The organism is Kouleothrix sp. 19917 (genome assembly GCF_057073505.1).
In genome coordinates, this window is sequence record NZ_CP097099.1 from 7,091,151 (window position 1) to 7,206,493 (window position 115,343).

The window sequence follows — 115,343 nt, forward strand, 5'->3', positions numbered from 1 at the left end:
TGGATGATTTCGGCTCCCCAGAATCAACAAAGCGCGCGGCCCGCCAAGCGGAACCGCGCGCTTTGTGCTGCCGAAAGAAGCGATTAGCTTGCGCCCGCCATCGCCATCTCGCGGCGCTTCTGGTCGCGCTTGCGGTCGTCGGCGCTGAGGATTTTCTTGCGCAGGCGGAAGCCCTTCGGCGTCACCTCCACAAGCTCGTCGTCGCCAATATACTCAATCGCGTCGTCGAGGCTGAGCACGCGCGGCGGCTCCAGGCGCAGCGCCTCGTCCGCGCCCGACGAGCGCATGTTCGTCAGGTGCTTTTTGCGGCACACATTCACCTCAAGGTCGCGGCTGCGGATGTGCTGGCCGACCACCATGCCCTCGTACACGTCGGTGCCGGGCGTGATAAAGAGCTGCCCGCGCTCCTGCGCGCCATACAGGCCGAAGGTGGTGGCGGTGCCGCTTTCTGACGCGATCAGCGAGCCGTTGTTGCGGGTGTTCAGCTCGCCGGCCAGTGGCTCGTAGCCCATGAACAGCGAGTTCACAATGCCCTCGCCACGCGTTGCCGTCAGGAAGGTCTGGCGGAAGCCAAGCAGGCCACGCGTTGGCACGTGGAACACCATATGCACCGTGCCGTCGTCGCGGTAGCTCATATCGCGCATCACGCCGCGGCGCGCGCCCATCAGCTCGATGACGGTGCCCTGGTACTGCTCGGAAACCTCGATCTCGACCTGCTCGATTGGCTCCAGCTTCTGCCCATCGACATCCTTGAAGATCACTTCGGGCCGCGAAACCTGAAACTCATAGCCTTCGCGCCGCATCGTTTCGATCAGGATGGTCAGGTGCAGCTCGCCGCGCCCGCTCACCGAGAAGGCGTCGTTGGTGTCGGTATCGGCCACGCGCAGCGCGACATCACGCTCCAGCTCGGTATACAGCCGCTCGCGCAGCTTGCGCGAGGTTACGTGCGTGCCTTCGCGGCCAGCAAACGGGCTGTTGTTGATGCTGAAGCTCATGCGCACGGTCGGTTCTTCGACAGCGATTGTGGGCAGCGCCTCGGGGAAATCGGCGTCGGCAATCGTGTCGCCAATGCCGGCCTCGGGAATGCCTGCCAGCGCAATAATGTCGCCAGCCTCGGCTTCTTCAACCTCGATGCGCTCAAGGCCCTGGAAAACGAAAAGCTGGTTGATTTTGGCCGGCTTCAGCGCGCCAGTGCGGTCGATATGCGCCACCGCCTGGCCGCGCCGAATCGCGCCGCGCAGCAGTCGCCCAATCAGGATTTTGCCTTTGTAGGCGTCGTGGATGGTGTTCGTCACCAGCAGCTGGGTCGGCTCGTCGGGCTTGGTTTCGGGTGGCGGCAGCTGGTTGAGAATCGCCTCGAACAGCGGTTCCAGCGTTTCGTACATTTTTAGCGGCGAGCGCCCGGCCTGACCGGTCAGCGCGTTGGTGTAGATCGTGGCGAATTCGGCCTGCTCGTCGTTCGCGCCCAGGTCGACAAACAGGTCGAAGGTTTCGTTGACGACATGGTTGGGCCGCGCGTTCGGGCGGTCGACCTTGTTGACGACGACGATCGCGCGGTGGCCGGCCTGCAGGGCCTTGCGCAGCACAAAGCGTGTCTGCGGCATCGGGCCGTCCATGGCGTCGACCAGCAGCAGCACGCCGTCCACGAGGTTCATCACCCGCTCGACCTCGCCGCCAAAGTCGGCGTGGCCGGGCGTGTCGACGATGTTGATCTTCACGTCTTTATAAACAACGGCGGTGTTCTTCGACATGATGGTGATGCCGCGCTCGCGCTCAAGGTCGTTCGAGTCCATCACGCGCTCGGCAACCTGCTGGTTGTCGCGGAAAATGTGGCTCTGGCGCAGCATCGCGTCGACCAGCGTGGTCTTGCCGTGATCGACGTGTGCGATAATCGCAATATTCCGAATGTCTTTTCGTTGCATCTTCTTCGCAAAAAATACCTCGACCACAGTGGGTCGAGGCTGTGTTTAATAAACTGCGCGCAGTGTACCACAGAGCCGGGGGTGCGTCAAAGCGTAGCAAACTTTAATTGGACGCAGACGCGCGCGGAGAACACGGATAATGGCTGCCTGAAGCCATTGCCTCGCGTTTTTCGGCGTTCATCCGCGTCCCATCAAAAATCCTACGGCTTGTGCCACGCCCGCCCATCGCGTTCAATCAGGGTGTCGGCGGCCTCGGGGCCCCAGGTGCCCGGCCAGTAGGGCGCGGGCTTGGGTGCGTGGCCCTGTGCCCAGCCTTCCATGATCGGCGTGATCAGCGACCAGGCGGCTTCCACCTCATCGCGGCGGATGAACAGCGTCGCGTCGCCCAGAATGGCATCCAGCAGCAGGCGCTCATACGCCTCGGGCGATTCTTTCCCAAAGCCCTCGCCATAGTTGAAGCCAAGCTCGACCGGCTGGAGCTGCAGCGATGCGCCGGGCGGCTTCAGGCCGATGCACAGGTTAATGCCTTCGTTTGGCTGGATGCGCAGCGCCAGCACATTTGGCTCCATGGCCTGGTCGGGGCCGCTGTGGCCGGGGTGGTCGCCGTTGTGTGAAAACAGCATCAGCGGCGGCTGGCGGAACTGAATGCGCACCTCGGTCAGGCGCTGCGGCAGCGATTTGCCGGTGCGCAGGTAGAAGGGCACGCCCGACCAGCGCCAGTTGTCGATCGCCAGCTTCATGGCCACAAAGGTTTCGGTGATCGAGCTGCGCGCCACGCCCGCTTCGTTGCGGTAGTCGGTGTACTGCCCGCGCACGGTGAACTGGCCGGTTTCCTCAGCCGCAATCGGGCGGATGGCCTGCAGCGCCTTGACCTTTTCGTTGCGCACGCCGTCGGCGGTAAAGGCGGCCGGCGGCTCCATGGCGATCAGCGCCAGCACCTGCAGCATATGGTTCTGCACCATATCGCGGATCGCGCCGGCCGTGTCGTAGTAGCCGCCGCGCCCTTCCACGCCAATCTGCTCGGCCACCAGAATCTGCACATGGTCGATGTAGCGTCGGTTCCATAGCGGCTCGAAAATGCTGTTGCCCAGGCGGAAGGTCAGGATGTTCTGCACCGTTTCCTTGCCCAGGTAGTGGTCGATGCGGTAGACCTGCGTTTCGTCGAACACGCCCAGCACATGCGCGTTCAGCTCCTCGGCGCTCGCAAGGTCGCGCCCAAACGGCTTTTCGATGATGATGCGCGTCCAGCCGTTCGCGCCGCGCCGCCCCGCTGTGCCGTTCAGGCCCGCTTCGCCCAGGCGCGTCACAATGCGCGGGTAGGCGTCGGGCGGCGTAGCGAGGTAAAACAGGCGATTGCCCTGCCCCGGCTCGATGCCGCGCTCGGTGTCCAGCCGGTCGAGCAGTTCGCGCAGCCCGGCATAGCCCGCCGGGTCGTCGAATTCGGCGGTGTGATAATGAATATTGTTTGCGAACGCTGCCCACTCACCCGCGTCGACCGGCTGCGTGCGCGAGTGTGCCGCAACGCCCGTGTGCATTTCCTCGCGGAACTGCTCGTCGCTTTTGTTGCGGCGCGCAAAACCAACCAGTGCAAAGCCTTCGGGCAAGGCTTTTTCGTGCTGCAGGTTGAACAAGGCCGGCACGAGCTTGCGCTGCGTCAGGTCGCCCGATGCGCCGAAAATTACCACGGTGCAGGGCGCGGCCTGCTTCGCCGCTTGCGCAGACGGTGAGGAGGGCATAAACGCTCCTTCATTTACGATTTGGGATTTACGATTTACGATTGAGGAAGCCAGCAATCGTAAATCGTAAATCGTCAATCCAAAATCACTACTGGGCTTTTTTCACCGCGTGCCCGCCAAAGCCGCGCCGCATCGCCGCCAGCACTTTCGCCGCGAACGACTCGGGCTGGCGCGAGTGGAAGCGCTCGAACAGCGAGAGTGTGATCACCGGCGCGGGCACATCCAGCTCCATCGCGGCGTGGATCGTCCAGCGCCCTTCGCCGCTGTCGTCCACATAGCCCTTCAGGCTGGTCAGGTCGGGGTCGTCCTTGAAGGCGTCCACCGTCAGGTCGAGCAGCCACGAGCGCACCACACTGCCATAGCGCCACGCCGACGAAATGTTGTACAGGTTGAGGTTGAACTCTTTCTTGGCGCGCATGATCTCAAAACCTTCGGCGTAGGCCTGCATCATGCCGTACTCGATGCCGTTGTGCACCATTTTGACGAAATGGCCGCTGCCAACCGGCCCGCAGTGTACATAGCCATCGGGCGGGGCCAGTGTTTTGAAGGCTGGCTCCAGCCGCGACACCAGCTCGTTCTCGCCGCCAACCATGATGCAAAAGCCATTTTCCAGGCCCCACACCCCACCCGAGGTGCCCTGGTCGATGTAGTTCAGGCCGTGCTCTTTCAGCATCTCGGCGCGGCGCATGTCGTCCTTGTACATGGTATTGCCGCCGTCGATAATCGTGTCACCCGGTTCCAGCAGCGGGATGAGTTGCAGAATCATCTGCTCGGTCACATCACCCGCCGGCAGCATGATCCAGACTGCGCGCGGCGCCTGGAGCTTTTCAACCAGCTCGTTGATCGAATAAGCCGGCTCGGCACCCTTGGCAGCCAGCGCATCAATCGGCTCGTGGCTGCGATTGTGCGCCACAACGCGGTGCCCATTGCGCAGCCAGCGCTCGGCCATGCCCGCGCCCATGCGGCCCAATCCGGTAATTCCAATCTCCATCGTGCGGCTCCTTTTGCTGTATGCGTTAGACGCCCGGCATTATAAACCCGCTGGCTGGGCGGCGGGTAGAACTACTTGTTTTTGCGATGCGCCCGCAACGCGCGGATGAACCAGCCTATATTCTTGTTTCGTGCTTCTCTGCGGCTTTGGGTTTGGGTCTGGGCGTATAGCAATACGCCCTTCTGCGGTTCTCACGCCTCACAGGCTTTGTCTCGCTTCCTGCGCCTTTGTTACAGCCACTCGACAAAGTTCGCCCTGCGTTGTAACATTTGGCAACCGCGCGCGACCGAATAGTGCATTGGCTTGCAATGCGCCTGGCTTGAGCAGGAGGCCCGTATGTTGCTGGCAGGTGATATTGGCGGCACCAAAACCGTTCTGGCTGTGTATAATCACGATCAGGGCCTCGCGGCTCCGCTGGCGACGGCAACCTTCCCCAGCGGCGGCTACCCCAGCCTGGAAGCGGTGGTTCAAGCCTTCCTCAAAACGCACGAGTACCCGATCGAGCACGCCAGCTTTGGCGTCGCCGGGCCGGTGCTCGCTGGCCGCGCCGAAGTCACCAACCTGCCCTGGAAAATGAGCGAAACTGGCATGGCGGCCGAGCTGAATTTCCGCGCCGTGAAGCTGCTGAACGACCTGGAGTCGATTGCGTATGCCGTGCCGCACCTCGCCCCCGCCGACCTCCATGCGGTGAATGCTGGCAAGGCGGTTGAGGGCGGCGCGATTGCCGTGGTTGCGCCGGGTACCGGCCTGGGCGAAGCATTTCTTACCTATGAGAATGGCCGCTACCGCGCCCACCCATCCGAAGGTGGCCACGCCTCATTCGCCCCCAACGACCCGCAGCAGCTCGAATTGCTGCGCTACCTGCAAAAGCGCCTGGGCCACGTCAGCTGCGAGCGGGTGTGCTCGGGTCTGGGCCTGCCCAACATTTATGCCTTTCTGAAAGACAGCGGTTTTGCGGAAGAGCCGGCCTGGCTAGCCGAAAAGCTGGCCGCCAGCAAAGACCACACGCCAGCGATTGTGGAAGCCGCGCTCGACGCCGCCCGCCCCTGCCCGCTGTGCATCACCACGCTGCGCCTGTTTGTCGCCATCCTCGGCGCCGAAGCTGGCAACCTTGCGCTGAAAGTGCTGTCGACTGGCGGCGTATATATTGGCGGCGGCATCCCACCGCGCATTCTGCCCGTGCTCGAGCAGCAGGATTTCATGCAGGCCTTTCTCAACAAAGGCCGCTTTGCCGACATGCTCCAGCGCATGCCGGTCAATATCATCCTGAACCCCAAGGCTGCCCTGCTTGGCGCGGCTTCGTATGGCCTCGCCGCGTGGTGAGGCGGCACATCTGTGTAATCTGCGTAATCTGTGGATAATTCTTGATAGCAGACGACATCAGGATTTGTTTCGTTGGCGATTCCTTCGTCAACGGCACGGGCGACGAAACCGCGCTTGGCTGGGTGGGTCGCGTCTGCGCGCTGGCGTATGCGCGTGGCTTCCCGATCACGTCCTACAACCTGGGCATTCGTCGCAACACCAGCGCCGATATTCTGGAGCGCTGGGAAAATGAGTGCTCCTTGCGCCTGCCCGCAGGCTGCGACAATCGCGTGGTGCTTTCCTGCGGTGTCAACGACAGCATGATCGAAGGCGGCGCGCTGCGCGTTGCGCTCGAGCAATCGCGCGCCAATGTTCGCGCCATCCTGCGCGCCGCCAGCAGGTACCCGCTGCTGATGGTTGGCCCGCCGCCAATGCCCGAAGATGCGCAGAACGAACGAATTTCCGCTCTTTCACGCGCCTTTGCCGACGAATCTGCTGCGCTTGGCGTGCCATTCATCGAGCTGTTTTCTCCGCTGGTCTCGGATGCCGCGTACAAGCAAGAAGTTGTGAGCAATGATGGCGCGCATCCCCGCAGCGGCGGCTACACGAAAATCGCGAACATCATCGCATCATCACCGAATTGGTGGTTTCACACGCTCTAGCGCAATGGCGAGAAGCAGGAAGAAACCTGGTTCTGCGGTTCTGCGGTTCCTGGTCTGGGCGTATAGCAATACGCCCTTTGTCGGCTCTTGAGGCTCCTTTATGCCAAACACGCACTTCCCCGATCTTGGCGATCATCTTGAAATCGACCCGAGCGCATTCGTCTCGCCGCATGCCTATGTGCACGGCACCGTCTGCATTGGCGCGCACTCCAGCGTCTGGCCTATGGCAGTCATTCGCGGCGACAAAGCGCCAATCGTGCTGGGTGAGCGCACCAATATGCAGGATGGCAGCGTGCTCCATGCCGACCCCGATGCGCCGCTTTCCATCGGCAATGGCGTGACAATCGGGCACGGTGCGATTGTGCATGGCTGCACCGTCGCCGACGACGTGCTGATCGGCATGGGCGCGGTGATCCTCAACCACGCGCAAATTGGTGCAGGCAGCCTGATCGCGGCGCGCGCGCTCGTCACCGAAGGCATGGTTGTGCCGCCCGGCTCGCTGGTTGTTGGGATTCCCGGCACCATCAAGCCACTGCGCGCCGACCAGCTCGAACGCATTCGTCGCAATGCCCAAAACTATGTCGATCTGGGTGCGCTCTATCTCAAGCGCGCCGCCGAGACATAGTGCAATCGGCTATCGAACCGCACAGCAACTGCAACACACACCCTTCTTCTCACGCGCTATCATCGGCACATACCTCTACAGTGAACCAAGTTTGTAGGAAAGGATGTGCGCCATGGCTTTTTCCGCTGATAGCCCGATCCTCAGTGCGTCGCGCCAGGGCAGCTCCGAGCAATGCGTCCGCTTCATCATGGCGCGCCCCCACGGCGAATACAACGAAGTCGATGTAGCTGGCTCGATCGTCCCGGCCTATTTCGCCGTTTGTGCGTCTGTTGGCATGGAGCCAGTGATGCTCATCGCCCAAATGATCCACGAAACCGGCAACCTCAGCTCCTGGTGGGCGCAGCGCCCGCGCCGCAACCCGGCCGGCATTGGCGTCACTGGCCGAACCAACGCCGCGCAGCCAGTCTCGGGCATCTGGGCAATCAAAAATGGCGCGTGGGTAGAAGGCGTTTCGTTTGAAAGCTGGAAGGATTCCTCCATTCCCGCGCACGCTGGCCGTCTGCTCGCCTATGCCCTGGGCGATGCGCAAAGCAACCCCGCACAGCTCGATGTGATCAAGCGCGCGCTTGGCTACCGTCCTCTGCCGGCAAGTTTTCGCGGTGCCGCCCCAAGCTGGCGTGGCTTGAATGGGCGCTGGGCCGTGCCTGGCACCACCTACGCCGACAAAATCGCGGCAATTGCCAACGCCATCATCGCCTGATTTGGGAGTCGTTTCGCCTAGTTCTCCGAAAACTGCCAAAAACTCGCGAAAACTCATTTCGGAGCAAGCTTTGCTCGCGCTATTCATTTGCCGCATCCTGATGCGATACATGAACGAATTTGTGCGATTCGCAAAAGTGTTTGACAAGTACGGGGGTGGATGGTATACTCCGCCTCGTTGCGAACGACCCCCGGCACGATGGCGATGAGCCAAACCGCCGCTCGCCGCAACGCGAAAGTGGAGACGAAACACCGGTTTGACAAACCGTCACTCCTGTGCTACACTCCGCGACGTTGCGAACGACCCCCGGCGACCTGAGTGAACTGCTCACGAGCCGCTCGCTGCAACGCCGAAGCGGAGATGCAACACCGGTTTGACACGTCGTCAACCCTGTGCTATACTCTCCCTCGTTGTTTCGCCGTCGTCTCACCGCTCACGCGGTAGACGTAACAAACAGGTCAAGGCGCTCTCTTTCCGCGAAACGCGCTGGCCGGGTGGCCAGAGACGTCGCCAGGTGTCCGCCGCGTCAACTGCGTGCTGGCCCCTGGTTTTTTTGTTCGCCTTCGCCCTGTCCACGGCACCCTGTACCTTCACAACTGAATCGTGATGATGCACACGTTCCCGTCCTTTTCTTTCTTTTTCTCGCCAGGGTCGTGGGTGGTGCCGCTTCGGCGCTCCATTCACTGCATGAAGAGTTTGATCCTGGCTCAGGACGAACGCTGGCGGCGTGCCTAATGCATGCAAGTCGCACGGAGAGCCTTCGGGCTCTGAGTGGCGCACGGCTGAGGAACACGTGGGAATCTGCCCGACCGTGGGGGATAACGCGCCGAAAGGCGTGCTAATCCCGCATACGCTCGCAAGAGGAAAGCAGCAATGCGCGGTCGGAGGAGCCTGCGGCCCATCAGGTAGTTGGCGGGGTAACGGCCCACCAAGCCACTGACGGGTAGCTGGTCTGTGAGGACAACCAGCCAGACTGGGACTGAGACACGGCCCAGACCCTACGGGAGGCAGCAGCAAGGAATTTTCGTCAATGGGCGCAAGCCTGAACGAGCAACGCCGCGTGGAGGATGACGGCCTTCGGGTTGTAAACTCCTTTTCCGGGGGATGATTGTGACCGTACCCCGGGAATAAGGCTCGGCTAACTCTGTGCCAGCAGCCGCGGTAAGACAGAGGAGCCAAGCGTTGTCCGGATTGACTGGGCGTAAAGCGCACGCAGGCGGTTGGGCACGTGGGGTGTGAAAGCGGCCCGCTTAACGGGCCGAGGCCATCCCATACGGCCCGACTTGAGCCTGGCAGAGGTTCGTGGAATTGCCGGTGTAGTGGTGAAATGCGTAGAGATCGGCAGGAACACCAAGGGGGAAACCAGCGAACTGGGCCAGAGCTGACGCTCAGGTGCGAAAGCGTGGGGAGCGAACCGGATTAGATACCCGGGTAGTCCACGCCGTAAACGATGAATACTCGGCATCTGGGGGGCGATATTCGTCCGCCGGGTGCCCCAGCTAACGCGGTAAGTATTCCGCCTGGGAACTACGAGCGCAAGCTTAAAACTCAAAGGAATTGACGGGGGCCCGCACAAGCAGCGGAGCGTGTGGTTTAATTCGACGCAACGCGCAGAACCTTACCCAGGTTTGACATGGCACTGCAAGCCGGTGAAAGCCGGTCGCCTTCGAGGGTGTGCCACAGATGCTGCATGGCTGTCGTCAGCTCGTGTCGTGAGATGTTGGGTTAAGTCCCGCAACGAGCGCAACCCCTACGGTCAGTTACCTGTGTCTGGCCGGACTGCCCATCTTGGGAGGAAGGCGGGGATGACGTCAAGTCCGCATGGCTCTTACGCCTGGGGCGACACACACGCTACAATGTCGGTGGCAATGCGCAGCGACCTGGCAACAGGGAGCAAATCGCCAATCACCGACCCAGTGCAGATTGGGGGCTGCAACTCGCCCCCATGAAGGCGGAGTTGCTAGTAACCGCGTATCAGCCATGGCGCGGTGAATACGTACCCGGGCCTTGTACACACCGCCCGTCACGTCATGGGAGTTGTCAATGCTTGAAGTCCGTGGGCCAACCGTTTCGGCGGAGGCAGCGGCCGAGGGCAGGGGCAGCGACTGGGACGAAGTCGTAACAAGGTAGCCGTACCGGAAGGTGCGGCTGGATCACCTCCTTTCTAGGGAGACCTTCGCGAGAAGGCGAACCCACAACACTCACCCGGCGAGCGGGGAGTGAGAGAATGGGAACAACGGCGTCATCACGATTCAGGGGTGAAGGCCCTGCAGCAGCTCCTCGGAGCCGCTGTTGTACCTTACCAAGTGCAGAGATACGAAATGACATCAAAGCGTCAGCGCTTTCTGTGAAGGAAGCGACTGATGCGCGACCGAGCATCATTTTCGTCCATATACGTCTTCCTTCAGGGAAGACAGAATGAGCAGAGGGTGGATGCCTCGGCGCTGCGTGCCGAAGAAGGACGTGGCATTGCTGCGATAAGCGGGGGGGAGCCGCGAGCGGGCGTTGATCCTCCGATTTCCGAATGGGGCAACCCCACAGCCTTTGGCTGTGACCGCCGATTGGCGGAGGGCACCGGGGGAACTGAAACATCTCATGTACCCCGAGGAACAGAAATCATCCCCGTAGTAGCGGCGAGCGAACCGGGGGAAGCCTAAACGAGCCGCGTGCCAAGCCGGCAGGCCTTGCGCGTCTCGGGTTGGAAGACTATCCGCTGAGAAGCTGCCGCTTCTCGCAGGTGCGCAACCGTGCAGGGAAAGACGTCTGGAAAGCGTCGCCACAGACCGTGACAGCCGGGTACCCGACCCACGCCGTTGCTCCTGGGATAGCTCTTGAGTAGCGCCGGACACGAGAAATCCGGCGTGAAGCTGGGGGGCCCACCTCCCAAGGCTACATACACGCAGTGACCGATAGCGCACAGTACCGTGAGGGAACGGTGAAAAGCTACCCCGGCGAGGGGAGTGAAATAGATCCTGAAACCGTCTGCTTACGTGCAGTCGAAGGGCGAGACCTTGTGTCGCCTGACGGCGTGCCTTTTGGAGTATGATCCGGCGAGTTACCCTTCGTGGCCGGTTAAGCCAGTCATAGGCGGAGCCACAGCGAAAGCGAGTCTGAATAGGGCGCGTGTCGCGGGGGGTAGACCCGAAACCGCTTGAGCTATCCATGGTCAGGCTGAAGCGTCCGTAACAGGACGTGGAGGGCCGAACCGGTGTAGGTTACAAACTGCTCGGATGAACTGTGGATAGGGGTGAAATGCCAATCGAAAGCGGAGATAGCTGGTTCTCCCCGAAATGCATTGAGGTGCAGCCCGGATGTAGGGGCTGCCTGAGGTAGAGCACTGTTGTTGTGCGGGGGCTTCACCGCCTACCAAGCGACGGCAAACTCCGAATGCAGGCAGCACACCACCGGAGTGAGACAGTGGGCGCAAACGTTCATTGTCAAAAGGGAAACAACCCAGACCTGCAGCTAAGGTCCCGAAATCCATGCTGAGTGGCAAAGGATGTGTCGTTGCACAAACAACCAGGAGGTTGGCTTAGAAGCAGCCACCCTTGAAAGAGTGCGTAACAGCTCACTGGTCGAGTGACGGCGCGCCGATAATCCAGCGGGGCAAAGCATGGTACCGAAGCTCAGGATGCAGCCATTTTGGCTGCGTGGTAGGGGAGCGTCGGCAGGCCGGCGAAGCGGTAGCGGAAGCCAACCGTGGAGGCCTGTCGAGTGCGAATGCCGGAACGAGTAACAGAGAAGGGGAGTGCGAACCTCCCCCACCGGAAGCCTAAGGGTTCCGCCGCAAGGGTGATCCGCGGCGGGTTAGTCGGGCCTAAGCCACACCCCAGCGGGTGATGAGCGATGGACAACTGGTAGATATTCCAGTACTATGGTTTATTCGTTTGACCAATGCCGGATGCTGATGGGGAACCGCCGCGGCGAGACGTGCGCCGTCCAAGCTGGTAGGGAGGCACAGGTTAATCCCTGTGTCGGTGACCGAGAGGCGAGAGCGAGCGGGGGTAGCAATACCCACCGCAAGGGGGGGCACCTAGGCAGTCAAGAAAGGCCGGCTCGGGAGAATAACCGTACCCGTACCGCAAACCGACACAGGTAGGCTGGCTGAGCAAGCTAAGGTGGACGAGTGATCCCGGGTTAAGGAACTCGGCAATTTACCCCCGTACCTTCGGTAGAAGGGGGGCTCCTGGCGGTGACCCGCCTTGCGCGGCGAGCGGCTGGGAGCGGCACAAACCAGGCCCAGGCGACTGGATAACAGAACCACAGGTCCCTGCTGAAGTCGTAAGACGACGTATAGGGGCTGATGCCTGCCCAGTGCTGGAAGGTTAAGGGGAGGGGTTCACGCTCCGAACCGAAGCCCCAGTGAACGGCGGCTGTAACTATAACAGTCCTAAGGTAGCGAAATTCCTTGTCGGGTAAGTTCCGACCCGCACGAAAGGCATCACGATCTGGGCAGTGTCTCGACCCGGGGCTCGGTGAAACTGCGATCACGGTTAGGACGCCGTGAACCCGTAGCAGGACAAAAAGACCCCATGGAGCTTTACTACAGCTTGCCATTGGATGCGGTCTACGGCTGCGTAGCATAGGTGGGAGCCTTTGATCCGGCCCTTGCGGGGGTCGGGGAGGCAGCAGTGAAATACCACTCTGTCGTAGATTGCGTCCTCACGCGCGAAAGGTGCGGACCGTGGCTGGTGGGTAGTTTGTCTGGGGCGGACGCCTCCCAAAAGGTAACGGAGGCGCGCAATGGTCCCCTCACGCGGGATGGCAACCCGCGGTTGAGTGCAAAGGCACAAGGGGGCTTGACTGCAAGGCAAACAGGCCGCGCAGAGACGAAAGTCGGCCTTAGTGATCCTACGGCCCGGAGTGGAACGGCCGTAGCTTATCGGATAAAAGCTACCCTGGGGATAACAGGCTGATCCTGCCCAAGAGTTCACATCGACGGCAGGGTTTGGCACCTCGATGTCGGCTCGTCGCATCCTGGGGCTGGAGTCGGTCCCAAGGGTTGGGCTGTTCGCCCATTAAAGCGGCACGCGAGCTGGGTTCAGAACGTCGTGAGACAGTTCGGTCTCTATCCGCTACGGGCGCCTAGTGTATTGCGCGGAGCTGATCTTAGTACGAGAGGACCGGATTGGACGGACCGCTGGTGGAGGAGTTGTGGGACGACCTGCAGGCTCCGTAGCTATGTCCGGAAGCAAGAACCGCTGAAAGCATCTAAGTGGGAAATGCGCCGCAAGATGAGTACACTCACGGGCTTGGCCCGGTAAGTCCCCCAGGAGATGACTGGGTGAGCGGCTGGAGCTGGAGGCGTGGCGACACGTGGAGGCGACCAGTGCGCATGGACGAGGGCTTCCCTGGGGGAAGACGTGTACGGAAGATGATGCGCTGCTTGGTCTGATGTCATTTGGTATCTCGGCACTGGCCCCTGAGCCAGTGGTGTGCGAGAAGCGCTGTGGTCCCACCCCGTCCCATCCCGAACCGGGTCGTGAAACGCAGCAGCGCCGATGGTACTGGCGGGTTGCCCGCTGGGAGAGTAGGTCCGTGCACCCTTCATCGCGGCGTGGAGCAGTGGCAGCTCGTCGGGCTCATAACCCGAAGGTCGATGGTTCGAATCCATCCGCCGCTACCAAAGGAACCTCCAGCATAGCAGCTTTCCTGGCTGATGTGCTGGAGGTTTTGAATATCATCAGCTTGCGTGTATCGTAAAGCCGGTTATAATACCCATCGTGTGGGCTGGTAGCTCAGTGGTAGAGCAGCGGCCTTTTAAGCCGAGTGTCGTGGGTTCGATCCCCACCCGGCCCACCAATCGACAACTTGTAAAGATTGCTCGTATACCGCTTGCAGAAGCGGCCATGCTCGCAACGTCGGTCGAATTGCGAAGAGAGCGTCGTGTCTGAGGTACACCTGGTCAACCAGCTGTACCAAGATGGCACGGCGCTCTTCGGTTGTTGCCTCCTTGATGATCGCTGGGAGATCGCCCAGCAGCGATGCGACGCCGCGCAGATCGGTGACGGGCAGAGCCGCAGGCGCTGCCGAGAGCTGTTCGCGCAAGCTGTCTCGGTCACGCTCATACTGCTCGTCGGAGATCAGGCCATCCTGATACAGCCGGCCCAGCCGCTTGAGTCTGGCCTCAAGCGCGGGCCGGTCGATCTGGCCTGGTTGCGTTCGTTTTACAATCGTCTGAGCGCGGACCAGCGCCTTATCCTGCCAATCCTTTGGCAGGCAGAGCAAACTGATCGCCTGAAGGATACGTTGCTCACTTGCCTCAGCAGGGCACCAGTGCGCATTACAGTGGCTGCCGGAGGCCCGCCCGCTACAGCGATAGTAGCAACGTGGCGTGCAGAGGTACCATAGGCGCGCGCCGCAGTTCGAGCAGTAGGCCAGGTCGATTAGCATGGCCTGCTGTCGCTGCACCGGCTCGATGCTGGTTCGCCCGCCCATCGGTGATTTGGCGGCGCGGGTGCTGCGGATCGCCTGCGCAGCGTCCCAGGTCGCGCGGTCGATCAGTGGTTCGTGTGCGCCCTCAACCGTTGCGCCAGCGGCGGTAATATTCCCGATGTAGATCGGGTTCTGGAGCAGCTCGACCACGCCATCCTTGTGGAATGGCATGCGCGTGCCATCGGGCTTCGGCCAGGTGTAACCACGCTCGTTCAGCTTGATTGTGACGGTACGCGCGCTCTCATTGCCGGAGGCATAGAGCCGAAAGGCGGCCTGCACAGCTTCGCGATCAGGCAGGTGGGATGATGGCTCAAGCTTGCCGTCGGGTCGGCGCACGTAGCCGACGGGAACCGGGCCGACATGCCGGCCCTGGCGCGCCTCTGCCCGGCGAGTGTCACGCATACGCTCGCTGAGCTGATCGGAATAGGCTTCGGCCGCGACCGCCAGCATCCCGAATGTCATCCGGCCAGCCGCGCTCTTCCGGTCGATCGGCTCGGTCGCGCTGGCGATCTGAACGTGATGGCGCTCAAGCTCAGCCGCTGCCTGGTATTGCACCAGGGTTTTGCGAGCGAAGCGGTCGAGCTTGTAGACCAATACCACATCAAAGTGCTTCTGCTTGGCATCTAGCAGCATCTGCTGAAAGGCGACGCGTTTCTCCAGCTTTTCACTGTACGCGCTGCGCCCCGGCTCAACATAGACTTCAATGATCTGCCAGCCCTGCCGGCTGGCGTAATCGCGGCAGGCGCGCAGCTGATCGTCCAGGCTGACGCCTTTGACCTGCTGCCGCCCGCTGACTCGAATGTAGACTGCACACCGCATATCGTACCTGTTGGCCTCGGAGCACACCGTGATCCGCACATCTGTTTCCCGCCACCATTCTAGCACGAGTTCTCTATCCGGTAAAGGATAGATCTTCATTCTTGTATGGCTCTGGTTGAGTAGGCTCGGCGGCGATTTCACTGTCCTTGGTGGCGCGCCGCTGCACAATCGCCACCGCGACGCGCGCAAGCGTGTCGAGTAGTGGCGTGGGGTCGGCGTCTCTACCGCGCGGGGGGAGTAGGATCGGCGCAGGATGAGCAGGCGTTTCTGTTGTCCGCTCGGGTGCCATGGCTTGCTCCTTGGGATGCCTTTCGATCAGGGATCGGCGGTGATGTAGCTGACAGCGAGGCTCAGCAGCGCGCGATAGCGCTTCAGATCGGCCTCGACCCGCGATAGCTCGTGCTTGACCATGGTTGGCAGATCGGAGCTATAGCGTATGAGTGCGGTAATGCGCGCGACCACCACATCGAGCGACGGCACAGCGTGCGGCTCGGCCTGTCCATTCTGCTGGGCACGTTGCATTTCAAGCGCAAACGCGCCCCGCGCTTCGGCGAGTTCTCGGCCAAGCGCTTCGTGATCCGTCGCCGCGCGAGCGATTGGCGCCAGGTCGGTGAGCGGCGCATCGAGATACATAAGCGCCAGCAGCAGAGCGTGTGCGGATATCGCATCAGAGCCAGCGGATCCAGGAGCGCCGTTGGCCAGCGATGCACACGCAACGTCGTCAAGAACGGCTGGTGGCACCTGCTTGCGCTCCGCAAGCGCACGTATATAGGCGGTAATCCCGTGAATAATGGCGCGTTGCTGCTCCACCTCGGCTAGCGTGCGCGCCGGCTGGGTAGCGAGATCATAGTAGTACCAAGGCGAGGCGCCGAGCGCTTTGAAGACCTGCAACACGGTGCCAACACCAATCCGGTCGTCACCGCTCTCAAGGCGCTCGATCGTCCCGCGCCCGACCTCAACAGTCTCGGCTAGATCGCTCTGGGTTAGCTTGCGCGCCCGACGCAAATCCTTGAGATAGACACCAGCGTTCTCCATTGGCGTCGGGGTTCGCGGTTCTTCTTCTATCGGCCCTGGAGTCATGACTGATACCGTATCTATCAGGCGGCTCGCTCAACGTTGCTCCACACGCTTGCACTACGTGCTATCATAGTCAACAAAGCCGCAAGAGTCAGCAAGCCATATCGTGAATTTCGCACCAGTTTGGACGACCCAATCAACACTTTGTTCGATATATCGGGCAAATGCCGCGTTCGCATGACTGGTTGTGCGTGTGGATCTGACAATGTCATACTTTCAGCCCTGGCGCGTGCGCTATCCATGGGCATAGCATAGCGGCGCCGACGTTGATTCGCCATACAACACAGCTTGAATTGACCCTAAACTCGGCTTAACTTCCCGCAAACGTTGTTTGGAGCTGCCTGTGACCGAGACCTTCGCCAGCGTGTTTCGCAGAGCTCGTCGCAGTGCGCGAGATCCCGAGCGTGGCGGGCCACTGACGCAGGAGCGGTTTGCCGAACTGCTTGGGTGGCAGCTTGGGACAACAGGTACAACGACGGCAACGATAAGCAATTGGGAGCGTGGCAGGACGCAGCCGCACCGGCATGAGCGACAGGCATTGTGTGCGGTCGTCACGGTACTCCTGCGTTGTGGCGGACTAACCACGTTGGCCCAGGCGAATGAACTGCTCAGATGTGGCGGTTACGCCCCGTTAAGCCAGGCGGAATCTGGCAGGATGCCAGCAACCAACTCAGCGGTCGATGCAAATGCCTTGGTCCCGCTAGATATTCCGACGAGCTCGGATCCGCGACCAGGGCCGCCTCGTACGTTGATTGCAATTCGTCACCAGTCAATGGAGCAGATCCCGGCCAGCGCTATTCGCGCATGGCTGCCAGCAGATCTGCGGAATTGCGAATATATTGAGATTAGCATCGACCAGTGCGACCTGTTCGAGAACGGCCAGCTTACCGATCCGTATGAGGCCGCGCGCCGACAGTGTGAACTCGAAAAGCGCGTAGCCGCGCTCCTCGCCCAGCATCCCGACGCCCAGCTCGCCTATTATGGCATCGCTCATATTCCACTGCTGTTCCTGGCCGGATATACGCTCTCACATCGGCGTTCAATCAGGTTATTCCAAGAGGATCGTTACACTCGCAGCTGGGATCTGCTCCAGCGGATGGAAACAAAGCCAGCGCTCCGTCTCTCAGGTCTACCGGCGGACATTGATCGGCGGCAGGGCGACGTGGTGGTTCGAATCAACATTAGCTACCGCGTGACAGAGGACGCTGTTGCCGAGGTAATACCTGGACCGCTTGCATCGATAGAGCTTGGCCTCGATCAGCCGCAACTTGACGCTGTCACGAGCGAAGCGCAGCTCTGGGCCTACACACGGGCATTTCGTGAAATGATGGATCTGATCCACCAGTATCTACCGCACGCCACTGGTATCCACCTCTTCTATGCCGGCCCACCAGCGCTCGCGTTCGCATGCGGCCAGCATGTGAGCAAAACAATCCATCCGCAACTGGTGATCTACAACTTCTTTGGCCGCGATCAGCCCAAATACTCGTGGGGCTTTGATGTTATGAGCCAGATTGATAGCGATGGATTCTTGCATCAACCAGCGCTTCAAGAACTACCCGCGTGATCGTCTTAAAATACCCACGAGGCGCCCCACTACTTTCTGGATAGTGTCAATAGTTCCTCGCGCCTGTGGCCGCACAGTATCCACAATTACCACCCATGCCCCCTAGATATCCACAAAATAGGCTACTCTGTCCACAATATCTTGATTACGCCTCCATTACAACACCAGGAAAGTCTTGACTCCTGGCTGGAAGTGTGCTAGATTCCGCACAAATGAGCGAGGGCGCGTTATACACCGGTACCGTGTATGGCGTCCCACTCGATGCGTGCGACAACACACATCCCAGTTTACAGAGGAGTTTCGACGTGGCCAACATTCAATCGCAGTTCAAGGAGTTCAACAACATCATCCGCCTCCGCCGATATGACGAAAACGAGATCTTGCGTGCGAAGCGCGATATCATTCGCAAGAAGCTCAAGGAGCGACTGCCGGAGGTATTCGCCGCTCACAACGAGGCCTGCCCAAGGTTTTATTTTCTGGATCAGGGCAGCTACGCGATGAACACCGGCATCAAGCCGCTGGACGGCGACTTTGATATCGACCAGGGCCTTTACTTCGAGATCAGCATCGACGCCTACCCCGATCCGGTGATACTCAAGGAGCGGGTGCACGAGGCGCTCGACGGGCACACCGACGATGTGTGTATCCGGCGCTCGTGCGTGACGGTCTTTTACCACTGCGACGGTGAGCCAATCTACCATGTCGATATTGCCGTCTACTCGGATGGCGAATACAATGCCGATGGCAAACCGTACACGGCCAAGGGAAAGCAATACTCTGCGCCAGAGCACCGTTTCTGGAAGGTTTCCGATCCACAGCAGCTGACTATTGTGCTGTTTGATAAGTTCAGCGAGGCTGACCGGCCGCAGTTCCGGCGGATCGTGCGGATCTGGAAGCGCTGGAAAGCTGTGAACTTCCCCAAGGCCGGCAATGGCGCGCCGAATGGGATTGGGCTGACCGTCGCGGCGTACGACCGCTTGCTGCCTGCGTATAGCGACCCGATTGCGGGCAAGCACGATGACTTGCGTGCCATGCGCCAGCTGGTCGACGATACACTGGCCCGCTTCGCGACCGTGTGGGACGAGAACGCGCAGGCGTTTGTTCGCCGGCTGGTGATCAAACTGCCGATCGAGCCCTATACTGATCTGTTTGAAGCGATGACCTCGAAGCAGATTGATGAGTTCGAGGAGCAGCTGAAAAGGCTGAAGGATGCGCTTGTCTACGCCGAAGGCGTCTCAGATCCAACCGCGGCCTGCGAGCGGCTGCGGTGCGTGTTTGGTGACGACTTCCCGGTGCCCACGAAAAAGGAGACCGCCACCACGCATTCGCCAGCGATCAGCTCGTCGGGGAACAGCGCCTAAGCTGATGACGACGATCGATAGCTGGCGCGATCAGCTCCTACAAGCGGTTGCGGGCGCTGGATTGCTTGGGCGCCCGCGCCGCGTGCGGCTGCCGAATGGCGAGCAGGGGCTTGAGGGCACACTGACGATTGCTGGCCGCACGGTGACGGTCGCGTTGATCATCGACCCGCTGTTCGAGAACAAGATCCCGACGGTGCTGCTCCGGCCATGGGATGCGCTGGGCTTCATCCCACACATCGACCCAAGTGGGAAGATCTGCTATGTCGACCCCGAGGGTATGCTGCTTGACCAGAATAGGCAGCTCCAGATTATCCGCGACTGTATGGCACATGTCCAGCGCACGCTCCGTGCAGGCGTGCTCGGCGCAAACCGGGCCGACTTCGTCGATGAGTTCGAAGCGTACTGGTCCTATCTCACGTCTCCGCTGCTCGCGATCTCAAGCCTCGATCCGATTGATGAAGTCAGCGAGGTCGTAATTGCCACATCCCCCACGCCAGGCGCGCCGCTGCGCCTGGCACATGACGCGCGCGGCATTATGCACGTGGCCGATAAACCGCCGTTGCGTGGGCCATGGGCGAGCCAGCGCGCGATCTATCTGCCGCTAGAGCCAGAAACGCTCCTCGTTCCCCCACGCCCTGATCGGCCATTTTGGGCGATTGAGGATCTACGCGCACTGCTCGCATACTGCTCTGAGGCGAACCGCGCAAGGCTCGCGTCGCTCGTTACGAGGCCAGCGCGTGACATAGAGTACGTGGTATTCGGCCTGCCACGTCCAGCGGGCGGCCGCGCGCTGTTCGGTGTTCGCCTCGGCGGCGTTGGCGATCGTCATCCCCTGGCGGAAGGCGGCCGCGCAGCGGAGCTCACACCGATTTGCATTCAGCGGCGCGATCGGGGCTTCCTGGTGCAGCGGGGCGGAGGACACATGGAGCTCGAATCAAAGCGCGTGCTGCTGCTTGGCTGCGGCTCAGTCGGCGGCCAGCTGGCCTTTATGCTCGCGCGGGCCGGCATCGGCGCACTCACACTCGTCGACCACGATATCCTTACAGCAGAGAACACCTATCGGCATGTCCTGGGCAAACCGTACTGGGGCAAGCGCAAAGCACTCGCGATGCAGCAGGCGCTTATGGCGCAGCTGCCTTTCATCAATGTACAGGCAATACCCAAAACAATCGAGGCTGCGTTTGAGCAGGATCTGATCAGACTGAAAGATTTCGTCCTGATCGTGTCGGCACTCGGAAACCCGACCGCTGAGCTTGCGCTCAATGAGCGTGTGCGCCGCGACGCCGGCCCGCCGATCGTCTTTACCTGGCTGGAGCCGCTCGGCATCGGCGGCCACGCGCTGCTGACTGGACAGCGTGGCGAGCCGGGCTGCTTCGCGTGCCTCTATTCGCGAACTGACGGCTCGGATGGCCCGCTGCAGAACCGCGCCGCATTTGGCCAGGAAGATCAGAAGTACGGCCGCTCGCTTGCTGGCTGCAATAACCTCTTCACGCCCTATGGGGCGCTGGACGCCATTCGAACCAGTGAGCTTGCGGCGCGCCTGGCGCTTGATGCGCTGAGCGGAAACGAGCAACACAATGATCTCCGCTCCTGGAAGGGCGATGCGACCGCGTTCATGGAAGCCGGGTTTGATGTCAGCGGGCGCTACCGGTTTACCGAGGATGAGCTACGCCGGCAGGGAGCGAGCTACCCGAGCGCGCGCTGCCCCGTGTGTGGCGATCAGGCAGGTTGAAGCGACTGATGAGTGACCAGCACCAGCCCTGGCCGCTGATCTTCCTTCGGCCTGACGAAACGCGATTTGAGATCAGCGTCGGGGCCTGGCAGACCATGCACGGCTATATCCAGCATGCGAGCAACGCGACGGAGGCGGGCGGCGTGCTGCTGGGGCGGCATCTGCGTGATGGGAGCGCAATCATTGTGGACGCTGTGACGGTGCCTATGGCGGGTGACCGGCGCGCCCGCACACGGTTTCATCGCGCGCAGCAGCGGCACCAAGCGGCGATAGACGCGGCGTGGGCCACAAGCCAGGGAACCTGTACCTACCTCGGCGAGTGGCACACGCACCCTGAGCGAATTCCAACGCCATCCCCAGTTGATCGGACCGATTGGCGACGGCGATTGCTGCAGGATCGCTATACAGAGCCACTCTTCTTTGTGATTGTCGGCACCGCAGCTGTCATAGCGTGGGAAGGTCGTCGGCCGGACGTGATGGTGACGCTCGCTCCAGTACACGCCGAACACCGTTGAGATAGATTATCTCCCTGAGAGTGGTGACTAGAGCCTCACTGGTGCCACAGGTATGCCTCATCACTTGCATAGACCAGTGCCTGCCGCACCTGGCGCAGCAATGGAACCGTAACTGAGTCGCGCGGCACCAGCGGATTCCAGGTCGTCGGTGCGCGCAGATCGAACCAGCCACCCTGGCGAATTGTGGTGCGGACGGCAGTTATCAACCTCGGACGCGAGCCCCTGTCACGCCGCGCGAGCAAATCACGCAGCAGTGATTGATGCCAGGCAAATGCCCATGGTACTGGATCTCACACATCTACGATGATGGCGGAACCTGCTGCTCCTTGCGATTCGCCATCTCAACATTGCCCAAGAAGGTGCGAAGGTAACTGTCCTCACTGAGCGGCAGATTGAGTAGGCCGTAGGCTATCCCCAAGGCAAAGACAACCAAGGCCACTGCACCACCAACCCGGCCAATATGGGCCGCGGAGTCCAGCAAGAGTGCAAGGAACCCACCGAAGACGAGTGCGATCAGCCCGCAGCTTACGATGCGTACAACTTCCAGCAACCTGGCCAGCCACCGCACCCAACGCTGCTGTGCCCACTCGCCGTCAGCAGAGTACCCTGCGAGACGACGCAGAAAGTAGACACTGCCCAGCATTGTCGGTAGCACCAAGAGTATCATACCAAACAGCATCGCCATGTCAGTTATACTCATCTTCGCCGAAGTACCATCAGCACTGCTGGCTGCCGGGCGGGATGTCGTGAGGTGCGATAGCGCCTCAGGAGCAATCCAGGAGATGATCGCAGTGCCCACAGCGGAGATGAGTCCAAAGACCAGCATGGCCACACAGAGGCTTACCACGAGATCAATGATATCGCCATCAAAGCGACGGTAGTCGCTGATACGGCGTTTCTCAGGCATCTCCGCTGCCGCCGTGCGCATCTTCGCTGTTGGCGCGGTGAGGATGAGCACGAGACGCCCAAGCGTGGCATCGAGCGGATTGAAGAATCTCGCTCCGGCCGGATGCTTTTGGCCTGGTTCAACAAAAGCGCGCCAGACGGGCAGCCCCCAATCATTGCTGAGGCGGGCGCTCATGATGATCGTCCGGGCGATAGCTAAGAGCAGTACTAGCCCTGCACTACCGCCGATCCAGGCCCACGTCTGCCACGAGAGCACTTTTGAATCAAAGCCGAAAAGGGTGGCAAGGGCCACCAATACCAAGCTGATCATGAAAAGAACCATCGTTGCCATTAGTGCAGCTGCTCCTACTGCAACCAGCCCATAGAGGTAGGGTATCACGCGGGCTAATAGAACGGTCGCCTTCCGACCGCGCGCGGTCATCTCGCCTGGTGCAGCAAGACTCAAATGCTCGACAAATGGCATCCAGGTCGTCGCCAGGAAGATGCAAGCAGCGACGGACAGGGCTGTGGTGATCGAGCCAAGCCAGACTGGCAGAGTGAGAACACGCTCGATGGTCGTCAGTAGTGTGCTGAATAGGAGGGCAAACAGCAACGCCAAACCCAGTCCCGCGCCGATATCGAGTGGGCGGTATACTTCCTCGAACTCCTCCGTCTCCCGATGGCGGAAGCCAAAAAACCGGCTCATGAGCATGTTCACCATGAGGATGACAAGGTGCATAGATCCTCCCCGGTGCAATACAATACCACCCGAAGAAGCCAGCCAAGAGATATATTAGGTGTAGTACGTTTGTTTTAATATACCACAGAATAAGGTTATCTTGGGGACTGCTGGCATTAGGAATCATGACTGACTCGATCGTGGAGTCAGATGATAAGCTGTCGTCTGAATATCAGGGAAGTCGTGGGTGGTCATACCCATTTCATTGACCAACCAGACGTAGCGTCTACGAATCGTTGTTCCGATTGTAGAGCCGCTGTTCGAGCCGAGCTTTGATGTCCGGCCACTCACGGTCGATAATGCTAAACAGCGCGATGTCCCGCGCACCTTTATGGGACGAGTGCATATACTGGCGCAAGGTGCCCTCTCGCGTCGCGCCAATGCGCAATAGTGCCTGAAATGACTGCTCATTCTGGCAGTCGACCTTGAACTCAACGCGCTGGTAATGGACCTGCTCAAAGGCATAGCTTAGTAGCAGGTACTTGGCTTCTGTGTTGACCGGGCTGCGCTGCCAGGGCAACCCAACCCAGCTAAAGCCGATCTCCACGCGCCGGTGCTCGCGCACTATCGAATGGAAGCGGGTTGTGCCAACAATCTCCCCAGTCGCTTCTAGAATAATGACGAATGGCAGCGCTGTTCCGTTTACCTGTCCGTCCAGAGCCTTTTCGATATAACGCAGCATCTCATTCGGGGTTCGCACGCGAATGGTCGTGTGCTGCCACAGCGCGGGTTCCAGACCGATTGCGCACAACCGCTCATGGTGGGACAGATTGAGCGGTGCCAGGCGAACGAAGTGGCCTACTAATGTGACCGACTCAGTGAGCATGAATCGCACTCCCTAAGGCGGATGAAGACTCGCAAGATGACGGGCGATAGGGCAGCATAAGATCGGCACGCATCTCACTGGCAAGTGATACCGGGTTCATCCCTGATCGTCCAACTCACTGTCCAGTGAGTCGAGCATGAAGGCTACCTGCAGGCAGCGATCCAGATCTCCATCAATGCGGTTGATAATTGTTGCAGCTTCCGGAAGATCGACCAAGAAGGCAGCGGGCGACTGGCCCAGCGTTGCCGCGATCGCGCTGAGCTGTGCGACGCGCAGCGGTCGGCGCCCCTCTTCGTAATTCGCGAGCGTGGTATAGGGCCAGCCGAGTCGCGCGGCGAGCTGCCGCACCGTGAGCCCGGCGGCTTTGCGCGCGGATGCCAGCCGCCTGCCGAGTTGGGCATCGTAATCGACGGCGTTGTTCATCAGGCATCACCCAGATCGAGCGTGCCCTGCTCCGGCAGATCGAGTTCCTCTCCGGTCAGCGCCCGGTAGGATTGCTGGATAAATGCGACGCAGTCAGCGTATTTCGCGGATGGCAGTTCTTCGTAGCGCGCGATTCGGTACTTGGCTTTGATCAGCGTCCAGCACGCAGCATAGGCGGCCGGCTTGGTCAAGCGCGGCTCGCGCGCGGCCTTGGCCGCCCCCCAGGCCTGCACAAGCTGGTAGAGATAGCCGCGCTGCTCGCGCGAGATCACGCCGCCGACGCGCTGCTCAATTGCCGCCACCCGTGAGGCGATCGCGCGAATATCGGCGCGCAGATCGCGCCAGGCCTGGCGCGCCTGGTCCTGGCTGGTCTCGATCGCGCCCTGCCGGACCTCAAGTGTCTCCTGGCGGCTCGCAAGCTCGCCGATCGCGGCGTCCAGGCGGCCGAGGTCTGCCAGGTCCTCGACCTGCCGGCTCGCCTGCTCGGGCAGCCCGGTGAGCGCGGCGAAGGCGCGGTAGACCTCGCGCACAATGTAGCGCTGCAGCCACAGCAGGCGTGGGCGGACGCTCTCGCTGACCCGAGCGGCATTGATCATCAGCAGCCAGGTCGGGATCAGTTCCAGCTCGAGAAACTCCTGAGCCTGCGGGCCGCCGGCGGTCATCACGCGGAAGCGTGTCACGCCCTCGCTGAGCACAGAGTGCGCGCGAATGCGCCGGAGCTGGGTGGAGACATCAATCGCCAGCGCCTGGCAGACATCGCGGATGCCGAGCGAGATTGTTCCATCGTCAGCGCGAACCGCGAGCACGACCGCGTCAAACAGCGTAATTGGCAGCTGTTCTGAAGGTGTACCTATGACAGAATCTTCGTCCAACATAGCGCTGACCTCTCAAAAGAAACACTATTATTTGTCGTCGTCCTGACGACAAATAATAGCATAGCGACACGCTGTTGTCAACGTGACGACAAAGGGATGGGGTTAACCCCACCCCTTTGTCGTCACGTTGGCGATAAATCGATCCGTGCACTAGAGTCGCAGCAATGCTGTCATACTGCCACATGACGCATCAATAGCCCAGACAAGACAGATGGTAGTTTCTGACGAATCATGCTACACTAGGCCGTAGCAAGGCACTCATCGAGCAGGCTGATGAACGGACTATTGTATGGCGGTTACCCCTCTTCCATCACACTCTGTCGATCGAGATCGCCGCCAGCGTGTTGATGCAGCTCGCGAGCGATGGCGGCGAAATCTCATCGATCTTACGCGACGCAACCCTCTTCTCTATTATCGTCCCTACAAAGTAGGTACGCTCGAATTTGAAGATGTCGACAAGTCAGCTTTGAACGCGTTGCTGTCGGGCAAAAGCGTCAGTATCCGTGAGCTGTTTCTCCCGAATCAACAGCAGAGCGCGCTTCGGAAAGTCAACGAGATACGCAAGCGCGCCATTGCCAACCGAGAAGACAAGGGTATCGAAACCTTGTTTCTTACAATAGGCCGGGTCACGTGGACACCGGCGACCGCTGGGCGACCCCCTGCCGCGCCTATACTTTTGTTGCCAATTGACATTGCGATAACAGCTCGTGGAAGCGAGGCACGGCTCGAACGTGCGGGCAATCCGCGCATCAATGCTGTTCTACTTTATGCTCTTTCACAAGAGCATGGCCGCAGCGCTGGGCTGGAACTACAAAACGAGGGTGATGAGGAAATCGAATCGATCATGGGCTACCTCAAGGAGGTAATCATCCGGATCGGTGCCATCGCTCGCGGTATTCCTGGCTTACGGGTTGATCTGCCTATCGTTCTCGGCAACTTTGCATTTCAGAAGCTGGGGATCGTCAACGATCTGCTCCGGTATGCCGACCAACTTACGTCACATGATGTCATTGCCGCAATTTCCGGTGACTCTGGCGCACGCCAACACATTCAGAACACCCGAACTCCAATAGAGCCCCACAGCCTGGATCGCCTATCCCCTGATCAGGAATTCTTGATCCGTGATGCTGACTCAAGCCAGCAACGCGTCATCGCGGCTGTACTCGCGGGACAGAGCGGGGTCATCCAAGGGCCGCCAGGAACAGGAAAAAGTCAGACCATCGCCAATCTGATCGCTACCCTTGCGGCCCACGGCAAGCGCGTACTTTTTGTCGCAGAGAAACAAGCGGCCCTGGACGTGGTCTACCGCCGACTCAAGGAAGTACGGCTTGGACATCTTGCGCTTAACCTGCACGATGGAACAATGTCTCATCGGACGATTTTGGATCAACTCCGCCTTTCGTTAGCGGAAACACGTCGTGTCCTACCAGTGAACAGCAGGTATGTGCATCAGCAGTTTAGTGAACGCCGATCGCAGCTAAACCAGCACGTCGCTCAGCTGCATATGCTTCGCTTGCCGTCCGGCCTAAGCGCCTACGGCTTGCATGGAGAGTTACTACGCATTCCACCTACCGCCCATTCCCAAACGCGCTGGCGCAACCCGGAGTTAGCACATATCATGGTCGACCGCGCACGCGAGATCAGGAGCCTGCTCTTGGAGGCGAGTGGGCTTAGCGCTTTATTTCTTTTTCGCCATCCTTCGCCGTGGACATACGCGCGCTTGACAGACTCTACTGAGGTTCAAGACGCGCTCGATCTGGTTGAGCAACTCTTCCGCAACCGGCTTCCGCGGCTGATTGCTGCTACAAGCAATGCTGCCAATATAGCGGATCTGCCACCGCCCGTAACAGTTGGCCAGATCTTAATCCTGCTCGACCTGCTTCCTTACATCGCCACAACCCTCAATGACTATGAACCAACTCTCTTCGACGAAGACCTCATAGGTCTGGTCGACCATCTGTCGCCTGCCGACGAAGGGCGACTTCGTGCACTCTGGGATTTGATCATCAATGGCGAATATCGGCATGCCTACCAGAAGGCGCGCAAGCACGCGAAGCGCCGTGGAATCATCTGGCCATGGACCATCCACAATGCAATCAATGAAGCAGCTCCTTACCAGCAACAGTGGCTTGAAACCCTTGGCGATGAAGCCTTCGTTCCTGAACAGGCACAGGTTGCAGCAGTGCATAATGCTCTGCAACGATCCGGTGCAGAAGAGGCTTACGAAGATCTGTTGGAGCTCGCAGCATTATTTCCTGCCACATTACTTCAGAGACGATGCCGAACCGACCAACTCGATACTGCACGCTTCACGTATCTGCAATCCTTTTTCGAAGTGCTCCGAGCAGACACCGAAACGCCCTATCAAGTGCCTCGTGTACGGGCCATTCGTGGCGCCCTCCAACAACTCCGTGCTACACCTTTTTTCCAGGAGCTACGTGAACGTCAGCCAGCACCTGAGCATTGGGCATCAATCTTCGAGCATGCCTGGCTGACCTCGTGTCTCCAACAAGCACAGCGCGATGTTCCTTCACTGGTCACGTTTAATAGTGCGACACATGAGCGCTTTGTTGACGAGTTTCGCCAAGCAGATCAAGATCGCATACGCATGGCCGCAGATCGCGTTCGTCGGTCGCACGCTGAGCATGTACGAGATGCGCGGAACACACATAGCGATCAGGACGCCCAGGTACGGCAGGAGATTGAGAAGAAACGCGGTCATTTGTCGATGCGGAGGTTGGTGTCCCGCGCCAGTGATGTACTAACAGCCATCTGCCCATGTTGGATGGCCAGCCCGCTCACAGTGAGCCAGTTTATTCCTGGCGATAAGTGCTATTTCGACGTTGTCGTCTTTGATGAGGCCAGCCAGGTTCTTCCAGAGGATGCGATCGCCGCTCTGCTCCGCGGTTCCGCCGTGGTGGTTGCCGGAGACAAGCATCAATTACCCCCGACTCGCTTCTTTGCTGGCGCTGACACAGATGTGGGTGACGAGGATCAGGAGGCACCTGAGCAGGGATATGAAAGCCTCCTGGATCTGATGGGAACTTTTCTAGACCCATGGCCGTTACTTTGGCACTATCGCAGCCGTGACGAGTCGCTGATCGCCTTCGCGAATCGGCAAATCTATGACAACGATCTAATAACCTTTCCTAGTCCTAACAGCTCACGTGCGGTAAATCACGACCTCATCCCATTTACACCTAACCCCGCAGATAACCATGAGGAAAGCAATGCGGCAGAGGTTGACCGCGTCATTCAGCTCATCTTTGAGCATGCAGAGAATCGGCCCAGGCACAGCCTGGGAGTGATCACCCTGGGTATCACGCACATGCAGCGCCTCCAGGCTGCGCTTGACAAAGCGCGGCAAGATCGTCCCGATCTCGATGACTTCTTCCTCGAAGACCGAAGCGATCACTTCTTCATTAAGAATCTAGAGCGAGTGCAGGGAGATGAACGCGATGCGATCATCCTGAGCATTGGATGCACAAAAAATCGTGCCGGGCGCCTCAACTACACCGTTTTTGGCCCGCTGTTGAGGGAGGGTGGTGAACGACGGCTCAATGTTGCTATTACCCGGGCGCGCCTACGGATGACAATTACGTCCTCATTCGATCACACGGACATGCCACCTGGGAGGTCGCGCGCACGTGGTGTTGATCTGCTGCGAGAGTACCTGGCCTACGCCTCTGAGAGCGGTAAGCAGCCGCAGTCACCTGTCGGCAACGATACTAACCTGGATGCATTCGAGGTAGATGTCTATCAGGTTCTTCGTGCACATGGCATGCGTCTTGAGGCGCAAGTTGGAGCGTCAGATGCCCGAATCACCTTCGCTGTCAGACATCCTGACCGACCTGATGAATTTGTCCTGGCAATCGAAACCGACGGCCCAGCATACCACACTGCGGCAACCGCCTCCGAGCGTGATAGGCTTCGCCAACAGCAGCTTGAGAGTCTCGGTTGGGCCTATCACCGCATCTGGTCACTGGATTGGTATCAGCGGCGCGAACAGACAATCGCACAAGTCATGGCGAGCTATGCTGAAGCGATACAAGCAGCTGATACACGCCAATACGCCGACGACTCAAACGCGAAGCCCGAGGCTATGCCCGCGCGCGAGCCGGATCTGGACGAGGAGTCTAGCGATAAAAGCGCTCCCGCGCGCGAACCACGGCCCGATATTCCGCGAGGGCAGCCGATTGGCTACTACGTACAAACGCAACTCGTGGCCTTGGTGCGATGGATCAATTCGGATGGCCTGATGCGCACGGATGAGGAGGTCATGGAGGAATTGCGGGCAGATCTTGGGTTCCAGAGGTTAGGATCCCGTATGCGTGAAGTATTTCAAACAGCAATTGAGCTAGACCGGCGACAACAGAAACGGTATAACAAATAACTACAGCCCTAAAACTTGGAGCCAGATTTATGCCGCGGTTCGCGTAGGTTGCGGTAAGATATGTATAAGTAGCCAAAACTCGCTCACTGATAGACAACCACACAAAAACAATGAATCTGGACGATTTGCAGGCGCTGGTGGCGACAATTGCCGCCACGACCGACAGCTATGAGCGCCAAGCCCTCCAGCGGCAGTATCTCGATGGGGCAACGATCTATTTGCGCCAACTACTTGCCGAGAGTAGCCAGCAAGTAACAGCCGATATTTTGCGTGCCTTCCATGCTCTCTACGACGTAAGCGGCATGCCGACACGGCTCGCTGAGATGATCGGTTGGCGCCTGCATGATCTCCAAGAGGCACTTGGACGAAACGTCGACCTTACTTGCGAGCGTTGCGGAACCATCTTTACAGTGCTTGAAACGCGCCGACTTGGTGGTTATACACGATCCCCGGAAATTAGCGGCCACGGGCAACCGATCTATTGCCGCGCGTGCCGCCGGCAAGTGTGGGAGAACGCGAGTCAAGTCTGGCAGAATCGAGAGGATATACGCCGACAGGAAATCTTCCAGCGAGCGCGTAGGGATCAGCAGATCCGTCTCGCAAACAATCCACTCGAGCTAGCATTCTATCGCGGTCACCTCCAAGACTATCTTGTGTGTTGGGTTAGTGGTGAATGGACCCGCGCGTTATTGATTGGAGACATCAGTGGTGTACCTGCCGGCTGTATGCTTTGTGGCAACCCAGATGTGCATGCCTGGGTAACGCAGCACAATTGTATCGACACTGAGGATCGCTTTATCGCGCTGCTCCAGCATTTCGACCCCCTTCCACGCGATTGCGTTGAATTCGGGGTTGAGCTTGCCAATCTTGACACCTACCACCAGGCATTGTGGCGTCTCACACCAGGCGATTATTTCGCATATATTCTCACACTACCGCTTGTCGCCCAACCATTGCTGTGCCTGTGCCATAGCTGTGGTTGGGCCGTTGACGGGACGCATATCTGTCTCACCCCGCGCCGCTCGACGACCGACCACTGGTATCAGCCGCCTAGTACGGCTGATACGATCAGCACTACTTCCTCGAACCTCGCTCTAGCGCCTCACGCACCTGCTGATGATCCAGCTCGGCATAGCCCTGGGTCGAGCGAATATCGCGATGTCCCAACACGCGCTGTACAATTTCCATCCGCTGCCCCTGCCGCACCAGCTCAGTGCCCCGCGTATGCCGAAGCTGGTGGATCGTGTAACGGGGATGTAGTGTGCCATCAACTTGGTCGGCCAGCCCAGCCCGCACGCAGAGCTGCGCCCATTGGTAGTGCGCGGATGCATACGCGACGCGCGTCCCACGGTTGGAGCGAAACAACGGACTATAGCCTGGCTGGCCCGCGAGTTCTTTCAGCCACGCGCGCAGTCCACGCAGGCTCTTTGGCGTCGCGTTTGCGCCCAGCGGCGCAATGCGCTCGCTGCCGTTCTTCGGCTCGCGGATGCGCAGCCCCTCGCGCCCTGGCTCAAGCAGCACATCGTCGAGGTTGAGCGCCAGTACCTCACCGATCCGCATCCCCGTCTCGCGCAACAGCGTGAATATCAAGCGGTATGGCTTCGGTGCTGCGGCTATCGCCGCATCAATGGTCGCAAGGTCGCTCCGGCGTTCAACTGGGCGCGGCAGCCGCCGGGTGGCTCTGCGAACTGGCTCACGATCGTTCATCGGGTTGGCCGCACACAGACCCTGCTTCTTCGCCCATCCGAAGAAGCGTTTCAGACTCGCTGCCCTTCGGGCGATCGTTGCGGGCAACGCGTCACCAACTCCCAAAAATACCTCAATCTGCTCAAGGCTGATCTGATCAAGCGGGCCTGGCAGGTGGCGGGCCGCCAGTTTCAGATCGGAGCAGTAGGCAATGCATGTGTTGGGGCGGAACCGGCGTTGCTCTAGATCAGCGATAAACAGATCGAGACTATCGGAGAGTGTTGTCATGGCAGCTCCACGCAGCACGAAAGTCTAGCCATACGATTTTGCCCTATAATTCCGGATTTTGCAATCGCTCGTACGAGCTTCCTAGAGCGCCGCACTCGACAGAGGATTTGCAAGTTTTAAATATAATACGCGTTATAGGGCAAAACTGCGTTATTCTGCCAATATTACACAACACGATGAAATATACATGACAGCAAGCGCGGACTATTGACTATGAGGAGCGTTTTCTGCGAGCTGAGGCAGGTCGCTCACTGTACGTCGTTGTGCTGGACGGCCGCGGCCGATTGCCCGGTACAAGGCCAACAACGACGGCTTTGGGTTTCATATGCGGCAGTTGAGGATCGCGTGTTAAAGTGTCCACCCAGAAGCCATCTTCCAAGCTATAGAGCGATGGATGACTTGCTGCTGTCCTGCGCCGTTTGCGCTCCTTGGCGCGATCTACATGACCTGCGGCGTTGATATCACGCAGATCCAATATTATCAGAAATGCAACTCGATCGGTAGCCGCCGCATAGATATCCGGTTGGGTGAGATAGTGTTCATGTATAGTACTCGGTTCGATTGAGCGAAACTCGTGCTTAACCTCTATTGGGAAGAAACATTCTGCAAACCGAAGCCCGTTATCTGACCGGCCACCGCCGAGCCGCGCATGCTCGTAGCTGGCACTTCGGTTAAATTTCAGTCGTAGGGCCTCGAAGAGATGATCCTGCAGATCTCTTTCCGAAGCACTCTGGCCCTTACCTTTATCTTCTACACATAGGGTATAGTCTGGCATCGTATCGCGCACCAACAGGACAAAGCTGGTTAGCGCTTCGATTGTTTCTACCAAACGATGCCACTGCTGAAGTGGATAGGAATCTAATTTGGCACGCAATTTGTGCAGCAGACTTCTCACAGCGAGATCGATTGTAGGGTCGGCTCCGTACAGATCAGGCCGATCAATAGGAAGTGGTGCTGGAGCTATGCCTAATTGATCGATAAAGCGGTCGACGCTATTGCCGTCGACCGCGTCGAGAAAATTTAGCAGTACCTCCTCAGCAGATGCGTTCAATTGTTTCGTGAGTTGATCAAGCTGAGATAAACGATCATGCAGCACATCGGTAGGCGATGCTGCTTCACTGAGAATGGCTACCTGCTCAAGCGCCAGGAGACTGACGGCTATATCAGGATTATGAGTCGGATCTGAACGATAGCGTTCAACAACAAGGCTGAGACGCCGCCGTCCGACAGCATGGAGCATAACAGGTCCAAGGTGTGGTGCGATAACACGATCGGCAATTGCGCTAATGGCCGCGCCGATCCGCGATGATGTTTCTGCGACTCTTGTCTGTGATCGAACAAGTGCATGCAGGGTCGCGAGTTCAATCAGCACAGCATCAAAGTTTGTCCAATCCTCTGCAGTATTCGCTGAGAGCACACTACGTTTCAAGGCATCGATGACAGCAATGACGCGAAGAGCCATGAGGTCTGTATCGGGAGAACGATAGTCTGTCCATATACGACTATTAATTTGCTGCAGCTTAATCTGAAGTTGCTCTATGTCCCGCCCTACACGCTGAACCATCTGTGATGACTCGTTTGTGAGCGCGTGAATCGTCGTGACAACAGTAATGAGTATATGAAAGAGAGTCGCATCGTCCCGCAACTCTTCTGTCATCTCAGATTGTACGAACGCCGCCTGTGCTGCACCTAGCCGCTGATGTAGCTCGGCATGATCAGAGGCAAGAAATGCCTCACCAAGCGTAATCAGCCCAAGCTGATAGTATGCCTCCGACTGTACAGGCAGATCTGTCGCTGCACAGAGCTGGTGGAGCTTATCGCGCAGCGCAGTGTCTGGTTGCGCATTATCCAGCCATCCAATGATCTTTGCTGCTTTGATAAGGAGATAACGCGAGTCGGTAAGTTCGAGGCGCAACAGTTTCGCGGTTGTTTCTACTCGCGCCAGAGGATTACGCAGCGCAAGAATTCCAAGGGCCTCAAGTATGGAGGTGGCAAGGTATGGATCTTCATTGTACTGTCGATAGGCATCAATGAGTGCATCAACAGCTTGCCTGCTATCCGAACCAGCACACAGAGCAAGAGCAAGCGCCATACTGCGTCGGGTTAAGATGCTCTGCGCGCGATCGAGTGCAAGAATACACACCTCTGAAGCTTGATGTGTTTGCGGTGCAAAGAAGATGTGCTCGGCTAGCTCGTCGAGGTAATCGTCAACATCGGTACCTGGCTCGATTGCACGAAGATAGGACTCCACTGCTTCCCATACAGGCGGAGCATCACGTTGCATACTGTTTAGCCCCGGCTTCATAGGTCAGACGCGGCCCCTATCCAGCTTTATGATCCATAAAAAGAGATGCGAAGGGAAATCCGATTGCTATATTCTAGCACATATGTTTCATAAATTACAGCCCTATAGTGTGCGCTGTACTCTAGAACGCATATGGTGGTACCTTGGCAGTGTAAACTTTGGCGGAAGCTGTTGCAGCCGAAAATTCCGGCCGTGCGGTGAAGCAAATGATCTGCATTTCATCTGCATGTTCAGCATCTATTTGACGAAATATCGCTGCCAGCTGTCGAAAATCATCAGGCACCATTTCTCCCGAACCTGGCTGGTCGATTAGGAGGAAGCCAGGATGGCGGCCAAGTCCGGGATCGCGTCCGAGACGCATCATTGCTGTGAAAAATGCCAACTTTATGCGCAGCCGCTCACCTTCGTTGCGAATTCCTGTGAAACTGACAAGCTCACCATGCTTGCGCATCTGCACTTTTCCTAGCGGCGTGCATGAGAGATCTGAGATGCTTTCAGTTCCGATCTGCCTGGCGAGCTCCTGTGTGAGCGCACTTAGGCGGTTCATACGTATCGCATTACGCCGAGCGGCTTCATTTTTAATTGCTTCTCGAACCTTCTCAAGGATACGAGCGCGGTTATCCATCACCTCAATATCTGGCTGTCGCAAGGAAAGTTGCGCTTTAAGTATTGAGATTTCCCCTTGGCAACGGCCAATCTCAGTGAACTGCTGATCGCGCTCAGCGTTTTCTTCTTCTGTTGGAAACGCCTGATCTATACCACTATCGACGGCCCCTTTTAAAATAGGAATCTGAGCCTCGGATGCTTCAATCTTACGACGCAGCTCCGCCAGCCTATCTCCTATATTTTTCCGCCCCCGCTCCAGGTACTGCGCCTCCTGCTCGGCCTGGCCAGCTTCTGCCTCAAGTACTGCAATTTCATCTGCTCCGGCTGAATTTGCTGGCGTCCCGCATAGACGACATTCATGCGTCGATTGTTCTCGTGTGACAGCTTCGGTACTGACCGGCGTATCGCAATTTGGGCATAGACTTACTGTCAATCCTGTGAAATGGAGTGCAAGTGCGGCTTGTTCTCGGTAACGCCTTGCCGCACCACGCACAGCCTTGATCTGCCCGGTTAGCGCGTCCCGCTCTTGTTCTAATCGGGCGCGTTCGACTGTTATTGCTGCCAGCTCTTGCTGAGCTTGTATAAGCAGCTGAACAGGAGCCGAGCCGTCAAATGAGGTACGACGTATACGTTGCGACTGCGCAATTGCCATAATTGTTTCGCGCGCAGTCTGAATTCTTTTCTCCAATTCTGCGATTTGATCGTTTAGTGTTTTCTGTTCTTGATCCGAGAGAGTGCGCTCTTGCTGTGCCGTTCGCTTCGTACGCGAGAGTTCGAGGCCTAAACGATTGAGTGGTTCAGCCAGGCTGAGATTCAGGAAAGTCGACAAGATTAACCCATCCTGATTACCAGTGGCATGCTGCGCATCACAGATCAAATATTGGTGTCCACCGTCCGCAAAGAGGAGGGCTTGAAAGTAAGTAAGCCAAGTCGTGCTACGCTCGGCTAGCTCTCCGCCACCTACGTCTTTCTGGTTCCAGGATAGCGCCGTCAGGCCTAGATTCTGAAAGAAGAAGTCCTTCAAGGCGACCTTTACTTGCTCAGCGCCTGTAGCATGGAAATTAAAGGAAACAGCTTCAACAACTTCCGACAGTGGACGTAATTCTTCGCCGGGAACAAGAACCGCCTGTAGTTCGTCATCGTTAATCTCAAGCAGGATCGTATATACGCGCTGGCCAAGAGCAAAGACTAGCTGAATTGCTGTAATCCACTTGCGCACATCGGGGTCGTAATCACTGTTATCCCCAGTCAGGGCAAATTTGATAGTTTTCATGATGGATGATTTCCCAACCTGATTATCCGGAATGAGAATGACATTCACACCAGACTCAAAGGATTGGTCGTAATTGATTGGGCTAATTGTCCCATCACGAAGTCGCTTCTCACCTGTGAAGTGCAATCTTCGAATACAGAGTCGTGGCGCTCGATTACTCAGCGCTTGATCTGAAAGATCAAGTTCGGCAACTACCTTCGCGATCTCCTCGCGTGCTATACGCTCACGGGACGCTGGGCGAAAACTAGCATAAACATCAGATACGAGCGCATCCACGTTAAACTGATCCGTAGCGTTCTCAGCCATATCATCGCTGTAAGGCATAGCATTACTCATCAGTAAACTCCAACGGCTCGCCAAAAACGGCGGTAAAGTGCGCGGCGATCTCTGAGAAGGACAGGTCGGGGATAAGGCCTTCGATCTGCGCCTGACGATACTCGGGATGGCTATATTGAAGGGACATAATCTCTGCGGGGGTCAGGCTACCGAAAAAGCGATATATCAGCTCAATTCGATCGGCATACCAACGTCCATGGGCAACGGCGGCGACTAGGCGCTCAGCCTCGCTCAACGCCAATGCTGAGACAAAGTAATACTTCTGTGGACGAGCGCCCTTCCTTGGTTCAAGACCTGTATAGATCAACCGCCGGCCATACCACCATGCCTCCACATCATCCAAGCGCTCATAGGCACCCCGCCAGAATTTGCGGTACTGGGTTGTTAAAAGCTCTGGCTCGTTATTCATGAGAATCGACCGTATTATTGAGGTAATCTCGTATCGGTCGACAACGCCGATACGGCCAAGACGATAGAGCTCGGTCAACTCATAGACGAAGTAGCCAGGATAGCGAAGCAGAAAGTCCAGCTTTTGGAGATAGTATTCGGGTGTGAAGTAGCTAACAATCTCGTGAATCGGTCGGCACTTGAGAGTTTCGATGGTCGTATCTGGCTGGCGGGCAAAGCGAACCAAAATGAGTAACAGCCGTGCCGCATCAACCTCGACGAACCGATTTGGGACAGTGTCGAGGAGAAATCGTTGATTGCTCATAGCGTTAACATGACACTACAATAGAAACTTTACAACACAGTTAGGCCATGATCGCCAAGATATGACGGGCTATAGAAACCTGCTTGTTACTAATAGCGAACGTGTGCATACTGCGATCTGCCTGGACTGAGTATAGCATGGAGAGACAAACATATCTTTGGCAGTAAAGTCGCCGATCCGCCCATCTATATTCTGAGGTTAGCATGTTATACTTTTAAAAAGCGGCCATAACTGTCGATGCCTGAACGATCATCTTGGGGTGCGTATGCCAGCTAGCTATCCTGATGGAACCCCCTATACCGAGACCGACACACGCGAGAAGCTCATCAACCCTGCTCTCTACGATGCGGGATGGACTGAGGATCACCTCCAGCGTGAGCGTAGCCCAGGCGCAATTGTTGTCGGAAGTGGCGGGCGTGGAAAGCACGACACTGAGCGGGTTGATTACCTGCTTTGCCTGCCCATCCGCGATGGCTCGATCCCGCTTCCAATCGGCATTGTCGAGGCCAAAGGCGCCGATAAACCTTATAAGCTCGGCCTCCAGCAAGCTAAAGACTATGCCAAGCAGCTGCATGTGCCGTTTGTTTTCGCCTCGAATGGGTACAAGGTCAGCTTCTACAACGATTTCACAGGCATCACACTTGATCTTTCGCTATCACATTTTCCTTCCCCTTCTGAGCTGCGCCAAAAATATGAAGAACAGAGTGGCATTCACCTCGACAGCGTGGATGCGCTTCCGCTGCTGGCCGCGTACCGTGGAGGTCAATCGGCGCGGCGGTATTATCAGGACGCGGCGATTCGCGCCGCTCTGGAGCAGATCGCCCGTGGTCGACGACGTATTCTTATATCGATGGCGACCGGCACCGGCAAGACACTAACTGCCGTTCACCTGCTCCGAAAGCTGGCCGATGCCAAGCAACTCCGTAAGGTGCTATTCGTCTGCGATCGCACCAGCCTGGCCGACCAAGCCCACGCAACTCTCAGCCGATTCTTTGGTGACGACGCGCAGATTGTGAGCGGCAAGAAGCCGCAGAAGAACGCGCGCATCTTGGTCGCGACGTTCCAGACACTCAACGTCGGTGGCGACCCCGGCGAGGAGGGTGAGGCGCGCCACGACGGCAAGTTCTTTCTGGAGCACTATCCGGAGAACTTCTTTGATATTGTGGTGATCGACGAGTGCCATCGTTCAGCTTGGGGCCAGTGGTCAATCGTGCTGACGCGCAACAGTAGTGCCGTGCAAATTGGCCTGACCGCTACGCCGCGCATCCTAGTCGGCGGTGATGCGGCTGAACGTGCCGAGGACGAGGAGATTACCGCTAATAACCTCACCTACTTTGGCGATCCAGTCTATGAGTACACCATTGCACAGGCGCAGGCTGACGGCTATCTCGCAGCGGCCGAAATCGTAAAGCGCATTTCCAGTCTGGATCGGCTTGGTGGCTTGACGCGCGAGGATCTTGCGGCACGGAATCCAACTGACCCAATTACAGGGGAGCTGCTTACGCTTGATGATCTGGATGAGCTGTACAGCTCGCGTGATTACAACCGCATATTAATTTTGCCCGATCTCGTCAAGGCAATGGCCGCCGATCTGTTCGCGCAGCTCGTAGCGCGCGGTGATCCGCACCAGAAGGCAATTGTGTTCTGCGTGCGTGATACGCACGCCGATGACGTTGCAATCGAACTGAACAATCTGTACGCACGTTGGTGTGCCGCGCAGGGCATCACCCGCCGTGAAGACTACGCTTTCAAGCTCACCAGCAAGGCACATGACCCAGACGACTTGCTCAAGGAGCTGAAGGGCGCCAGCCGATCACACTATATTGCCACTACGGTTGATCTTCTGTCGACCGGCATCGATGTACCGTGGCTGGAGAACATTGCCTTCTTCAACTACATCGGTTCGCCAATCCGGTTCTACCAGATGCTCGGTCGTGGCACGCGCATCGCCGAGGGTAAGCTAACCTTCCGCATCTACGATTATACCGACGCATCGCGGCTGCTTGGCGAAGACTTCATCAGCCGTGCTCGCCGGCTCACTGCCGTCAATGAAGCGCCGGAACCGTTCGGCGACGAGCCACGCGCCGCGCGTCGGCGGGTGGTGCAAGTCGAAGGGTTTGAAGTAACGGTGGACGAAGTCGGCCACTACATCATGATCGAGCGCGGAGGCAAAGAAACAGCGGTCAGCATCGAGGAGTATGAGCAGGAGCTGGCACAGCGGATGTTGCCGTTAGCGTCCACACTCGACGAGCTGCGCCGCAAGTGGATTGACCCTGGCGAGCGGCGTGCGTTGCTCGACGCGCTGCCTCGGCGTGCCAATGGTGCGCGGGTATTGCAGGTGCTCAAGAACCAGCAGGACTACGATCTGTACGACGTACTGGCTGATGCAGTCTACCATGCTGCCCCCAAGCGCCGGCTGGAGCGAGCGTTCGACTTTCGGCTCAAGCAGCAGCCGTGGCTCCAGGCCAGCGGGCAGCGCGCGGCGCAGGTGCTAATCGCCCTGGTCGAGCAGTTTGCGCAGGGTGGAATTGAGGAATTGGAGAACCAGCAGGTCTGGCGTACGGCTCCGGTTCGCGCGGCCGGCGGTGTTGTGGCGCTACGCGGGCTGGCACAGCAGCCAGCTGAGCTGCTGACCGAGACAAAGCGACGGCTCTTTCTGGCGTGAAGCCGCCATCACAATCGGGTATAATCCGTGTTTTGGCATCAGACAGCCCCTGTATGGATACGAAGGTTCAAACTACTCAGCGCGGGCTTTCAAACGTAAGGATGAATTGTGCTCGTACAGGGTAGAGATTAAGTCCTAATATCAATATCATAGATTAACCATGCACAATCAAACAGTGAATACCCGAATTCCAACTGGCTGGTCGCTCACAACGCTTGGAGAATTACTGATAGACATAGAGGCTGGGAAAAGCCTGAAATGCGAAGAGCGGCCCGCAACGTGTGATGAATGGGGCGTTCTGAAGGTAAGTGCAGTCAGTTGGGGAATATTTAAACCGGACGAGAATAAAGTGGTACCATCTACGTTCTTGCCTCCACCTGAGTACGAAGTACGGTCAGGTGATCTCTTGATGTCACGAGCGAATACGACTGCTCTCGTCGGTGCATCGGTTCTAGTCCAGGACACACGTTCCCATCTCATGCTGAGCGACAAAACGCTACGGCTTGTGGTAGACGATGCAATTGTCGTAAAGCCGTTCCTCCAGATCGCGCTCCGTACACGGCAGGCACGCGCGTATATCGAGGAGCATGCCACCGGTACCAGCGATTCGATGAAAAATATCTCGCAAGAAACGATTCGGCGCATCCCAATTGCGCTCCCGTCACTTCCCGAGCAGCGCGCCATCGTTCGCCAACTAGAACGCAATATGGCCGAGATTGAGCGGCTACGAGTAGCAGCCGAACGACAGCGGGAAGCAGTTGCGGCACTGCCCGGCGCCTACCTCCGTGACATCTTAGAAAGTGAAGAGGCTCGAGGGTGGGAACACGTACTGCTTGGCGATATTCTACGATTACGGAAAGAGGTTATTCATCCTCATAATAATCCTTCTGGTTCTGCGACATTCGTTGGATTAGAGCATATTGAATCGCACACCGGACGGCGCATCGGAAGTGTGAATGTCGAGATGTCACAGCTGACCGGGCGCAAACCACAATTCTTTCGCGGCGATATTGTCTATGGATACCTACGGCCCTACCTAAACAAAGTTTGGGTTGCAGATTTTGATGGATTATGCTCCGTTGATCAATATGTGTATTCGGTCGATCCAGAACGGGCTGACACCCAGTATGTTGCTGCGTTTATGCGAAGCCCGCTTTACCTGGAACGAGCACCAATCAGCACTACCCCTGGGCAATTACCACGTATACGAATTGAAGAGGTGGCCGCCGTCACTATTGCGCTACCACCGCTAGAATATCAGCAGACGCTTGTTACGCGTCTTGATGTAGAGACTCGACAAATAACACAGCTCCAGCAGCAATTCGAGCGTCAGCGTATGGCGATCGAGGCGCTACCAGAAGAGCTACTACGGGAAGTCTTCGGATAATATAAAGCAGGCCGCCACGTCAGCGGCGAGGGGCTCATGACCACACAACAAAGTAAGAAACGTGGCGCGAAAGCGAATGGCAATGGCCGCACGATCGGCGGCGTCGCCGCGATGAATGCCTACGTCAAAGGCATTGCCGACATCATGCGTCGCTCAGGCCGCGCCGGTGCGCTTCAATATGTCCCTGAGATGACCTGGATGATCTTCCTGCGCATCCTTGATGAGCGTGAGCAGCGGGAAGCCGAGGAGGCCAAAGCGCTTGGGCTGCGCTATAGCCCAACGCTCGACGCGCCCTACCGCTGGTTCGATTGGGCCGCGCCCTACGATTCCAAAGTAACGGATGCAACAGGCCGCGAGCAGGGCTGGAAGCGCAAGCAGCTTCAGGAAAGCGCGATCGGCGCGGTAATGGATTTTGTCAATGGCGACCTCATTCCAACCATCCGGCGCTTCGAGAAGAGCGCAATGCATGGCTCGCGCCAGCATGTCCTGAGCCAGATCTTCGCCAATACTCCACGCACCTACATCGACACTGAGTACAACTTGCTGGAAGTCCTTGACCGCGTCCATCAACTCAGCGAGGAGCGAATTGATACCACCCATATCTTTCCGCTCTCGCAGATCTATGAGGGCATGCTGTTGAGCATGGGCCAGAAGAACAACGATGGTGGGCAGTTCTTCACGCCGCGCGAAGTCATCCGCGCGATGGTGCGCGTGATCGACCCGCGGCCCGGGCAGACAGTTTACGATCCCGGATGTGGAACTGGCGGATTCCTGGTCGAAGCGTTCACGCATATGCACGCCACTTCAGGGCTAAGCGCTCAGCAGATCCGCCAACTAAAACAAGAGACGTTCTACGGGCGCGAGAAAGATGCGCTGATCTACCCGATCGCGCTGGCAAACATGGTTCTGCATGGCATCGACGTTCCGCACATCTGGCACGGCAACACGCTCACCAACGACGCGACCTATACGCGCTTGTTCGAGGATGCACCGACACAGTATGATGTCGTGCTCACCAATCCGCCGTTTGGTGGCAAAGAGAGCAAAGCTGCGCAGGCACGATTTACTCATAAGACCAATGCCACCCAAGTGTTGTTCCTCCAGCACATTTTCGACTCGCTGCGCGAAGAAGGCGTGTGCGGTATTGTTCTCGACGAGGGCGTGCTGTTCCGTACCAACGAGGGCGGCTATGTCGGCACCAAAAAAAAGCTGTGCGATGACTTCGAAGTCTTCTGTATCGTCAGCCTGCCGGGTGGAGTGTTCACTGATGCAGGCGCCGGCGTCAAAACAAATCTGGTCTTCTTCCGCAAAGGCCAGCCGACGGAACGGATCTGGTATTACGATCTTTCGAGCCTCAAGATCAACAAGGGTAATCCTCTCAAGCTAAGCCATTTCGAGGACTTCTTGCGCCGCGCCGCCCTGCCGCCCGATGAATCTGAGCGTGAGAGCGGGCAGAGCTGGACGATCGACTTTGCTGCACGCAAGCAGGAAGCCCAGCAGAGGGCAGAGCCCCATCAGCTGCAAGCACGCTCGCTGCTCGCTGAGGCCAGCGCAATCGATAAGGTTATTGTTCGACTCAAAGCGCAAATTCGGAAGGTTGGCACGACTGAGGAGCGCGACGCGATTTTGAGGCAGGTTGAAGAACACCTCAAGGAGCAAAAGTCGAAGCAGAAGCTGGCGCGTGCCGCGGAGAATGAAGCGCAAGCTATCCTCAACGCCGTCTACGATCTCAAGGCGGTCAATCCGAACGCACCCGACACCCGCGAGCGTCGGACGCCAGACCAGTTGCTCGCAATCATCGAAGAGGCGCAGCAGGAGATCACCGCCGGCGTAGCCGCACTACGTCGGACACGATCAGCGGACTTCTCGATCAATACCTGAGGAAACAAAATGTAACGTTATGCGAACTACATTGCTAGCAACTCTTGTGTGCGCATAAACCGCTCCTAAATTGCTTGCTGCGCTCGCATCAAACCGATCTACCATAGCATTCTAGGCGATACAGCGAGGCACGATCCATGACAGAACCTAATAGTCTACCGAACCTTCCGAAACAGGCAGCTGAGCTATGCCGATCAGGCGCATATCAAGAAAGTCGCGATCTCCTGCGAGCCTTCTTGATGCACGATTACGCCCTCCTCTGGCTCATAAGAGCCAATCTGAAACGAGACCTCACTGAAGCACACGCAGCGGCACAACTCGCCTTGGCGCTAGCACCCGAGGATGAGGCAGTGCAGCGCGCATTAGTTTCAGTGAACCAGCAAGCTGACACCCGTGCTGATAGGCCACCTCCTCAGAAAGATCTGGCCGCGCGCATCGCACTAACAACGGGCATGACGCTCACCCAAGCCCGAGCTGTTATCTGGCCATTCAGCGGACTTCACCGCCCGATCGGTGAACTCCTCGACGCTGGCACGAAAACGCTCAAAGATTTGATCTGGGCAAGCGAACGAGAGATCCAGAGTCCTCGTGACGCTCATTTACGCGACGCAGCGCGTACCATCTTGCTCACGCATCTCCTTGGCGCTGACCCGAAAGAGCCGCCACGGCCGCTCCGCGTGATGACGGGAAGTCGGTATATCGAGCGTCAAGAACGAATTGCAGTATTACTGACTGGCATATCCTCGGGTGTAGCATTTCTCCTATTGACTGCCGCGCTCATTGTGGGCAGCATCTCAACGTGGTTCGGTAATCCATATCCCTGGGTTACTGTGGGAGTCTATGTTGCGCTTATTATTCTCTGGCTTCTTGATCGGTTAGTCGCGAGATATAGTCGTCAGTTTGAGCAGTTCCGCGTCGGCCGGCAGGGCGAGGAGCAGGCGGTTGAAGCGCTTCGGGCTGCGCTAGATAGTCGATGGACCCTTTTTCGTAATATCACTATACCAAACCAGGCGGGGGGAGACATTGATCTCGTGCTGGTCGGGCTCAGCGGGGTCTGGGTCGGTGAGGTGAAGAGCTATACCGGCGTTCACCGAAATATTGGCGACCGATGGGAAAGGCAGCACAAGGGGCGATGGTATAAACTCTCAACGCATCCTGGAAAACAGGCGCGCCGCAACGCCGAACGACTCAAAGCATACCTTCAAAGCACTGAGGCCGCCGTTACTTGGGTACAACCTATCGTCATCTGGGCTGGCGAGCAGCAGGGTGGCGAACAGAGTCAGCCTTTATTCCATGCTCAAGAACCACAGACGCCTGTCTGGCTGCTGAATGAACTCCCGGATCGTATTGAGGAGCTCTGGCACAGCAAGCGCGCGCTCAATGATGAGCAGATCCATCGCATCAATCAAGCGTTGACAAACCTGGTGCTCGCTGCAACGGAAGCAACTCGTAATCAACCGACCTCACGTAAGAAGGCCGCGCTGTAATATCGTATGAAATGTACTGCTAGCTAGAGCTGTATGGATAATGAATTCGCAATTCGCCAGGCAACGGCGGCTGATCTCCCAGGCATCGTTCGCCTCGATAATGATGCCTTTTCGCCCTATGGCACCGCAGAAGATGCTGAGGTTATTGCAGCCCGGCTTACCGTATTTCCTGAAGGCATGGCGGTTGTCGAGCTCGGTGGCCAGTTGATTGGCTATGGCAGTGCGGAGAAATGGCTATCTGAGCGTGAGCCCGTGCTGAATGAACACCCACGAGATACACATCATCCCGGCGGTCACGTCTTCTGCATCACGGCCATGGCTATCAGTTCGATCTTTCAGCGACAGGGGTATGGCACAGCCCTGCTACACTACTTCATTGAACTCGCACGCACCCACGGCTGCTATCAGATCATCCTCGAGACTACGCATGCCCAACAGTTTTATCAGAAGCAAGGTTTTCAGACTATCCGCCAACGCCAAGAGCGCGGTGTCACGCTTGCTATCCTGAGCAAAGATCTCCGCATCAGGCTCTAATTTCCTCTTAGCAGCTCCTGAATATTGTCAATGAAGTTTCCTTGTACTTCTAGTTGACGAGATTTACGCGGGTGTAGAACAAGTTCAGTGCTTAGCTTACCACGACAGGCGTTACAAAGTCATCGCGCATGCGGAAAGCCGCAGACGAACCTTGCTCCACCAATTCGTCAAGCAGGTAGAGGACATCCCGCCGTAGCTCTGGCTGGCTCTTCAGTTCCGGTGGTCGCCTATAGACGTATCGTTGAAGCAGCACCTCAAGCTGAAAGACAGTGCTCGACTTTTTCATCATCTGCCGAGGATCCCCCTGCCTGATGCGCCTTGCGATATAGCTAAATGCTTGAGGAAGTGACTGTTCGCCGATACTATAGAGGAACTGCAGATACGAGTCCAAAACGGTTGATGAAGTCGGCACGGCCTCAAATAATGTGTGAATGCGCTCAGCATATCCTTCCAGGCTTTGCCAGTGGCGAGCACTCTCCTTCCAGCTTGTTCCAAGAAAGATGATTGATACCATCTCCCCTCCCGTTGCGTGCTCGCTATCAATCGTCCTGAGCCAAGGAGCACGTTGTATCTGCGCTGCGAACAGATCCCAAAGTGCCCAGAAGTGCACGGTATTGTGCGCGTGATCTTCAGCGACGATAAGCCCTTCGATAATGGACTTTACTTCTTGTGGGTGGCGTTCAACAGCTTCGAGAATGGGCTGGAGGATTCTTGTAGCCGCAGCAGTGGATGTGCGTAACAGGAAGTATTCAAGAAGCTGAGCTAATGTTGCTTCTTGCTCATAATCTCTCTCACGTCGATCCTCATCTCTATTCCACCACTCTACGAATGTCTGACCAAGTTGCTCGAATGCCATAATTGAGAGCTCTTCAGATGGTGCCTGACTCAGGATGGCAAGGCATAATTGATTTGCATCCATCCCAAACCATGTCGTTGGATCCATGGCCTGGTAAGCATCTGCTGCGATAGCACCAATAGAGAGCTGCTGACGCACAGCGAGAGCCGCCTCTGCCTCAACCAGATCGGGCTGCCGACGAGTTTCATAGGGTCGTCTATCTTCCTCCTCCATCAAAGAGGTTGCCAGTGTCGCTTCTGCCGCCAGCGCATTGATGCAGCGAAGGGTCAACTCTCGATTGGATGACCATAGGTGCCTGCCAACACTCTGTGCTGTGTACCCGCGAACCTCGGTAATTGCATGGGTCAGGGCCATGACAAATCTCTGATGAACGTGAGCACGCTGCCCATCAACGAGGCTTTTTCCAAGTAATATTGGCAGCACCCACGCACAGGCCCGATCAGCGGACATCCCGTTCCGCTGGATACGCGCATTTTGATTCCAGCGATCAGCATCTCGCTCTACCTCCGAGCAGGTAGTACGGATGCACCAGTCTTGCTCCTCGGCTGACATCTCCTCCCAGTGGTCGCGTACGCAGACGGCAGCGACAAACCCTGGACCATCGCGTCCTAGATTATTCTCCTCGGTACTCGAAGTAGTTTCTGTGAGCTCGCGGGCCTGCGTAAGCCGTTGCCGCCATTGGCTAGGATCGGCAGCCGCATCTCTATCGAAGGCTTTATGCGCCCACATCATCAGGCCGAGTCCCGTTTCCAACGATCGCATATGAGCAGCGCTTCGCTCCATCATCTCCTGTATGTCAGGATCGGGCGTGGTGGGCTCAAGACTCACATAGCTCTGTCTGCTGTTCGGAGGGACTTCCTGGGGGTCATCTGTTGAGCCAGGATCAGCGACCTCAGGTATATTTTCAGCAACACGGTACTTTCGCAGATCCATACGAGCCAGGGCAAGTCGCCAGATGCGCTGGGCTTCCGTCTGCTCCTCTACAGGAGGCAGTGCCGCATGATGCTGATCGAGAATAGCGTGTACTCGCGGCGCATGGGGCCCTAACTGAAGTGTTAATATGGCTGTTTCAAAATCCTTCCGCCGATGCGACCGTGCATGTGACGCCGTCCGCTCCTCCTCGTAAAGCCGGTGTCTGATCGGCAAGGGTATGAGACTCCGCCCGGCGGAGGACTCATGAGCAAGCCGATATCGATCAAGCTGCATGCACACGGGAGATTGGAGCAAAACTAAGAGAGTCTCACCGCATACATGCGGGAAGGCGGTTGCCACGCTCGTAACAACCGCTGTAAGCGCCGCAGAGTCACTTCGCTTTAGAATGTCCAGGCAAAGGGCGTCTATCTCACGAGGCTGCTCCTCCGCATAGTTTAGCAGCCACAGCTCCAGGGCCATCAGGATTGACTGCAGCGCATGCGGGCCGACAGACGTCCCACGATAGAGACACCACAGGCGCTCGTTGCACCACTGCCTTCGTGACGTTCCATCTGCGAAGCTCAGGCTGATCTCGTAGGGTGGAGCAATGGATCCAAGGTCTACTCGTGGGTGAGCATACCAATCAGCGCTGTGATTAACTATGTCAATGATGAGTGTAATCCCTTCGCGCAGGTGATCGCGAAGCAGTGGAAGAAACGGGCCATGATATGCGCTGGGAGGAAAGAAGTCGTGGTTGGTGCCGTGCCGCATGCCAAAGCGCTCCTCGCGCTCCAGTACGCTGCCACCAAAGCCGCGCTCACGTCGAAGATCATCCTCTGAGCAGAGCAAGTACTCTTTCGCAAGTGTTATAAGAAGCTCTGGCATGTCGCGCGCAACCGGCATTCCTTCCAATCCATCGAAGATGATCTGCCGCAGCTCTCTCGGTACACGGTTGCGCCTGTTGGTATTAGGGCCTTCCTGAAATAGAGCTGTGAAGCGCTCACGATCAGCGTTTGGGATTTTAGCGATGACCTTGAGAGTCCGATTCCGCAGACCATCCGACTGATAGTCAGTAAAGCCTGCAAGAAGCCAATATGCGATTGCCGCAACAGAGTCAGCGCCTGGCGGATAGGGTGTCTGCCAGGAGACGCCTCGTACCCAGTCCTCGATTAGACCCAGAAGTAGGAGGCGCTCTCTGTCAACGAAGAGGTGAAGCTGTCTCGCTATCAGACCCAAAAGAGAAGCCCACGCCGGGCCATCTGGCACGTTAAACTGAGAGCCAGAGGTAGCTATGTTCGCTACCCAATCAGGGAGGGTCACACAGGCGACACGTAGGAGGTGAATAACGCGATGGAGCAACTGCTTATCCTGTGCCAGAAGCGCAGCGCTATGGCGCTCAAGAAACATCGGCGAGGATGGCGAGCGCAGAAGAGAGACAAGCGTGTCGTCGCGGAAGTGAGCGGGTAGCTCATCTGCCTGAATGACATCTCGAAATAGGCGTCCCGCCATCTCAGAATCACGTGCTACAAGCTCAGTTACCCAGGCGCGATAGGTTCGACGTATGGCTGGATACGTCCCGAGTGCTGTGGAGAATGGTTGAATTGCACCTTCGTATAATTGGTATTGATCATCTACCCAGCGTAGGATCGCCCAGTCCTCAAGAACATCATGGGCGGGCGCTACCAGGGCATTACTTCCGGGCGACGCCGCAATAAGCGAGTCGTGCCGAAGGCTCGCAACTACCTCTGCATCGAGATCGTTACATGCAATATATAAGCTGAGCGCACGAGCTCGTCGAAGCGCAATCTCGGTGAGTCCATGCTCACGACGTTGAGGCATGCCACCAGCCACGCGATGAGCCACGCGTACGATGTCACGCCAGAAGAGCTCCCTTAAGTCCCGTGCACTCTCCGGAAGAGAGCGCTCCTCTGCCCAATTGATCTGGATGGCCTTGTCAAGAATATAGGGGATACGCAGCAGACGACGGAGCGTTGGATGGGCAAGTGGGCGAGCGAGCAATGGGTAAGCGATTTCCACCGCTGATAACTCATCATCACTCAATGGCGGAACTGACATGACAGCATGCTGGATACGTGCCGCTTGCAGGAAGCTCGCTCGGACGAGGTCTGCCGAGTATTCACGACAGGTTAGAACGAGACGCCAGCTAGGATCGCGCCCCACCAATGACAGCAAGTCAGTGAAGGCCTCGCGGGTAGAAGCTTCGAGCAGCCGCTCCACGCTCTCAACGAGCAGTACCTTTCGGCTCTGCCCAGCGAGCAATGCACCTACCGTGACCGCGCTCGCAGGGATCTGGACTTGCCAGAGCGTTTGGTCGAGGTGAGCTTGCGCAAATTCTTCAGCCCGGAAGCTAAATGCAAAATGATCTTCAGCCAGGAGGGTAATGACCTCCTTTGCGATGGACGACTTTCCACTGCCTGAGGTACCCGTAATAAGAACAACCTGGCTCGCCTCAAGGTGCTCCATCGCCTGTAGCACAAGCTGGTTCCGCTCAAGATGTAGATTATCACCGATCGTGGATCGAATGCCGTCAAGGATGAGCGTTGAGTGATCTTGCAGTGCTCGCATGATGCGCTGCTCGGCCCCCTCGAGGGCGGAGTGATGGTGGCGCAGTACCTCCGGTAAATCTTCGTACCGGAATGAGCGTGCCCCGGGCATGCCTTCGCCGACTTCACGGAGAAGTGCGTTCCACGTTGCCTCTGCGGCGCCAAGTGCATCCTGCTCACGAGCAGTATGTGCAAGCAGACTCCTAATCACCCCCTCTGTCTGCCGCGTTGAACTGTTAAGATCCAGGCTGAGCACATGCAACACACGTAAGAAGGGCCAGAGACTTGCGCGTGAGACAACTTGGCCTTCAACATCATTCACAATAGTCTGTAGCTCGGCGCAGTAGCGAACTGCCTGCGTGCTGATCAACCCACGTTTGGCAAGCCGACGCTCAAACTCAGCATCATCATGGGCGAAGCGAGCGCAATCAAGCAGCCCGGAGAAGTGTTTAAGTAAGACATCTGTCCCGTGCAAGGTAACAAGGGCGAAGCGGTCAACATCAGAACCAAACTGCTGAGGATTCTTGAAGTCTGCCCAGAAGTCGCTAATCGCCTTCTTGCACTCCTCATCGGTCGCGCTCACAGTGAACGTCCGCTTCACCTGGCCAACCAACTTGCGGCGAACGTCCCGGCCATTTCGGCCGACGATCAAAAAGTCGTCGGTGCGCCAGCCGAGCTGTTCGGTCTGCAGGTGGACTTCTACTACGCTGCAGTCGTGGAGGATGGGAGGGATGCCGCCTACGAGCAACAGGGCGAGCCAGTGAGCGTTCACGTGCTGCTCGAAAAATGTTCCGCCTCCCCCAGTGGAGATAGGACTTGAAACACTACCACTGCTCATAGATATAGCTCTGGCTATTGCATATGGTCGAACCCCATCTGTTCACAGATTTGGGCTGGACACGGTCAGTGAAAGATTACGTCTTATTCTATCCCAGCTTCGCCATGGGTGCCAGGGTGCCCTCTGAGAATAATGGTAGCCTCTGGAACAGATCTGTTTGTGACCACCCAGATGAGATCGAGCAGCAGATCAGTGAGAACCAGGCCGCCTAGATTGCTCAAATGCGATGTCTAGGATAACCTGGCGCTGATAAACTGTCGGGCTGCGATGGTAGCAATGAGGTCGAGGTTTCATCGCCGTAGCCAGTGATATGGAGACTGTCAGGGAATAAGACCAGCTTCCTTGAGTGCCTGTTCGAGCAGATCAGCCAGTCCCAGATCCGCAGCCCAGCGACGCAGATAGTCGAGGTCGAGCGCGCTTCCCTGGACTTTGAGCACACCCTGGGCGTCAATCCACTGCCGCTCAGAGACGCGCCCACCCATCGCATACCATTCGAGCTTCTGCAGGACGATGTCTTCGGGAGAGGTGAGCTGGAAGGAGCGGGGGTTGCTCGCCGTAATCTGTCCTGGCTGGACGCGCTGCGCCTTCGAGCGGTCGAAGGGACGATCGGGAGCAAGAAACACATCCACCTTGATCATGCTTGCCAGATGCACGAGGTTGAACGAGCTGCGCTGCTGGATTGCATCCTGAATATCAGTCGCCTGAATATAGAAGCTGCCTTGTAAGCGGTCAATGAGCGGCTGTACCTGGTTGGGGCGGATTTCAGCGATCACATCAACATCGAGCGTGGTGCGCGGGACGCCATGCGCGATACTCGCAACCGAGCCGCCAATATAGTAGACCACACCAAGCGACTCAAAGGCATCGACAACCGGTGTCAGGGCGTCAAGAAAGACTGCCATGGCCGCTCACCCCTGACATCAGCGCAGCACGTAGCCGGGTGGCAAGCGCCAGGCCGTACTGCTGCTCGGCGAATAACAGATCAAGCTCCAGCGCGCTTGCCTCAGGGTGGCGACGGCGCAGCGCGGTATAGGCACCTTCAATCGCGAAGCTGGTCAGCTCGGCGGCAAGATCCACACGACGCGCCATACCCGCCTGACGCAAGAGCGCGAGCTGCACCTGTTCAGCCGCTGGATTGGTGTCTGAGATTCCTGATGGCATCGGCGTATCTCCGCACTGACATAGACGCATGCGTATTATACCAGCCGCCCTGGAGCGGTGAAAGATGCGCTACCATGTGGGCTGACAAGGTTTCCTCCTCGACCTAGGGTGAAAGCCCGACGGAGGACTTCCAGCTCACATGGTGGAGAGCTTCTCCACATTGTCACGCTACGATAAGGTCGAATCCAGAAAGTCCTGAAGCTCTACTACATCAACGCTGTTGAGATCTTCTGGACGAATCATAACGGTAAGCCTATTTGCCACAAACCCCTCTTTCGTTGCCAGCGCAAACGAGAGCATGATGAGCTTGGCGAGCGCCATTCTTGAAAGTCCTGTTCGCGCGAGATCCGAGCCAATAATGGGTATGGAGACACCCTTTCCGTGTCCTCGAAGCCGAACCTGCTGCCATAACGTTGTCAGGGACAGCCATATATCGTCAACGGTCGACTGTATGCGCAGGTCACTTCCCATACGCCCGTACGCTGATAGAAAGTATCTTCGCCCTTCAACACCTAATACAAGGGTTGTTCCAATCGGATACCGCCAGCGCTTACCTCTCTGCTTGTCGAGGTCTTGCTGAGTCTTGTTCTTCAACGGTTGGAGTGCCTTATCAATCTCAGCGTCTAGTCGCGCACGGTCGCCGCTATAGATACGATCAAGGAATTGTCCTTGCACGCTTGACTGCTTGATGATTTCGCCGAGCTCCGTGTCAAAAACATCATTGAGACCAATGACAAGATGCTCTGGCTGGTCAAACAGATCGCCAACCTTGATTTCAATGGTATAGTCGGGCGAGCTGAAAGAGCGCGAGAAAGATGTGCGAGGAATATTTCTGGCTACAGCAAACACGAGTGAGACGCACACCAGGCCAACATAGCCTCGCCATCCCCAGTTAACGCGCTCCGGCAGAAAGAGACCTGCTGGCTCGATGAAGAGCCAAATCAGGCCAAAGATAGTCACAAATGCCACTGCAATACGCCTGAGGCCACCTGCAGCCAGGAGCTTGAAAAACACTGATGGACTCATACACCCCTTCTACCACGCTCATGACTCAAGAACGCAATCGCCCTCAAACTCAATATTCACCGGATCTCGGCTGTCATAGATCCGCGCCCGCCTACCACGAAACCTGACACGCATCTTTTTGGCTCTGATCGGGCCAAGCTCCAGTGCGAGAATGCTCTCGACAATATTCTCAGTCTTGAGCAGGTAGGCCGTATAGAGCCATGCCTGGGGCAGGAAGAGGCGGGACTGCGTGTGCAGCCATGCCCAGAGCTGCGGCAGGGTACGTATCGAGCTTGTCAGGGGTGTGCTGTAGCCGCTGCGCACCTGATAGGAAGATGCTTGCTCAAGCTCTTTCGGTAATGGCTGGCCCAGCAAGATCAGCCGGGCGCGCAGCTCAGCAATCGTATCGGCACTATAGCCGCTGAAGCTAAACTCCGTTATTCCACCTCTATTGACCTGTGGCAGCGGTGCAAGCAAGATTGTGAAGACGGTATCTTTTCCACGCGACTCCGACGTAACCGACTGAACAAAGGTGTTGCCTACCTCATGCTTGTCTGCGTATACAACATGTCTGCGCGCTTGAAACTCGCCAGGGTGGAGTGATTGGATGTCGTGAGCCTGCTCCAGAGTAGCCGGAACGATCTGTAGCTCGATGCTACGGTCTCCCTTCCTAGCCGTCCGATCTGCCTGATAGAAATGCTGATTGAGCATGACCCAGGGAGCCGGATCTTTCACCATGCCTGGAGACCGTCCTGCCAGTGATGAAGTTCCAGTGCCTTTCCGTGCTGGTGAGGGCCTAGCTCCCGCACCTGTCAGTGCGGCAGTCGCACTATCTGAGCTTGTGTTAGAACGAGGGCTCTCAGCTTTGAGGGCTGGCTGCGTGCGAGCCCTGGCAGGTTTTCGCCGAGCGATAGACTTGGCATGACGAGCGTGCAGCCAGGTTGTAAGATGCTTGCGAAAGTGTGTGGCAAAGCTCGCGGCGTTTTCATAGTCATGCCAGAGGCCCTTACCACGTAGCTTACTCTTGAGGTCAATTACCCCGGCCTTCTGCTTGATATCATCTGGCGTCGTAGGGTTAAAAGGTGCGTTCGAGAAGTAGATCCAGATCGCCGGTTTCCTTTTTCGCCTGAAACTCTTTATCGCGCGGTTGAGCTCCTCTACCGTGCCAGAAATATCACGGCGAGTGGGTGTTCCGATACGCTTCCAGAAAATCACCACCATCAACGCATACTCCTGCATGTCACCCAACTGCTCGTTGATGATAGCTTGCCCGTCTTTACCTAAGCCGGGAAAGGCACGTGAGGAGTCTATAACCTCAAGCGTTATATCAAGTGCTGGTGCAGTTGTCTGGTTGAGCTCATCAACAACAGAATGCACCGATTTACGCTCGCGTGCAACATCAGCTGGCGATGCGAGGAAAATCTTCAGCTTTTCAATCTTTGGCATAGTATGTATCAGTTCTTACTCGCCAGTTACCGTTCTGGGCTGTGTTCTCGTAAAGTCATTAGGATCAGTCGGCACTTCAAATACTGCACAAGATCTGAGCTGAGTGCTAACTTGCTGACCACCATGGGCTATAACGCTGAAACGCACCGAAATATGCCCTTTATTAGGCAGCTTAGGCTCCTGATAATTATTAACTGGATAGAGCCTACCACGAATGAGCCAGGGTGAATTTGGAGCATCGAATACAAAGTCGATAAAAACTTGAGCAGCTTGATCTGGGGCTACTGTCAGAGGAAACAACGATGATGAGCGAAATGAGAGCGGTAATGATGGATTACTAAGTAGGCCTTGTACATCCACCATAGGTTCTGCTTCCCAGTATATCGTTTTGTATGTAATAAGTCTGTTCCCCCCGGTTAGCATGCTTTTATCGAATGTCAGGATCTCATTACCTAAATATACTGTCGGAGTAATATCATCTATTGCAGTCGTATTTCCACCTATATTTTTGATATTTAGGCTAACACGACAAACTGCGCTATGCGGTATTGATGTGCTAGGCCCCATTCTTTGATTTACGACAAATGTTGTAGGCGAGCTGCCACCTAAAACTGGCAAAGCGGAATCAGGTAAGAATAGAACAATAACTGATAGTACGACGAGACCAACAAATATTGACCAGACCAGTCGTTTGTTGCGCTCTGCCCGGGGTGTGAGAAATCCACTCACCAGATTGGCTACTATACCAAGCGCAACGCCAAGCAAAAGACCTAGTACTATCTTCATCACCTAATCTCCTGCACGGCAATCAGGCTGCAAGCACAAGGCACACGGTACTGCAATCTCTACAATCGCAGTCAGGGCTACACCTCTAATACTTTCCACGTCTTGCGAGGATGCATAGACTACTTGGTGTATATTTATTCCAAATTTGTCGGTCTACTTTTTATCGTGTTTAAAGAGCTGTACGCTCCAAAGCTCGACGCATGTCATCCTCATCCGGGGTGAGATAGATGCCAGTGGTGGCAATACTACTATGACCAAGCGTGCGCTGTACAATCGCCAGGTCAGCGCCCGACTCGATCAGGCGGCGCGCCAGACTATGGCGTAGCGTATGTGGCGTTGCTGCCTCCAGGCGCTGTGCTAGGTCGAGCATCTCGCCGGTCCGCTCCAGCGATTCGGCCGCCTTGGCATCAGTGCGAAGACGCTCTGCTGCCTCATGCGCACGCTGCTCAACCACCCGCTGCACCAGCCGCTGGTTGATACCGGGCTGCATCGGACGACCTGCCTTTGTCGCATGGAAGCCAACGAGGAGTTGCTCCCGCTCGATCTCGCTGCCCAGCGTCGGAATTCCACCGGGACATCGTAGCCGATGCAGATAGCGGCGCAGTAGCGCGATAGCCTCACCAGTCAGCACCACCCGGCGCATCCGACCGCCCTTGCCATGGCGGACAGTTACGGTACCCCCGTCCAGGTCGAGATCGCGGAGCTGCACATCGCAAGCTTCCTGGGCGCGCAGGCCGGTGTAGATCAGCAGCGCCAGTAGTGCCTCGTCGCGCAGGCGAATGTGCTCATCCTTCTCACTGCGCACGGCGCGTAGGATCGCATCGACTGCCTCGGCAGGCAACGACTTGGGAATCGGCTGGCTGGTCGGAATGGCCTTGATCTCTTCAACCGGGTTTTCGTTGATCAGCCCGGCATGCTTTGCCCAGTCACAGTAGGCGCGCAGCGTCACAAGCGCCCGATTGATGGTTGCCGGGGCCGCTGCGTCATCTTTCTGACGCGCGAGCCGCCAGGTGTGCAGGTCATTCGTGCGCAGCAGCGCAGGATCGAATGGACGGCTGTAGCGTGAATTCCACCACGTGGCGAAGCCAATCAGGTCGCTGCGTACCGCCTTGATTGTTAGGGGCGATCGCCCTTTGTCTGCCAGGGAGGTCAGGTAGCTGCTGATCGAGGTATGCATTGCGCACCTGCAAAGCCGAACACATTTGCGAGATCATAGCAGGTGTTATCCGACGCGTCAATGGGGTTGGAGAGCAGCGCAAAAGTAAGATGTTATCCGACGCGCTAAGGGGCTCTCAGACAGTTACATGTCCAATAAGAGGAAATATCCGACATGGTTGAAGGTGTGCCAGTCCTCTGTTGGATACCCCATATTGGTAGCACTATGGTGGTGATAGCTTCATTTCGTTATAGGTTTCTAGCAGAAAAAGACAGAGAGCGCCAGCGACGCTCACGGACAGACGTGCATGTCGCTCAAGTGGCTCTCCCCGTAGCGGCGCAGCACCATGTGCATCACCAAGCTTGGTTCGGAGGGAACCAATGCCCTGTACGATCGAGATTGCTCCCTGAAACATGGCGCGAAAATCCTCGCTGGCTGCCTGCTCTGGGGAGATCTTAAGGAGAGGATGTACTACTTTTGACAGGCCTCGCATATCTTGCACAGCAGGAAACGGCTGGCGCATGTCGTGCAGGATATATTTGTAAGTGGCCTCAATCATTGAGCTAGCGGCGGTCAGTGCATCTGCGGGATCATTACTGAGCGATAGTCTTGCACGATCGATCTCCTGTTGGATAGTCTCAATTGGTTGACCATGCAGCATGGCTGCAACCAAGTCATCCACGGCGTGACCAGCCTGGACGATCCTGTTGCCGATGCGCTGCCAGCCATCGCCCTGTAGTGCTGAAATTAAGGTAGCAGAGGCAGGGTTGCTAAAATCGACAACATGGCCAATAAAAGCGATCAGCTTATCAACGTCATTTTTGTCCGTAAGCCGGAGCGGCTGGATATAACTATCAAGGAACTTATCCTTATTTCGGGTTGATGTGGAGGCCACATCATCACTGGGGGCAATACCGGCATGTGAGAATTGAATCCGTAAATCGTTATATGAGCCTCCATGATGCTGAAGATACATATAAAGCTGTGTGATAACTTTGCCTGAGATAAGTTCTTGAGGCATTGCCTTCTCTTCTCTACAATGCACAAGTGGCATGCCGAATACAGAGCGCAAGCATGTAAGGGATTATTGACTCCTGTTGAACGAGTGACTAAAGAGCTTACCAGCGCAGGCCATATAGATCTTGTCTAACCTACTTGCATCTAGCACATCAGGAATCTGTACGTCTAGCTTAGTAGTGAGAAATAGCTCGATGATTTGTATGTACTGCTTAAACAGCTCTTCGGGGACTGCGGTGTATCTTTTGGCATTGAGGTAGCCTTCATAGTAATGAGCAGTATGCTGAAGACACCTGACCAAGGCCACTTCTAGATCATCCAGTTCTTCCTGATAATGAAGGATGACCTCACAACTCATTGCAAGTTGGATAACGAGGTTGTAAAGGGTATCACCTTTTTCAGGCTCAACCATCATTCGATCTTTATTCGCAAAGTAGTCGGAGAAGAGCGAATGAGCGATATAGATTTTACTTGTTGCGTAGTGAAGATTCTCGAAGAGCGTGAATTTATCGGCTGCCAGTGGTCGGATGAGGTAATCCATCGCTTGTCTCAGTCGATCATCCACCTTATCAGTTGCAAGATTTCGATATGTCCAGAAGCGCTGGGCGGCCGCGAAGAAAGCTTGCGCAGCCTGCTCGGAAATTGGCTTGTAGAGCAGGGCGAAGAAGGGTTTGGCGAGTTCGATGAAGACGAGGAGATCAGACAACGCTATGGCTTCTGGGTTATTACGTGCTTTCTCACGCCCAAGCGTCTGTTGAACCCAAAGCTCATGTTTGGACTTGATAAAATACAGCCGCTCTACCGGGTATGCGGCGAGATCTCGATCGATAAGCGCATGATCATTTGGGCAGAGCAGTATCAGATTATGATAAGAGTTCCGCTCTGCAATACCGAGAGGGCTATTTCCACGCGGGCCTGAGGGCTCTTCTGCAACAATATGTGCCTGTTCACCGAGCGGGAAACCTGTTCCGCCAGAAGAGCTTTGGTGAGAAAGTTGTGCGTGGCATATCGCGCAGCGATTTCCAGAAGCACCCCATAACAGCTTGATGTCCTTTGGTGATATTCCCATTTCACTCCCTTAATCGATGCGTCGTTGCATTTCCGTACTTGGAGAGCATACCAAGCGTCTGTGAAACTATCGTCACGAACGCAGATCTGGTTGTTTTGGCTATGAGGGAGGCTTCTTGCGAGCCGCAGAAGGTCGCTTACTGTACGTAGTTGTGCTGGAGGGGCGTGGCCGATTACCAGGCACAAGACCAACAATGACAGCTTTTGGCTTCATATGTGGCAGTTGTGGGTCTGTCGGCAAGCCGTCCACCCAGAAGCCATCTTCCAGTGTATAGAGCGACGTGGGATCGGCTGGTTGTCCCGCCCGTCTGCGCTTCTTGGCATGATCAGCACGACCTGCGGCGTTGCTATCACGAAGATCCAATACCATCAGAAATGCAACCCGGTCGGTAGCTGCCGCATAGATATCCGGTTGGGTAAGAAAGTCTTCATGAATAGCTTGCGGATTGACAGAGCTAAACTCGTGCTTGACTTCGATCGGAAAGAAGCATTCTTCAAATCGAAGCCCGTTATCCGCGCGACCACCACCGATGCGCGCATGCTCATAGCTGACATTTCGGTTGTATTTGATTCGAAGTGCCTCGAAAAGATGCTCCTGCAAATCTCTTTCAGAAGCACTTTGGCCCTTCCCCTCATCCTCTATGCATCGAGTATAGGCTGGCACCGTATCGCGGACAAGACTGACAAAGCTTACGATCTCTTGAATCGTTTCTACCAAACGGTGCCACTGGTGAAGTGGATAAGGGTCTAGCTGGGCGCGCAGCTTATAGAGCAGGCTACGTACTGCACCGTCGACTGCGGGATCGGAACCATAAAGGTCTGGTCGGTCTATTGGAAGCAATGCCAGAGGTAAGCCCAATTTTTCGATGAAGCGGTCGACACTATTGCTGCCGACCGCGTCGAGAAAATTTTCTAGCACCTCTTCAGCAGATGTATTCAGCCGTTTCGTCAGCTCGTCAAGCTGAGGAAAGCGGTTGTGGAGAATGTCGCCAGCCGATCCTGTTTCGCTTACTATCGCTATCTGCTCAAGCGCTTGAAGACTGCTGGCTACATTGGCATCATGGGTCGGATCTAAGCGATAGCGTTCGACGACGAGAGTGAGACGCCGCCGCCCGACTGCGCGTATCACAACGGAACCAAGCTGTGGTGAAAGAACACGATCCGCAACTGCGCTGATTGCTGCACTGATGCGCGAGGATGTCTCAGTGACAGGGGTTTGTGAGCGAATGAGAGCATGGAAAGTTGCAAGCTCGATCAATGCGGCATCAAGATTTGTCCAATCCTCCGCAGCATTGGCCGATAGCATGGCACGCTTCAATGCATCAACGACACCCAGGACACGAACAGCCATGAGGTCCGTATATGGGGATCGATAGTCTTTCCACATACGGGTATTGATCCGCTGGAGATGTGTTTGAAGACGCTCAATGTCTTGCAACACCCTCTGTACCATTTCTGGTGATTCGTCGGTGAGCGTGTGAATAGCGACAACTGCATCGACCAGTATATGAAAAAGTGCCGCGTCATCGCGCGTCTCTTCTGTCATCTCTGCTTGCACGAATAAGGCTTGTGCCACGCTGAGTCGCTGCTTTAGTTCCGCCCGGTTAGAGGCCAGAAAAGCCTCTGAAAGCGTGATTAATCCGAGCTGGTAGTATGCCTCTGACTGGACAGCGAGATCTGTAGCTGTATAGAATGTATGGAGTTTACCGCGCAACGCTGCATCTGGCTGCGCATTATCCAGCCATCCAATAACCTTTGCAGCTCTGATGAGGAGATAGCGTGAGTCGTTGAGATCGAGGCGCAGCAGAGCTGCGGCTATTTCTGCTCGTGCAAGCGGGTTGCGCAGCGCAAGGATACTGAGCGCTTCGAGGAGGGATGGCGCCAGAAATGGGTCTTGAATGCCCTGTCGATAGGCTGCAACTAATGCATCAACAGCTTGCGTACTCTCCAAAGGGGCACAAAGGGCCAGGGCAAGGGCAATGCTCCGCTGGGTCAAGCTACTCTGCGCCCGGTCGAGCGCAACAATAAGGGCCTGTGCTGCCTGCAGTACGTTCGGTACATCGAAGACGCGCTCCGCAAGTTCGTCGATGTAATCGTCGGTGGCGGATCCTGGTTCGATTGTACGCAGATATGCCTCCACTTCTTCCCATGGAGGTATCACATCCTGCTGCATACTGCTTAGACCAGGCTCCATAGACCAGACCTATCCACTATCTGATCTTCATGTTTTGGGAGATGGATATGCAACGAAGGAAAACTTGCACCCTGGTATTTTAGCACATGCGTTTCTCTTTGGGTAGCTCTATAGTGAGTCTTGTATGTTAGAAAGCATACGGCAGAGCTTGGGCTCCATATACCTTGGCTGGCTCAGTTGCCGCAGAAAATTGTGGTCGGGCCGTGAAGCAGATAATCTGCATTTCGTCCCCATGATTGCGATCGATCTGCCGAAAGATCGCAGCCAACTCTTGAAAGTCATCTGGCACCATCTCCCCTGACCCTGGCTGATCAATGAGGAGAAAACCGGGATGGCGTCCAAGTCCAGGCTCGCGCCCGAGCCGCATCATTGCCGTAAAAAAGGCCAACTTGATGCGTAGCCGTTCGCCTTCGTTGCGAATACCTGTGAAATGTACCTGCTCACCATGCTTGCGCATCTGCACTTTGCCGAGTGGCGTACACGAGAGATCCGATATGCTTTCAGCACCGATCTGCCTGGCCAGTTCTTGCGTAAGCACACTCAAGCGCTCCATGCGAGTCGCGTTGCGCCGGGCAGCCTCCTCTTTAATCGCATCACGAACCTTCTCAATGATACGGGCGCGGCTATCCATTGCTTCAATGTCTGGCTCTCGCACAGAAAGCTGCGCTTGGAGCACTGCGATCTCACCCTGACATCGGCCAATCTCGATCAATTGGCGCTCGTGCTCTGCGTTCTCCTCTTCGGTCGGAAGAGCCTGATCAATACCGCTACCGACAGTCTGTTCTACGATAGGAATCTGGCTTTCGAGCGCTTCGATCCTGCGGCGTAATTCCGCTAACTTCTCACCAATAGCTGTTCGTCCCCGCTCAAGATAGAGTACCTCTTGCTCGGCCTGGTCAGCCACCGACTCTAGTGCTGCGATTTCGTCTTCGCCTGCGACAGTAGCTGGTGTACCGCAAAGTCGGCACTCATGTGTGGACTGTTCTCGCGTGACAGCTTCAGTGCTTACCGGTGTATCACAGTTTGGGCATAGGCTCACGGTCAATCCTGTGAAATGAAGTGCAAGGGCGGCTTGTTCGCGATACCGTCTTGCTGCGCTTCGTACACGCTTAATTTGTCCTGTGAGAGAATCGCGCTCTTGTTCTAATCGTAAGCGTTCCGCCGATTTCGCTGCCAGTTCTTGACGAGCTTCCGTAAGCTGCTGAACAGGCTCTGAGCTACCGAAAGAGGTTCGTCGTACGCGTTGAGCCTGCGTAATAACAGAGATGGTCTCGCGCGCAATTTGGCTTGTCTTTTGAAGCTCTGCGATCTTATCACTTATGGTGCGCTGCTCCTGATCGGAGATACTCCGCTCTTCTTGGATCGTTCGCCTTGTACGTGATGACTCGATTCCGAGCCGGTTGAGAGGTTCAGCAAGACTGAGATTCAGAAAAGTTGAAAGGATGAGCCCATCCTGGTTGCCAGTCGCGTGTTGTGCATCACAGATCAAGTATTGATGGCCACCGTCGGCGAAGAGGAGTGCTTGAAAGTAGGTAAGCCAGCTTGTGCTGCGCTCAGCCAGCTCACCCCCACCTGCCTCCCTTTGGTTCCAAGACAGTGCAGTGAGCCCAAGGTTCTGGAAGAAGAACTCCTTCAAAGCAGCCTTTACTTGATCGGCACCAGTAACAGAGAAGATGAAGGAAACAGATTCAACAACTTCTGCAATTGGGCGCAATTCCTCACCCGGAACGAGGGCTGCTTGGAGCTCATCGTCTGTTATATCAAGCAGAATCGTATACACGCGCTGATCAAGCGCAAAGACAAGCCAAATACCTGTAATCCACTTACGCACATCGGCGTCGTAATCACTGTTATCACCGGTTAGAGCGAACTTTATCGTTTTCATGATAGAAGATTTGCCCACATCATTATCCTCAATGAGAATGACGTTTACCCCAGGCGCAAAGGGTTGATCGTAATTAATCGGCTTGATCGTTCCATCACGGAGGCGCTTCTCCCCAGTGAAGTGCAGTTTGTGAATACGAAGTCGTGGTGCCCGATTATTCAGGGCCTGGTCTGAGAGATCAAGTTCGGCAACAACCTGTGCGATCGCTTCGCGCGATATACGCTCGCGGGAGGATGGCCGGAAACTGTTGTAAACGTTTGACACGAGTGCATCGACATCAAAGCGATCCGTGTCGTTCGCAACCGCATCATTATTAGGTGTCGCGGCGTTACTCATCAGCAAACTCCAGTGGCTCGCCAAACACGGCGGTGAAGTGCGCAGCGATCTCCGGAAAGGAAAGGTCGGGGATAAGACCTTCGATTTGTGCCTGGCGATAGCCAGTATGGCTGTACTGAAGGGACATTATCTCTGCGGGAGTCAGGTTGCCAAAAAAGCGATAGATCAGCCCAATCCGATCGGCATACCAGCGTCCGTGATCAACTGCGGCTACGAGGCGATCAGCTTCGCTCAACGCCAATGCTGAGACAAAGTAATACTTCTGTGGGCGAGCGCCCTTTCTCGGTTCGAGACCTGTGTAGATCAGGCGGCGTCCATACCACCACGCCTCAACATCATCCAGACGTTCATAAGCACCACGCCAGAATTTGCGAAATGGCGTCGTTAGGAGCTCTGGCTCGTTGTTCAGGAGAATCGACCGTATTAAGGCGGTAATCTCGTCCCGATCAATACTACCCACGCGACCAAGCCGGTAGAGTTCGGTCAGCTCATAGACAAAGTAGCCAGGGTAGCGCAGCAGAAAGTCCAGCTTCTGGAGATAATATTCGGGTGTGAAGTAGCCGACAATCTCGTGGGCTGGCAGGCATTGGAGACTCTCAAGGGCGGTATCGGGTTGGCGGGCAAAGCGAACCAGGATAAGCAGAAGGCGTGCTGCATCGACCTCAACAAAGCGTTCTGGAACAGCGTCCAGGATAAAGCGCTGATTACTCATAGTGTTGTTCGCATTGAGTTTGCATGTAAAAGATAGAGATTGCTAGCGCATATAGATGGTGCTTGCCATGATACGCATATTTACAATTTCTTTCCAATGACGTGTGGCCATATATCTGGGCAAAAACACATCGTCATCGCATCGAGATGATGCTTGTGTTACTTCCTGCCAAGGAGCTTATCGAGCCATGAGCGCTTGCGCTCTGGTTGTGGTGGTTGAGCCGCTGCACTCAATGTGGGTGTAGGCAGTACTGCCGGGTTTGGTACAACCCTTTGCGTCATGCTATCAGGTTCTGGTGTACTGGGATTGGAGACAGGGCCTGCTGGCGGCACATCCTGTTTTGGCTGGGCCTGAGTTGCACGTTTCGGCTTCACCGAAGGTGGCGCGACTGCTGCTTGTACGCTTTCCATGACGATTGTGCTATAGCGCTGCCACGCAATATCGGTATCATTACTCAGTGCCTGTTTCCAATCCTCAAAGGTGCGCACCCCCACCTCTTCAATAGTCGGTGGTCGATCTAGCATCTCCCATATCTGAACGTACTTCAGACTCAACTCGGTAAGGCGGGCAAGCGTCCACTGCTCTTGAATTTGTTTCGTATAGGCATCATATTGCTCACGGCTGCTATAGTCTGGTCGTGGCCCAAGCTGCCGTCCACCCAACCGCACAAAGACCTCATCAACAAACCGCTCCCGATCTTGGGGAAGCCGCTGCCGCCGTTCCGGTTGCACAGGTGCCTTCTCGCCAATTGTTCCGTAAAAGGCGTGCAGATCACCGCCGAACCATGCGTTCGTGACTTCCCCTGCCAGCTTCGCCACCTGTTTCACCGTCGGCAGCTTACCCTTGTCGTGGAGGAGCTTGTTGTATGTTTCACTGGCGGATCGCAGTGGCAGCTCCCAACGTGTGCGAAGATAGGTGTCGAGATACTGCTGTGCCCAAGCTTGCCGGTGGCGCGTGATAATATCACGCAATCGTTCAAAGCCAGCGCGACGGCTTCCAGAGCTATAGCTGATGGAGATCGATATACCACCAACATTGTGACTCCGCCCATCCTGATTGATAGGCTGCGGCGGCCCAAGGCGCTGCTCGGCTGTAATAAGCTCATCAAAGAGCTTGGGATTGACCGGTGTGCCGTAGTCTGCGAGTGCGCTCATATGACGGCGATGATACTCGGCAAGTCCAGCCATATCTGTACGCGAGGATGGCCCCTCGCAGATAAACCAAGCTGTAAGGGCACTGCCATGCCAGAAGGTAAGCGCGGGGCCGAAGGCTTCGGCCATTGCAGCATGCGGATAGGATTCGCTGATGATAACCTCTGGGTAGCGTGGGAGCAGCGTGGTGCCCCATAACTGATCAATCTCGGCGACCAACTCGGTCGGGAGCAGCTTGCGATAGAGGAATGCCTGAGGATAGGCCGTGCCGCTCTCTGTCAGCGATGAAGAGATCGTTCGCTCTTCGACCAATCCCCACAGCGAGCTCATCCCGGCGGCCTGGCGGGCATGAATGGCATCGAACGCATCCCAGTAGCGGCGCAATACCCCTACACGCTGCTCAACTGGCGAGGCGCTGGCAGGCTGCTGCCAGAAGGTGGACAGCATGCGCTCGACTTCTTCAACAGGCAGCCCTTGTTGCGCAGCAATCTCGGCTGCCCGGCTAGATGTCCCGACATAGAGGCGTGACTTTGGCAACTGGGTGACGACCTGCTCTTCCGCATGCGGCTCTTCACCCAGGTAATCGAGGAAAGCCAGCCAGTCACCAGCGAAGAACGCCGATAATGTACGCTCCAAGGCCTTGGTCACAGCCTGGGTGCGCTTCACGCGACCATCCGCCTTGGCCTTCTTGTAGTACTGGCTTATGAGGGCACGCAGCCGATAGGCGCGATAGCGAGCACCGATTTCCATACCAATCTGCCTCGCAAGGGCCTCCATCAGTGACTGTTTAGCAGCGTGCTGTTCTCCAGAGCGGAGCTTGCTCCAGCCTTTGCCTGGACGCAGCACAGCCAGTTCATCAGCTACATCAAGCCCTAGCGCATCCAGGACTGCTATACTCTCCGCCCACAGCTTCGCCGTCTCTTCTGGGGCCTTGGTACCCGTGAGCGGCCCGCGCAGCGCGAAGGGCAGGTAGAGGGTGTCGGCAAGTGGCTCTAACAGTGCCCAGAGCAGCATCGCATCAGAGCTACCCTTCAGGCTGATCTTCTCGCGCTCCTCCCAGGCAATCCCCGCCGCAAAGCGCTCGTGGCGCTGCATTGCAGCGGGTAGGTTCACCCAGCCCGCTCGTACCGTTGCCTCATCAGGGATAAACCATGCGCCTCGGCGCTGCTGTTCCGAGAGGGTGAAAGTAGTATCAATATATGCACGTTGTGGGGCACTGAGGCCATCGAGTGCGACCTGAATATCATCTCTTGTGCGATGCGTGAGTGTCACGATCTGTTGGCCGCTTAGTGAGCGCACCAACAGATCGCCGACCAGTGCGTCCAGCGCTTCAAAGCGTTTTGAGCGCTCGCTGCTACGCTCATATTCCAGTAGCTCGCTGGTCGTCGTTAATTGGGAGGCGCTGCGGCCAAAGGATGGATTACTCACCCGTCATCCTCATGATTTGCAGATACTGCTCAAAGGGTACAGGGTTCTTGGTTGTCTGAGCGTACTGCGCATAGCGCTGCGCGAATGCCTCGCGCTCACGCTCCATGCGGCGCCGCTCGATGCGGTCTTCATCGTGAACAACGCGCTGCTCCACCGTTCCCTGCTCGAAAAGCACGAATGCCTCCGGCGGCTTGTCGTCGACCTCGCCACGCTCGCCGATTATCTCACTCCCAGATCGCGTACCGATGCCAACATCCGGCAGATCTCCGGTATATGGATCCATCTCATTCTCGCGATAGATCGTGTCAAAGTGTTCATCGAGGCCAAGCTCGGCGTGATAGACAACATCAAGAAACTGATCGGACGCGCTGACACGACCGACCAGCGCCTGGTGTTGTAAGACGCGGATGCCGCGCCCGATGAACTGGTAGAACTCGCCGAAGCTACCGTAGGGGCGCATTGGCACCACAACCGTGATCGGCGGAAAGTCATAGCCCTGCCCAAGCATCTTGAGCTGGACAATGCCCTGGAGATCGCCGGACTCCTGCTCGAAGCGCTCGCGGGTCCCCTTGATGTGTGCCTCTGACATCGAGTGATGCAGATAGCTGCACGGAATGCCCTGCTCCTCGGCGATGCGCGCGAGCTGCTCTGCATGTCGCTCACCCAAGGCGGAAAAGAGCACACGCGGCTTAATGGGATAGAGAACGCGTGCCTGTTGCCGCAGCACATCACGAACGGTGTGCATGATCTTGCGGATCGATGCATCGGACTTGGCCGTGATGCGCGCAAGTTTACGTTCGTCGTTGATGATCGCCAGCAATGCCTCCCGCCCGACGATCTCTTCGCGGCTGCCATCAGGCCACACCATCTCGTAGGTGGTCGCCTCAGCCTGGGGCGCAAAGCGATGGACACGCAGACTCTTTGCATGGCCGTCCGTGATTGAGTCGACGAGCCGGTAGCGATAGACTACATCAGCGTCGATCGGTCGACCATCCATACGCTGGAAGCAGGCCGACATGAGCAGCATACGCGCGTTGCGAAAGTGGCGGAAGGTGCGCTGGTAGGACTCTGCTGCGGCAATATGCGCTTCATCGACGACGATCAGATCGATGTCGTCGGGCTCCAGCTTGCTCAGGAGACTCTGCGGATCGTCGGCGCTGCCCAGCGAATGGAAGTTGGTAATGATAATATCGGCAGCAAGCAGGTGGCTGCGCGTGACCTGGCTGATAGGGCCATCGTCACGGTCGAGGGTCAGGACGCGCGGAGGTCTACAGCCAGGTATGATTGGGCCACCTGGCAGGCCGTACAGTGCGTTATCGGCGCGCTGGTGGTCAAACGCTTTATCGAAGGTGCCGCGAATCACGCTGCCGGGTGTCACTACCAGCGCCCGCCGCCGCGTGAATGCCAGGCAGGCGATTACACCCAACACCGTCTTTCCAGCGCCGACCGACATCACACAAGCTGCGCGCCGCCCGCCTGAACGGTAGTAGTTACTCAGTGCGCCAAAGGCTTCAACCTGGCAAGTGCGCAGGGGTGAGATACGTAGGCAGGCACGCGCAAGATCAAAGAAGGAGCTTGGTGCAGTGGTGGCTCGACGTGGCGCCGGTGCAAGCCCGGCAAGTGGATCGGCGGACATCTCCGGCTGCTGTATAACCGGATGTGCGACGCAGTATCTTGCCAGGAGCGGATCGAGGCGTAGGATAGCCTGGAGTTGCGCCACACAGCGAGCAGTATCCTGGCGCACCGCATCATAGCTGAAGCGAATGACTGTCCAGGACGCGGCATGCAGATCATTCTGGCGCAGCCGGTCGTAGGTGAACGCGGCCCGATTGCCGTGGTAGGCAAAGCCATCCAGCTCGACTGCGATCCGGTGGCTGGCGCCCTCAATAGCGTAATCTACGCGATAGCCGCGCTCATTGACGCTGATCTCACGTTGGGCAACCACATGCGCGGCAAGACCAGGCATAACAGCGGGAGTCAGCACCCAGCGCAAAAAGGCATATTCAAGAAAGGAGTCAGCAGTGATCTGTTCATAGAGCGAGCGATTAGTAGTCATTGCTCGGCCTCAAGGCGCGTCAGACGCTCTTGTAGTGGCTTCAGGATGCTCTCATCGGCATGAAACCGGGTTGCCCTTTGGGCAACGTCGAGGGCCTCAGCAAGGTAGCCATTGCGCTCGTACATCTGGATCAGGCGCTCGAAGGCAATGCTGCGCGCATAGAAGAAAGCCCCATCTGTCTGCTGATGGCGCAACGTATCTGGGAGGGCTTCGAGCATGCGAATATCGAGCCAGCAGAGTTTTTCGATCTCCTTCATGACCCAGGGATGAGCGCGGCGCAGGCTCCACAGTCGCTCAAAGCAACCCTGCATAGCGAAGTGGTAGTCGGAGGCTTCCCCCGGCAGCTCAAGCACTTCATAGAGGTGTTGAAGGATCGCCTGTGGCGTTGCATTCTCTGGCAGTGGCTGGGATTCCCAGTTCTTCGCCGGAGAGCCTGACGATAAGGTGCCGCCAGGGTAGTGCCAGGACAGATATTCGTGCCGCTGACCGCCGAAATCTGAGCGTTGGATCTCAGGTTTCAGATTGTGATGCGGAAGACGGGCGCGCTGAACGCCTGGGCTGCCAGGGTAATTGACGCCGGGTATATCCGCGAGTCGTTGGTACCAGCGCATATTGTAGCCACCATAGCATTGAGCCGCAGCTCTGCGAGAACAAGCTGTCCGAGGATACCACCATTATATAGAACGCTCCGGGTATGGCAATAGGAACGAATGAGCATGCAGCCCTCGCTCTTCAGCAAGTAGGTTTTCCTTCTCTACATTCATGGGTTTTTGGGATGGGTCGTATGAAATCCATCATTACGACGAATATCTCTGCAATTGCCGATCTGGCATTGATGAGTCTTTCCTTCCATTACTAGACGGTAAATATATGACCGTTTTTAGGAGGCGATGTACAAGTGGCAGCCTAGGGTATTTTGAAGTAGGCATTTAGCTTGGAACTTCTTTCCGACAGAAATAGATAGAATATGCCGCAAATATTCTATATTGAAGCGAATACGATATTTAATTTAGGAATGAAAACCAAATGAGGCATCGCGCATATTTATTGTAGTTCAAGTAAATGATCGCAATAATCTGATGCTATAATCTGGGAAAGGAATTATTGAGGCTATATGGTGGCTTCCACGTACTTAATCAGCTAGATCGGCAAAGACCTCGGCATGTCTAATCCCTTCTCTAGCTACCCGACAGTTTCAAGAGAGAGGTGATGGTACAGGTTCACCGACGATATCACGAGCGGCAGTTGATCGACATCGCCCTTCTGAGTACAGTGGTGGTGAACACAATCCACCCTGTCCAAGGAGGAACCAGATGTCGATCAACCGTGTGTATCATACAAGCTTGCAGCAGTTGCAGCAATTGCATCCTCATCAGCGCATTACCCGTCTCCGCACCCTAGCCGCCCTGATGGCCGGTATTCTGCTCGCCAAGTCGGTTCACCTCGCCCACATCGCGCTTCGTATTCCCGGCAAGGCCACCGAACGCAGTATCGTGCGTCGGCTCGAACGACTGCTCGACAATCCTGCCCTGCGTGTTCGTCCGCTGTATGAGCCGTTTGCTCGTGCCTGGCTGCTTGCCCAAGCGCGCTCCACTGCTCAGGTCCGTCTGATTATCGATGCCAGCAAGGTCAGCTTCTCGCATCGGCTCGTGATGGTCGCTGTGGCGTTTCGACGCCGCGCCATTCCGATCGCCTGGACTTGGCAGCCGGGCGCGAAAGGTCACTGCTCGGCGCGTGTGCAACTGGCCCTGCTCAGCGTTGTCCGCCAGTTGATGCCGCTCGATGTCCGTGTGACACTGGTCGGTGATAGCGAGTTCGAAGCCTGCGAGGTGCAGGAGCAACTGCAGGCGTGGGGCTGGAGCTACGTGCTGCGCCAGAAACCGAACAATCAGGTGCAAGCGGCCGAAACGCCGGAGTGGCAGGCATTTGGCCAGCAGGTGGAGCAGGCTGGGCAGCATCTCTGGCTGGAAGGCGCGCGGCTGACACGCACACACAAGCGGCAGGTCAATCTGCTGGCAGAGTGGGCAGCCGGCGAAAAGGAAGCGTGGTTGCTGGCGAGCAATCTGCCGACGCGGCGAGCGGTGTTGCAGGCGTATCGGCGCCGGATGTGGATCGAAGAGCTGTTTGGCGATTTAAAGGGGCAGGGCTTTGATCTGGAACGCTCACATCTGCGGCACTTCGCGCGACTGTCGCGGCTGACGCTGGCGGTGGTGCTGGTCTACGACTGGCTGATGACAAGCGGGGCACGGGTGGTCAAGCGTGGGCTGCGCAGTCAGGTTGACCGTCACGACCGGCGCGACCTGAGCATTTTCCAGATCGGTTTTCGCTGGATCTACCGATGCCTGAAGAACGCGCGGCCGTTTGTGATGCAATTCACTCCTATCAGCAGACAAACTGTCGGGTAGCTAGATCCCTTCTTCGATCAGCCGATCTTGAACTCTCCATATGAGTATCCAGAGCGTCATTGGGAATTAGACGCCCAAGGACAACCGACCCAACAAGTTCTGCCGCGTCGGCGCTCTGCCGAATTCATTACCCCTATTCCGAAGCCGAAGAAACGCAAGCTGACTGCCTCGCAGCAGACCATTGTGTTTGATGAGGGCAAGGGCCTATCCAGCGAAGGCCAACAGTACGACACAACCACCATCATTAACGAATTGCGCAGCTATGTCGATCAGTGGCGCAAGCTGCCGCAAGGTCAGTGGCAGGTTACGCCCGAAACCGCCCGACTACTCCAGCACTGGCGCTCGCATGAATTCAGTGGTGTGCGCCCGTTCTTCTGTCAGATAGAGGCAGTCGAAACAGCGATCTGGCTTACTGAAGTTGCGCCGCAGGCAGGGAGCGCTGGCCGAAAGTTTCTTGACCATCTCAAGAGCGTCAACGCCGAAGCCAACCCCGAATTGTTACGTCTGGCATTGAAACTGGCAACGGGTGCAGGCAAAACCACCGTTATGGCGATGCTGATTGCCTGGCAGACGATCAATGCTGTGCGCCATCCACAGAGCCAGCGCTTTTCGCGCGGCTTCCTGGTCGTTACGCCCGGCTTGACGATCAAGGATCGCCTACGTGTCCTCCAGCCGAATGACCCCGACAGCTATTACGCCAGCCGCGAGCTTGTGCCGGGTGATATGCTCGACGACCTGAACCGTGCCAAGATTGTCATTACAAACTATCACGCCTTTAAGCTGCGCGAGCGCCTCGATCTTGCCAAGGGAACCCGCGCACTACTCCAAGGTCGCGACGAGGAATTGGATACGCTCGAAACTGAAGGCCAGATGCTTCAGCGCGTGATGCCCGATCTTATGGGCATGAAGAATATCATGGTGCTGAATGATGAGGCCCACCACTGCTACCGTGAAAAGCCGGAAGCCGCGCAAGACGATGATCTGACTGGCGATGATAAAAAGGAAGCCGAGAAGAATAACGAGGCTGCCCGACTATGGATTTTCGGCATTGAGGCGGTAAAACGCAAGCTGGGTATCAACTGGGTTGTTGATCTGTCGGCGACACCGTTTTTTCTGCGTGGCTCTGGCTATGCAGAGGGGACGTTATTCCCCTGGACAATGAGCGACTTCTCGCTGATGGACGCGATTGAGTGCGGCATTGTAAAGCTGCCGCGCGTGCCTGTTGCGGATAACATTCCTGGCGAAGAGATGCCAATGTATCGCAATCTCTGGGAGCATATCCGAACGACAATGCCGAAAAAGGGCAGGGGCAAAGCAGATACGCTCGATCCGCTCCAAATACCAACTCCGCTTGAAACTGCTCTTCGCGTGCTCTATGGTCACTATGCGGAAACCTTCCGCCTCTGGCAGGATGCTGGTATTGGCGTACCGCCCTGCTTTATTGTGGTCTGCAACAACACCTCGACCTCCAAGCTGGTGTACGACTATATCTCCGGTTTTCATCGCCAGAACGAGGATGGCTCGACAACGTTGGAGGACGGACGCCTTGAACTCTTCCGCAATTTCAATGAATACGGCAATCCGCTGGGCCGCCCCAATACCTTGCTGATTGACAGTGAGCAGCTTGAGTCGGGCGAAGGGCTTGACGACAGCTTCCGCAGTATAGCGGCGGATGAAATTGCTCGTTTCCGGCGAGAGATCGTCGAGCGTACCGGCGATGTGCGTCAGGCCGAGCAGATCACCGAGCAGGATCTGCTGCGCGAGGTGATGAATACGGTGGGCAAACCAGGCCGCTTGGGTAGCTCGATCCGCTGTGTCGTTTCGGTTTCCATGCTCACCGAAGGCTGGGATGCCAATACCGTCACGCATGTGCTTGGCGTGCGGGCTTTTGGGACGCAACTGCTTTGTGAACAGGTGATTGGTCGCGCATTGCGTCGCCAGTCCTATGACCTAAATGATGAGGGGCTATTCAATGTGGAATACGCCGATGTCCTGGGCATCCCCTTTGATTTCACCGCCAAGCCAGTTATCTCGAAGCCGCAAAAGCCGCGTGTGACGATCCAGGTGAAAGCGGTGCGCCCCGAACGTGATGCACTCGAAATCCGTTTTCCGCGTGTCGTGGGCTATCGAGTGGAACTGCCGGAAGAGCGCCTGACGGCAAGCTTTACTGACGAGTCGATTCTGGAGCTGACCCCCGAACTCGTTGGCGCAACCGAGACGCGCAATGCCGGGATTATTGGTGAGACTGCTGATCTCAGCCTGAAGCATCTGGAAGATATGCGCCCATCGACGCTGATCTTCAATCTCACGCATCGTCTGCTCTATACCAAATGGCGCGACCCCAATCAGGAGCCAAAGCTGTATTTGTTTGGTCAGCTTAAGCGTATCACGAAGCAATGGCTTGATGGCTATCTCCGCTGTACAGGTGGTACGTATCCAGCATTGCTTGGCTACCAGCAACTGGCAGATATGGCCTGCGAAAAGATAACTGCCGCAATAACGCGCGCAATGAGCAATGAGCGCAACATGATCGCGCTGCTCGATCCCTTTAACCCAACTGGCTCGACCCAGCATGTGAACTTCGCCACCTCCAAGCGGAGCTATTGGGAAACGGATGCGCGCCGCTGTCATATCAACTATGTCATTCTGGATAGCGATTGGGAAGCCGAGTTCTGCCGGGTTGCCGAAGCGCATCCGCGCGTGCGCGCCTATGTCAAAAACCATAGCCTTGGCCTGGACGTGCCCTATACCTACGGTTCCGAGAAGCGTATCTACCGGCCCGATTTCATCGTCAAGGTGGACGATGGACATGGCGACGATGACTTGCTCAACCTGGTCGTCGAGATCAAGGGCTATCGGCGCGAGGATGCGAAGATCAAGCGGGAAACGATGGAGACCTATTGGGTGCCCAGCGTGAACAACCTGGGGCAACATGGGCGCTGGGCCTTTGCCGAGCTTACCGAGGTCTACCAGATCGAAGCCGACTTTGCCGCCAAGGTTGCCAGCAATTTCGATACGCTTATCAGCGATGCAATGGGGAATGAATAAGGTATGCCCAAGCCAACAACCAGCAAATCTGTCGAAGCGCTGCGCCACGAAGACGAGCGGCGCAAGAATATCCCCACTGCGGAATATCAGTCTGTCCTGCGCGATGACGAGCGCAAACCTATTGCGCTGCGCTATCCACGCAACACCGATCTCGATCCCCAGCTTGTCTGGCGCGGCAAGGATGAGCAGGATTGGAGCGACCTGGTAGTACAAGCCCCGCCGCTCTATATCCAGGAGAAGATCCATCCCAAGGTGCTGATCGAAGACTTGCTGCGTCAGAGCGAGGCAACATCGACGCAGGGACGCTATCAGCAGACCGACCTCTTCGCCGATTTCAACGGCATTCCACAGGGTGCGGACAAGACCGAGTTCTACCAGCACGACCAAAATTGGTCGAACCGTATGATCCTGGGCGACTCGTTAGATGTCATGGCGAGTCTGGCAGAACGTGAGGGTCTACGTGGCAAGGTGCAGTGCATCTACCTCGACCCGCCCTATGGCATTAAGTTCAACAGCAATTTCCAGTGGAGCACCACCAGCCGCGATGTGAAGGACGGCAACGCTACCCATATCACCCGCGAGCCAGAGCAGGTCAAAGCCTTCCGCGACACCTGGCGCGACGGTATTCATTCCTATCTGACGTATTTGCGGGCTCGGCTGACTGTTGCACGCGACCTACTTTCTGACAGTGGCTCAATCTTCGTGCAGATTGGCGATGAGAATGTGCATCGCGTGCGTGCGCTGATGGATGAGATATTTGGGTATGAAAACTCTGTTAGTACGATTGCTGTCAAGAAAACGAGTAGTTCGTCTGGAAACATGCTCTCTGCCATAAACGACTACGTTATTTGGTATGCCAAAGATATAGAGCGAGTAAAGTATCGTCAACTCTACATCAACAAAGAATTAGGAGGAGCAGGAGCAGGACAATATACTTGGGCTGAAGACAGTAGTGGTAAGAGAAAAAATTACGGGAAACTTGGTATTGCTGATGCTGAATTGTCAGGACTTAGTATTTTTCGTCCTGATAACATTACAAGCCAACGACCAGCTGGAGATGGTGACGTTAGGGAATTCGAACTAGAAGGAAAGAAATACACGCCAGGCAAAGGTACGTTCAAAACTGAAATGAGCGGGCTAAGTAAACTTGCCCGTGCTCGAAGGCTAATTGGGATCGGAAACACTCTGTGTTATGTCCGTTATTTAGTTGATTTCCAAGTCTTTCCTATCGTGAATAGCTGGGACGATACCGGCATTTCTGGATTTGGCGACCCCAAAATATATATCGTACAAACGCTTTCAAAAATTATCCAACGTTGTATCCTCATGACCACCGACCCTGGCGACCTAGTGCTCGATCCGACCTGCGGCTCCGGCACAACCGCCACAGTTGCAGAGCAATGGGGGCGGCGCTGGATTACCATTGATACCTCACGGGTAGCGCTGGCGCTGGCACGAGCGCGTATCATGGGCGCACGCTATCCCTATTACCTGCTGGCAGACTCGCGTGAAGGCCAGATCAAGGAAGCCGAAGTCACGCGCACAGTGCCTTCCTCGCAGCCGGTGCGCGGCAACATCCGCCAGGGCTTCGTCTACGAGCGCGTACCGCATATCACGCTCAAGAGCATTGCCAACAATACCGAAATTGACGTGATCTGGGACAAGTGGCAGGAAACGCTCGAACCGCTGCGCGAGGCACTGAATGCGGCGCTCCAAAAGCAGTGGCAGGAGTGGGAGATTCCCCGTGATGCTGTCACGGGCTGGTCGGACAGTGCCAAGCAACTGCACGCCGACTGGTGGCAAGCACGCATCGCTCGCCAGAAGGAGATCGATGCCTCGATTGCCGCCAAAGCCGAGTTCGAGTACCTCTATGACAAGCCCTACGAGGATAGAAGGAAGGTGCGCGTGGCTGGGCCGTTCACGGTCGAAAGCCTATCGCCGCATCGCATGCTGGGCGTGGACGAAAACGACGAACTGATCGACGGGCTGGCGGAGAGCAAAGCGGGCTATGGCGAGAAACAGACCTTCGCCCAGATGATTTTGGACAACCTCCGCACTGCCGGGGTGCAGCAGGCACACAAGGAAGACAAAATCAACTTCACTGCGCTCACACCCTGGCCTGGCTACTACGTCTGCGCCGAAGGCCGCTATCTCGAAGGCGATAGCGAGCGGCGCGCTGCCATCTTTATTGGGCCGGAGTTTGGCACCGTCCAGCGCGCCGACCTGGTTGCTGCCGCGCGCGAGGCAGGCGATGCTGAATTCGACGTGTTGATTGCCTGCGCCTTCAATTACGAGGCCCATGCCACCGAATTCAGCAAGCTCGGACGTATTCCTGTTCTCAAAGCGCGTATGAACGCCGACCTGCACATGGCGGAAGACCTGAAGAACACCGGCAAAGGCAATCTGTTCGTGATCTTCGGCGAGCCAGACATCACCATCTCTCACGTTGATCACGGTAAGATCCAGGTGAAGATCAATGGCGTTGATGTCTTCAAGCCAAATACCGGCACGGTCGAGAGCCAGAGTACCGACGGCATCGCCTGCTGGTTTATTGACACCGACTACAACGAAGAAAGCTTCTTCGTGCGCCACGCCTATTTCATGGGCGCGAACGACCCCTACAGTGCGCTCAAAACCACGCTCAAGGCCGAGATCAACGAAGAAGCCTGGGCCACGCTCAACAGCGACACTTCGCGCCCGTTCGACCCGCCTACCTCTGGGCGTATTGCAGTCAAGGTCATCAATCATCTGGGGGATGAGGTCATGAAAGTGTTCAGGGTGTCCTGATGGAATTTCGTATTGCCGACACCTTCACCAGCAGCCTTGCTCGCTTGACCAGCGAAGAGCAAAAGGCCGTCAAGATGACTGCCTTCGACTTGCAGATCGATCCAGTTAACCCCGGCATGAGTATTCATAAGCTGGATAATGCGCGTGACAAGAACTTCTGGTCGGTGCGCGTCACCAGGGATATTCGCCTGATCATTCACCGCACGCCCGGTAGCCTGCTGTTGTGCTATGTCGATCATCATGACAAGGCATACGAGTGGGCAGAGCGGCGCAAGCTGGAAACCCATCCCCAGACTGGCGCTGCGCAGCTTGTGGAAATCCGCGAGACCGTTCAGGAGATCTTTGTCCCGCAATACATCCCGGAGCCAAAGCCAGTGGCGGCTAAACCACCGCTCTTCGCCCAGATCGCCGACGCTGAACTGCTAAGCTATGGTGTACCGAACGAGTGGCTGCATGACGTGCGCCATGCTACTGACGACACGCTGTTGGGATTGGCGGATCACCTGCCTGGTGAGGCGGCTGAAGCACTACTGGAATTAGCGACCGGCGGCAAACCACGAGTTACGCAATTCCCCAGCCCAACGCGAAGCCCCTTCGAGCATCCCGATGCACAGCGGCGTTTCCGTATCATGCGCAACGAAGAGGAACTGCGGCGTGCGCTTGATGCCCCCTGGGAAAAGTGGACAGTCTTCCTGCACCCTGAACAGCGTAAGCTGGTAGAGCGCGACTTCAACGGCCCTGCGCGTGTTTCCGGCTCAGCAGGCACGGGCAAGACAGTACTGGCACTCCACCGGGCGGCTTCGCTGGCGCGGCGTCATCCCGAAGCACGAGTGCTGCTCACGACCTTCTCCGACATTCTTGCCAATGCCCTCAAAGCTAAGCTCCGGCACCTGGTGAGCGAGGAGCGCGAGCCGCGCCTATTTGAGCGCATAGATGTCTACTCGATTGACGCGATAGGCAAGCGGCTCTATAAAACGCGCTTTGGCACCCCCAACCTTGCCACGCCTGAAGTGATTCACCAACTGCTGCAAGAAGCATCAAAAGCAATCGGCGGTCACTCCTTCAGCTTGAACTTTCTGCATGCAGAATGGGAGCAGATCGTTGATGCCCAGCAGATCGAAAGCTGGGAAGTCTACCGCGATGTCCCACGCCTGGGCCGGAAAACCCGCCTTCCAGAGCCGCAGCGCATGCTGCTCTGGTCGATCCTGGATCGCGTTCGCAGCGGCTTAGCCGCGCGAAAGCTGATCACGCATGCCGGTATGTTCTTCCGCCTGGCAGAAGCGATGGCCCAGACTGCGAACCCACCATTCGACTTTGTGATAGTCGACGAAGCACAGGACATCGGCATTGCCCATCTGCGCTTTCTTGCTGCACTTGGCGCACAGCGACCCGACGCGCTCTTCTTCGCTGGCGATCTAGGCCAGCGCATCTTCCAGCAGCCCTTTTCCTGGAAAGCAATGGGCGTGGATATTCGCGGGCGCTCGCATACCCTGCGCGTCAATTACCGCACATCGCACCAGATCCGCATGCAGTCCGACCGCCTGCTGGGTAAACAAGTATCCGATTTGGACGGAAATGTTGAAGAGCGTGGAGATACCGTCTCGGTCTTTAACGGCCCGGCACCAATGATCCATACGCTTGCCAATGAGCAAGAAGAACGCAAGACCGTCAGCGCTTGGCTAACAGAGCAGGTACAGTCAGGACTTGCGCCCCATGAGATTGGCGTGTTTGTTCGTTCTGCTGCCCAACTGGAGCGCGCGCGGGCAGCAGTGCAGGATGCAGGAATCGCCTTCAAGGTTCTCGATGAGCATGTCGAGACGGCCAACGACCATATCTCTATCAGCACCATGCATCTCGCAAAAGGGCTGGAGTTCCGCGCCGTTGTGGTTATGGCGTGCGATGATGAGATCATCCCCTTGCAAGAGCGGATGGAAATGGTCGGTGATGACGCTGATTTGGAGGAGATCTATAGTACCGAGCGGCACTTGCTCTATGTTGCATGCACCCGGGCACGAGATCAACTGCTGATTACCAGTGTTGCTCCGGCATCGGAGTTCCTTGATGATTTGCGCGCTGCCTGATCAATCATTAAGCTGCCCAGCCTGATTAAGCGCCCTCAATTATCACAGGCACAAATCTCAATCTTGCCTGGTGCCACCGATAGCCACGAAGTGCCCACTGATCAACTCGTATTCGCTGGCATAGAATAAGGATAGGTTCTGCCTGGTTGTATGATGGTCGGGTACTGATCCAGCTCATACTCTCTCTGTCTCGCATGCTGGGGCCAACTGGTAAGGGGTGAGAGTGCCATTCTCCGATGTAATCGTCACTACCTTCGGATGTATTGATGTATTCGTCTAACTGCTGCTGTGCGTAGTCTCCATCACGCAGGAACTTTGTAGGTTCATGTATCGCATTTGGCCCAGGCCCTACCGCCAGAGCAACTATGGCCCTATCTCCTTCAATTCTTCCGATAAGAATGCCCCCCGTCTCCAAAGGATATCGCTCCCGGCTTTCCTGCTCTATCATGTCTGCAATCCTGACACCAAGGTGTATTCCGTGAACAATAGTCATAACTGTTCCTAAAGCTGTCCACAGGCACCACAACCCCGAATAGGCTTCCAGGTACTCCAATAAATACCTGGCTGGCTCAACTGGTCTGCGGCATCGGGCAAAGAATCGTTCACGACCAGAAGGTGATTATTTTCCCCAAGCTTATCCCGAAAGCTCCAGAGGATGGTGCGAGCACACCAGTTGGCGATATGATCTATATCAACCGCTGAGGCTTCTACAGTTGGTACACCGCATCCGCTCTCAACAAACCACCCTTCATCTCCAGGCGGAATAGTTGGATAGTCCTGTGTACCGCGATAGCCGCCTTCATAGCATACGAGACAGGCATCTTGCCCTGGACGAACCAGTCGGATACGACCAATAGCGGCCTTGCGATGCGCTGTCACGTAAATGACCGGACGCATTGCTTGCAAACACAGCTGGTTGAGCAAGAGCGAAAATGAAGTATTCGCTGTGGCGTCAACAACGATGTCTGTTTCGCTTATCCATCGACGTATCATATCTGGATGCCAAGTGGTTGTCTCAGTGTCAATGTGACTGTCGGGAGTGTGGCTATGTGCCTGGACTTTTACAATCACTGTTTTGTCATAGCCGACCAATTGTAAGCCGCCTACATGCCGTACTGCATTTCCAGGACGCAGTAAATCATCATCAACAATGCGCAAATGTTGCAATCCCGCCTTCGCAAGTAAGACAGTGATCGTTCCTCCAATTGCTCCCTGCCCAAAAATGAGAACACGTCGGCTGTTTATGAGTTGTGCTATATGGCCTGTGCGCCGCATCAGTGCTTCTTGCCCAACACCTGCGGTTTCAAAGCTTTCAACTGCTATCTTTCGAAGAGCACCAGCCTGACTCCAAGATGTAGTCTTCGCTGGAGAACCAAGATTACACTTAAGAAATAACCACTGCTCTTGCTCTACGGCATCGGGATAACCGACCGCAATGATCGCGGGTACATTTGAACCATGAACCTTCTGACCATAGAGACCACATAGGTGATGTAATGCCCAGCCGGGCGATTGCTGAGCTGCAACGTCTATCTCAGACAGCAATGTATCCAATGCTAGCTTGGGCAGAGGTTCTCGCTGGAGACGAAACCATAACCCAACCTGATCTCGACGCCGCTGAGCCATCCCTATCTCTGATAGGATGCGATCCTCGTGCGCCTGGGGTGGCAGAGAAACTCCTGGTTGTGGCGCACCAGCGAATGCTCGTACATTGTCCTTCTGCCATATGCCAAAGCGCCCCATCTGTACATCAGATGGAGGCATCCAATCATCACCGATGAGCATAAACGAACGTCTTTCCCGACTAGGAAAGTAGAGATGCAGATCGGGTGGTCGATCCTCAGCAGGCCAGTCATTGAGGTGATAGCGATTAAACCAGAGGCGAACGCGAGCCAGTAGATCGTCTGCGGTCATAGATGGCGACCAGGCTGCTCTATCGCTCGGCCATAGACAGAGGGCTCCAGTGTCACTCCCTGGAGCCTGATGCCTACTATTGCGTATCGGAGGATCGGTATCGTTTGGAAAGACCTGTGGCTGTGCAAACGGAAAAGCTGCAGGAAGCAGGATTTCGATGAGATGGTCGGCACTGGAGTAATCTTCGGTTGCTGGATCGTCCCATGAGACGTTGAGCGATCCCGTCCACCTTTCTTCACCCTGTTCAGCACTCAGAAGGCGAAAACCGGCCGCCGAGAGGTCACGCCTGAAACCTGCACGCAAGTGAGAGTAGAAGCCAGGTGTATCAGCAATATCAGGCGAACGGGACGGATTCTCTGACATCGCTCGCGCTCTTCTTCAAAACAGACGGACCCTTTGACTCATCAGATCCGCTATCTTCATCAACATACCAGAATTCATGCTGGAAGACCCAGTACCAGGCGTTCATCGCCTGAGCGTATGTGCAATTAGCGTCATCGAGTACGGCTAATTCCTTGATTGCATCTCCAAGCCGGTCACGAAATCGCTCCACCTGCTTCGTAAACGCTTCCTTGTATGTCAGCTTTTGATCGGCATGAATAGGATCATACACCTCCAGGTTGCCAAGCAAGCGGTTGTAAATAGCTCTCATCGTGGCGCGGAGGGCCATGTCATCACGCTCGTAGTCCGCCTGGTAGCATTCAGCCGTGAGCTTCGAGATAATCATGCCGCCTGGCAGGTTCCAATGCTCTCTCGACCTTGCGAAGGCTTTGAGTAGGCGCACAATACGTCGAAATTGATCGGCCTCGACAGTTGCTCCTGATGTAGAAGACGGACTCTTCTCGCGCATCGTTTGCTTAAACCAGTTAGTAATTTCGACAGGATCACGCACTTTCCATTCCGCACCCGCGTGCTCTGTTACGGTTTCGCCGTATTCATCTTCGATTTCCCGATATACGGCGAAGTCGATATGGTATCCCTCGGCGTACCACACAGTTACTGCATTTGTTCGAGCTTTTGGTGATTGTGCAAAATTACCGCCAACCGTTGTGAAGGCTCGCTCAATGCGCTTGCGAGCAGCTTGCGTAGAGCTTGGCAGATCATCCTTGCGGAAAATGATCGCAACATCGATATCGTAATCGTTGTCAGGCCGCTGATTAAGCGTATGCATAGGGTAGCTGCCTTGGTCACGATGCCGAAGTGGATGTGCGTAGCTCGTACTATCTTCTTCCCCGATCTTATCCAGCCCCGCGTTCAGTCGTTCCAGGTTCGTGTCACGATGTCCAGCAAGCTCAGCACGTTTTGTATTCGGTAGGCGCACATGATTGTGATAGAACGTGACCATTTTCGAGTGCAAGTTATACATTGCCTTAATGCGCTCCTTTTGCGGTTGGACGGATAAGAAAATCGGGCGCCTCGATACTGCTGGTAATGTCTATCCCCCAGGAGTAGTTGGGTGTGTCTTTAGCTACATAGTTGTAGACTACAATCCGACGATGAATCGTTTTACTTACCTGTTGACCGCAATAAAAGGCAAGTGCTGGAGGGCCAGAATAGAAGAGATGAATGGTATTCGTGTTTGGTAACAGCTCATGTATCTGATCCATTGCGTTGCGAAAAACAGCCCCATACTCATGAACCTGATGCTCCGTTGTTATCTTATCAATTGCCGGGTGCTCTGACCCAAGCGAAACGACAGCGAGCGGTGTTGGAACTACTTCAGCGATCACCTCATCTGTCACTTTATAACTGATACTCATTCGGATGACCACATCACCATGCATTTTCTTGCGTCTTGCCGGAAGACCAGTAAGTGCCAAAGCCTCTCCCTCCCCACCGAGTTGTAACTGGTTCCAGTCGCGGGTTCGTCGGTTGAAATCGAAGAATAAAATGTTGCGGCGGTTTGATAAATGATACCCAGCAAGGAGCAACAATGGGATATGTGCTATACCGTAATAGGCAATCTGTGCGTTTGTGTGTAAGTCTAAAAGCGCATCCAGGCGCTCCTCGATGTCTCGCTGTCGACGTACCGCCTCCATTGGGTCAACGAGCCGGCCATCACGATACAAATCTGTCTGGTCTATAGCTAATTCCACGACCTGATAGCCTGCAAGTTCAGGTGGAAGGGCAGAGATGACAGCCTTCTCGGGAATTTTTTCCATTGACTGGTGACGGATGGTAATCAGGGTAGTATCTTGCTGGAGTTGAGCTATACGAGCCGAGCGAGGTGGTACAGGCCCAGAGCGTAGAAAGCCAATTGTGAATGCGGCTGCACTCTCAGCCGCATAGTGATGCCAGGCATCATTTTTGTACTGATCGGCAAAATCACAAACTCCGCGAATGGCGATAAAACGAGGTCTATCACGACTGTTGGCTGCTGCAACAGCCACCCCAAATGCCTCCATTTCGACGCCGACTATCTTTCCATGCTGTTGCCGGAGCTGCTTTATAAAATCGTTGGTGCCGATAACCTGTTCGCCTGTTGCTATCACATCGAAGATGGTATCGGACTGTTCCTCTGAGGCCGCTTTCTTCGAGCGGCGAGAAGGGCGTTCAGTCTGAATTAATTCGCGCCAAGAGAGATCGTTGTAATTCTGGGTGCGGTCAAGTAAAAAGGGATCAGCGGGATACACTTTCGGTCGAGGCTGTGAGCCATCTGGAGTAACTTTTGCTGGCTCGTAATACCATATTTGCTTTGCTACAATAACGTCGCCCAACTTTACTTTGCCGCGCACACCACCAGCAATACCGACCATGAGAACATAGTCAGGTGCCAGATCCTGTAGAGCGCGCGTGGCATGCTGCGCTGATTCGACATTGCCCATATCATTGAGCATCGTCACCGCAACCTCATAAGAGCCGTTCTGAGCATACGCAGGTACTGAAGCCAGATAGTAGGTGGGCGAACCTTCTCGCTGTACCTTGCGGATCTCCTCCAGGAGACCTAAAACAGCATCTCGCTCCTCCCGGAGTGCTGTAATGATGAGGAAATCAACGGGTGTATCTAACCTTGATGCTGCTTGAGTCATAACAACCTGTCAGGTGGAAATAAGCGTCCCGGCTGCTGCGCTTATTGTAGCATATTGAAGGCGGTAGAGAAACGTATGTGCTGCCTTGCTCTCTTTCGCCTGGAGCGATGTATCGGCTCCTTATCGAACTACAGATTCTTCGACGAGACCTAAAGTTATCTCCATCGATCTAGGAGATATCGAATGAATGTCCTTGAAAAAGACATACTGATGTTCTATACTATAGCCACGGCGTTGGCCTGGCTGGTCACTGGTCTCCCGCTCCCTGGCTGACTCCCGCCGCCTGAGGTGCGACGAAACCCGCGAGCACGACACCACTGCTCCAGCAATGCTGGCAGCCACTGTACCTCACAACTGTATAGCTGGTAGCCGGTGATCGCCGACATATCGTTGGCAGATAGACCGGATCACACCCTCTATTGAGCGCACTGCACTCCTCACCAACTTTATTTCGTAACGACAACAAGCTTTTACTCCTCTATGCCTGGCATTGCTGTGCCTAGCATTTTGCTATTCCTGCCCACCCTAATCATAGGCCACCCGCTGGCCTGAACATGCTGCCTCTATTCTGAGGCGATGATCGCCTCGTATTCTCTCCACCACTGGCGCTGCCAGCCCTTGTACTCCCCGCGCCTTGGGGGCCGTTTCTTACCGGCCCGAGGCGCATCAGGGTCGGTACCATGTGTTACCCGCTTTGACCGAAGGGAGCCACCCCATGACCACCAAGACTATTGTCACCGTGCGGCGCAGTATGCAGAAAGCCCTCAGCCCGCCGTTTCCCTTGATCTCGATTGAGATCAGATCTGACGCACTCACCGCCGACTGTCCACGCTACCCACTCATTGTCACCAGATCTTTACTCGAAACGAGGATGCGAGGATGAATGAGCTACCTGAGCAGGTACGCGCAGCGCTGCTTGCGCTCGCGAAGGTGCTGGCAGGGATTGACGACTACGAGACCGCCGACGCGTGGGTTGAAGACCTGATCGTCGCCACCGAGCACGTCATTACCGCTACCGCCCCACAGATCACCACTGCCTAATTTCCCTTTCCCGCCTATTTCAGCCGGAAGCTGCCTATGTGGCCTTCCGGTCTGGGAGGTCACGCGCAGCTCCTGTTAAGGAGTTTTCTGCCATGACCATCACGACTCCCACTATGCTCGTAACCCTTTCCCCACTGCATGTGCTTCAGCACAAGAAGGATGCTGAGCTGGCGCATGGCGCATTTACGCGCTACGAGCTGATCGACCCGAAAAATCGTAGCCATTACAGCCCCGCTGAACCAAGCATTGTCGAGCTTGGGCTTGGCTATGTCCAGGCCGTCCTCGCTATTATGCATGGGATTGTCAGCTCCTTTTCTTATGATGCCCCTGGCCTGGTCGGGCGGGTCGTGGCCCATAGCGCCAACCGTTCGAGCTGCTACCAATTTACCTGGCATCAGGAGAGTGACCGCTTTCTGATGGGCGGCTTTGTCCACTCGCGTGGGCAGCCAACCTATCAGGCGGCAATCATTGCTCTGGTACAGGCTATCGCGGCCTATCGTTCTGGTGACATCATGCAGAACCTGGAGCTGGTCGAGCGCTGGTATAGGCTGATTGGAGAGATGGAACGTATCTACCCACGACACGACATCACCGTCGGTTGGGAGCGCTCTACCCTGGCTGCTGCCTGCAAGCATTCCACTGTGCGACCGCACCTTATCCAGGTCTGCGACGCCTTGCGTATCGTGATGACCTATCGGCTCTATGACCACACCAGCCGTGAGCCGGGCGTGACCGCCCATGACGTGATCAGCCGTGAGATCGGCACTAGCATCCTGGCACCCGGCGCGCTGCTGCTCAATCCCGCAGGCGTTGCCGCCGGAGAAGCAACGGTCGCGGCTACAGCCACTGATACAGCTGCACCTGGCGCTCCTGCGCCACTGCCATCCGAAGCTGCTTCGCCAGCCAGCGCACCTGCTGCGGCTCCCGTAGCATCACCAGCACCTGCACCAATGCCAGTATCTGCCCCAGCAGCAGCATCCACTACCTCGGAGGCAGCAGCACCCACCGCTACCCCCGCACCCAAACCAGCGCGCAAGCCGCGCACACGATCAGCGCCCAAAGCCGCGCCAACTACGCCAGAGCCGCCCAAGCCTGCGCCTGTCACGACGCCACCTGTCTTCGGGCCGCATCTGCGGCGCATCGAGCTCGCGCTCAAGCGCGGCGGGCCGGTCATGCTGGTTGGCCCAACCGCCACAGGCAAGACCACCCAGGCGATGACCGCCTCCATGACGCTCGGCTTCGGCATCGAGCCAATTACCATTGACGCTGGCTGGGAGGCGGATGACCTGTTTGGCGCGTTCACACGCGCGAAGGGCGATACCGACTGGGCCTTTGTGCCCGGCCCGGTGATTCGCTGGGTCGAGCGTGCTCTGGCAGGCGAGCAGGTCGTTCTGCTGATCGACGAGCTGGCGCGCGGACATCGCACGGTCATCTCGGCGATTATGCGTCTGCTCAACGAGTACCCCAAGTCAGCCGTGCTCGGTATGCATCTACCCATTCCCGAAGGCGAGGAGGGGCCGTTCCACATCATTGATGTCCGAGCGACCCAGCAGCGCTATGTGGTGCCCTGTCACCGTGTGCGCGTGGTAGCGACCGCCAATCTTGGAGATAAGTACGACGGGCTGGATCTCTCCGATCCCGCTTTCGGACGCCGCTGGTCGGGTGGTTGGCTGCAACTAACCGGCTACAAGCCGGACGAGGCCGCCAAGATCCTGGGCGACCGCCTGGGCCTTGCGTCCACCGCACCGCTTATCCGCGCCATGCAGCGGGTCGAATTACAGATCCTCGACTATCAGCGCAAGGAGGATATCCTGCGTGCAACCCTCGACCTGGCGACCCTGATTGCCTGGGGCCGCACCGCCCTTTCTCTTCATACAAGCGCGCCCGACGCCGCGAAGGGCAACCCTCAGCGTGCCTTCCTGGACGCCGCGCGCGACACCTGGCTTGACCGTATCTGCCCCATCCTGGGTGCCGACCTTGACCCCAAGGTTGAGCGCACCCTGCTCGACATCGTTTCCGCCTCAGCGCCTGCGGCGCTTGTATAAGTCAAAAGGGAAAAGACAAAAGGCAAAAAGGCGAACGAGGCTTTCTCGTTTTGCCTTTTTCCTTTTGCCATTTTCCTTGAGCAACGGGAGGTTGCTATGAACTGGTGGCACTGGCGGCGCGCCGAGCGCGCGCTCGAAAACTGGGTGCGCGTCCTGATCGGCACCCGGCCTTATACCATTCGCTTTGACCCCGGCAAGGGGAGCTTTGTGCGCTTTGATACACAGGAGATCGTCATCGACCCGGTCATGACCAACAATTGGGGCGGAGAGGCGCTGCTGCCGGTCACCTGGCGTGGCGAGAAGGTCAGCAAGCTGGCCAGCCTGCAGTGGCGCATCAGCCGCGCCATGGGACGGCACGAGGCCGGGCATGTGCTCTTCACCGATCGCTACGGTATTAGCGGCCAGCTCCATGCATGGCTTTGTAACGCGCTTGAGGATGAGCGGATGGAGCGCCTGACCGGCGCACACTATCCGCCCGCCCGTGCCGACTTCCTGACGCTGGCGCGCCTGCTGGCGACACGCATGCCGCTTCCAGAGACGCCTGCGTCACGCGAGGATGCCCTCCTCAACGCATGTCTCTTTTGGCGCTGGGACAGCAAACGTCCGGCAAAGACGCCCTCGCGGCTGCGCTTTGCATCTGAGGATGACCACCAGCTCTGGGAGGCTGAAATTCGCCCGCTGGTCGAAGAGTCCTGGGTTGCCCCCAATGCCGGTCGGGTCGCCGAGCTCGCGCTGGAAATCCTGCGGCGGCTGGGCTTGCCCGAGCATGACAACATAGGTGGGCATGTCCTGATTATCACGGATCGCATCCCTGGCTCTGCTGAGCGCCGTCCCGGCGACGAGCCGCTGACAGTGTCTACGACCGATCTGCTGCCCGACGACAACGAGGATGATAGCGAGACCAATACCAGCGAGTGCGACGACATCCACACGGGTGACGAGGGTGAGCCACCTGAGAGCGATAGTGACCCCAGCACTGGTAGTCTGTGGCAGCGGCCCTATGGCTGGCTGGTTGCGGAGGTCGCTGGCGAGACACGTCGTCTGCTCAAGGTGCTTCAGGCACCGGCGCCAGATATCGGTAGCCGTCGCTCTGGTACACATGGCACGTTCACGGCAGAGGCCCATGCGCGCACGCGTGGCGAGCGACCGCTCATGGTCAAGCGTGAGGTCGAGCAAGATCCGTCCGGCCTGGCGATTGTCCTCCTAATAGACCGAACCGGCTCGATGGGGCCAATGCCTGGCATTGACCCTGTTACGGGCGAGCCAGATGTATCCTTCTTCGATGAGCGGGCGCGTGTCACACATGCGCGGCGAGCAGCCATGCTGTTCGAGCTTACCTGCACCGAGGCAGACATTCCACTGGCGATAGGCTATGCAGGCGACTATACCTACTCGGTGCATCTGCCGGACTCGCTCAACGAGGCCACGCTGCTCCACCATCCTGACAAGCCCGTGATCTGGCTGCGTACCTGGCAGACCCCTCGCTATGCTGAAGGGCCAAAAGCCTTGATCGCCGGACTCTACGGTGACAGCGGCAGCGAGCGCGTAAGCGCATCGCTGTGTGAGGCTGAGAGGCTGCTGCTGGCAAGGCCAGAGCGCACGAAGCTTGTGCTGTATGTGCATGACGGCCAGCCGAGCGACGAAAAGCCCCATGAGGTTGCCGCCACCATCACGGCACTGCGCCGTAAAGGCATTGTTGTGCTCGGCGTCTACGTCGGCCCACAGGACAAGATCGCCAAGCTCCAGGCCATTTTCGGTAGCGATCACACCATACCGGTTGAGCGGCTGACCGACCTACCCGCTCGCCTGGGTCGCCTGCTTCTCAAATATAAGCATGGGGCTTAGCGGTTAGGGGTTGGAGTCGTACAACTCCTGCCCTAAACAATGCCCGATCCCCACCTCCCAATCCCTAGCTCCTAATTCCCATTCGTCGTTCCGCCCGCTACAGGCTCGTTTGCACGCGACCTGGCGGGCGGCGGGTCGCGTGCTGTATCTATCAGGAGACTATTCCAATGGAACACCAGCTTCCGCGACCCCTGTCCATCCCGCAGGTACGCCTGTTTCTCTTCTGTGGCTATGCCTGGCAGCTCAGGCATCAGCGAGGCCAGCAGCCGCGCATCACGGCGAACGTCTGGCTATCACGGGTTATGCGCGAGGCCATCCGACTGGCCTACCATGGGCTACCGCTTGACACTGCTGTGCTTGAGGTCTTTGCCCAGGTATGCTCGCCGATCTATGACGCGCTGGAGGAGCTTGCTGCCATTGACGCGACCAGGTTTGGCCCACCGACGACGAAAAGCGTGCTAGAGAATCGCACCTTTATGCCTGAGCATGCCAATCTGGAGCTGCGCATCGGCGACTACCAGCGCGGTGCGCTTGGGCATTTACGCTGGGGTCGATCCCAGACGCTTGCCGACCTTTTTCGCCGTGCCATCCGGCTTGCCGATCTGGAATCGAGCATCCTGCTCAACCAGGTGCTGCTCGTCGAAGGTCAGCCGCTGGCTATTCCGCAAGACAATGCGCCACCGAGCGTGGTGGTTGCGGACATTGACGCGGAAAGCTGGGATGAGGAGGGCAAGCCAGACAATGTTGCGCTGATCGGCACGATTGGCGGTGTTCCCATCGCGGGTGCGCCAGATGTGGTTGCTCAGCGTGAGGGCACGCTGCTGGTTGGCGACTACAAGACCACCAGGGCGATCTCACGCGAGGCGCTGACCGAGGATGCTCAGCTTGTGATCTATGTGGAGCTCTTGCGCCAGAACGGCCTGATCGCGCCCGGTCAGCCGGTCGAGGTCGGTCACATCGTCCTGGGCGAGCGTGACGTGACGCAGATCTGGGTCAACACCGCTAACCAGGCGCGGCTGCTGGCGCGCATCGAGCGGCAGCTTGCCCAGGTCGCCGCCTTGATTGATGCCGAAGTGTTTATCCCACGCAAGGGCATCGAGAGCGGCCTGCTCTCGCCCTGCGCCTTGTGCGACCTTGCGCATATCTGTGATGCGTAGATAGCGTCACCTACCCTATCTGTTGTCTTTACCGCTCCGGCGGGCCATTGCGCCCGCCGGGACGCAGCCCTCTGGAGCACACTATTGGGAGTGTGCCATGAAAACCACGAAAGCCACCCGCGAGTCCAGCCGCGCATTGCGCGAGGCGCTCGCGCCCTACCTTGATCTATCTCACCTGCGTCGCCTGGCTGCCCAGGGTGACGACCTGCGCACCGCCCTAACCGAGGGCATGGAGCCGCCCGCTGAGGTGCTGGCCCTGATCGACACCCTCGCGCTGCTGCTGCGGCCCAATGAGCGCGAGGCGGTGCGCAGCCCTGGTGATGCTGCCGCGTTTCTCATGCTCCAGCTTGGACATCTCGACCAGGAGCGGCTGTGTGTGCTCTGCCTGAACACGCGCAACCGTATCCAGAAGCTGCATACGGTCTATGTCGGCTCGCTCAACACCTCGATCATCAGGGTGGGCGAGGTATTCAAGGAGCCACTGCGAATCAACAGTGCATCCATCATCGTGGCACATAATCACCCGAGCAGCCAGGTTGATCCCTCCCCCGAGGATATCCTGATCACCAGGCAGATCGTCGAGGCGGGCAACCTGCTGAGCTGCGAGGTGCTGGATCATCTCATTGTTGGTCAGGGGCGCTGGGTGAGCCTGCGGGAAAAAGGGCTAGGCTTCGACAAGAAGAAGTAGCAGTGAAATTCATCATAGCGGCGCTCCTCACGTTGAGGAGCGCCGCTCTTTATGCCTTTGATCGAGAGTCTGGGCATCACAGCCATCCAATGCCAGAGTTGATGTGCTATGATTGCGACTGAGGTGGCAGGCAGACGATCAGCGCCTGCGCTCCAGAGCCATGACCACCTGGCAGGAACGCAATGTGAGGCATAGCAGCGCTGAGCGGAGTACCAGCATATGAGTCAAGCAGATAAGGTCTTCTATCTACACGAAGACGACTGGGGCATGGTAAGCCTGGTTCCATCTGAGAATCTGGCCTTTCTGCACGAGGAGCAAGAGCGACTGGATCAGTTCAGTGCTGCGCACTTCGATGGAAGCGGCTGGACAGACATCTATGTCCGCTCAGAGGAGCCCACCCCAGTTACGGTCAGAGCTATCCCATATACGCGACTGGTCGAGCTCTTTGACAGACTCTTACCTGTCGCTGAGCGGGTCGAGACCGGCTATAGCAGCTATCGTGAGCCATGTCCGGGCTGCTTTGCGTTTGGCAAGCCCTATGATTTCGCGCTCTACGGAAGCAGCAAAGATGGCACTGTGACGGAGCTGTCGCTCTCGATGCAGACTCCCTCGCTGGATGTCGCGCTCAGGCAGAAGCTAGCGACTGCGCTGGGTGTACTTGGGCGCGAGTATCGGCTAGTCGTCGTCGACTGGCAGCGTAGCCAGATCGTCGATCTGGATGATCTGGTAGCAGTAGAGCGCTATCTGAGCGATGATGAAGAAGAAGCCTGAAGTCATGTGCAGCAAGCGGCATCAGCTTGAAATGATCCGGCGAAGCGAGAATGTATGCAGCCAACCAAGACCCTGGCAAGCCTCTTTGTGGAAGAGCCCCGGCAGTGGAGGCTGCGCGGCGACCCGCATCTCTGGCGAGAGATGCAGGCCACGCTGGGCAGTCACGCCTACCCCGACACCGAAGAGCAGCTCACGGTATTGCTTGAGCAGACCTATGAGCAGATGACGGGGATGCCACTGAGCCACCAGGAGCCCTTCTTCATCGAGCGCTTCAGCCACGGTGGAATGTCTAGTGGCTATGTCTCTCCGCAATTCTGGGCAGAGATAGCCATCCCGCTACTGCGAGCGCGCTACCGAGCTACACCATGAGCGAACCTGAGCAGCCTGCCACCATGCATATGGAGCTCCTTGCGCAGACGCTGGCTCGTTGGATCGACCCGGCGGCGCAGATGACGCACGTGTCGTCTACCAACCTCCAGCCAGGCATGTCTGGTGCTGCTGTTCAGCGCCATCGCATCAGCTATGTCGCTCAGGGGCAGCATGCTGAAATGTCGCTCGTGACCAAAGTCGTGACTCGGCGTGAGTGGCACACGCTGCGCTACCTGAATGCCCAGCAGCAGCCCAACGTCCCGTTTGCGCACGCGCTTGACGAGCGTGAAGGCGATCATCTGTTGTTCTGCATGCAGGATGTTGGCGATACGACCCGTCCGACCTCGCTTGAGCCGATCACGGAGCTTGAGCTAGCGCGTGAGGCGGCAGGGCTGGCTTCGATTCATGTCGCCAATTTTGGGCAGGCGGCGAGGCTTGCCTGGCTGCCCGGGGTTGATCGAAGCTATCTTGAAGAGATGATATTTCAGCGCACGTGGCGACCTGCCTGGGAGCAGGCGCGGAGCAGCGCTGCGTTTGTCGAGACCTTCCAGAGCGCCATCCCACGTGTTGAGGCAGCGGCGGCGACCATTGTAGAGGACATGACCAGCCTGCTCCAGGATGCGCAGGCGCAGACGCTTATTCATACCGACCTCAATCCCTCGAATGTGTTGGTGCAGGAGGGCAGACCTTACTTCATCGACTGGCAGGTCGCCATGTGGGGGCCGCTCTACCTGGATCTGCCGCATCACCACTGCACGCTGGCTCAGGCCGAGCACTATCGCCGCGCCCTGGCAGCGTATGGCTATCCTATTCCATCCGATCGATTTGCCGCGCACTACCGCGTGGCAGCGCGCTATATTGGTCTGCGCTATATGTGGTGGACGCTGGACTACTGGCTGAGTGATCCGGCCCAGACAGCCTGGGTGCAGCACTATATCGGGCTGGTGACTGGCGATGGGATTGAAGCATAGCTCGAAGCAAGGTTGAAGCATGGAGCAAGTTCGCATTCGCGCATGTAGCCTCGATGACATCGACGGCGTGATAGTATTAGAGCGCCTATGGGAGCAGGAGGAGATCGCCTACGGCAATTTCAACCCCATGAGCCGGGAAGATTACCTTGCTATCCTAGAGCATTTCCCAGCCTACTTCCTGGTGGCGGAAAGCGCTGGGCAGCTCGTCGGCTATATTCATGCCTCGGTGCAGCACAATAACCCGGTGGAGGTCATTCCTCTAGATCAGCCCTATGTCGCAATTGAGGATATCTATGTGCGACCAGACTTTAGGAACCAAGACATTGGGGGAGCGCTACTCGAACGGGTCTTCGTGGTTGCACAGCAGGAGGGCATTGAGCGCTTTATCGTTGGGACGCTGAGCAAAGAGACTGATAGCATTCTGAAGTTCTACCGCAACCACGGCTTCACACCGTGGCGTATCCAGTTCTTTAAATAGCTTGTACGAGGAAGAGATGACGAAACAGCGCTTCAAGACAACGGTCGCTAAAGAAGGCAGCAGAACATTCATCAGCATTCCGTTCAACCCAAACGAGGTGTGGGGCGTGAAGCAGCGCCATCACATCACCGGCTCGATCAATGGACACCCGGTGCGCGGCGCGCTCGACTCGGATGGCGACCAGTATTTTCTACCGCTTGGCGCGGCCTGGCGACGGGATAACGGGTTGGATGCTGACACAGCGGTCGACGTTGAGCTGATGCCGGAAGGGCCGCAGACCGATACGCTTGCACCCGATCTGCTTGCCGCTCTTGAAGGCGAGCCGGAGGCACGGGCCTTCTTCGAGTCGCTGGCAACCTTCTATCGCAAGGGCTATCTGCGCTGGATCGACGGTGCTGCACGGTGCCCAGAAATACGCCGTGCGCGCATTGCTGAGCTGGTGGACTTACTCAAAGCTGGCAAGAAGCAGCGCTGACTATTTCTCTCACAGAGGTTCCGATGCAGATTGCCCTGGCACATCCCTCAGATATTCCCGCCTAGCTTGCTCTTGCGGTGGAGGTTGAGCCGCTGTTTGGCTCGATGGTGTCCGACCCCGGCTTCCATGCGGCACTTGAGCGAAACATCGCGCGGCAGACGGCCTTTTGCGTTCGCGAGCGGAATGGCCTTCCCGGCACACCGCTGATAGGCACGCTGCTCTTCTCGGCAAACCACGCGCCGCACTACAAATTGGCTGGCTGGCAGTGGCGCAGCGTTGGCGACGACAGGGAGTAGCTCAGACGCTTGTGGATCACTGCTTCCGGCTGATTGAGCCGCCTGCCAAGCTGTCGGTCGTTACCTTTGGTGCAGATAATGTTGCGGGAAGACCGGCGCGCCATTTCTATGAACGCTTGGACTTTGATGCAGCAGAGATGGCGCCAAATGGGCCGGAAGGTGGTACCCGACAGGTCTACAGGCGCTATTTCGTGTGAGCGATCGACAGTAAATGTCAGGCGTGCTTAGACTGATACATGAAACGCGACCACCTACACCGACGTATATACTCATAGTTCTCATTGCAAGGAGTTTGACTGCGAACATTCGTGTCTCTATAATTGACGGTGGATTGGTGCCTTTCGGGTGGAGACACCCGAGGTGTGAGAACCGGTGGAAATCCGGGTCGCTCGACTTACCTGACGCTGATTCGCAAAGAGAGCTTTTGTATAAAGGAGGTTCTTATGCGGATTAGTTCGATGACGGCTCTGCTAAGTTTGCTTGCTGATGCAGCCTTACTGGCTCTGTCTCTGTATTCATCAGAGACATTCGCCTGGTTAGTGATTGTGCGACTTGCTCTCTTCGCGGCTCAGTTGTTCGAGGTTGTGGGAAGGCGACTACACCCGAAAGTCACCAATCCGAGAAGAACCGCTCCAACCTATGGGAGCGGTTCTTCTTTTTCCGTCAGGACTATAGTGACATGCACGCCACTATCAATCATCGAGCGAAGAGAATGGCCTACTAACTATGGTGGCCTGACTAGCTGATGGAAACACTGTCTCTCGCTAGAGTGCTATGCTATCATTCTATATCTGCCAAAACGCTATTACGATATGTTTACTCAGATAAACCACCTGATTTCGGGTTAGCGAAGCAACAATGCCCACACAGACTTATAACTGGAAGCGCTTCTGGTACCAGCGCGGGACAACCATTACCAGCCATCCTGGTGGCTATTTGCAAGATCCCGACAATGATTATGGGTACATCCTGAACCCTAATGCCAAGCCCTTCGCCTCGATTGCTGAGATACCATGTTTGGGTCTCTTGGCCGAGCCAGGTATGGGAAAGTCGTGCACTCTCGAAATGGAGCGGAACGCGATAGACGCTGCGGTCGCGGCCCGGGGTGAGCGCTCTCTATGGCTTGACCTGCGCGCCTACGGGAACGAGCTGCGGCTTATCAAAGACCTGTTTGAAAGCCCCACGTTCTGTGAGTGGCTCGCGGGCGACTATCGGCTACACGTTTTTCTCGATAGCCTGGACGAGGCTCTGCTCCAAATTGAGGCGCTAACGCCGCTGCTCATCGCCGAGCTAAGTAAGTATCCGATTCAGCGGTTATCCCTGCGTATCGCCTGTCGTGCCGCTGACTGGCCCACACCGCTCGAAGACGGGCTCAAACGTATTTGGGGCGATGATGCCGTTGGCATCTTTGAACTGGCACCGCTGCGGATTGGCGATATTGCGGAAGCCGCCAGGGTCAAAGGCGTTGACGCTGATGGATTCCAGCGTGAAATTGAACGGATGCAAGCAGGACCACTCGCCATCAAGCCGGTTACTCTGGATATGCTGCTGAATACGTATCGCAGTGATGGCAAGTTCCCTAATACCCAGGCTGAGCTGTATGAAGCCGGTTGTCGTCTGCTCTGTGAGGAAGAAAACTCCTTCCGCCGTGCAGCCCGACGTGTAGGAAATCTTTCCCCTGAGCAGCGCATGCAGATCGCTGGCCGGATCGCTGCGGTAATGATCTTTGCCAATAAGTATGCTGTCTGGATGGACATTGACCGGGGCAACGTCCCAGAAGTCGATGTCAAACTGTCCGAATTGCGCTTACATGGTGAGGAGCAGGCTCCTAACGAGGACGCATTGCGCGAGACGTTAAGCACTGCACTCTTCTCTGCACGGGGGCCACAGCAGATGGGGTGGGCACACCAGACCTATGCAGAATTCCTCGCAGCTTGGTATTTGTGGCAGAGAGGTGTGACGCCGAGACAATTTATGAGTCTCTTGGTGCATACTGGCGACAACTCCCGAAAACTGGTACCGCAACTCCACGAGACAGCCGCCTGGGTTGCAGGCATGGTGCCCGAGGTGTTTCGAGAAATCATGCGCAACGACCCCGAGGTGTTGCTGCGCAGTGATGTAGCAACCGCAAATGATTCTGATCGCGCAGCCCTGGTGACCGCCCTTCTTTCACTTTATGAAGAAGGCGGCTCTCTCGAACGATTTATCCGACCCTTCCATAAACTGAAACACTCGGGACTCGCCGATCAGCTGCGGCCGTATTTGGTCGAGAGAGATCGCGCTCTTGAGGCCCGCGATGCCGCCGTGGATATGGTGGAAGCCTGTGGAGTGGACGCGCTGTTGCCGGAAGTACTCGCGCTTTGCCTCAATCCTGAGGAGCATCTGCCGTTGCGTATCGGTGCGATCGCGGTCATTCAAGCGATGGGCGATAAGAACGCCAAAGCGCAGCTCAAACCGCTTCTGTATACCGAGGCGGAGCACGATATTGGCTTGCAGATTAAAGGTAGGGTGCTCCAGACACTCTGGCCCCAACATCTGACTGCTGCGGAGTTATTCACTGCGCTCACACCTTCGAACACTCAGTTCGTCGGACCGTATGAGATGTTTCTGTCGCAGGACTTCGTTTCTTCTGTACAACCCACCGATCTTCCGCTTGCCCTCGAATGGATTGCAAATCTTCCGTCACATCACGAGTTACGGATAACGTTTGGGAAGGCAATCAACACCATCTTCCAGCGCGCCTGGCGCTACCTGGACGAAGAAGGGGTACTACTATCGTTTGCACGAGCCGCCTTTTCCCGCTTGAGAGAGCACGATCCTATCATTACTTCAGAGCGCGGAAAAGACCAGGAAGTTGTCGAGTTTAATCAGGAGCTTTTCGCGAGTGAGGAGAGGCGGCACCGCCTGGTGATGTCTATCCTTCCCTTGTTTAGCGCCGAGAGCATGGATGCGGTCTGGCTTCTATATTCCACTCCTTTGCTTATTCGCCAAGATATTCCCTGGCTGATTAAGGAGTTGCTAGCGAACGAAGACGAGGAGACACAGCGGAAACTGGCCCAACTTATCGACCGTCTCTACGTTCCAGAAGATATCACATACTTCGATCTTATCTACGATGCTTGCCAAACGAATACCATCCTGGCTGAAACGTTCGCAAGGTTTCTACAAACGGTACGTCTCGAATCGCCGGAGGCCCAACAGCAGCGAAAGGAACACTATCGACACCTTGAGTTGCTGGAGAACCGTGAGAAACGAGAATTGCTCGAACCACCCCCGATTGAGCGAGTGGCTATCTGTCTCTCGTGGGTAGAGAACGGGAACGCCGATGCGTGGGGGAGACTGAATCAGGAGATGACGCTGGAAGCTGACAGCACGCATTATGGTGAGTGGTTAAAAACCGATGTGCGTGAGTTGCCTGGCTGGAAAGAGGCGGAGCCGTCAACACGGATACGCATCGTCGAAGCTGCCCGCCGTCATATTCTTGAGGGCGAAACACATGCTGATGAGTGGCTTGGAACTACTGAGTATCCCTACACAGTGTTCTCCAGCTTCCATGCGCTATGCCTACTCGAAAACGAAATGCCAGGTTTCGTTACCGAGCTTTCTCCCGCACTCTGGCGCAAGTGGGTGCCAGTCATCTACGTATATCGATCGGACACGGGCCAGGAAGAAGCTATAGAACACGAGATGCTGCGCCGTGCTTACCATCAAGCGCCTGATGAGCTGATCAGAGTCATGTTGATGGAAATAGACGGTAATCTGAAATTTGAGAGTGGATTGGTACACATTCCCAATAAGCTAAAAGCTATTTGGGATGAGCGCATTGCACAAGCATTGCTAGCCAAGGCACAGAATATAGCCGCAGATCGATCAGCGGTGGGTGTGATCCTGGAAGAGCTGTTAGAGCAAGGCTATGAACCGGCTCGTTTGTACGCCGAGTCTCTGATTGCAACGCGAGGAGAGGAGGGCAGCGCCGAGTGGCAACGAGCCGTGACGGCAGCACGCCACCTCATACTTTATGCTGCAAATGCAAGCTGGCCAGCTATCTGGAAATCCCTGCAAGAGAATACAACCTTTGGGCGCGAAGTTATTACGACCTATGCACATACCGGCGACCGTGATGCGGCAAGGCTTAAGACTCTTCCAGAACGCGCCCTGGCCGATTTCTATATCTGGCTTGAGACTGAATTCCCGCATGCTGACGATCCGAAGCGCGAAACTGACGGGACCAGGGTGTACAGCATTACCGCACGCGATAGCATTGCCATGTATCGCAGTGGAGTTCTCAGCCAGTTGAAGCAAAAGGGTACTTCGTCAGCATGCATGGAGATCGCTCGGATTGCCGCGACGTTTCCCCACCTAGAGTGGCTCAAGTTCACGCTGCTTGAAGCGCAACACAATACTCGTCAGGCGACTTGGACGCCACCTACACCACGCGATGTGCTCTTGTTAAGTCAGGACATGCGCCATCGCTTGGTTCAGAATGGTGACGAACTGCTTGCTGTTGTGCAAGAGATATTGGAAAGGCTTGAGGAGAAGCTACAAGGCGAGGTGCCGGCGGCTATCGACCTCTGGAATAACCCGGAGGGTAAGTACACTCCTAAAGACGAAAACACTTTTTCAGACTACATCAAGCGCTTCTTGGACATCGAACTGAATGAGCGAGGTGTAGTCATTAACCGCGAAGTAGTCATCCGACGCGGCACTGGCCAAGGCGATGGGGAACGAACTGACGTACATGTCAATGCAATAGCACGTGACCCAACACGCAAGAACTATGATGTGATGACGGTCATCATCGAGGTTAAGGGATGTTGGCATCCTGATGTGCTGACTGCCATGGAAACGCAATTGGTGCAGCGCTATCTCAAGGACAACACCTGTCGATATGGATTATATGTGGTGGGCTGGTTCTACTGTACCCAATGGAAAAATCCACCCGAAAAATACAGATCGCAGCAGAACCTTCAAAAACAGCTTAATGACCAAGCCGCTGCTATGGCAGTACACAACGTAACTGTTGCCGCTCGTGTTCTGAATACGGCTATTCGATAGCTCTCCGCGATCATTTTGAGAGTGAAGGCAACCTTTACGAGCCTGGAGAAGAGCGGCTCGCCCAATGCAGCGGAAACACTACCTACCTGAGTATCAAAGAACATATGACCGCACCTCGTACTCAAGCATCTCAGACTTGTCCCGAAAGCCAGCTCTCTGATAGAAGCCAACACTGGTCTCGCTCGGCCAGACGATCAGGCTCTCCAGGTCGTGCTCGCTGGCCCATTGCAATACACGAGCCATAAGCTGGGTGCCAATCCCCTGCCCACGGTAGGCCGGGCGCGTATAGACGTTGGTCACATAGCCGAGGGCATCTTCGAGCTTGTTGGGCTTGGGCACCTTGGGCACGCGCTGGATATAGATGTGCGAGACGATCTGGTCGTCCTGCTGTGCAACCCAGTACGTCCAGCGCTGCTCTGCAAGCCCCTGCTGCAAGAAGGCGGTGCAGGCTTGGAGGAAGCTGGCCAGGTCATGCACGGTCGTACCAGGCGCCTCTTCTTGGCGAAAATCCCAACGCATCTGCGCGAGCTCGTCCACATCTGCCTCGGTCGCCACGCGATAGATGGTCATTTCCCCTGATGCTGCGAGAGCCTGTATATCTTCCCACCCGTAGACGACCTCCGGGAGCATGACCCCATCTTCGTCGAACAGGCGCTCGTTGACCAGGCGCCCACCAATGGCCTCATAGAAGCCGCGCGCTGGCGTATTCGCGGCCAGGCAGCCAATCTGGAGCGCGGTCATGCCCTTCTGCACCAGGTCTGCTGCCACGGCCTGGAGCAAACGATGACCCAACCCTTGTCTCTGGTGGCTCTGGGCTATATAGAGTGCAAAAACTGCTCCGGTCTGCGGGAGCTCCTCTGCGTTCACCGGGCCACCCATCGCCAGCCCGACGATCGCGCCGTCGTCCACCGCAACGTAGATGCATTTCTGGGACTGCTCATCTGCTGCGATCTCGCGCAGGGTGCGTGCCCAGCCGTCTCCTGACACTTCCGGTGTCCACTCCTCGGCACGCTTCTTCCATGCCTCCTCCGGCATCTGGCCGTGATGCGCCGTCATGTAGGTGTCGACCATGACCTGCCCCATCGCCGGGGCATCTGCTTCATGGGCGATTCGAATATGCATACAGTCTTCTCCCGCTAAGCGAATATAAAGTTAGGCGGCTGCTTTTGCGATGATCGGCAGAACATCACTAACTAACAGCTCCAGTGTGGTCAGGTTGGGAAAGCCGCCACAGTCGAGCAGAAACGAGTCTACGCCCACCTCAATAAATGGGCGCATCTGCGCAACGATTTGCTCAGGTGTGCCAACGAAGCCGAAATCTTCTTCTAGGCTCTGAGCACTGTACAGGTCTCCAGCGATTGCTTCCGCCTCAGCCTGCGTCGCGGCGCAGGCACAGCCGCCGCTCCAGGAGCGCCGCACGGTCGCCGGATCGCGGCCTACATCAGCGCATGCCTGTGCAAAGATCTCTCCCATGCGACGATAGGCCACGATACCCGTCGAAGAGACATCCCAGCCATCGGCATACGTCGCCGTCAGGCGCAGCATCTTGGGCTTGAACGCGCCAATGATGAGCGGCGGGGTTAGATCGGGCCTGGGCTCACAGATCGCATCGTGTATCTGGTAGCGATTGCCCTGGAAGGTTGCCCGCTCCTGTGTCCACATGGCTTTGACGATCTGGACGGTCTCTTCAAGCTGCTCGACCCGCACCGGGGCAGGCGGGAAATCATAGCCGTAGGCACGGTACTCCGCCTCATTCCAGCCCGCGCCCAGGCCAAGCATGAAGCGTCCGCCGCTCAGGAATTGCAGGGTCGCGCCCATCTTCGCCAGTAGCCCGGGGTTGCGGAACGACTGGCAGACCACTGTATGACCGAAGCGAAGCTGAGGATGCAGGGCTGCTAAATAGCTGATGGTGGTGAAGCTCTCCAGCATATCGGATGCCCCATCCTGCAGGTGGTCAATCATCCAGAACGAGTCGAAGTGCTCCGCGATCAGGCTCAGGGCGCGGTTGAGATCTGCGACAAAGGTTGCCCGCCCTTCGCGCGTCGGGGAGCCGACAGGGATGACCAGGCCAAAAGTTATCGGTCGCATGATTGCTCCAATGCGTATAAACAGGTTTCTACGGGTCTACTCGATAGCATTCCAATAGCCCTGATGGTTCAGATTGGCGACGCACCACTCGTAGTGTCCATCTCCACCCTGCACAGAAATGGCGTAATAATAGGCAATTTGTTCGTTCTCCATGCTACCATGGGTGCAGGAAGAGGGATGTACATCCCATGAAATACGATTGACAACTCCACACTGTAGCTAGGAGTACATACGGATATGTCTGCATGGCCACTAAACTACCAGGAACAGCTCTCGGGTGTGGGCTGTCCCATTTGTGCCGAAGGTCGTCCTGAGGAAAGAGATGGAAGAATTCGCTTCTTTTCGAGCCAGTGGTCAGATGGCTATTTGCACCTGCGCGGTGTCCAACGTGGCTATGCGGCGGTGATTTGGCGCGGTCGTCATGTCGCAGAGCCGACAGAGCTCTCTGATGTGGAGGCAGCGGCCTTCTGGCTCGATGTGTTGCGCGTCGGTCGTGCCATGCAGGGCGTCTACCGCCCGTTGAAGATGAACTATCAGGTGCTTGGCAATAGAATACCGCATCTGCATTGCTTGGTGGCACCTCGCTTCCTGGAGGATGTTGCACCAGGTGATCCGTTGCCAGGGTCGGGGTATCACGACTTTCCAGAGGATGCAGTGCGGCTGGAGGTGACAATGTTACGCGAACAACTGGCACAGCCATGAAAATCTACCAAAAAAGCGAAGAAAGTGGTGACAGCCCAGCCTGGATCTGTGGGCACTGGAATGGCTCACCCCTCGCGATTGGCACTGGCTTACGTGCTGAGGTCGGTACCAGTGATATCCGCCATTATCATCCCTATCGAGAGTATTACGTTGTGCTCGAAGGAGCGGCTGAGCTTGAGGTAGAGGGTGTCGTGGTACCGATGTGCCCCGGCATGGTCATACTGGTGGAACCCGGCGAGCGTCACATGGTGGTGTCGGTGGACAAAGCAGGCGCCCGCTGGGTCGTTATTCAGGAACGATCTGAGCCCAACACAAAGTACATTGCGTAAGCATCAGGAAAGGAGCGGGCTTCTGCTATTCAGCCGGTACACCTCTGAACCAGGGCACGACGCTTCAGTGCCAGGGATAGCGCAGTGCGGATGCCGACGCGCATGGGCAGCGTCACTCGCTGAGCCAGGGGCAGCCAGCGCTGCTCGTGGAGGATCAGGGGTGTGTCCATCGCGCGACTTGGCAGGAAAACAGCTAGCTTATCACCTGGCCGAAAGAACGCATTGTCCCAGCCAGCATGCATCTCTCGCAGATGTAGATGCGCCAGATCAGGGTGCTGCTCCGTAAGTAATCGGGCACCAATGTGATGTCAATTGCGCATTCGGCAGCAGGTGTTCCGATGGAAGGCGACATATAGCTGGAGTCCATGCTGCTCTCCCATCATGGGTGATGTCTGTCGGATAATACTATTGGCGTGGCATCAGGAACCTAGCATCTATACCTCGTGAAGCCAGGAGGTCGTGAAGTGGCTGCTGGATAGCGTCGATGAGTTGTCCAACGGTTTGGCCATCAAGCAGTACTTCATGGTGCTCTATTTTATTACGCAACTTATTGAGCATGCGGAGATTTCTTTGGAGCTCGTCGGTTAGTTCTGATGGGTTGATGAATGCGGCTACGCGCCTGATCGCTTCCTCGAAGGTCACTGTTTTAGGAGGCCCTTCGGCGTCAAACACGCTCTTTCCCTCTTTGGTTGCTTTGATCTGCTTGGTTGCCGTTTCCGATAGATCTTCAAAGATGAGATATTCACTTTGTCGAGCCAGAAGCTCCTTCATGAGCAGCTCAATGCCATGATTCAAGAACATCACCGACTCTTTGAGCAACCAGTAGTCATACCCCCTTTGAAAAGTGTGATACGACTCAATGCCTCGCTGCAAAGAATGCAGCCCATTACTTTCGAGGTTGATATGGGAAGGGGCACTGACCGCATTGAAAAGGAATAATGGCTCAAATGGCTTCAGTTCTTGCCATTCCACCGTACTTACGTCATTTTCTAGGAGGAATGTGCGTTTGGTATGGCTGGTTCCCCACTGCTCTGCATAGAAGACACGTGCCAGAGCACTATCGTTTGGGTTTCGTTCGCGGACAAGCAGGGTAATCGCAAGCCCAACTTGAATGCCTGCAATATTTTCATCCCGCTCTCCACTGGGAGACACCTCACCTGTACGCCTGTTGCCCTGAAGATTCAGAATATACATGCGCGAAAAGAACTTGAGCCACTCTTCCCGCATCCTGACAAAGCCTGGGCTGGAAAGATAGAAATTGTTGGTGATAACCGCAATGATGCCATATTTGGAATCTTGAATATAATCGTGAGCGAGACGCAGAAATTGGACATATGCATCTTGAAGCGGTGATTTACGTATTCCATTTGGCACTTCAAATGTTGGTCGCCTATGGGTGCTTGCGGCAAAAGGCGGCGTGCCTACAATAACCGCAACACCCTTGTCGCGTTTGACCTGGTTTGCCCGCGCAACTTCACGCGCGAATGTGGTATGAGCAGAAGTGGCAGCGTCGGCATCTGGCTCTGCGAGTGCATCGGTATGCACGATTGGTAGCTGCTCATCGCCAGCGAACGTATAGCCGCTTTGAAGCAGCTTGAGTGTGAGACAGACGCGCGCGAAGGCATAGGTCGGCAAATAGATTTCAAAGCCGCATATATTTGGCAAGAGCTGATCGCGCACATAGGCATTCCAGTCTTTCTCTTGCGCCTTGACCGTTCGCTCGACCTGATCAATCGCGTGCAGCAGATATGTTCCTACACCTGCGGCCGGGTCAAGGAGTTTGACCAGAGCTTTCCCAGTTTTCTTGTGCGTACTCGCCAGCCCATCGGCGAGATCAAGATTGGTGCGGAGAAGGCTGTCAACTGACCGCACAATGAATGATGCGACGCTTTCTGGTGTGAAGTAACTTCCGCTAGAAGTGCGCGCCTGTTGATAGGTAGAGATGAAAGCGGGGTAGAAATGCATCAGCGCTTGCTCGGGTTCCTTCAGAACATCTCGAAGGCTGATCTGCTCTAGGTAGTTGAGCAGGGAATCTAGGACATGGATCTGGTGTAACTCCTTGACTAAAGCGTCAAGAAAGTAGCTACTTTCTTGATTTTGTAGCTGTTGAGCCAGATCTAGAGGGTTCCTGAGCGACAAGTCTAGTACGTGAAAAGCAACACCCTGGGCAAACAGATCAGGCAAATCCTGCGTTGCTGCAGGAAACACCATGATCTTTTGATAGTCATCGAATAAGGCACGAAGGAACGGGGTGGTAGTCGCTATCTTGTCGATTTCGTTTTTGAGCTCAGCAGCAAGATGCCCTAGCTCACCTGCAATTTTCGTAAGGGTCGATGTTGGCATAGCAATTTGACACCTCTTCAAAGGGACGGGCAAGAAAGGACACTGATGCGCAACAATTTCTGAGACGGCTCTCGTGCTGGTCAACGGTTCAGATATGACCGATGGCTGATCGCCAGTAGCGGCTCGTCCGCCAAAGTGTCCGGCGCGGGTTGTAGTATAGAAACATCCGAGGCGTTTGTCGAGGAGTGCTCAGCGTTCTGTGGAGCTATACAATTGCTCCCAGGCTTGCTCTTCAGCCTCGTTTGTAAGGGCGCGTATAAAGAGGGCATCGACACAGAAGCGGTCTAATAGCGTTTCATCCATGGGCATCGTAACCCTCTCGTCAGCGGTATCCATGTAGTGCTCTAGCAAGTCAGTGCTAGAATAGCCGCATGGTTCTGCCTGCAGCATGATTCTAACGTGTTCTGATCTGTCAGACAGCAAAGGCATGCGATGTCAACCTACCTCTTGACCTGGAACCCGCACAAATGGCCTTGGAGCAATATCGTTTCTGATACGCGTCGATGCCAGTTGGAGGGTTATCTCGACGAGCGCTGGCGCTGTGGACGAAACAAACGCATCCAGCCAGGCGATCGGGTGTTTCTCTTACGGCAGGGCAAGGAACCACGCGGGCTTATTGCTTCTGGCAAGGCAACCTCCCACGTTTTTGAAGACCTACATTGGCGTGAGGATGATGAGGTTCAAAATCCATTGGCCCGCTATATCGATGTACGCTTCGATATTTTGCTCGATGCTGATGCTAATCAGGAAGAGCTCTTTCGGCGTGAGTGGCTTGATGCCGAACCGTTCAGAGGTGTCCATTGGAACACGCAAATTTCAGGGATACATATTCCAGAACCGATCGCCAGTTCGCTTGAGCGCGAATGGGCAAGCTTCTTAGCTTCTCGCAACATTGTGCAGTATGAGACCGCAGTCCACCACACTATGAGCGAAGAAGAGGCTGGCGACAATCACTATCTGGAAGGCACGCTACAAGCTGCTTTGGTCAATCGCTATGAACGGAATGCACAAGCACGCCGAGTGTGCATACGCCATTACGGCTTGAGCTGTGTTGTCTGTGGCTTCAATTTCCAGCAAGTCTATGGTGACATTGGCGTTAGCTTTATTCACATTCATCATCTCATCCCCCTGGCAGATATTGGTGCGCAATATGTGGTTGACCCTGTACAAGATCTTCGCCCTGTCTGCGCAAATTGTCATGCCATGCTCCATCAGGATCGGCCGCCATTATCAATAGAAGAGTTGCGTAGCAGGCTAGAAACTACCCGCAGGTAGGTTCGGGATGATGGCTGACAGATCTACCAGGAACCAGAATGATGAGCGGTACGCAGTTGTCCAAACAACAATTACTCCAGCGGTGGCTAGCTGAGCATGCTCCTGGCAATTACGCCGATCTCTTTGCCAGCCGTGCTCCTGATTTCAGGCCAACAACGGAGGCTGTCGCACTCTTGCAGCGACAGATTGCCTCACGGGGTATGCATCTCTACATTGTCTGCCTTGGGAGCGAGCGTGAGCCAACGCTACCTGTCTATGTGGGCAAAGCAGCCAACCCGTGGAAACGCTGGAACACTGGGCATCTGCAAGGGCTACGGCAGGCTTACCGTACGAATACTGGGCGATACACAAGCTGGCTCAAGCTCTTCGATCAACATCCTGAACCACTACACCTCATCTGTCTCCACGAGACGGAGATTCTGTTCCCGCCGCTACCCGAATTCCCTTCAGGAGTGGGCGCGGTTGAATATCAACTCATCTCGCTGGCTGCAGATGCCTATCCAGAAACACTCTTGAATAACGAGGGCGTAGCACGATGAGCAAGCTCCAGGATTGGTTTCGCCAGCATATCACGGCACAGACGACACGCCCGCTGTTCGATGAGCATAACCTGATCGTAGCGATGACCCAGTATCGTTCGCTGCCGGTACTCAAACGCCATCCTGACTTTGACGCACTGATGATTACAACGGTTGAAAACGGCCTACAACGGGGCGCGTGGCGAGGATTCGTCTATGTCATGCATTGGCAGCATGACCATGAGACCATACCCTTGTACATCGGCAAGGCCGAACGCAAAGGTCGGACAGCCGTACTCAGCTTCAATCTAAGCAATATCCGCTCGAACCAGCAGGCTTTCGGTCGTTGGGGCTACGGAGTGGCCTATCATATCGGCGATCTTAGTCATGTGATGTTTGGTTGGGAGGCATACAAGAAGCCTGACCAGAAATACCGGCGCTGGGCCGAGCGTCTTTTCACACAGTACAATCCGCCGACCTTGATCGAACAGATCTATGTTGCGATTATCGGCTGGGAGGATGGCATGTGCGGGCCATCTGGACTGGCTGGCTCGGTTCCCTCAGTGGAGAAAGAGGTGATTGCACTAGCTGCGCATGCATATCCAACGGTGCTGCTAAATACTGATGGGGCGTAGTATGTATCCTGCTACATCTAGTCGTCTATGATGACGAGGATTCTGGCGACATTTACCACATAATAATATCTGTAACGATCATTGCTTGAGCATATCGTTTGCACCTGCTATAGTTTTTCAGGAGAAGCGATTTTCTCGTATGCAGTGACACACTCTATGATCAATGCCCTGACTACCCCCTCCCATGCCACTTCTTTTCCGGCTTTGTTGCCGACCATAATACGGCCACTACAGATGCTCTTCCGACTGTATCTCCACAACTCTAGCCCGGTCTGTGATTTCGCTTCTACCAAAACAAAACTACATATTGTCCTGATGATGTCGTTAGGCTTCGCCAATTGCGCGACCGAAGACCGTAGACGAACGTGACTTTGGCCTGTTCTTTAACGGTATCGTAGAGAGACAAACTGGCATGGTAGCGGTTCGTCACTTTGCGGGACATATCGCTAGTGCTGCGGAATAAAAGCGTCTATAGCAGCACGGAGCTTGTAGCATGAACCAATCGTATGGAGCGTCGCCGCTCAGCCAACGTATTCAGAAGCTCCTTTTGGAACGCCATGGTGAGCCACTCTCACTTATAGAAATCCACGCCCAACTACGGCGGCAAGGTAATGGTTCTATCGCGACGGACGTGCTGCGATCTATTCTGGAGGATCGAGCGCTTTTCACTGTCTTGTCTGATGATCGGTACACAATGCGCGATCATCTCGCCGCCCCAACAGTCGATAGCCCGCAACCTTCAACCACGCTCTACCTCCAGAATCTTCCTGCTGCTCACAGCAACTATGTTGTGCTGGATATCGAGACGAGCGGAACAAACCTGGCAGTCGATAGTATTATCCAGATTGCCGTAATGCGGGTGCGGGATCGGCAGCCCGTTATGTTTCGGAATTGGTATGTGTACTGCGATCCCGCACGTCTGACCCCATCACTGCGAAGAGCAATCCATCTCACAGACGAAATCGTTGCTCAGATCGTAGCAGCTCCTCCGATTAACGCTATCTGGCCAGAGCTACAGGCTTTTCTTGGTGATGATGCGCTGGTTATCCATAATGCCCGCTTCGATATAGGCTTTCTCAGGCAACAGAATCCATCACTCTCAAACCTGGCTATTGACACGATGGAACTGGCGCTTCTGGTGATGCCAGAGGCAACGATATACAAGCTCAGTTCCATTACGGAAACAGTAGGCATTGATATAGCCTTGCTTTCCACCCGTGGCATTGCGGGTATTCCGCCAGGTTATCAACCCAGCGCCGACAGCCTCCATAATGCTATTACCGATGTACTGCTGCTTCAGGCAGTGTACGCCTCGCTTTGTGATCGACTCCAGAGACTGCCGCTTGCAGTCCAGGCATTGTATGCATTTCTCCTACCAGGAATTGGCCTGAGCAATGCTGACGCAAGCGATCAACTGCTTGCTGCGCTAGTGACAGAGCAGAGCCGTGACATCCAACCACTCAGTACTCCTCTTCAGGACGATAATGCGCTTGCGCTCCTGGATCGCTTCGCTGCTGAGCAACACCTGGTCCCGCGTGCAGCTCAACGTAGGATGGTTGAGCTTATTGATGGTGCATTGACCAACGACCGCTCCTTGCTGATAGAAGCTCCAACTGGTACCGGAAAAACTATCGCCTATCTGATGCCTGCTGTCTGGCATGCGCTGCATGCTGGTCGCCGTATTGCGATCGCAACCGCCTTTAAAAACCTGCAAGACCAGCTTCGTGCAGAAGTAGCGCGACTCCAGAGCTTTATCGGATTTCGCGCTCAAGTGCTGAAAGGCAGTGCGAGCTACCTCTGCCTGCGAAATTTGCAGGACGCGATTGAAGAGATAGAACCCGAAACAGAGGTAGATCGGCGCTACGTGCTTGCAAGCATTGCAGGCCGGATTGCTGCCAATCCGGCGATGACACTGGATGAACTGCCGTACTGGTTGCGTAGCACCATTCCTGTCACAGCGGACATCGTGCGTGAAGTCGCCGTCGATCGAGCCACTTGCACGGAACGCCAATGCCCATTCTATGATGACTGTGGCCTCTTTGCAGCCTATCGCCGTGCGGCTCAGGCTGATGTGCTCCTTATCAATCAATCGCTCTGGCTGCACGAGCCGACCGCGATGCCAGCCTTCGATTCGATTGTGATCGACGAGGCGCATAACCTCGAAGACATGGCTACGAGCGCATTCGAGCAGGAGGTGAGCGAGATCACTATCCGCGCTCAGCTCTTGCGCTTGGCAGTTCCTGGAACGCAGCGTGGCGTACTCAACCGCGTGTTGAAAAGTAAGATAGATGAGACGCTCCGCCGTGATATTCATGCGGTCAGGCAGAAGATTGGGCAAGTACTTCGCTTAATTGAGGATCTTCGTGGCACATTGGCAGCTTTTGTAAAAACCTGTGATGAGCGCCTCGACCCAAAGAAGGGAGCGCAACTTCAGTTCGTCGGCGCACCAGCACGAGTCTATCCTACGCGCTGGAGGGTTGTTCAACAGGCACTCGATCAGATCTGGGATGTGTACCTGACGCCATTAATCGATAGCCTACAACATATCGCTGCTCAACTCGCAACGAACTATGTGGTCGAAATACGGACGATTGATGCTGTTCGTTCGTCACTCATCGAGCAGCGCGCACTTCTCCAAGCCATTCTCCAGGCACAGAAGACCAATCTTGTATCCTGGCTCACTGTCGAGCATGATGTACAAACAGTACGCGGCACATGGGGATTTCATGCAGCACCGATTAGGGTTGCTCCCCTGCTGGCTGAACGGTATAGACCGTATCGGTCGGTCATTCTTACATCAGCCACGCTCACAACCGGAAAGGCCGATTTTAGCTTCTTTGTTGAGCGTCTCGGTTTGCGCGAAATCTTGGGGGATGATGGCGCGCATACACTGCCGCCAGTACTTCCCTATGCCACGAACGTCTTCTTGGGTATTCCTAGTTATCTCACCTACACGCCAGCCCAGGAAACAATCAAGAGCTTTGTTGAAGAGCTTGCTCAAGAATTCGGACTATTGTTCCAGTACACGGACGGGCGCGCGTTGGCGCTCTTCACCTCGCGCGAACGGTTAGAGAATGTCAACACGCGCAGCGAAGCTTTGCTTGAACCGCATGGCATCCCGCTTCTTGCGCAGCTCTCCGGCGCGAACCGACAGCGTTTGATTGATGAATTCAAATCGCATGGCGGCGCAGTGCTGTTCGGACTTAAGGCCTTTTGGGAAGGGATCGATATTCCTGGAGAAGCGCTTTCATTTGTCGTGATGGAAAAGCTTCCCTACCCAGCACTCACAGACCCGGTGCATACTGCCCGCCGCAAAGCTGTCCACGAGCAGAGCGGCCATGAGTTCGAGGATTATCTCTTCCCGCTCATGGTTATCCAGTTCAAGCAAGGCTTCGGCCGGTTATTGCGCCGTGAGGATGATCGCGGTGCGGTCATTATTTATGATCGCAGGGTTGCACGGAAGAGCTATCTGCCTCAGATGCTTGGTTCCCTACCAGGATATCAGCCACGTGATCAAGTTGCGGAACGGTCGCGGCGCGCCTTCTATGAGCTGATCGATCAACGCCTTCCTGGTCTTATTGATCGCGCTTCCAAGGAAGCACTGCTGGCCGAGCTTCCCAATATTCTCTCCACTGACCTTGAGGCTCTGGTTGAACGGCTGGCTATTCCCGACCCACTTCCACCAGAGGAATATGAGGCTTATCGACCACGTATTCTCGAAGCACTCAAGGCCTTATTCAAGCACAACGACTTTCGCTCGGCTACCCAGGAAGCCGCTATCAGGTCTATGCTGACAGGCTCAGATGTGCTCGCCATTCTACCGACAGGCGCAGGTAAATCACTCTGCTTTCAGCTACCAGCCCTGTTACGTCGTGGTCTCACTATCGTTTGCTCCCCGCTGATTGCGCTCATGCGCGATCAGATCGACAAACTGCATGAAAATGGCATCGAGATCGCAGCCGCACTAGTAAGTGGGCAAAGCGCAAGTGAACGTGAAGAGATTATGGGAAGGGTCAGATCTGGAAGAATTCGCCTCCTCTATATCGCACCAGAGCGCCTGCGCGACCCAGTACTGCGTAACCTCCTGCTTGAGACGACGGTTCGGCAGATTGTTGTGGATGAAGCGCACTGCGTTGCCCTGTGGGGGCCGAGTTTTCGTCCTGACTTTCTGGTTATCCCGCAGATATATGCCGATCTGGAACGGCGTCCTCCCGTGGCTGCATTCACTGCGACTGCCACACCGATCATCGCGCAAGAGATTACGCAAAGCCTGGCGCTGCACGAACCCACGATTGTCAGAACATCGATTGACCGTCCAGAGCTACAGCTAGTTGTGCTGGATCGGGAGTCGCCTTACCACCCGGTCACTAGCAAGACGGATAAAATCCGGCGTTTGATGATGTTGGTGCAGACCGCTACCCAACGCGATGAGCTCATGCTTATCTACACCGCTACGACCGCTGAGGCAGAGCATTTGGCGCGATTACTGAATGTTGCTGGGTTTCTTGCGCGTGCCTATCACGGCAAAATGCCTGTACAGGAGCGTGCCAATATTAGTGAACAGTTCATGGATGGGTTGCTCTCGATCGTGGTCTGTACCAAAGCCTTTGGAATGGGGGTCGATAAGGCAAATGTTCGGTATGTGGTGCATTACCACATGCCGGGTGATCTGGAGTCCTATTTTCAGGAGGTGGGGCGGGCCGGACGAGATGGAGAACCTGCCTACGGCATCTTGCTCTACCACAAGAGCGACGAGCAGATCCAGCGTTACTTCATTGAGAAGAGTCGCCCTGACGGTGAGTTACTTGCTCGCCTGTGGCGCGAAATCTGCGCACAACCGGCATTCTATGTGCTCGACCCGATTGTGACCTGCGAGGCCTTTGATATTGATGAACTGGAGTTGCGGCGGGCGCTCTACCTGCTTGAGCGTGCAGGCATGATTCAGCGTAGGCACGATGTGACGCTGCGCGGCACCCTAACCCTGCTTGGTAGTTGGGATGAGGTGTTGTCTCTGGTAGATCAGAATGACCATGATTTGATAGGCCATCTGCGTACGCTGCTGCCAGAGGCTGGCTGGTCACGCATAGCCATCGATCTCAAGGATACCGCCTCGATGGTTGGATGCGAAATCGAAGTACTTGAGCAAATCCTCATGAGATTCAGCATCGCTGGTGGCTGTCTCTATCGGCCTTGGGAGCGTGGTTATCAGGTGCGGCGCCTCGTTGATGCAACCACACCACTTCCGGCGGTTGGACACGAAACGCCCGATGCTCAGGAAGCTAAGCTACGGCAGATGCGTGCCTTCGTACGGCAGCGCGGCTGTCGCTGGCAGGCGCTGCGCGTCTATTTTGGCGAACCGCTTGGCGCGCCCTGTGGGCGGTGTGATCGCTGTGACCCGCATCAGCGCTATCCATGGAGTGGGATAACAGAGCGCGATGTGCCGGATGTGAGCGAAGTCATCAATCTCGATACCACCTGGATGGGCATTGTCGATTGGAACGAACGGCGTGCTCGCGAAGGTCGCTCGCCCTATAGTCGCCTTTCGCTTCTGCGTATCCTCCGAAGTGATGAGTATGCGCTGATGCGCGGTGTCGAGCCTGGCCCTGCCAGTCGTCACCGTCGTGACGAACTGCGCTCCTGTCCGTACTGGGGTGTATGCCGTACACTACGACGTTCCGCATCAGATCTCGAACAACGCCTCCAGCGATTATTTGATCATGGCTTCGTCGAGCAACGCAGCGCAGCGGTTGGCTCAAACGGCACCTATTATTATCTTGTTCTGACAGAACGGGGTCGCACGCAGCTTCAGAGCGGCGAGCATATTCAGTGGAGCTGAACAATGGTGATAGCAACGAACCAACCTGTACGACGACAGATCCGTATGAATATTCCTGGGGTGCTCAAAACCCTCTTGGCGGGATATTCCGGTGGTATCACCATCATCCGAGAACTGACACAGAATGCTGATGATGCGCCTGGTGATGAGGAACGCTGGATCGAATTTCACTTCATGCCAGATCGGCTGATCGTTCGCAACAGTACCTATTTTCGCGACGAGGACTTTGACAATCTTGAAGAGATTGCACGGGGCGGAAAGCAACTTGAAACACGCAGCACCATCGGCGCGTTCGGTGTTGGTTTCACATCGGTCTATCAGCTCACTGATACTCCCATCGTGCGATCAAGCGGACGCGAAATTAAGTTCTTCCTCGAAACGCAAGATCTGGAAGAGCAGCCAAGTACGGTGATCGACTTCACCGAATTTGAGTTGCCATACCGGCGTGACGTTACACCTGTCAGTATCGCATTGGGCATGCCACCAGTCACTGAGGATTGGGTTGAGCATATCTTGAATGAGCTTCCGGACGAGACACAACGGCTGCTGCTGTTTTTGCGTCGGGTGAATCGGATTGCTATCTTTGATTGTCAGCAACTGATAGCCGAGGTGAGCCGAAAGATCTCATCAGCGAAATCACCGGGAGGCCCAGAGCATTTGCACATGACCCTGAGCTCTTCCACAGGTGCAAAGCGAACCCAATCATGGCTGCGTTTCACGGGAAAAACCGAACGTGAACCCATGAGAACACCGGATGGGCGACCGGAGAAAGATCAGGTTGTTCAGGTCGTTATACCTGATAGCGATATCACAGAACAGGAAATTGCCGGGGTACTCGCTGGAAGGCTCTACAACTATTTACCGACGGAGATACGCACTGGTCTGCCATTTCAGATCAACGGCGATTTCTATCCCTCGACCGATCGCAAAAATATCGACAACGATCGCTACCATCACCAGCTCTGGCATAAAGCCGTACTGGAGGCCATTGGCGATTGTTTTGTACGAGCAATTCCATACCTGCTTGAGCGCTTTCGAGAACATCCTGAACAGTTCTATCGGCGCCTCCCAATTACGGCTAGTACGGCACTAGCTACACCTATTGTCGAAGCCTGCCTTCGTGCGGCACGCGATCTCGCACTCTTCGCAACCCGGCAGGGATGGCGCAAAGCAGCAGACGTGTTCCGAGTCGAATCAGATCTTCGCCCACTCCTCGAAGGCATGGATTTGCCGATTATGGAGCTGGAACGCGAGCAGATTCTCGCACCGCTCATGGAACGGCTTGATGTGCGTACGTTTGGGCTCTCCAATCTGATACAACGTTGGCAGCAAGATATCCGTGTGGGAACACCGCTTCACCAAGGCCCAGCCTATTTCCAAACACCTGAACAACTTAGCCGAATCTATTCTCACCTTGAAGAGCGTTATGCGCGCAGCTTTGGCGAGCAGATAGCCCAAGCACCTATCTTTTTTGATCACCAACAGCAGCTTCGTCCAGCCAATCAATGTCGTCATGCACCAAACAACGAGGTGCGCGAAACGTTAGCTGAGAGCGGTCTGCATTTCTGGGCAGGCGATGATAGCTATGCCTATTTGTTACAGCAGATCCCTTCGCTCACACTCAGTGACATCTGGACTGCACTGCGCTTCCAGATTCCACAAGAAATACCACTACGCCAAGCACCTGCTTGGCTTAACACTAACCAGAAACTCTACCGTCTGTATCGTGCGATTCTTGATGTCAAGAGCGCCAACGAGCGTGTCCAGCGTGACCAGGTTGCAGGGGTTCCGATTTGTCTTAGTCGCGATGATTGGTTGCGGCAGCCCGGCAGTATCGCAATGCCGGGGAACGATCCCGTCGTGTACGATATTTTTGCTGACGACTCGGAACTACAGTTAGTGGCCAGATCAACGCATGAGAACCTTCGTTACCGGCAGCTTTACTTGGATCTTGGTGTACGCCTGCTGAATCTCGATTCAATTATTGAGCGTCTGGAACGGTTCGGTCGCACTGAGAATGCACTAGCGCAGGTGCACGACTGTCTAAACACGCGCGATAAGCTGTTACGCATCTATCGCTACCTGCGTGACCAACGCCAACAGCTTACGAGTGCGAACATCCATGCCCTACGTCATCGTATAGCGATCTGGCTATGTCAGGATGGCTGGCTGCGAGTTGCACGTGGCAGCGAGGGTGCCGAAGTCATGACGCCGCCAGTGACGGCGGATTGGCCACAGGGAATCAAAGTTGGGCGAGTGCTTGCTGTTGAGAATCGCGACGCTTTGGGGACATTATTCGAGGCTGTCGGTATCAAACCGCTCGACACCACCAGCCTGATTGAACACTATCTGCTGCCGCAGTTTGCGCAACTTACGTGGAACGAGCAGAAAAGTGCGTTGAAGTATCTTGAGACACACATCGAGCTACTCAGGCGAGAACCGAGGCTGCTTGAGCGCGTACGAGCTACTCCGCTGATCATCGCTGATGATGGGCAACTTAGTCGCGCCGACTCGCTCTGCTATCCGTCTGAAGAGATCGCACAGATCTTCGGCAATAGTGTGCGTACACCGGAAATCCCGCGTTATTTCGGCCGGGATGTGCCGAGTGACCCAGCAGGAAAATGGCCTTGGTATGGAGTGATGGTTTCTATTCTGGGTTTGGGAACATGTCCTCCTCCCAATACCGTCCTCACGTGCATCAATGCGCTCATGCGCGAGCCAGTCGATGTCTCCCGACAATCAATTGAGAAAATCTTTCGTTACTTGGAGCGACATTGGGAAGCTGTTTATCAGCGTGCAGGGTTGGGAAGACATCTGCGCGAACTTGCCTGGCTTCCTGCGGATGGTAATAATGAACGCCTGTATCGGCCTACAGAGCTCTTCCCAAGCCAGGAGAAAAATCTTATAGGCCATGTTGCGCCTGTACTGGGATTCCGCGAAGCTCGTCGACCTCAGAAATCTATCGGTGATGCGCTTGGGTTCCCTTCAGCAGACCGCAATGACAACGGGGAAATGCCGCATGCGCCTAAAGTTGTAGAAGAGCTTCTGATTTTAAGCCAACGCGGGGAACCTGCGCATGTACAAATTTACAAATACCTTAACGACCACCTTGACCACTTTCCTGCGGGTTCGAACGCGCTATCGAAACTGAAGGGCAAGCCGATCATTTGGATAGGTGATCGTTATTGGAAAGCAGAGCATATCTTTTTTCAGAATTACCGTAGACAGTTTGGAAGCTATCGAGGCTATATTGTCGATCCTGCTTATCCTGAACTTCTACGCAAATTAGGAGCGCATGAACCGCCCAACCCTACTGACTATCGTAACATTGTGCGTGAGATTAGCGAGAAGATCGGTAATGCTGCTGTACCAGATGAAGAACAAGCCATCCTGCTGAATGCCTATGATTGTCTTGATGAGGCAGAGGATTATCTGCTTGAGCCTCTAAAAACGGTGGCTTCTGTTCTAAGCTGCCCTGCTGTTCAAGCTCGTAATGGCCTTGGTGAGATGCATCTGCGCCGTCCAGACCAGGTTGTTCTAACACCTGCCGATCGCTATGTCGAAGCATTACCCAATCTACCAGTTGCCCGATGCAATCCAGATGGCATAGTGCTGCTTAACCGGATTGGAGTACGGCTCCTCGATCGCCTTGTTCATTACAAGATGGCTGAAACTGGTAATCTACGGCAACCTGCTAGTATTTCCAGCTCATTTGCTGGCCTCGGCCGCTCGTTGCAGCGGCTGCTCTATCATTTCCTGGATAGCCGTAGCATTCAACAACGCGAACAGGCATTATGGAATACGATCAAAGCACTGCACGTATATGAGCTCCCCGTTCTGACCGTC

General features: G+C 56.1%; 74 protein-coding genes, 2 tRNA genes, 3 rRNA genes and 2 pseudogenes (1 of these 81 only partly in view). 44 read left to right on the top strand and 37 right to left on the bottom strand.

Features of this window, described 5'->3' with window-relative positions; all coding sequences use genetic code 11:
- Positions 1-83: 83 nt before the first annotated feature.
- The 3 genes and pseudogenes from typA to gnd all read right to left on the bottom strand — a co-directional run.
- Positions 84-1,922: a translational GTPase TypA gene (gene typA, locus M1P90_RS28665; RefSeq protein WP_483699125.1), complete on the bottom strand. Its 1,839-nt coding sequence runs from the start codon at positions 1,920-1,922 to the stop codon at positions 84-86.
- A 200-nt stretch (positions 1,923-2,122) separates the two neighbouring features.
- Positions 2,123-3,658: a glucose-6-phosphate dehydrogenase gene (gene zwf / locus M1P90_RS28670; RefSeq protein ID WP_483699126.1), complete on the bottom strand. Its 1,536-nt coding sequence runs from the start codon at positions 3,656-3,658 to the stop codon at positions 2,123-2,125.
- An 88-nt stretch (positions 3,659-3,746) separates the two neighbouring features.
- Positions 3,747-4,658 (bottom strand): annotated as a pseudogene (gene gnd / locus M1P90_RS28675) (phosphogluconate dehydrogenase (NAD(+)-dependent, decarboxylating)); the annotation flags it as partial.
- Between the two features lie 327 nt (positions 4,659-4,985).
- Between gnd and glk the strand changes: the two are divergent.
- From glk to M1P90_RS28725, 10 genes are all read left to right on the top strand, one after another.
- Positions 4,986-5,972 (top strand): glucokinase, encoded by a 987-nt coding sequence (gene glk, locus M1P90_RS28680; RefSeq protein ID WP_483699127.1) that lies wholly within the window; start codon positions 4,986-4,988, stop codon positions 5,970-5,972.
- Between the two features lie 41 nt (positions 5,973-6,013).
- Positions 6,014-6,613, top strand: coding sequence for a GDSL-type esterase/lipase family protein (locus M1P90_RS28685; RefSeq protein WP_483699128.1), 600 nt, complete (start codon positions 6,014-6,016; stop codon positions 6,611-6,613).
- Positions 6,614-6,713: 100 nt separating this feature from the next.
- Complete coding sequence (locus M1P90_RS28690) at positions 6,714-7,238, top strand: gamma carbonic anhydrase family protein (protein ID WP_483699129.1); 525 nt, start codon at positions 6,714-6,716, stop codon at positions 7,236-7,238.
- Between the two features lie 112 nt (positions 7,239-7,350).
- The gene (locus M1P90_RS28695; RefSeq protein ID WP_483699130.1) at positions 7,351-7,938 is read left to right on the top strand and encodes a glucosaminidase domain-containing protein; all 588 of its coding nucleotides are present in this window, start codon (positions 7,351-7,353) and stop codon (positions 7,936-7,938) included.
- 684 nt (positions 7,939-8,622) lie between these two features.
- Positions 8,623-10,102 (top strand): 16S ribosomal RNA (locus tag M1P90_RS28700).
- A gap of 242 nt (positions 10,103-10,344) precedes the next feature.
- Positions 10,345-13,293: ribosomal RNA gene (locus tag M1P90_RS28705) — 23S ribosomal RNA — on the top strand.
- Positions 13,294-13,369: 76 nt separating this feature from the next.
- Positions 13,370-13,485 (top strand): 5S ribosomal RNA (rrf, locus tag M1P90_RS28710).
- The 16S, 23S and 5S rRNA genes sit together here with 2 tRNA genes alongside, the layout of an rRNA operon.
- Positions 13,486-13,489: 4 nt before the next feature.
- Positions 13,490-13,564, top strand: a tRNA-Met gene (locus M1P90_RS28715).
- 101 nt (positions 13,565-13,665) lie between these two features.
- Positions 13,666-13,740 (top strand) — tRNA-Lys (locus M1P90_RS28720).
- 84 nt (positions 13,741-13,824) lie between these two features.
- A complete protein-coding gene (locus M1P90_RS28725; protein ID WP_483699131.1) occupies positions 13,825-14,289 on the top strand; it encodes a hypothetical protein in 465 nt (154 codons plus the stop codon).
- Positions 14,290-14,403: 114 nt separating this feature from the next.
- Here M1P90_RS28725 and M1P90_RS28730 read toward each other — a convergent pair.
- The 3 genes and pseudogenes from M1P90_RS28730 to M1P90_RS28740 form a co-directional block, all read right to left on the bottom strand.
- Positions 14,404-15,291, bottom strand: a pseudogene (locus M1P90_RS28730) (recombinase family protein); the annotation flags it as partial.
- Complete coding sequence (locus tag M1P90_RS28735; protein ID WP_483699132.1) at positions 15,266-15,481, bottom strand: hypothetical protein; 216 nt, start codon at positions 15,479-15,481, stop codon at positions 15,266-15,268. The pseudogene M1P90_RS28730 and the gene M1P90_RS28735, both read right to left, overlap by 26 nt.
- A gap of 26 nt (positions 15,482-15,507) precedes the next feature.
- Entirely contained in the window at positions 15,508-16,272 is a 765-nt protein-coding gene (locus M1P90_RS28740) for a helix-turn-helix domain-containing protein (RefSeq protein ID WP_483699133.1), read from the bottom strand.
- 340 nt (positions 16,273-16,612) lie between these two features.
- Between M1P90_RS28740 and M1P90_RS28745 the strand changes: the two genes are divergently transcribed.
- The 4 genes from M1P90_RS28745 to M1P90_RS28760 all read left to right on the top strand — a co-directional run bounded on the left by M1P90_RS28745 (position 16,613) and on the right by M1P90_RS28760 (position 21,444).
- Positions 16,613-17,836, top strand: coding sequence for an SAVED domain-containing protein (locus tag M1P90_RS28745; protein ID WP_483699134.1), 1,224 nt, complete (start codon positions 16,613-16,615; stop codon positions 17,834-17,836).
- A 305-nt stretch (positions 17,837-18,141) separates the two neighbouring features.
- Positions 18,142-19,197, top strand: coding sequence for a cyclic GMP-AMP synthase DncV-like nucleotidyltransferase (locus tag M1P90_RS28750; protein ID WP_483699135.1), 1,056 nt, complete (start codon positions 18,142-18,144; stop codon positions 19,195-19,197).
- A 4-nt stretch (positions 19,198-19,201) separates the two neighbouring features.
- Positions 19,202-20,929, top strand: coding sequence for a ThiF family adenylyltransferase (locus tag M1P90_RS28755; RefSeq protein ID WP_483699136.1), 1,728 nt, complete (start codon positions 19,202-19,204; stop codon positions 20,927-20,929).
- An 8-nt stretch (positions 20,930-20,937) separates the two neighbouring features.
- On the top strand, positions 20,938-21,444 hold the full coding sequence (locus M1P90_RS28760) for a Mov34/MPN/PAD-1 family protein (protein ID WP_483699137.1): 507 nt from the start codon (positions 20,938-20,940) through the stop codon (positions 21,442-21,444).
- Positions 21,445-21,479: 35 nt separating this feature from the next.
- On the opposite strand, the gene M1P90_RS28765 is transcribed toward M1P90_RS28760, so the two are convergent.
- From M1P90_RS28765 to M1P90_RS28785, 5 genes are all read right to left on the bottom strand, one after another.
- The gene (locus tag M1P90_RS28765; RefSeq protein WP_483699138.1) at positions 21,480-21,650 is read right to left on the bottom strand and encodes a hypothetical protein; all 171 of its coding nucleotides are present in this window, start codon (positions 21,648-21,650) and stop codon (positions 21,480-21,482) included.
- A 92-nt stretch (positions 21,651-21,742) separates the two neighbouring features.
- A complete protein-coding gene (locus tag M1P90_RS28770; RefSeq protein ID WP_483699139.1) occupies positions 21,743-23,068 on the bottom strand; it encodes a hypothetical protein in 1,326 nt (441 codons plus the stop codon).
- A gap of 226 nt (positions 23,069-23,294) precedes the next feature.
- Positions 23,295-23,894, bottom strand: a complete 600-nt coding sequence (locus M1P90_RS28775; protein WP_483699140.1) for a GNAT family N-acetyltransferase — start codon at positions 23,892-23,894, stop codon at positions 23,295-23,297.
- A 96-nt stretch (positions 23,895-23,990) separates the two neighbouring features.
- Positions 23,991-24,317, bottom strand: a complete 327-nt coding sequence (locus M1P90_RS28780) for a helix-turn-helix domain-containing protein (protein ID WP_483699141.1) — start codon at positions 24,315-24,317, stop codon at positions 23,991-23,993.
- Positions 24,317-25,192: a phage antirepressor N-terminal domain-containing protein gene (locus M1P90_RS28785; RefSeq protein WP_483699142.1), complete on the bottom strand. Its 876-nt coding sequence runs from the start codon at positions 25,190-25,192 to the stop codon at positions 24,317-24,319. The genes M1P90_RS28780 and M1P90_RS28785 overlap by 1 nt, the downstream gene beginning before the upstream one ends.
- 289 nt (positions 25,193-25,481) lie before the next feature.
- Here M1P90_RS28785 and M1P90_RS28790 point away from each other — a divergent pair, with 289 nt between their 5' ends.
- A complete protein-coding gene (locus tag M1P90_RS28790; RefSeq protein WP_483699143.1) occupies positions 25,482-29,585 on the top strand; it encodes an AAA domain-containing protein in 4,104 nt (1,367 codons plus the stop codon).
- A gap of 1,074 nt (positions 29,586-30,659) precedes the next feature.
- On the opposite strand, the gene M1P90_RS28795 is transcribed toward M1P90_RS28790, so the two are convergent.
- From M1P90_RS28795 to M1P90_RS28810, 4 genes are all read right to left on the bottom strand, one after another.
- Positions 30,660-31,559 carry a tyrosine-type recombinase/integrase gene (locus tag M1P90_RS28795; RefSeq protein WP_483699144.1) on the bottom strand — a complete coding sequence of 300 codons (900 nt, stop codon included), beginning with the start codon at positions 31,557-31,559 and terminating at the stop codon, positions 30,660-30,662.
- A 211-nt stretch (positions 31,560-31,770) separates the two neighbouring features.
- Positions 31,771-33,843, bottom strand: coding sequence for a hypothetical protein (locus tag M1P90_RS28800; protein ID WP_483699145.1), 2,073 nt, complete (start codon positions 33,841-33,843; stop codon positions 31,771-31,773).
- Between the two features lie 142 nt (positions 33,844-33,985).
- Positions 33,986-36,067 (bottom strand): hypothetical protein, encoded by a 2,082-nt coding sequence (locus M1P90_RS28805; protein WP_483699146.1) that lies wholly within the window; start codon positions 36,065-36,067, stop codon positions 33,986-33,988.
- A 4-nt stretch (positions 36,068-36,071) separates the two neighbouring features.
- A complete protein-coding gene (locus tag M1P90_RS28810; RefSeq protein ID WP_483699147.1) occupies positions 36,072-36,791 on the bottom strand; it encodes a hypothetical protein in 720 nt (239 codons plus the stop codon).
- A gap of 265 nt (positions 36,792-37,056) precedes the next feature.
- Here M1P90_RS28810 and M1P90_RS28815 point away from each other — a divergent pair, with 265 nt between their 5' ends.
- From M1P90_RS28815 to M1P90_RS28835, 5 genes are all read left to right on the top strand, one after another.
- Positions 37,057-39,456 (top strand): DEAD/DEAH box helicase family protein, encoded by a 2,400-nt coding sequence (locus tag M1P90_RS28815; protein ID WP_483699148.1) that lies wholly within the window; start codon positions 37,057-37,059, stop codon positions 39,454-39,456.
- Between the two features lie 160 nt (positions 39,457-39,616).
- On the top strand, positions 39,617-40,843 hold the full coding sequence (locus M1P90_RS28820; RefSeq protein WP_483699149.1) for a restriction endonuclease subunit S: 1,227 nt from the start codon (positions 39,617-39,619) through the stop codon (positions 40,841-40,843).
- 36 nt (positions 40,844-40,879) lie between these two features.
- Positions 40,880-42,724, top strand: coding sequence for a class I SAM-dependent DNA methyltransferase (locus M1P90_RS28825; protein WP_483699150.1), 1,845 nt, complete (start codon positions 40,880-40,882; stop codon positions 42,722-42,724).
- 239 nt (positions 42,725-42,963) lie between these two features.
- A complete protein-coding gene (locus M1P90_RS28830; protein WP_483699151.1) occupies positions 42,964-44,211 on the top strand; it encodes a nuclease-related domain-containing protein in 1,248 nt (415 codons plus the stop codon).
- Between the two features lie 33 nt (positions 44,212-44,244).
- Positions 44,245-44,745 carry a GNAT family N-acetyltransferase gene (locus M1P90_RS28835; RefSeq protein ID WP_483699152.1) on the top strand — a complete coding sequence of 167 codons (501 nt, stop codon included), beginning with the start codon at positions 44,245-44,247 and terminating at the stop codon, positions 44,743-44,745.
- 91 nt (positions 44,746-44,836) lie between these two features.
- On the opposite strand, the gene M1P90_RS28840 is transcribed toward M1P90_RS28835, so the two are convergent.
- The 15 genes from M1P90_RS28840 to M1P90_RS28910 form a co-directional block, all read right to left on the bottom strand.
- Positions 44,837-49,915 (bottom strand): ATP-binding protein, encoded by a 5,079-nt coding sequence (locus M1P90_RS28840; RefSeq protein WP_483699153.1) that lies wholly within the window; start codon positions 49,913-49,915, stop codon positions 44,837-44,839.
- A 320-nt stretch (positions 49,916-50,235) separates the two neighbouring features.
- On the bottom strand, positions 50,236-50,817 hold the full coding sequence (locus M1P90_RS28845) for a hypothetical protein (RefSeq protein WP_483699154.1): 582 nt from the start codon (positions 50,815-50,817) through the stop codon (positions 50,236-50,238).
- Entirely contained in the window at positions 50,801-51,076 is a 276-nt protein-coding gene (locus M1P90_RS28850) for a hypothetical protein (protein WP_483699155.1), read from the bottom strand. Before M1P90_RS28850 ends, M1P90_RS28845 begins: the two co-directional genes overlap by 17 nt.
- 168 nt (positions 51,077-51,244) lie before the next feature.
- On the bottom strand, positions 51,245-52,102 hold the full coding sequence (locus M1P90_RS28855; RefSeq protein WP_483699156.1) for a macro domain-containing protein: 858 nt from the start codon (positions 52,100-52,102) through the stop codon (positions 51,245-51,247).
- 18 nt (positions 52,103-52,120) lie between these two features.
- Positions 52,121-53,527: a hypothetical protein gene (locus M1P90_RS28860; RefSeq protein WP_483699157.1), complete on the bottom strand. Its 1,407-nt coding sequence runs from the start codon at positions 53,525-53,527 to the stop codon at positions 52,121-52,123.
- A 15-nt stretch (positions 53,528-53,542) separates the two neighbouring features.
- On the bottom strand, positions 53,543-54,313 hold the full coding sequence (locus tag M1P90_RS28865) for a hypothetical protein (protein ID WP_483699158.1): 771 nt from the start codon (positions 54,311-54,313) through the stop codon (positions 53,543-53,545).
- Positions 54,314-54,482: 169 nt separating this feature from the next.
- Complete coding sequence (locus tag M1P90_RS28870) at positions 54,483-55,490, bottom strand: tyrosine-type recombinase/integrase (RefSeq protein ID WP_483699159.1); 1,008 nt, start codon at positions 55,488-55,490, stop codon at positions 54,483-54,485.
- A 202-nt stretch (positions 55,491-55,692) separates the two neighbouring features.
- Positions 55,693-56,490: an abortive infection family protein gene (locus M1P90_RS28875; RefSeq protein WP_483699160.1), complete on the bottom strand. Its 798-nt coding sequence runs from the start codon at positions 56,488-56,490 to the stop codon at positions 55,693-55,695.
- 63 nt (positions 56,491-56,553) lie between these two features.
- Positions 56,554-57,555: an HNH endonuclease gene (locus M1P90_RS28880; protein WP_483699161.1), complete on the bottom strand. Its 1,002-nt coding sequence runs from the start codon at positions 57,553-57,555 to the stop codon at positions 56,554-56,556.
- 99 nt (positions 57,556-57,654) lie between these two features.
- Complete coding sequence (locus M1P90_RS28885) at positions 57,655-59,727, bottom strand: hypothetical protein (RefSeq protein ID WP_483699162.1); 2,073 nt, start codon at positions 59,725-59,727, stop codon at positions 57,655-57,657.
- 148 nt (positions 59,728-59,875) lie between these two features.
- On the bottom strand, positions 59,876-61,969 hold the full coding sequence (locus M1P90_RS28890; RefSeq protein ID WP_483699163.1) for a hypothetical protein: 2,094 nt from the start codon (positions 61,967-61,969) through the stop codon (positions 59,876-59,878).
- Positions 61,962-62,681, bottom strand: a complete 720-nt coding sequence (locus tag M1P90_RS28895; protein WP_483699164.1) for a hypothetical protein — start codon at positions 62,679-62,681, stop codon at positions 61,962-61,964. Before M1P90_RS28895 ends, M1P90_RS28890 begins: the two co-directional genes overlap by 8 nt.
- A gap of 158 nt (positions 62,682-62,839) precedes the next feature.
- Positions 62,840-65,260: a hypothetical protein gene (locus M1P90_RS28900; RefSeq protein WP_483699165.1), complete on the bottom strand. Its 2,421-nt coding sequence runs from the start codon at positions 65,258-65,260 to the stop codon at positions 62,840-62,842.
- Complete coding sequence (locus M1P90_RS28905) at positions 65,253-67,316, bottom strand: DEAD/DEAH box helicase family protein (protein WP_483699166.1); 2,064 nt, start codon at positions 67,314-67,316, stop codon at positions 65,253-65,255. The genes M1P90_RS28900 and M1P90_RS28905 overlap by 8 nt, the downstream gene beginning before the upstream one ends.
- The gene (locus M1P90_RS28910) at positions 67,313-67,927 is read right to left on the bottom strand and encodes a hypothetical protein (protein ID WP_483699167.1); all 615 of its coding nucleotides are present in this window, start codon (positions 67,925-67,927) and stop codon (positions 67,313-67,315) included. Before M1P90_RS28910 ends, M1P90_RS28905 begins: the two co-directional genes overlap by 4 nt.
- Positions 67,928-68,629: 702 nt before the next feature.
- Here M1P90_RS28910 and M1P90_RS28915 point away from each other — a divergent pair.
- The 4 genes from M1P90_RS28915 to M1P90_RS28930 are packed head-to-tail and all read left to right on the top strand — an operon-like array spanning position 68,630 to position 77,637.
- Positions 68,630-69,721 carry an IS4 family transposase gene (locus tag M1P90_RS28915; RefSeq protein WP_483699168.1) on the top strand — a complete coding sequence of 364 codons (1,092 nt, stop codon included), beginning with the start codon at positions 68,630-68,632 and terminating at the stop codon, positions 69,719-69,721.
- A gap of 24 nt (positions 69,722-69,745) precedes the next feature.
- Positions 69,746-72,769, top strand: a complete 3,024-nt coding sequence (locus M1P90_RS28920) for a BPTD_3080 family restriction endonuclease (protein ID WP_483704705.1) — start codon at positions 69,746-69,748, stop codon at positions 72,767-72,769.
- Between the two features lie 3 nt (positions 72,770-72,772).
- Positions 72,773-75,556, top strand: coding sequence for a site-specific DNA-methyltransferase (locus M1P90_RS28925; RefSeq protein WP_483699169.1), 2,784 nt, complete (start codon positions 72,773-72,775; stop codon positions 75,554-75,556).
- Complete coding sequence (locus M1P90_RS28930) at positions 75,556-77,637, top strand: 3'-5' exonuclease (RefSeq protein ID WP_483699170.1); 2,082 nt, start codon at positions 75,556-75,558, stop codon at positions 77,635-77,637. The genes M1P90_RS28925 and M1P90_RS28930 overlap by 1 nt, the downstream gene beginning before the upstream one ends.
- Positions 77,638-77,662: 25 nt before the next feature.
- Here the strand turns inward: M1P90_RS28930 and M1P90_RS28935 are convergent, their stop codons facing one another.
- Genes M1P90_RS28935 through M1P90_RS28950 form a run of 4 tightly spaced genes read right to left on the bottom strand, consistent with a single transcriptional unit; the run spans position 77,663 to position 82,580 of the window.
- On the bottom strand, positions 77,663-78,130 hold the full coding sequence (locus tag M1P90_RS28935) for a Mov34/MPN/PAD-1 family protein (RefSeq protein WP_483699171.1): 468 nt from the start codon (positions 78,128-78,130) through the stop codon (positions 77,663-77,665).
- Between the two features lie 8 nt (positions 78,131-78,138).
- Positions 78,139-79,914 (bottom strand): ThiF family adenylyltransferase, encoded by a 1,776-nt coding sequence (locus tag M1P90_RS28940; RefSeq protein WP_483699172.1) that lies wholly within the window; start codon positions 79,912-79,914, stop codon positions 78,139-78,141.
- Positions 79,886-80,917: a cyclic GMP-AMP synthase DncV-like nucleotidyltransferase gene (locus M1P90_RS28945; RefSeq protein ID WP_483699173.1), complete on the bottom strand. Its 1,032-nt coding sequence runs from the start codon at positions 80,915-80,917 to the stop codon at positions 79,886-79,888. Before M1P90_RS28945 ends, M1P90_RS28940 begins: the two co-directional genes overlap by 29 nt.
- Before the next feature lie 4 nt (positions 80,918-80,921).
- Positions 80,922-82,580, bottom strand: a complete 1,659-nt coding sequence (locus M1P90_RS28950; RefSeq protein ID WP_483699174.1) for an SAVED domain-containing protein — start codon at positions 82,578-82,580, stop codon at positions 80,922-80,924.
- Positions 82,581-83,459: 879 nt separating this feature from the next.
- Here M1P90_RS28950 and M1P90_RS28955 point away from each other — a divergent pair.
- The 13 genes from M1P90_RS28955 to M1P90_RS29015 all read left to right on the top strand — a co-directional run bounded on the left by M1P90_RS28955 (position 83,460) and on the right by M1P90_RS29015 (position 97,771).
- Positions 83,460-83,621, top strand: coding sequence for a hypothetical protein (locus M1P90_RS28955; protein WP_483699175.1), 162 nt, complete (start codon positions 83,460-83,462; stop codon positions 83,619-83,621).
- A gap of 92 nt (positions 83,622-83,713) precedes the next feature.
- Positions 83,714-85,666 carry an AAA family ATPase gene (locus M1P90_RS28960; protein ID WP_483699176.1) on the top strand — a complete coding sequence of 651 codons (1,953 nt, stop codon included), beginning with the start codon at positions 83,714-83,716 and terminating at the stop codon, positions 85,664-85,666.
- 96 nt (positions 85,667-85,762) lie between these two features.
- On the top strand, positions 85,763-87,511 hold the full coding sequence (locus M1P90_RS28965) for a hypothetical protein (protein WP_483699177.1): 1,749 nt from the start codon (positions 85,763-85,765) through the stop codon (positions 87,509-87,511).
- A gap of 167 nt (positions 87,512-87,678) precedes the next feature.
- Positions 87,679-88,668: a PD-(D/E)XK nuclease family protein gene (locus tag M1P90_RS28970; protein WP_483699178.1), complete on the top strand. Its 990-nt coding sequence runs from the start codon at positions 87,679-87,681 to the stop codon at positions 88,666-88,668.
- 97 nt (positions 88,669-88,765) lie between these two features.
- Complete coding sequence (locus tag M1P90_RS28975) at positions 88,766-89,356, top strand: JAB domain-containing protein (RefSeq protein WP_483699179.1); 591 nt, start codon at positions 88,766-88,768, stop codon at positions 89,354-89,356.
- 219 nt (positions 89,357-89,575) lie between these two features.
- On the top strand, positions 89,576-90,127 hold the full coding sequence (locus M1P90_RS28980) for a hypothetical protein (protein WP_483699180.1): 552 nt from the start codon (positions 89,576-89,578) through the stop codon (positions 90,125-90,127).
- A gap of 54 nt (positions 90,128-90,181) precedes the next feature.
- A complete protein-coding gene (locus M1P90_RS28985) occupies positions 90,182-90,496 on the top strand; it encodes a hypothetical protein (protein ID WP_483699181.1) in 315 nt (104 codons plus the stop codon).
- Positions 90,493-91,467 (top strand): phosphotransferase, encoded by a 975-nt coding sequence (locus M1P90_RS28990; RefSeq protein ID WP_483699182.1) that lies wholly within the window; start codon positions 90,493-90,495, stop codon positions 91,465-91,467. Before M1P90_RS28985 ends, M1P90_RS28990 begins: the two co-directional genes overlap by 4 nt.
- 19 nt (positions 91,468-91,486) lie before the next feature.
- On the top strand, positions 91,487-91,945 hold the full coding sequence (locus tag M1P90_RS28995) for an N-acetyltransferase family protein (RefSeq protein WP_483699183.1): 459 nt from the start codon (positions 91,487-91,489) through the stop codon (positions 91,943-91,945).
- 16 nt (positions 91,946-91,961) lie between these two features.
- Positions 91,962-92,420 (top strand): YdeI/OmpD-associated family protein, encoded by a 459-nt coding sequence (locus M1P90_RS29000; protein WP_483699184.1) that lies wholly within the window; start codon positions 91,962-91,964, stop codon positions 92,418-92,420.
- A 77-nt stretch (positions 92,421-92,497) separates the two neighbouring features.
- On the top strand, positions 92,498-92,716 hold the full coding sequence (locus tag M1P90_RS29005) for a hypothetical protein (RefSeq protein ID WP_483704745.1): 219 nt from the start codon (positions 92,498-92,500) through the stop codon (positions 92,714-92,716).
- Complete coding sequence (locus M1P90_RS29010) at positions 92,686-92,913, top strand: GNAT family N-acetyltransferase (protein ID WP_483699185.1); 228 nt, start codon at positions 92,686-92,688, stop codon at positions 92,911-92,913. Before M1P90_RS29005 ends, M1P90_RS29010 begins: the two co-directional genes overlap by 31 nt.
- Positions 92,914-93,574: 661 nt before the next feature.
- Positions 93,575-97,771, top strand: a complete 4,197-nt coding sequence (locus M1P90_RS29015; protein WP_483699186.1) for an NACHT domain-containing protein — start codon at positions 93,575-93,577, stop codon at positions 97,769-97,771.
- A 93-nt stretch (positions 97,772-97,864) separates the two neighbouring features.
- On the opposite strand, the gene M1P90_RS29020 is transcribed toward M1P90_RS29015, so the two are convergent.
- Entirely contained in the window at positions 97,865-98,893 is a 1,029-nt protein-coding gene (locus M1P90_RS29020) for an N-acetyltransferase family protein (RefSeq protein ID WP_483699187.1), read from the bottom strand.
- Positions 98,894-98,923: 30 nt separating this feature from the next.
- Complete coding sequence (locus tag M1P90_RS29025; protein WP_483699188.1) at positions 98,924-99,859, bottom strand: LLM class flavin-dependent oxidoreductase; 936 nt, start codon at positions 99,857-99,859, stop codon at positions 98,924-98,926.
- Positions 99,860-100,096: 237 nt separating this feature from the next.
- Between M1P90_RS29025 and M1P90_RS29030 the strand changes: the two genes are divergently transcribed.
- Together M1P90_RS29030 and M1P90_RS29035 are read left to right on the top strand one after the other, a co-directional pair.
- Positions 100,097-100,561, top strand: a complete 465-nt coding sequence (locus M1P90_RS29030) for an HIT family protein (protein WP_483699189.1) — start codon at positions 100,097-100,099, stop codon at positions 100,559-100,561.
- Positions 100,558-100,890, top strand: a complete 333-nt coding sequence (locus tag M1P90_RS29035; RefSeq protein ID WP_483699190.1) for a cupin domain-containing protein — start codon at positions 100,558-100,560, stop codon at positions 100,888-100,890. The genes M1P90_RS29030 and M1P90_RS29035 overlap by 4 nt, the downstream gene beginning before the upstream one ends.
- Positions 100,891-101,295: 405 nt before the next feature.
- Here the strand turns inward: M1P90_RS29035 and M1P90_RS29040 are convergent, their stop codons facing one another.
- Positions 101,296-103,233 (bottom strand): N-6 DNA methylase, encoded by a 1,938-nt coding sequence (locus M1P90_RS29040; RefSeq protein ID WP_483699191.1) that lies wholly within the window; start codon positions 103,231-103,233, stop codon positions 101,296-101,298.
- A gap of 432 nt (positions 103,234-103,665) precedes the next feature.
- On the opposite strand from M1P90_RS29040, the gene M1P90_RS29045 reads away from it, so the two are divergent.
- The 5 genes from M1P90_RS29045 to M1P90_RS29065 form a co-directional block, all read left to right on the top strand.
- The gene (locus M1P90_RS29045; RefSeq protein WP_483699192.1) at positions 103,666-104,508 is read left to right on the top strand and encodes an HNH endonuclease; all 843 of its coding nucleotides are present in this window, start codon (positions 103,666-103,668) and stop codon (positions 104,506-104,508) included.
- A 38-nt stretch (positions 104,509-104,546) separates the two neighbouring features.
- Positions 104,547-105,047 carry a hypothetical protein gene (locus tag M1P90_RS29050; protein ID WP_483699193.1) on the top strand — a complete coding sequence of 167 codons (501 nt, stop codon included), beginning with the start codon at positions 104,547-104,549 and terminating at the stop codon, positions 105,045-105,047.
- Positions 105,044-105,661: a hypothetical protein gene (locus tag M1P90_RS29055; protein WP_483699194.1), complete on the top strand. Its 618-nt coding sequence runs from the start codon at positions 105,044-105,046 to the stop codon at positions 105,659-105,661. Before M1P90_RS29050 ends, M1P90_RS29055 begins: the two co-directional genes overlap by 4 nt.
- A gap of 493 nt (positions 105,662-106,154) precedes the next feature.
- Entirely contained in the window at positions 106,155-111,497 is a 5,343-nt protein-coding gene (locus M1P90_RS29060; RefSeq protein WP_483699195.1) for a RecQ family ATP-dependent DNA helicase, read from the top strand.
- A gap of 3 nt (positions 111,498-111,500) precedes the next feature.
- Positions 111,501-115,343: the 5' portion of a sacsin N-terminal ATP-binding-like domain-containing protein gene (locus tag M1P90_RS29065; RefSeq protein ID WP_483699196.1), read on the top strand. It continues 2,745 nt past the right edge of the window; the window shows 3,843 of its 6,588 coding nt (coding positions 1-3,843); its start codon is at positions 111,501-111,503; its stop codon lies off the right edge, out of view.

What these genes read in the sequence shown, in the direction of transcription:
- typA (WP_483699125.1), bottom strand. Translation starts at nt 1,922, where the DNA reads ATGCAACGAAAAGACATTCGGAATATTGCGATTATCGCACACGTCGAT.
- zwf (WP_483699126.1), bottom strand. Translation starts at nt 3,658, where the DNA reads ATGCCCTCCTCACCGTCTGCGCAAGCGGCGAAGCAGGCCGCGCCCTGC.
- glk (WP_483699127.1), top strand. Translation starts at nt 4,986, where the DNA reads ATGTTGCTGGCAGGTGATATTGGCGGCACCAAAACCGTTCTGGCTGTG.
- M1P90_RS28690 (WP_483699129.1), top strand. Translation starts at nt 6,714, where the DNA reads ATGCCAAACACGCACTTCCCCGATCTTGGCGATCATCTTGAAATCGAC.
- M1P90_RS28695 (WP_483699130.1), top strand. Translation starts at nt 7,351, where the DNA reads ATGGCTTTTTCCGCTGATAGCCCGATCCTCAGTGCGTCGCGCCAGGGC.
- M1P90_RS28735 (WP_483699132.1), bottom strand. Translation starts at nt 15,481, where the DNA reads ATGGCACCCGAGCGGACAACAGAAACGCCTGCTCATCCTGCGCCGATC.
- M1P90_RS28740 (WP_483699133.1), bottom strand. Translation starts at nt 16,272, where the DNA reads ATGACTCCAGGGCCGATAGAAGAAGAACCGCGAACCCCGACGCCAATG.
- M1P90_RS28755 (WP_483699136.1), top strand. Translation starts at nt 19,202, where the DNA reads ATGACGACGATCGATAGCTGGCGCGATCAGCTCCTACAAGCGGTTGCG.
- M1P90_RS28760 (WP_483699137.1), top strand. Translation starts at nt 20,938, where the DNA reads ATGAGTGACCAGCACCAGCCCTGGCCGCTGATCTTCCTTCGGCCTGAC.
- M1P90_RS28770 (WP_483699139.1), bottom strand. Translation starts at nt 23,068, where the DNA reads ATGCACCTTGTCATCCTCATGGTGAACATGCTCATGAGCCGGTTTTTT.
- M1P90_RS28775 (WP_483699140.1), bottom strand. Translation starts at nt 23,894, where the DNA reads ATGCTCACTGAGTCGGTCACATTAGTAGGCCACTTCGTTCGCCTGGCA.
- M1P90_RS28780 (WP_483699141.1), bottom strand. Translation starts at nt 24,317, where the DNA reads ATGAACAACGCCGTCGATTACGATGCCCAACTCGGCAGGCGGCTGGCA.
- M1P90_RS28785 (WP_483699142.1), bottom strand. Translation starts at nt 25,192, where the DNA reads ATGTTGGACGAAGATTCTGTCATAGGTACACCTTCAGAACAGCTGCCA.
- M1P90_RS28790 (WP_483699143.1), top strand. Translation starts at nt 25,482, where the DNA reads ATGGCGGTTACCCCTCTTCCATCACACTCTGTCGATCGAGATCGCCGC.
- M1P90_RS28795 (WP_483699144.1), bottom strand. Translation starts at nt 31,559, where the DNA reads ATGACAACACTCTCCGATAGTCTCGATCTGTTTATCGCTGATCTAGAG.
- M1P90_RS28800 (WP_483699145.1), bottom strand. Translation starts at nt 33,843, where the DNA reads ATGCAACGTGATGCTCCGCCTGTATGGGAAGCAGTGGAGTCCTATCTT.
- M1P90_RS28805 (WP_483699146.1), bottom strand. Translation starts at nt 36,067, where the DNA reads ATGCCTTACAGCGATGATATGGCTGAGAACGCTACGGATCAGTTTAAC.
- M1P90_RS28810 (WP_483699147.1), bottom strand. Translation starts at nt 36,791, where the DNA reads ATGAGCAATCAACGATTTCTCCTCGACACTGTCCCAAATCGGTTCGTC.
- M1P90_RS28815 (WP_483699148.1), top strand. Translation starts at nt 37,057, where the DNA reads ATGCCAGCTAGCTATCCTGATGGAACCCCCTATACCGAGACCGACACA.
- M1P90_RS28820 (WP_483699149.1), top strand. Translation starts at nt 39,617, where the DNA reads ATGCACAATCAAACAGTGAATACCCGAATTCCAACTGGCTGGTCGCTC.
- M1P90_RS28825 (WP_483699150.1), top strand. Translation starts at nt 40,880, where the DNA reads ATGACCACACAACAAAGTAAGAAACGTGGCGCGAAAGCGAATGGCAAT.
- M1P90_RS28830 (WP_483699151.1), top strand. Translation starts at nt 42,964, where the DNA reads ATGCACGATTACGCCCTCCTCTGGCTCATAAGAGCCAATCTGAAACGA.
- M1P90_RS28835 (WP_483699152.1), top strand. Translation starts at nt 44,245, where the DNA reads ATGGATAATGAATTCGCAATTCGCCAGGCAACGGCGGCTGATCTCCCA.
- M1P90_RS28840 (WP_483699153.1), bottom strand. Translation starts at nt 49,915, where the DNA reads ATGAGCAGTGGTAGTGTTTCAAGTCCTATCTCCACTGGGGGAGGCGGA.
- M1P90_RS28845 (WP_483699154.1), bottom strand. Translation starts at nt 50,817, where the DNA reads ATGGCAGTCTTTCTTGACGCCCTGACACCGGTTGTCGATGCCTTTGAG.
- M1P90_RS28850 (WP_483699155.1), bottom strand. Translation starts at nt 51,076, where the DNA reads ATGCCATCAGGAATCTCAGACACCAATCCAGCGGCTGAACAGGTGCAG.
- M1P90_RS28855 (WP_483699156.1), bottom strand. Translation starts at nt 52,102, where the DNA reads ATGAGTCCATCAGTGTTTTTCAAGCTCCTGGCTGCAGGTGGCCTCAGG.
- M1P90_RS28860 (WP_483699157.1), bottom strand. Translation starts at nt 53,527, where the DNA reads ATGCCAAAGATTGAAAAGCTGAAGATTTTCCTCGCATCGCCAGCTGAT.
- M1P90_RS28865 (WP_483699158.1), bottom strand. Translation starts at nt 54,313, where the DNA reads ATGAAGATAGTACTAGGTCTTTTGCTTGGCGTTGCGCTTGGTATAGTA.
- M1P90_RS28870 (WP_483699159.1), bottom strand. Translation starts at nt 55,490, where the DNA reads ATGCATACCTCGATCAGCAGCTACCTGACCTCCCTGGCAGACAAAGGG.
- M1P90_RS28875 (WP_483699160.1), bottom strand. Translation starts at nt 56,490, where the DNA reads ATGCCTCAAGAACTTATCTCAGGCAAAGTTATCACACAGCTTTATATG.
- M1P90_RS28880 (WP_483699161.1), bottom strand. Translation starts at nt 57,555, where the DNA reads ATGGGAATATCACCAAAGGACATCAAGCTGTTATGGGGTGCTTCTGGA.
- M1P90_RS28885 (WP_483699162.1), bottom strand. Translation starts at nt 59,727, where the DNA reads ATGCAGCAGGATGTGATACCTCCATGGGAAGAAGTGGAGGCATATCTG.
- M1P90_RS28890 (WP_483699163.1), bottom strand. Translation starts at nt 61,969, where the DNA reads ATGAGTAACGCCGCGACACCTAATAATGATGCGGTTGCGAACGACACG.
- M1P90_RS28895 (WP_483699164.1), bottom strand. Translation starts at nt 62,681, where the DNA reads ATGAGTAATCAGCGCTTTATCCTGGACGCTGTTCCAGAACGCTTTGTT.
- M1P90_RS28905 (WP_483699166.1), bottom strand. Translation starts at nt 67,316, where the DNA reads ATGACTACTAATCGCTCGCTCTATGAACAGATCACTGCTGACTCCTTT.
- M1P90_RS28910 (WP_483699167.1), bottom strand. Translation starts at nt 67,927, where the DNA reads ATGCGCTGGTACCAACGACTCGCGGATATACCCGGCGTCAATTACCCT.
- M1P90_RS28915 (WP_483699168.1), top strand. Translation starts at nt 68,630, where the DNA reads ATGTCGATCAACCGTGTGTATCATACAAGCTTGCAGCAGTTGCAGCAA.
- M1P90_RS28925 (WP_483699169.1), top strand. Translation starts at nt 72,773, where the DNA reads ATGCCCAAGCCAACAACCAGCAAATCTGTCGAAGCGCTGCGCCACGAA.
- M1P90_RS28930 (WP_483699170.1), top strand. Translation starts at nt 75,556, where the DNA reads ATGGAATTTCGTATTGCCGACACCTTCACCAGCAGCCTTGCTCGCTTG.
- M1P90_RS28935 (WP_483699171.1), bottom strand. Translation starts at nt 78,130, where the DNA reads ATGACTATTGTTCACGGAATACACCTTGGTGTCAGGATTGCAGACATG.
- M1P90_RS28940 (WP_483699172.1), bottom strand. Translation starts at nt 79,914, where the DNA reads ATGTCAGAGAATCCGTCCCGTTCGCCTGATATTGCTGATACACCTGGC.
- M1P90_RS28945 (WP_483699173.1), bottom strand. Translation starts at nt 80,917, where the DNA reads ATGTATAACTTGCACTCGAAAATGGTCACGTTCTATCACAATCATGTG.
- M1P90_RS28950 (WP_483699174.1), bottom strand. Translation starts at nt 82,580, where the DNA reads ATGACTCAAGCAGCATCAAGGTTAGATACACCCGTTGATTTCCTCATC.
- M1P90_RS28955 (WP_483699175.1), top strand. Translation starts at nt 83,460, where the DNA reads ATGAATGAGCTACCTGAGCAGGTACGCGCAGCGCTGCTTGCGCTCGCG.
- M1P90_RS28960 (WP_483699176.1), top strand. Translation starts at nt 83,714, where the DNA reads ATGACCATCACGACTCCCACTATGCTCGTAACCCTTTCCCCACTGCAT.
- M1P90_RS28965 (WP_483699177.1), top strand. Translation starts at nt 85,763, where the DNA reads ATGAACTGGTGGCACTGGCGGCGCGCCGAGCGCGCGCTCGAAAACTGG.
- M1P90_RS28970 (WP_483699178.1), top strand. Translation starts at nt 87,679, where the DNA reads ATGGAACACCAGCTTCCGCGACCCCTGTCCATCCCGCAGGTACGCCTG.
- M1P90_RS28975 (WP_483699179.1), top strand. Translation starts at nt 88,766, where the DNA reads ATGAAAACCACGAAAGCCACCCGCGAGTCCAGCCGCGCATTGCGCGAG.
- M1P90_RS28980 (WP_483699180.1), top strand. Translation starts at nt 89,576, where the DNA reads ATGAGTCAAGCAGATAAGGTCTTCTATCTACACGAAGACGACTGGGGC.
- M1P90_RS28985 (WP_483699181.1), top strand. Translation starts at nt 90,182, where the DNA reads ATGCAGCCAACCAAGACCCTGGCAAGCCTCTTTGTGGAAGAGCCCCGG.
- M1P90_RS28990 (WP_483699182.1), top strand. Translation starts at nt 90,493, where the DNA reads ATGAGCGAACCTGAGCAGCCTGCCACCATGCATATGGAGCTCCTTGCG.
- M1P90_RS28995 (WP_483699183.1), top strand. Translation starts at nt 91,487, where the DNA reads ATGGAGCAAGTTCGCATTCGCGCATGTAGCCTCGATGACATCGACGGC.
- M1P90_RS29000 (WP_483699184.1), top strand. Translation starts at nt 91,962, where the DNA reads ATGACGAAACAGCGCTTCAAGACAACGGTCGCTAAAGAAGGCAGCAGA.
- M1P90_RS29015 (WP_483699186.1), top strand. Translation starts at nt 93,575, where the DNA reads ATGCCCACACAGACTTATAACTGGAAGCGCTTCTGGTACCAGCGCGGG.
- M1P90_RS29020 (WP_483699187.1), bottom strand. Translation starts at nt 98,893, where the DNA reads ATGCATATTCGAATCGCCCATGAAGCAGATGCCCCGGCGATGGGGCAG.
- M1P90_RS29025 (WP_483699188.1), bottom strand. Translation starts at nt 99,859, where the DNA reads ATGCGACCGATAACTTTTGGCCTGGTCATCCCTGTCGGCTCCCCGACG.
- M1P90_RS29030 (WP_483699189.1), top strand. Translation starts at nt 100,097, where the DNA reads ATGTCTGCATGGCCACTAAACTACCAGGAACAGCTCTCGGGTGTGGGC.
- M1P90_RS29035 (WP_483699190.1), top strand. Translation starts at nt 100,558, where the DNA reads ATGAAAATCTACCAAAAAAGCGAAGAAAGTGGTGACAGCCCAGCCTGG.
- M1P90_RS29040 (WP_483699191.1), bottom strand. Translation starts at nt 103,233, where the DNA reads ATGCCAACATCGACCCTTACGAAAATTGCAGGTGAGCTAGGGCATCTT.
- M1P90_RS29045 (WP_483699192.1), top strand. Translation starts at nt 103,666, where the DNA reads ATGTCAACCTACCTCTTGACCTGGAACCCGCACAAATGGCCTTGGAGC.
- M1P90_RS29050 (WP_483699193.1), top strand. Translation starts at nt 104,547, where the DNA reads ATGATGAGCGGTACGCAGTTGTCCAAACAACAATTACTCCAGCGGTGG.
- M1P90_RS29055 (WP_483699194.1), top strand. Translation starts at nt 105,044, where the DNA reads ATGAGCAAGCTCCAGGATTGGTTTCGCCAGCATATCACGGCACAGACG.
- M1P90_RS29060 (WP_483699195.1), top strand. Translation starts at nt 106,155, where the DNA reads ATGAACCAATCGTATGGAGCGTCGCCGCTCAGCCAACGTATTCAGAAG.